At 64.2% G+C, this 111493-nt stretch carries 111 protein-coding genes, 1 tRNA gene and 2 pseudogenes (2 of these 114 only partly in view); 55 read left to right on the plus strand and 59 right to left on the minus strand.

Translation table 11 applies throughout. The annotated features are described in order from the left end of the window. Both NYR54_RS07660 and NYR54_RS07665 read right to left on the minus strand, forming a co-directional pair. Nucleotides 1-343 carry the beginning of an aspartate aminotransferase family protein gene (locus tag NYR54_RS07660; protein WP_261515029.1) on the minus strand. It extends 980 nt beyond the left edge of the window, so the window shows 343 of its 1323 coding nt (coding positions 1-343); its start codon is at nt 341-343; its stop codon lies beyond the left edge, outside the window. After that, nucleotides 340-1242, minus strand: coding sequence for a MurR/RpiR family transcriptional regulator (locus NYR54_RS07665; RefSeq protein WP_261515030.1), 903 nt, complete (start codon nt 1240-1242; stop codon nt 340-342). Before NYR54_RS07665 ends, NYR54_RS07660 begins: the two co-directional genes overlap by 4 nt. A 74-nt stretch (nt 1243-1316) precedes the next feature. On the opposite strand from NYR54_RS07665, the gene NYR54_RS07670 reads away from it, so the two are divergent. From NYR54_RS07670 to argB, 4 genes are all read left to right on the plus strand, one after another. Then, nucleotides 1317-2165: a beta-keto acid cleavage family enzyme gene (locus tag NYR54_RS07670; protein WP_423738589.1), complete on the plus strand. Its 849-nt coding sequence runs from the start codon at nt 1317-1319 to the stop codon at nt 2163-2165. Between the two features lie 48 nt (nt 2166-2213). Next, entirely contained in the window at nt 2214-3008 is a 795-nt protein-coding gene (gene pcaD / locus NYR54_RS07675) for a 3-oxoadipate enol-lactonase (protein ID WP_261515032.1), read from the plus strand. A 42-nt stretch (nt 3009-3050) separates the two neighbouring features. Beyond that, a complete protein-coding gene (locus tag NYR54_RS07680) occupies nt 3051-3386 on the plus strand; it encodes a protein tyrosine phosphatase family protein (RefSeq protein WP_261515033.1) in 336 nt (111 codons plus the stop codon). Between the two features lie 102 nt (nt 3387-3488). After that, nucleotides 3489-4382, plus strand: a complete 894-nt coding sequence (gene argB, locus NYR54_RS07685; RefSeq protein WP_261515034.1) for an acetylglutamate kinase — start codon at nt 3489-3491, stop codon at nt 4380-4382. Here argB and NYR54_RS07690 read toward each other — a convergent pair whose 3' ends face one another. After that, nucleotides 4383-5285 (minus strand): DMT family transporter, encoded by a 903-nt coding sequence (locus NYR54_RS07690; RefSeq protein WP_261515210.1) that lies wholly within the window; start codon nt 5283-5285, stop codon nt 4383-4385. Between the two features lie 138 nt (nt 5286-5423). On the opposite strand from NYR54_RS07690, the gene NYR54_RS07695 reads away from it, so the two are divergent. Next, a complete protein-coding gene (locus NYR54_RS07695; protein ID WP_261515035.1) occupies nt 5424-6125 on the plus strand; it encodes a pyrimidine 5'-nucleotidase in 702 nt (233 codons plus the stop codon). 12 nt (nt 6126-6137) lie between these two features. On the opposite strand, the gene NYR54_RS07700 is transcribed toward NYR54_RS07695, so the two are convergent. The 4 genes from NYR54_RS07700 to NYR54_RS07715 all read right to left on the minus strand — a co-directional run bounded on the left by NYR54_RS07700 (nt 6138) and on the right by NYR54_RS07715 (nt 8913). Further along, entirely contained in the window at nt 6138-6347 is a 210-nt protein-coding gene (locus NYR54_RS07700) for a hypothetical protein (protein ID WP_261515036.1), read from the minus strand. Nucleotides 6348-6429: 82 nt separating this feature from the next. After that, on the minus strand, nt 6430-7401 hold the full coding sequence (locus tag NYR54_RS07705) for a DUF1775 domain-containing protein (protein WP_261515037.1): 972 nt from the start codon (nt 7399-7401) through the stop codon (nt 6430-6432). A 52-nt stretch (nt 7402-7453) separates the two neighbouring features. Next, on the minus strand, nt 7454-7846 hold the full coding sequence (locus tag NYR54_RS07710; RefSeq protein ID WP_261515038.1) for a hypothetical protein: 393 nt from the start codon (nt 7844-7846) through the stop codon (nt 7454-7456). Nucleotides 7847-8073: 227 nt separating this feature from the next. Beyond that, nucleotides 8074-8913, minus strand: coding sequence for an LOG family protein (locus tag NYR54_RS07715; RefSeq protein ID WP_261515039.1), 840 nt, complete (start codon nt 8911-8913; stop codon nt 8074-8076). A gap of 151 nt (nt 8914-9064) precedes the next feature. Between NYR54_RS07715 and dapD the strand changes: the two genes are divergently transcribed. The 5 genes from dapD (at nt 9065) to NYR54_RS07740 (ending at nt 12948) form a co-directional block, all read left to right on the plus strand. Beyond that, nucleotides 9065-9919, plus strand: a complete 855-nt coding sequence (gene dapD / locus NYR54_RS07720) for a 2,3,4,5-tetrahydropyridine-2,6-dicarboxylate N-succinyltransferase (protein ID WP_261515040.1) — start codon at nt 9065-9067, stop codon at nt 9917-9919. 26 nt (nt 9920-9945) lie between these two features. Beyond that, nucleotides 9946-10314, plus strand: a complete 369-nt coding sequence (locus NYR54_RS07725) for a DUF805 domain-containing protein (RefSeq protein ID WP_261515041.1) — start codon at nt 9946-9948, stop codon at nt 10312-10314. A 99-nt stretch (nt 10315-10413) separates the two neighbouring features. Further along, complete coding sequence (locus NYR54_RS07730) at nt 10414-11040, plus strand: DJ-1/PfpI family protein (RefSeq protein ID WP_261515042.1); 627 nt, start codon at nt 10414-10416, stop codon at nt 11038-11040. Between the two features lie 127 nt (nt 11041-11167). Beyond that, nucleotides 11168-12352: a succinyl-diaminopimelate desuccinylase gene (dapE, locus tag NYR54_RS07735; RefSeq protein ID WP_261515043.1), complete on the plus strand. Its 1185-nt coding sequence runs from the start codon at nt 11168-11170 to the stop codon at nt 12350-12352. Next, complete coding sequence (locus tag NYR54_RS07740; protein ID WP_261515044.1) at nt 12352-12948, plus strand: transporter; 597 nt, start codon at nt 12352-12354, stop codon at nt 12946-12948. Before dapE ends, NYR54_RS07740 begins: the two co-directional genes overlap by 1 nt. On the opposite strand, the gene NYR54_RS07745 is transcribed toward NYR54_RS07740, so the two are convergent. After that, the gene (locus NYR54_RS07745) at nt 12916-14046 is read right to left on the minus strand and encodes an MFS transporter (protein ID WP_423738590.1); all 1131 of its coding nucleotides are present in this window, start codon (nt 14044-14046) and stop codon (nt 12916-12918) included. The genes NYR54_RS07740 and NYR54_RS07745 overlap by 33 nt on opposite strands. 132 nt (nt 14047-14178) lie before the next feature. Here NYR54_RS07745 and NYR54_RS07750 point away from each other — a divergent pair, with 132 nt between their 5' ends. Beyond that, entirely contained in the window at nt 14179-14733 is a 555-nt protein-coding gene (locus NYR54_RS07750) for an Lrp/AsnC family transcriptional regulator (RefSeq protein WP_261515046.1), read from the plus strand. On the opposite strand, the gene truA is transcribed toward NYR54_RS07750, so the two are convergent. The 4 genes from truA to def are packed head-to-tail and all read right to left on the minus strand — an operon-like array spanning nt 14717 to nt 17450. Beyond that, complete coding sequence (gene truA / locus NYR54_RS07755; protein ID WP_261515047.1) at nt 14717-15460, minus strand: tRNA pseudouridine(38-40) synthase TruA; 744 nt, start codon at nt 15458-15460, stop codon at nt 14717-14719. The genes NYR54_RS07750 and truA overlap by 17 nt on opposite strands. Nucleotides 15461-15462: 2 nt before the next feature. Continuing rightward, on the minus strand, nt 15463-15963 hold the full coding sequence (locus NYR54_RS07760) for a GNAT family N-acetyltransferase (RefSeq protein WP_261515048.1): 501 nt from the start codon (nt 15961-15963) through the stop codon (nt 15463-15465). Then, complete coding sequence (gene fmt / locus NYR54_RS07765) at nt 15960-16895, minus strand: methionyl-tRNA formyltransferase (protein WP_261515049.1); 936 nt, start codon at nt 16893-16895, stop codon at nt 15960-15962. Before fmt ends, NYR54_RS07760 begins: the two co-directional genes overlap by 4 nt. A gap of 24 nt (nt 16896-16919) precedes the next feature. Next, a complete protein-coding gene (gene def / locus NYR54_RS07770) occupies nt 16920-17450 on the minus strand; it encodes a peptide deformylase (protein WP_261515050.1) in 531 nt (176 codons plus the stop codon). A gap of 150 nt (nt 17451-17600) precedes the next feature. Between def and NYR54_RS07775 the strand changes: the two genes are divergently transcribed. Then, nucleotides 17601-18851 carry a DNA recombination protein RmuC gene (locus tag NYR54_RS07775; RefSeq protein ID WP_261515051.1) on the plus strand — a complete coding sequence of 417 codons (1251 nt, stop codon included), beginning with the start codon at nt 17601-17603 and terminating at the stop codon, nt 18849-18851. A 43-nt stretch (nt 18852-18894) separates the two neighbouring features. Here NYR54_RS07775 and hisG read toward each other — a convergent pair whose 3' ends face one another. The 3 genes from hisG to hisS all read right to left on the minus strand — a co-directional run bounded on the left by hisG (nt 18895) and on the right by hisS (nt 22344). Then, the gene (gene hisG, locus NYR54_RS07780; RefSeq protein ID WP_261515052.1) at nt 18895-19587 is read right to left on the minus strand and encodes an ATP phosphoribosyltransferase; all 693 of its coding nucleotides are present in this window, start codon (nt 19585-19587) and stop codon (nt 18895-18897) included. Further along, nucleotides 19584-20705, minus strand: coding sequence for an ATP phosphoribosyltransferase regulatory subunit (locus NYR54_RS07785; protein WP_261515053.1), 1122 nt, complete (start codon nt 20703-20705; stop codon nt 19584-19586). The genes hisG and NYR54_RS07785 overlap by 4 nt, the downstream gene beginning before the upstream one ends. A gap of 76 nt (nt 20706-20781) precedes the next feature. Then, complete coding sequence (gene hisS / locus NYR54_RS07790) at nt 20782-22344, minus strand: histidine--tRNA ligase (RefSeq protein WP_423738591.1); 1563 nt, start codon at nt 22342-22344, stop codon at nt 20782-20784. Between the two features lie 163 nt (nt 22345-22507). Here hisS and NYR54_RS07795 point away from each other — a divergent pair, with 163 nt between their 5' ends. The 4 genes from NYR54_RS07795 (at nt 22508) to NYR54_RS07810 (ending at nt 28490) form a co-directional block, all read left to right on the plus strand. Further along, nucleotides 22508-23368 (plus strand): TIGR01459 family HAD-type hydrolase, encoded by an 861-nt coding sequence (locus tag NYR54_RS07795; protein WP_423738592.1) that lies wholly within the window; start codon nt 22508-22510, stop codon nt 23366-23368. A gap of 9 nt (nt 23369-23377) precedes the next feature. Continuing rightward, nucleotides 23378-24364 (plus strand): bifunctional riboflavin kinase/FAD synthetase, encoded by a 987-nt coding sequence (locus NYR54_RS07800; protein ID WP_261515055.1) that lies wholly within the window; start codon nt 23378-23380, stop codon nt 24362-24364. A 340-nt stretch (nt 24365-24704) separates the two neighbouring features. After that, nucleotides 24705-27647 carry an isoleucine--tRNA ligase gene (ileS, locus tag NYR54_RS07805; RefSeq protein ID WP_261515056.1) on the plus strand — a complete coding sequence of 981 codons (2943 nt, stop codon included), beginning with the start codon at nt 24705-24707 and terminating at the stop codon, nt 27645-27647. 204 nt (nt 27648-27851) lie between these two features. Continuing rightward, on the plus strand, nt 27852-28490 hold the full coding sequence (locus NYR54_RS07810; RefSeq protein WP_261515057.1) for a hypothetical protein: 639 nt from the start codon (nt 27852-27854) through the stop codon (nt 28488-28490). A gap of 12 nt (nt 28491-28502) precedes the next feature. Here NYR54_RS07810 and NYR54_RS07815 read toward each other — a convergent pair whose 3' ends face one another. After that, the gene (locus NYR54_RS07815; protein ID WP_261515212.1) at nt 28503-28952 is read right to left on the minus strand and encodes a nucleoside deaminase; all 450 of its coding nucleotides are present in this window, start codon (nt 28950-28952) and stop codon (nt 28503-28505) included. 100 nt (nt 28953-29052) lie between these two features. Between NYR54_RS07815 and NYR54_RS07820 the strand changes: the two are divergent. The 9 genes and pseudogenes from NYR54_RS07820 to lpxK form a co-directional block, all read left to right on the plus strand. Next, nucleotides 29053-29925, plus strand: a pseudogene (locus tag NYR54_RS07820) (pseudouridine synthase); the annotation flags it as partial. A 291-nt stretch (nt 29926-30216) separates the two neighbouring features. After that, nucleotides 30217-30771, plus strand: coding sequence for a 16S rRNA (guanine(966)-N(2))-methyltransferase RsmD (gene rsmD / locus NYR54_RS07825; RefSeq protein ID WP_261515058.1), 555 nt, complete (start codon nt 30217-30219; stop codon nt 30769-30771). Nucleotides 30772-30838: 67 nt separating this feature from the next. Further along, nucleotides 30839-31735 carry a patatin-like phospholipase family protein gene (locus NYR54_RS07830; protein ID WP_261515059.1) on the plus strand — a complete coding sequence of 299 codons (897 nt, stop codon included), beginning with the start codon at nt 30839-30841 and terminating at the stop codon, nt 31733-31735. Between the two features lie 140 nt (nt 31736-31875). Beyond that, a complete protein-coding gene (locus NYR54_RS07835; protein ID WP_261515060.1) occupies nt 31876-33219 on the plus strand; it encodes a TldD/PmbA family protein in 1344 nt (447 codons plus the stop codon). Continuing rightward, nucleotides 33206-34003: a 3'(2'),5'-bisphosphate nucleotidase CysQ gene (locus NYR54_RS07840; RefSeq protein ID WP_261515061.1), complete on the plus strand. Its 798-nt coding sequence runs from the start codon at nt 33206-33208 to the stop codon at nt 34001-34003. The genes NYR54_RS07835 and NYR54_RS07840 overlap by 14 nt, the downstream gene beginning before the upstream one ends. Nucleotides 34004-34149: 146 nt before the next feature. Further along, entirely contained in the window at nt 34150-34401 is a 252-nt protein-coding gene (locus NYR54_RS07845; protein WP_261515062.1) for a DUF4170 domain-containing protein, read from the plus strand. Between the two features lie 66 nt (nt 34402-34467). Beyond that, the gene (locus NYR54_RS07850; RefSeq protein WP_261515063.1) at nt 34468-35208 is read left to right on the plus strand and encodes a lysophospholipid acyltransferase family protein; all 741 of its coding nucleotides are present in this window, start codon (nt 34468-34470) and stop codon (nt 35206-35208) included. Further along, a complete protein-coding gene (gene waaA, locus NYR54_RS07855) occupies nt 35205-36533 on the plus strand; it encodes a lipid IV(A) 3-deoxy-D-manno-octulosonic acid transferase (protein WP_261515064.1) in 1329 nt (442 codons plus the stop codon). Before NYR54_RS07850 ends, waaA begins: the two co-directional genes overlap by 4 nt. Continuing rightward, nucleotides 36530-37567 (plus strand): tetraacyldisaccharide 4'-kinase, encoded by a 1038-nt coding sequence (gene lpxK / locus NYR54_RS07860; RefSeq protein WP_261515065.1) that lies wholly within the window; start codon nt 36530-36532, stop codon nt 37565-37567. Before waaA ends, lpxK begins: the two co-directional genes overlap by 4 nt. Before the next feature lie 63 nt (nt 37568-37630). Here lpxK and NYR54_RS07865 read toward each other — a convergent pair whose 3' ends face one another. Both NYR54_RS07865 and mutL read right to left on the minus strand, forming a co-directional pair. Next, entirely contained in the window at nt 37631-37861 is a 231-nt protein-coding gene (locus tag NYR54_RS07865) for a DUF2093 domain-containing protein (protein ID WP_261515066.1), read from the minus strand. Nucleotides 37862-37933: 72 nt separating this feature from the next. After that, the gene (gene mutL, locus NYR54_RS07870) at nt 37934-39802 is read right to left on the minus strand and encodes a DNA mismatch repair endonuclease MutL (protein ID WP_261515213.1); all 1869 of its coding nucleotides are present in this window, start codon (nt 39800-39802) and stop codon (nt 37934-37936) included. 114 nt (nt 39803-39916) lie between these two features. Here mutL and NYR54_RS07875 point away from each other — a divergent pair, with 114 nt between their 5' ends. The 3 genes from NYR54_RS07875 (at nt 39917) to tdh (ending at nt 43622) form a co-directional block, all read left to right on the plus strand. Next, nucleotides 39917-41113 (plus strand): acyl-CoA dehydrogenase, encoded by a 1197-nt coding sequence (locus NYR54_RS07875; protein ID WP_261515067.1) that lies wholly within the window; start codon nt 39917-39919, stop codon nt 41111-41113. A gap of 273 nt (nt 41114-41386) precedes the next feature. After that, nucleotides 41387-42574, plus strand: coding sequence for a glycine C-acetyltransferase (locus tag NYR54_RS07880; protein ID WP_261515069.1), 1188 nt, complete (start codon nt 41387-41389; stop codon nt 42572-42574). Nucleotides 42575-42587: 13 nt separating this feature from the next. Continuing rightward, on the plus strand, nt 42588-43622 hold the full coding sequence (gene tdh, locus NYR54_RS07885; RefSeq protein WP_261515070.1) for an L-threonine 3-dehydrogenase: 1035 nt from the start codon (nt 42588-42590) through the stop codon (nt 43620-43622). A gap of 44 nt (nt 43623-43666) precedes the next feature. Here the strand turns inward: tdh and yihA are convergent, their stop codons facing one another. From yihA to NYR54_RS07925, 8 genes are all read right to left on the minus strand, one after another. Continuing rightward, entirely contained in the window at nt 43667-44359 is a 693-nt protein-coding gene (yihA, locus tag NYR54_RS07890; RefSeq protein ID WP_261515074.1) for a ribosome biogenesis GTP-binding protein YihA/YsxC, read from the minus strand. Then, nucleotides 44356-45012 carry a CatB-related O-acetyltransferase gene (locus NYR54_RS07895; protein WP_261515075.1) on the minus strand — a complete coding sequence of 219 codons (657 nt, stop codon included), beginning with the start codon at nt 45010-45012 and terminating at the stop codon, nt 44356-44358. Before NYR54_RS07895 ends, yihA begins: the two co-directional genes overlap by 4 nt. A 123-nt stretch (nt 45013-45135) precedes the next feature. Continuing rightward, nucleotides 45136-46950 (minus strand): membrane protein insertase YidC, encoded by a 1815-nt coding sequence (gene yidC, locus NYR54_RS07900; RefSeq protein ID WP_261515076.1) that lies wholly within the window; start codon nt 46948-46950, stop codon nt 45136-45138. Continuing rightward, complete coding sequence (gene rnpA / locus NYR54_RS07905; RefSeq protein WP_261515077.1) at nt 46950-47309, minus strand: ribonuclease P protein component; 360 nt, start codon at nt 47307-47309, stop codon at nt 46950-46952. Before rnpA ends, yidC begins: the two co-directional genes overlap by 1 nt. Before the next feature lie 25 nt (nt 47310-47334). Beyond that, a complete protein-coding gene (rpmH, locus tag NYR54_RS07910) occupies nt 47335-47469 on the minus strand; it encodes a 50S ribosomal protein L34 (RefSeq protein WP_261515078.1) in 135 nt (44 codons plus the stop codon). 235 nt (nt 47470-47704) lie between these two features. Further along, nucleotides 47705-49078 carry a glutamate--cysteine ligase gene (locus tag NYR54_RS07915; RefSeq protein ID WP_261515079.1) on the minus strand — a complete coding sequence of 458 codons (1374 nt, stop codon included), beginning with the start codon at nt 49076-49078 and terminating at the stop codon, nt 47705-47707. Between the two features lie 72 nt (nt 49079-49150). Then, nucleotides 49151-49897: a 16S rRNA (uracil(1498)-N(3))-methyltransferase gene (locus NYR54_RS07920; RefSeq protein ID WP_261515080.1), complete on the minus strand. Its 747-nt coding sequence runs from the start codon at nt 49895-49897 to the stop codon at nt 49151-49153. A 31-nt stretch (nt 49898-49928) separates the two neighbouring features. Continuing rightward, on the minus strand, nt 49929-50570 hold the full coding sequence (locus NYR54_RS07925) for a hypothetical protein (RefSeq protein WP_261515081.1): 642 nt from the start codon (nt 50568-50570) through the stop codon (nt 49929-49931). Between the two features lie 243 nt (nt 50571-50813). Here NYR54_RS07925 and NYR54_RS07930 point away from each other — a divergent pair, with 243 nt between their 5' ends. Next, nucleotides 50814-50945: a hypothetical protein gene (locus NYR54_RS07930; protein WP_261515082.1), complete on the plus strand. Its 132-nt coding sequence runs from the start codon at nt 50814-50816 to the stop codon at nt 50943-50945. Nucleotides 50946-50961: 16 nt separating this feature from the next. Here the strand turns inward: NYR54_RS07930 and NYR54_RS07935 are convergent, their stop codons facing one another. The 5 genes from NYR54_RS07935 to NYR54_RS07955 are packed head-to-tail and all read right to left on the minus strand — an operon-like array spanning nt 50962 to nt 55440. After that, nucleotides 50962-51741 carry a metallophosphoesterase family protein gene (locus NYR54_RS07935; protein ID WP_261515214.1) on the minus strand — a complete coding sequence of 260 codons (780 nt, stop codon included), beginning with the start codon at nt 51739-51741 and terminating at the stop codon, nt 50962-50964. After that, entirely contained in the window at nt 51698-52375 is a 678-nt protein-coding gene (locus NYR54_RS07940; RefSeq protein WP_261515083.1) for a LutC/YkgG family protein, read from the minus strand. Before NYR54_RS07940 ends, NYR54_RS07935 begins: the two co-directional genes overlap by 44 nt. Further along, nucleotides 52372-53808 (minus strand): LutB/LldF family L-lactate oxidation iron-sulfur protein, encoded by a 1437-nt coding sequence (locus NYR54_RS07945; RefSeq protein ID WP_261515084.1) that lies wholly within the window; start codon nt 53806-53808, stop codon nt 52372-52374. Before NYR54_RS07945 ends, NYR54_RS07940 begins: the two co-directional genes overlap by 4 nt. Further along, nucleotides 53808-54593, minus strand: coding sequence for a (Fe-S)-binding protein (locus NYR54_RS07950; RefSeq protein WP_423738593.1), 786 nt, complete (start codon nt 54591-54593; stop codon nt 53808-53810). The genes NYR54_RS07945 and NYR54_RS07950 overlap by 1 nt, the downstream gene beginning before the upstream one ends. 7 nt (nt 54594-54600) lie before the next feature. Next, nucleotides 54601-55440: a FadR/GntR family transcriptional regulator gene (locus NYR54_RS07955; RefSeq protein WP_261515086.1), complete on the minus strand. Its 840-nt coding sequence runs from the start codon at nt 55438-55440 to the stop codon at nt 54601-54603. Between the two features lie 109 nt (nt 55441-55549). On the opposite strand from NYR54_RS07955, the gene NYR54_RS07960 reads away from it, so the two are divergent. The 6 genes from NYR54_RS07960 to glcF are packed head-to-tail and all read left to right on the plus strand — an operon-like array spanning nt 55550 to nt 60724. Beyond that, nucleotides 55550-57046 (plus strand): FAD-linked oxidase C-terminal domain-containing protein, encoded by a 1497-nt coding sequence (locus NYR54_RS07960; RefSeq protein WP_261515087.1) that lies wholly within the window; start codon nt 55550-55552, stop codon nt 57044-57046. 58 nt (nt 57047-57104) lie between these two features. Continuing rightward, a complete protein-coding gene (locus tag NYR54_RS07965) occupies nt 57105-57371 on the plus strand; it encodes an AbrB/MazE/SpoVT family DNA-binding domain-containing protein (RefSeq protein WP_261515088.1) in 267 nt (88 codons plus the stop codon). Further along, nucleotides 57355-57762 carry a type II toxin-antitoxin system VapC family toxin gene (locus NYR54_RS07970; RefSeq protein ID WP_261515089.1) on the plus strand — a complete coding sequence of 136 codons (408 nt, stop codon included), beginning with the start codon at nt 57355-57357 and terminating at the stop codon, nt 57760-57762. Before NYR54_RS07965 ends, NYR54_RS07970 begins: the two co-directional genes overlap by 17 nt. Beyond that, complete coding sequence (gene glcE / locus NYR54_RS07975) at nt 57759-58967, plus strand: glycolate oxidase subunit GlcE (protein WP_261515090.1); 1209 nt, start codon at nt 57759-57761, stop codon at nt 58965-58967. Before NYR54_RS07970 ends, glcE begins: the two co-directional genes overlap by 4 nt. A 44-nt stretch (nt 58968-59011) precedes the next feature. Continuing rightward, nucleotides 59012-59389 (plus strand): DUF4870 family protein, encoded by a 378-nt coding sequence (locus NYR54_RS07980; RefSeq protein ID WP_261515091.1) that lies wholly within the window; start codon nt 59012-59014, stop codon nt 59387-59389. A gap of 6 nt (nt 59390-59395) precedes the next feature. After that, nucleotides 59396-60724 carry a glycolate oxidase subunit GlcF gene (gene glcF, locus NYR54_RS07985; RefSeq protein WP_261515092.1) on the plus strand — a complete coding sequence of 443 codons (1329 nt, stop codon included), beginning with the start codon at nt 59396-59398 and terminating at the stop codon, nt 60722-60724. 98 nt (nt 60725-60822) lie between these two features. On the opposite strand, the gene NYR54_RS07990 is transcribed toward glcF, so the two are convergent. Beyond that, on the minus strand, nt 60823-61470 hold the full coding sequence (locus NYR54_RS07990) for a TetR/AcrR family transcriptional regulator (protein WP_261515093.1): 648 nt from the start codon (nt 61468-61470) through the stop codon (nt 60823-60825). 203 nt (nt 61471-61673) lie between these two features. On the opposite strand from NYR54_RS07990, the gene NYR54_RS07995 reads away from it, so the two are divergent. Next, nucleotides 61674-62618, plus strand: a complete 945-nt coding sequence (locus NYR54_RS07995) for a homocysteine S-methyltransferase family protein (protein ID WP_261515094.1) — start codon at nt 61674-61676, stop codon at nt 62616-62618. Between the two features lie 22 nt (nt 62619-62640). Continuing rightward, entirely contained in the window at nt 62641-63240 is a 600-nt protein-coding gene (locus NYR54_RS08000; RefSeq protein WP_261515095.1) for a GNAT family N-acetyltransferase, read from the plus strand. Between the two features lie 73 nt (nt 63241-63313). On the opposite strand, the gene groL is transcribed toward NYR54_RS08000, so the two are convergent. From groL to NYR54_RS08020, 4 genes are all read right to left on the minus strand, one after another. After that, the gene (groL, locus tag NYR54_RS08005; RefSeq protein WP_261515096.1) at nt 63314-64945 is read right to left on the minus strand and encodes a chaperonin GroEL; all 1632 of its coding nucleotides are present in this window, start codon (nt 64943-64945) and stop codon (nt 63314-63316) included. A 67-nt stretch (nt 64946-65012) separates the two neighbouring features. After that, the gene (gene groES / locus NYR54_RS08010) at nt 65013-65309 is read right to left on the minus strand and encodes a co-chaperone GroES (RefSeq protein ID WP_261515097.1); all 297 of its coding nucleotides are present in this window, start codon (nt 65307-65309) and stop codon (nt 65013-65015) included. A gap of 192 nt (nt 65310-65501) precedes the next feature. Continuing rightward, complete coding sequence (locus tag NYR54_RS08015; RefSeq protein WP_261515098.1) at nt 65502-65936, minus strand: GNAT family N-acetyltransferase; 435 nt, start codon at nt 65934-65936, stop codon at nt 65502-65504. A gap of 56 nt (nt 65937-65992) precedes the next feature. Continuing rightward, the gene (locus NYR54_RS08020; RefSeq protein WP_261515099.1) at nt 65993-66631 is read right to left on the minus strand and encodes a DNA-3-methyladenine glycosylase I; all 639 of its coding nucleotides are present in this window, start codon (nt 66629-66631) and stop codon (nt 65993-65995) included. Nucleotides 66632-66888: 257 nt separating this feature from the next. Between NYR54_RS08020 and NYR54_RS08025 the strand changes: the two genes are divergently transcribed. The 5 genes from NYR54_RS08025 (at nt 66889) to NYR54_RS08045 (ending at nt 72077) form a co-directional block, all read left to right on the plus strand. Continuing rightward, entirely contained in the window at nt 66889-67674 is a 786-nt protein-coding gene (locus NYR54_RS08025; RefSeq protein WP_261515100.1) for a L,D-transpeptidase, read from the plus strand. 271 nt (nt 67675-67945) lie between these two features. After that, a complete protein-coding gene (gene fumC, locus NYR54_RS08030; protein ID WP_261515101.1) occupies nt 67946-69337 on the plus strand; it encodes a class II fumarate hydratase in 1392 nt (463 codons plus the stop codon). A gap of 185 nt (nt 69338-69522) precedes the next feature. Next, a complete protein-coding gene (locus NYR54_RS08035; protein WP_261515102.1) occupies nt 69523-70995 on the plus strand; it encodes a sensor histidine kinase in 1473 nt (490 codons plus the stop codon). A gap of 232 nt (nt 70996-71227) precedes the next feature. After that, nucleotides 71228-71304, plus strand: a tRNA-Arg gene (locus NYR54_RS08040). A gap of 230 nt (nt 71305-71534) precedes the next feature. Next, a complete protein-coding gene (locus NYR54_RS08045) occupies nt 71535-72077 on the plus strand; it encodes a hydrolase (protein ID WP_261515103.1) in 543 nt (180 codons plus the stop codon). A gap of 191 nt (nt 72078-72268) precedes the next feature. On the opposite strand, the gene NYR54_RS08050 is transcribed toward NYR54_RS08045, so the two are convergent. Genes NYR54_RS08050 through NYR54_RS08065 form a run of 4 tightly spaced genes read right to left on the minus strand, consistent with a single transcriptional unit; the run spans nt 72269 to nt 76379 of the window. After that, nucleotides 72269-72919: a glutathione S-transferase family protein gene (locus NYR54_RS08050; RefSeq protein WP_261515104.1), complete on the minus strand. Its 651-nt coding sequence runs from the start codon at nt 72917-72919 to the stop codon at nt 72269-72271. Between the two features lie 37 nt (nt 72920-72956). After that, nucleotides 72957-73751, minus strand: coding sequence for an alpha/beta fold hydrolase (locus NYR54_RS08055; RefSeq protein WP_261515105.1), 795 nt, complete (start codon nt 73749-73751; stop codon nt 72957-72959). Nucleotides 73752-73797: 46 nt separating this feature from the next. Further along, nucleotides 73798-74907 (minus strand): mandelate racemase/muconate lactonizing enzyme family protein, encoded by a 1110-nt coding sequence (locus NYR54_RS08060; RefSeq protein ID WP_261515106.1) that lies wholly within the window; start codon nt 74905-74907, stop codon nt 73798-73800. Between the two features lie 41 nt (nt 74908-74948). Continuing rightward, on the minus strand, nt 74949-76379 hold the full coding sequence (locus tag NYR54_RS08065; RefSeq protein WP_279327447.1) for an NAD-dependent succinate-semialdehyde dehydrogenase: 1431 nt from the start codon (nt 76377-76379) through the stop codon (nt 74949-74951). A gap of 160 nt (nt 76380-76539) precedes the next feature. Between NYR54_RS08065 and NYR54_RS08070 the strand changes: the two genes are divergently transcribed. Next, on the plus strand, nt 76540-77634 hold the full coding sequence (locus NYR54_RS08070; protein WP_261515107.1) for a mandelate racemase/muconate lactonizing enzyme family protein: 1095 nt from the start codon (nt 76540-76542) through the stop codon (nt 77632-77634). A gap of 10 nt (nt 77635-77644) precedes the next feature. Here the strand turns inward: NYR54_RS08070 and NYR54_RS08075 are convergent, their stop codons facing one another. Further along, nucleotides 77645-78502 carry a helix-turn-helix domain-containing protein gene (locus NYR54_RS08075; protein ID WP_261515108.1) on the minus strand — a complete coding sequence of 286 codons (858 nt, stop codon included), beginning with the start codon at nt 78500-78502 and terminating at the stop codon, nt 77645-77647. Nucleotides 78503-78638: 136 nt separating this feature from the next. Between NYR54_RS08075 and NYR54_RS08080 the strand changes: the two genes are divergently transcribed. Next, nucleotides 78639-79616, plus strand: coding sequence for a fumarylacetoacetate hydrolase family protein (locus NYR54_RS08080; RefSeq protein ID WP_261515109.1), 978 nt, complete (start codon nt 78639-78641; stop codon nt 79614-79616). An 82-nt stretch (nt 79617-79698) separates the two neighbouring features. After that, complete coding sequence (locus NYR54_RS08085) at nt 79699-81420, plus strand: GMC family oxidoreductase (protein WP_261515110.1); 1722 nt, start codon at nt 79699-79701, stop codon at nt 81418-81420. Nucleotides 81421-81508: 88 nt separating this feature from the next. On the opposite strand, the gene NYR54_RS08090 is transcribed toward NYR54_RS08085, so the two are convergent. Further along, on the minus strand, nt 81509-82462 hold the full coding sequence (locus NYR54_RS08090; RefSeq protein ID WP_261515111.1) for a nuclear transport factor 2 family protein: 954 nt from the start codon (nt 82460-82462) through the stop codon (nt 81509-81511). A gap of 216 nt (nt 82463-82678) precedes the next feature. Between NYR54_RS08090 and NYR54_RS08095 the strand changes: the two genes are divergently transcribed. From NYR54_RS08095 to NYR54_RS08120, 6 genes are all read left to right on the plus strand, one after another. Beyond that, nucleotides 82679-83323 carry an EthD domain-containing protein gene (locus NYR54_RS08095; RefSeq protein WP_261515112.1) on the plus strand — a complete coding sequence of 215 codons (645 nt, stop codon included), beginning with the start codon at nt 82679-82681 and terminating at the stop codon, nt 83321-83323. Nucleotides 83324-83662: 339 nt separating this feature from the next. Beyond that, a complete protein-coding gene (locus NYR54_RS08100) occupies nt 83663-84499 on the plus strand; it encodes a transporter substrate-binding domain-containing protein (RefSeq protein WP_261515113.1) in 837 nt (278 codons plus the stop codon). A 33-nt stretch (nt 84500-84532) separates the two neighbouring features. After that, nucleotides 84533-85228, plus strand: a complete 696-nt coding sequence (locus NYR54_RS08105; protein ID WP_261515114.1) for an amino acid ABC transporter permease — start codon at nt 84533-84535, stop codon at nt 85226-85228. 4 nt (nt 85229-85232) lie between these two features. Continuing rightward, entirely contained in the window at nt 85233-85961 is a 729-nt protein-coding gene (locus NYR54_RS08110) for an amino acid ABC transporter permease (RefSeq protein ID WP_261515115.1), read from the plus strand. A gap of 7 nt (nt 85962-85968) precedes the next feature. Next, on the plus strand, nt 85969-86697 hold the full coding sequence (locus NYR54_RS08115) for an amino acid ABC transporter ATP-binding protein (protein WP_261515116.1): 729 nt from the start codon (nt 85969-85971) through the stop codon (nt 86695-86697). A 106-nt stretch (nt 86698-86803) separates the two neighbouring features. Further along, on the plus strand, nt 86804-88057 hold the full coding sequence (locus NYR54_RS08120; RefSeq protein WP_261515117.1) for a sialidase family protein: 1254 nt from the start codon (nt 86804-86806) through the stop codon (nt 88055-88057). A gap of 156 nt (nt 88058-88213) precedes the next feature. Here NYR54_RS08120 and NYR54_RS08125 read toward each other — a convergent pair whose 3' ends face one another. From NYR54_RS08125 to NYR54_RS08150, 6 genes are all read right to left on the minus strand, one after another. Beyond that, nucleotides 88214-89161 (minus strand): D-2-hydroxyacid dehydrogenase, encoded by a 948-nt coding sequence (locus tag NYR54_RS08125; protein WP_261515118.1) that lies wholly within the window; start codon nt 89159-89161, stop codon nt 88214-88216. A gap of 71 nt (nt 89162-89232) precedes the next feature. Further along, the gene (locus NYR54_RS08130) at nt 89233-90528 is read right to left on the minus strand and encodes a CaiB/BaiF CoA transferase family protein (RefSeq protein ID WP_261515119.1); all 1296 of its coding nucleotides are present in this window, start codon (nt 90526-90528) and stop codon (nt 89233-89235) included. Between the two features lie 98 nt (nt 90529-90626). Continuing rightward, on the minus strand, nt 90627-92144 hold the full coding sequence (locus NYR54_RS08135) for a tripartite tricarboxylate transporter permease (protein WP_261515120.1): 1518 nt from the start codon (nt 92142-92144) through the stop codon (nt 90627-90629). A gap of 3 nt (nt 92145-92147) precedes the next feature. Further along, a complete protein-coding gene (locus NYR54_RS08140; protein ID WP_261515121.1) occupies nt 92148-92585 on the minus strand; it encodes a tripartite tricarboxylate transporter TctB family protein in 438 nt (145 codons plus the stop codon). A 64-nt stretch (nt 92586-92649) separates the two neighbouring features. Then, nucleotides 92650-93642, minus strand: coding sequence for a tripartite tricarboxylate transporter substrate binding protein (locus NYR54_RS08145; protein WP_261515122.1), 993 nt, complete (start codon nt 93640-93642; stop codon nt 92650-92652). 178 nt (nt 93643-93820) lie between these two features. After that, nucleotides 93821-95464: a thiamine pyrophosphate-binding protein gene (locus tag NYR54_RS08150; RefSeq protein WP_261515123.1), complete on the minus strand. Its 1644-nt coding sequence runs from the start codon at nt 95462-95464 to the stop codon at nt 93821-93823. 206 nt (nt 95465-95670) lie between these two features. Here NYR54_RS08150 and NYR54_RS08155 point away from each other — a divergent pair, with 206 nt between their 5' ends. Continuing rightward, a complete protein-coding gene (locus tag NYR54_RS08155) occupies nt 95671-96549 on the plus strand; it encodes an oxidoreductase (protein WP_261515124.1) in 879 nt (292 codons plus the stop codon). 12 nt (nt 96550-96561) lie between these two features. Here NYR54_RS08155 and NYR54_RS08160 read toward each other — a convergent pair whose 3' ends face one another. Then, nucleotides 96562-97209: a glutathione S-transferase family protein gene (locus NYR54_RS08160; RefSeq protein WP_261515125.1), complete on the minus strand. Its 648-nt coding sequence runs from the start codon at nt 97207-97209 to the stop codon at nt 96562-96564. Nucleotides 97210-97494: 285 nt separating this feature from the next. Between NYR54_RS08160 and NYR54_RS08165 the strand changes: the two genes are divergently transcribed. Further along, nucleotides 97495-99141, plus strand: coding sequence for an alpha/beta hydrolase (locus NYR54_RS08165; RefSeq protein WP_261515126.1), 1647 nt, complete (start codon nt 97495-97497; stop codon nt 99139-99141). A gap of 20 nt (nt 99142-99161) precedes the next feature. Beyond that, nucleotides 99162-100427: pseudogene (locus NYR54_RS08170) on the plus strand (xanthine dehydrogenase family protein molybdopterin-binding subunit); the annotation flags it as partial. A gap of 66 nt (nt 100428-100493) precedes the next feature. Here NYR54_RS08170 and NYR54_RS08175 read toward each other — a convergent pair. From NYR54_RS08175 to NYR54_RS08205, 7 genes are all read right to left on the minus strand, one after another. Next, nucleotides 100494-101759, minus strand: a complete 1266-nt coding sequence (locus tag NYR54_RS08175) for a Glu/Leu/Phe/Val family dehydrogenase (protein WP_261515127.1) — start codon at nt 101757-101759, stop codon at nt 100494-100496. A gap of 62 nt (nt 101760-101821) precedes the next feature. Then, on the minus strand, nt 101822-103075 hold the full coding sequence (locus NYR54_RS08180; protein ID WP_261515128.1) for a D-amino acid dehydrogenase: 1254 nt from the start codon (nt 103073-103075) through the stop codon (nt 101822-101824). Between the two features lie 456 nt (nt 103076-103531). After that, nucleotides 103532-104278, minus strand: a complete 747-nt coding sequence (locus NYR54_RS08185; RefSeq protein WP_261515129.1) for an ABC transporter ATP-binding protein — start codon at nt 104276-104278, stop codon at nt 103532-103534. Then, nucleotides 104275-105081, minus strand: coding sequence for an ATP-binding cassette domain-containing protein (locus NYR54_RS08190; protein ID WP_261515130.1), 807 nt, complete (start codon nt 105079-105081; stop codon nt 104275-104277). Before NYR54_RS08190 ends, NYR54_RS08185 begins: the two co-directional genes overlap by 4 nt. Next, entirely contained in the window at nt 105078-105938 is an 861-nt protein-coding gene (locus NYR54_RS08195) for an ABC transporter permease (protein ID WP_261515131.1), read from the minus strand. Before NYR54_RS08195 ends, NYR54_RS08190 begins: the two co-directional genes overlap by 4 nt. Next, entirely contained in the window at nt 105935-106885 is a 951-nt protein-coding gene (locus tag NYR54_RS08200) for an ABC transporter permease (RefSeq protein WP_261515216.1), read from the minus strand. Before NYR54_RS08200 ends, NYR54_RS08195 begins: the two co-directional genes overlap by 4 nt. Before the next feature lie 44 nt (nt 106886-106929). Continuing rightward, entirely contained in the window at nt 106930-108435 is a 1506-nt protein-coding gene (locus tag NYR54_RS08205; protein ID WP_423738594.1) for an ABC transporter substrate-binding protein, read from the minus strand. Nucleotides 108436-108744: 309 nt separating this feature from the next. Here NYR54_RS08205 and NYR54_RS08210 point away from each other — a divergent pair, with 309 nt between their 5' ends. Further along, nucleotides 108745-109179 (plus strand): OsmC family protein, encoded by a 435-nt coding sequence (locus NYR54_RS08210; RefSeq protein ID WP_261515132.1) that lies wholly within the window; start codon nt 108745-108747, stop codon nt 109177-109179. A 22-nt stretch (nt 109180-109201) separates the two neighbouring features. Here the strand turns inward: NYR54_RS08210 and NYR54_RS08215 are convergent, their stop codons facing one another. The 3 genes in view from NYR54_RS08215 to NYR54_RS08225 are tightly spaced (each overlapping or abutting the next) and all read right to left on the minus strand, a layout consistent with a single transcriptional unit that may run on beyond the window. After that, nucleotides 109202-110044 (minus strand): TIGR01459 family HAD-type hydrolase, encoded by an 843-nt coding sequence (locus tag NYR54_RS08215; protein WP_261515133.1) that lies wholly within the window; start codon nt 110042-110044, stop codon nt 109202-109204. Next, nucleotides 110041-111309, minus strand: a complete 1269-nt coding sequence (locus NYR54_RS08220) for an FGGY-family carbohydrate kinase (RefSeq protein ID WP_261515134.1) — start codon at nt 111307-111309, stop codon at nt 110041-110043. Before NYR54_RS08220 ends, NYR54_RS08215 begins: the two co-directional genes overlap by 4 nt. Further along, on the minus strand, nt 111309-111493 hold the end of the coding sequence (locus NYR54_RS08225; RefSeq protein WP_261515135.1) for a class II aldolase/adducin family protein. Its footprint extends 871 nt past the window's final position; only the last 185 of its 1056 coding nucleotides appear in the window; its start codon lies off the right edge, out of view; the stop codon is at nt 111309-111311. Before NYR54_RS08225 ends, NYR54_RS08220 begins: the two co-directional genes overlap by 1 nt.

Raw genomic sequence — 111493 nt, forward strand, 5'->3', positions numbered from 1 at the left:
CAAAATATTGCCGCGCCATCTTGAGCGCGGCCTCCACCGCCTCCGAGCCGCCGGAGACGAAATAGGTGTGGCTGATGCCTTTGGGCGCCGCCTTCACCAGCCGCTCCGCCAGCGCCTCAGCAGGCTCGCTGGTGAAGAAGCTCGTGTGCGCGTAGGCAAGCTTCTCGGCCTGCCGTTTCATAGCCTCGACGACGTCCGGATGGTTGTGCCCGAGGCAGGAAACCGCCGCACCGCCCGAGGCGTCGATATAAGCCTTGCCGTTCGTGTCGAAGAGTTCGACGCCCCTGCCGCCGACGGCGACAGGGAGTTCACCATGGATTTGACGGTGCAGGATGTAGGTCATTGCGCTCTTTCCGGCCGCCTGACGACCGCATGTTCGAGGACGTGGATATTGAGTTCGGAAAGCTGGCGTTCGGTGCGGGCGATCGCATCGAGCGCCGCCTCGCCGCCTTCGCCCGCCACCAGCGCGGCCAGGATCTCGACTGCGGCGAAGGCGGGCGTGATGGCGTGAAAAAAGGAAGGGCTTTCGGTTCCCACCAGAATCACATGCCGGGCGAGCCGCGCAATCGGCGAGGCTGCACTGTCGGTAAGCGCAATGACCGTGAGACCCTGAGCCTGGGCGTGGCGCGCCGCCTCGACGCTCGCCCGCGTGTAGGGCGCCACGGTGGCGACGAAGAACACGTCCTCATCAGTTGCGAAGCGCAGCGGATCGAGCCCCGTTCCGCCCTGAAAATCAAGGCTCTGTGCCTTCTCGCCAAGAAAGGACAGCATATAGCAGAGGTGTTCCGCTACCGGCCTGCTGGAGCGCAGGCCGAGGCAATAGATGCGCCGCGCACGCGCCATGACCGCGGCCACCTCAGCGAGCGTGCCCGCAGTCGCCGGCTCGCCAAGGCTCGTGATCTGCCGAGCGGCGGTGCTTGCGATTTCCGCCGCCAGGGCGCGCCCGCCAGCAAGGCGCTGACGCGCCACCTGAGCCCCCGCCTTGCCGGAAAAGCCCAGCGCCCGTTCCTTGAGCGCCTCGCCATGCAGCCGGCGCATCGTCTCGTAGCCGTCGAGGCCGAATCGCTTCGCCAGCCTGGTCATGGTCCACGGCCGCACGCCCGCGCGCCGGGCCTGCTCGCGCATGGACAGGAGCGCCACGTCCCCCGGGTTCTCAAGCACATAGCGCGCCGCCGCCGCCATTTCGCCGGGCAGCGTGCCGATCGAGCGTGTGATCTCGCCAGTAAGCGTGGCACAATCCATGAAAGCCATTCTAGACTGAGCGGCGAGGCTGTGCAACAGATGTTGCATAGCCTGCAACATCTGGAGGATTGCCTGTGACAGAGACCCCGAAGGCAGAGCGTGCGCCGGTGGCGATCGCCGCCGCGCCCAATGGCGGGCGGCGCGGCAAGCAGGATCATCCCGCCCTGCCCATAACCGCCAGGGAACTAGCCCAAACGGCCTCGGCCTGTCTGGAGGCGGGGGCGGCGATGTTCCACCTCCATGTGCGCGACCGTGATGGCCAGCATGTGCTCGATGCCGATGCCTACCGGGAGGCGGTCGAGGCCGTGCGAGGGGCTGTGGGCGATCGACTCGTCATCCAGATCACCACCGAGGCGGTGGGCCGCTACCAGCCGCAGGAACAGATGAACGTAGTGCGCGCACTGAAGCCTGAAGCGGCCTCCCTCGCGCTGCGGGAGCTCGTGCCGGACTCTTCCTACGAGGCCGAGTTCGCCCGCTTCCTGGCCTTCCTCGAGAAGGAAGCCATCGCGCCGCAGATCATCCTCTACGCCCCGGAGGAGGCACGGGCGCTTGCCGATATGATGGCCCGGGGGCTCGTGCCCTTTGACGACATCCCCGTGCTCTATGTGCTGGGGCGCTATACCGTAGGCCAGCGCTCCGTACCTCAAGATCTCCTGCCCTTCCTCGCACCCGGCATGCCGCGCTTTTCCCATTTCATGGTCTGTGCCTTCGGCCAGGAGGAAGCGGCTTGTGTAACGGCGGCGGCTCTGCTCGGCGGCCATGTGCGCGTGGGATTTGAGAACAATCTCTTCCTGCCGAACGGCGGACTGGCGCCGGACAACGCGGCTCTCGTGGCTGCCGCAGCCGAGCCGCTTCGGGCGCTCGGCAGGAAACTTGCCGATGCCGATCGGTTGCGGGCAGACTGGAGCCTTCTCATGAATTGACGCGCCGGTTCGATTTTTCCATACCATGGCGCAACGAGGAGAAACGCCATGGCATTTGCGCGCGTCAACGGGATCGTCCTTCACTACGAGCTGCGTGGCCCGGAGGAGCGGCCCGTTCTGGTTTTCTCAAACTCGCTGGGCACCGACTTCCGCATCTGGAACAAGGTGGCGGCACTGCTGGAAGACGATTTCCGCCTCGTGCTTTACGACAAGCGCGGGCACGGACTGTCGGAGGCATCGCCGCAACCTTATGCGATGGCCGACCATGTGAACGACCTTGTCGCCCTCCTCGACCACCTCAGCATCGCGCAGGCAGTGATCATCGGCGTATCGGTGGGCGGCATGATCGCCCAGGGGGTAGCGGCGGCGCGCCCTGGGCTGGTCCAGGCGCTGGTGCTTTCCAACACGGCACACAAGATCGGCACGGCCGAGATGTGGAACGGCCGCATCAAGGCCGTGAACGAACAGGGCATCGCCTCGATCGCCGGGACCATTCTGCAGCGCTGGTTCACTCCAGCCTACTGCAAGCCGGAAAATCCCGACTATGTCGGCTATCATTCGATGCTTACGCGCCAGAGCGCGGACGGCTATGCGGGAACCTGCGCCGCGTTGCGCGATGCGGACCTGACGGACGCCGCCAAGGCGCTGACGGTGCCGGTGCTGTGCATCGCGGGCGATCAGGACGGCTCCACGCCGCCTGATCTGGTACGCGAGCTTGCCTCACTCATCAGCGGGGCACGGCTTGAAATCATAGAGAATGCCGGCCACCTGCCCTGTATAGAGCAGCCGGAGCGGACGGCCGGGCTCATCCGGTCGTTTCTCAATCAGGCAGGCATCGGCTGAAACAGGCCGCCGGATGGGAGCGGCTCACGGAAAGGACGGGACATGGACATTCGGCGGGTCAATGACGAATTTGCGGTGACAGGGCAGATCGGTCCGCAGGACGTGGCCGAGATAGCGGCTTCAGGTTTCAAGAGCATTGTGTGCAACCGCCCGGACACGGAGGAAGGGGCCGTACCCCACGATGCCGTGGAAGAGGCTGCGCGGGCTGCGGGCCTTGAGTTCCGCTTCCTTCCGGTCGTCTCCGGCGCCATCACGCAGCAGAATGTCGAGGACATGGCCGCAACGCTGGCAGAGCTGCCCCAGCCCGTGCTGGCCTACTGCCGCAGCGGCACACGCTGCCTCAACCTCTATGCCCTCGTTCAGCAGGCCGCTGGGTGATTTCCGGCACCGGGAACGGGTTCGCCGAATCAACACACACAGCGCATTTGCGCGCGGGCGCGAATGCGCTATGAGACGGGCGGTCTACGGGAGCCTGAGGCGATGACGGAAATCACCGAAACTGCGGAAGCGCAGGCGCGGCTTTTGTCCGCCGCGCTACCCTACATGCAGCGTTATGAGAACAAGACCGTCGTGATCAAATACGGCGGCCACGCGATGGGGGACATCGCACTCGGGCGGGCCTTCGCGCGCGATGTGGCGCTTCTGAAGCAGTCGGGCGTCAACCCGATCGTCGTTCACGGCGGCGGACCGCAGATCGGCGACATGCTGAAGCGGCTCGGCATCGAATCGAAATTCGAGGGCGGCCTGCGCGTAACCGACCGGAGCACGGTCGAGATCGTCGAGATGGTGCTTGCGGGCTCTATCAACAAGGAGATTGTCGCGCTGATCAACGCCGAGGGCGAATGGGCGATCGGCCTATGCGGCAAGGACGGCAACATGGTCTTTGCCGAAAAGGCGAGGAAGACCGTCACCGACCCCGATTCAAACATCGAGCGGGTGCTCGATCTCGGTTTCGTAGGTGAGCCGGTGGAGGTGGACCGCACGCTTCTCGACCTGCTTGCCCGATCCGAGATGATCCCCGTGATCGCGCCGGTGGCGCCGGGCCGCGACGGACACACCTACAACATCAATGCCGACACGTTCGCAGGAGCGATTGCCGGCGCCGTTCAGGCCAAGCGCTTGCTTTTCCTGACCGACGTACAAGGCGTGCTCGACCGCGATAAGAAATTGATCGACGAACTGACGGTTGCCGAGGCCCGCGCCCTCATCAAGGATGGCACGATTTCAGGCGGCATGATCCCCAAGGTGGAAACCTGCATCGAGGCGATCGAGCGCGGCGTGGAGGGCGTGGTCATCCTGAACGGTAAGACGGCGCATGCCGTTCTTCTCGAGCTCTTCACCGAGCATGGCGCGGGCACGCTGATCGTGCCCTGATCACAGAAGAACCAGAACGAGGATGCCGGCAACGATCAGGCAGATGCCGGCAATCTCGGTCGGATTGATCCTCTCGCGAAAGAAATACACGGACGAGGCGAAGGTGAAGATCATCTCCACCTGCGCCAGCGCCTTCACCATGGCCGCCTGCTGCAAGGTCATGGCCGCGAACCATCCGAAGGAGGCGGTGGCGCCGACGAGGCCCGTGAAAAGCGCGAGCTTCCAGGCGCGGGCGATCCGGCCGAGCTCCGCGCGGTCCCGCCATGCCATCCAGGCGAGCATCAGCAGCGTCTGGAGAAAAATCGCAAACAGGAGAGTCGTGGCGGCCTGCATCATGAAATTCGGCCCGCCAAGCGCCAACGAGGCGGCGCGGTAAGCGACGGCCGTGATCCCGAACAGGGTGCCGGATGCAAGCCCGATCAGGGCAGTGCGGCTTGCGAGAGAGGCGAAGAGATTGCGCCAGCTCAGCGGAGCATGAGCGACCGAAATGAGCATAACGCCTAGTACGGTGATTGCGATCGCGACGAGCGTGGCGAGACCGGCAAGCTCATTGAGGAAAATGAGACCGAAAATCGCCGCCTGCACCGGCTCCGTACGCGAATAGGCCGTACCCACCGCGAAGTTGCGGAACGAGAACAGGTGGACGAGCAGAGCCTGCGCGGCAATCTGCCCGACGCTTGCGGCTGCGATCCAGCCCAGAAAGACGCCGTTCGGCAGCGCAAAGGGAAAACCTGCCAGGAAATGGAGCCCGAGTATGAAAAGCACCGCGAAAGGCAGGCCGAATCCGAAGCGCACGAAGGTGGCGCCGGTCGTACCCATGACGCCTTTCAGGTGCTTCTGCGCCGCCGAACGCAGATTCTGCAGGAAGGCGGCGGCTATCGTGATCGGAATCCAGAGTTCCATGGATGCGGCGGGGAACGTAAAGAGTGAGGAAGGCTTAGCGTCGAGCGGCGCAGGAGGCAACCGCCCCTCCCCAACGTTTTCTCACGCCAGCGGGCGAGGCCATTTGAAAAACCGGCAGAAAATCTGACATAAGAGACTATGACAAACCTACCTGACCCGGCACGTTTCGCCCATATCACCGACTGGGTGTTCGACCTCGACAACACGCTCTATCCGCACCACTGCAACCTTTTCTCGCAGATCGACATGCGGATGACGACCTATGTCTCGCAGCTCCTCGACCTGCCGCGGGAGGAAGCGCGCGCGCTCCAGAAGGAGCTTTACCGCCAGCATGGAACGACGCTACGGGGGCTGATGGAACGCCATCAGGTCGATCCGGACGACTTTCTGGAGAAGGTGCACGACATCGACTATTCCTGGATCGAGCCGGATCCGGCTCTGGGAGAGGCCATCCGCGCGCTGCCGGGACGGAAATTCATCTTCACCAATGGCAGCCGCAGCCATGCCGAGCGCGCAGCGGAGCGGCTGGGCGTCAGCGATCATTTCGAGGATATTTTCGATATCGTGGCGGCGGGCCTTACGCCCAAGCCAGCCAAGGAAAGCTACGATCTTTTCGTGGCGCTCCACCGCATCGTCGGGCCGAACGCGGTGATGTTCGAGGACATCGCCCGCAATCTTCGCGCTCCCAAGGAAATCGGCATGACCACCGTGCTGATCGTGCCGAGGAACTTCGAGCCGACCTATTCCGAAATATGGGAGCGGGACCCGGATCAGGCCGATGCGGTAGATTATGTGACGGACGACCTGAAAGCCTTTCTAAAGGCGGTGGCCGCGCGGTAAAGCCGGTCGCGGCTACCCTGCTGGCGCGGATCGCCGCCCGTTGGCGTAGGCGGCGCGCTCGACAATCTCGCGTATTTCGCTTTCCCGGTAAGGCACATCCGCGGCAGTGAGACGGCGGAGCAGCCTGATGCCGTCCTCACGTCCGGATTGCGTGGTCGGATGGCCGAGGTCCAGCGCCTGCTGGTTCTCCATCATGTCATCGTCGGGAACGCTTCTGGCCATGAGAAATCCTCGTTGGTACGGAAACGCCCGAGCCGCCTCTCGCGTTCCCGGGCAGGGTGGAGGGGACCCTGCCCGGCCGACATCAGTGCTGGTGCGCGTCCTGCCCGCGTCCGGCGCGTGCGGAACGGACGGGCAGCACCACCTCTACCCTGCCCGCCTTTTCGAATTCGAGCGTCACCGGCACTTCTGCGCCTTCGGCAAAGGGCGTTTCGACCTGCATAAACATGAGGTGCAGCCCTCCTGGCTCCAGCGTCACGCTGCCGCCTGCCGGGATCTCCAGCCCACCCTCCAGCGGGCGCATAACCATCACGTCGTCCTTCATCTCCATGCTGTGGATTTCGACCTTCCCGGCAACGGGCGAGCTTACGGACAAAAGGGCGTCCGGTTCCTGGCCCTCATTGCGGATCGTCATGTAGCCACCGCCCGTCGATTGCCCGGGCAACATGGCGCGCGCCCAGGCGGAGGAAACGCTGACGTCTCCTGCCGTGTCCGCCCCTGCTTCGTCCGCCGCTGCATGATCGTGGTGCGCCGTATGCTCCGCAACAATGGTCACGAAGGGAGCGGGATTATCGAGCGCATGGGCATCCTCGCCCGCCGGGGCCTCCTGATCCCAGGCTTCCTCCTTTCCCGAAGAACAGGTCTGTACGGCCTTGAAATAGAGGCGTTCGCCCTCCTCCACCCCGGCCAGCGTGCCGCGGACGGTGAACTCGTCGTAATGGCTGTCAGCCAAGCTTCCCCCGCTCCACGTCACGGAGAGCGGCCCGGACGAGACCTCCTCGCCATGAAGCCGGTAGGTTTCAGCATAATCCCCTTCTTCGATCTCGATCGTCCAGCCCGGTTTCGGCATCGGCTTGGCGCCGATGAACCCTTCCGGCAGGCTGACGCGAAAAGCGGTGGTGGGCTCGCCATCGCAGCCGTGGGGAACGGCGAAGACCGCCTTATATGAGCCGGGTGCGGCCTCCTTCTGCAGCAACGAGACATGCGCCTTGGACGGCGCGGCCGTGAAAGGAATGACGGATAGGGCCGCGAACGCAGCCAGCGTGAACTTGTGCATGAAATGCCTCTTCCGATTGCGTGATGGGATTGGCCGGGTTCCCGGCCGGCGGTCACGCCTTCGGCGGTGGGCCGCGTATCGCAGGCGGCGCTTCGCCCCTTGCAGCAGGCAGGCTGCCTGCCGCGCGCACAAGAGCCGGCTGGCCCTGGGGGGCGAAAGGCTCAAAGAGCGGCGTCGAGGCCGGGGCAGCCGGCGCGATGTGGAACCCGCACGGATGGCCCGCCGGACACAGCGGGCAATCCGGCCCCTGCCCCGGCGATTTGACCGGTGCCCCTTCGTGAATGTCGCTGCACAGAATGAGGAGCGCGCGTATGTCCGCGTTCTGTACTACAGCGGCTGGCTGCAAAGCGGAAAGCAGAAGCGCAAGAACGCCAACGGCCGCGAACAGGCCGCGGTCGCGCCTGAGCCTGGCGAACCAGCTCGCCGGTCTGCGTTCACACCTCATGGGTCATTCCTAGCCGAACGGGCTGCTCATCACCAGCATTGCAGGGTGCAGCACGCAGGCGCGACAAACGGATGCGAATGAAACTCACAAGCGACGCCATGGTAATCACACGTGGCAAAATCCCCCACTCCGCCTCCCGAGTTACAAGGAGTCGAGGGAAGCCAAGACGGAGTGGGGGTGAAAGGCAGGAGACAGCCCATATGCGCCGTCCCCGCAACGGGACAGCATCAAAGCTTGTAAAATTTGGCGATGTAGTCCCAAGCTTCCTCACCCGTCTCTGCGAAGGTGATCAGCTGCTCGTCGTCGGGCGCGATCGTTCCCTGCTCGGCGAGAAAATGAAGGTCGATGGCCCGTCTCCAGAACTCCTCGCCAAACAGGATGACGGGCACCCGTTCCATGCGGCCGGTCTGGATGAGGGTCAATGTCTCGAACAGCTCGTCCATCGTGCCGAAGCCGCCGGGGAACACGGCCACGGCCTTCGCCCGCATCATGAAATGCATCTTGCGGATGGCGAAATAATGGAAGTTGAAGCACAGCTCCGGCGTCACATAAAGGTTGGGCGCCTGCTCGTGCGGCAGCACGATATTGAGCCCGATGCTTGGCGCGCCGCAATCGGCAGCCCCCCGGTTTCCCGCTTCCATCACGCCGGGGCCGCCGCCCGTCACGACGACATATTCGCGATAGTAGGATTTGGCCGACTGCTCTGAGCAGAGCCGAGCAAAGTTGCGCGCTTCCTCGTAGAAGCGGCTGTTCTTTTCGAGGTTCTTCTTCTGCACCTCGTTCTTGGCCGCCCATGCCGCACCGCCAGGTTCGGGAATGCGGGCGCCGCCGAACAGAATCACCGTGGAGCGGATGCCGCGCTCGGCGAGCGCCAGTTCCGGCTTCAGCAGCTCAAGCTGCAGGCGCACGGGCCTGAGCTCCCGCCGGGTCATGAAATCTTCGTCGTCCCAGGCGAGCCTGTAGGTGGCGGAGCGGGTCTGCGGCGTGTCGGGCACGCTGCGGGCACGCTTCCGATCCTCGTCAGAATGGGGTAGCGGCGTCCAGCCGCTGATGTCTTCCGGCTTCATATGATCCGTCCGTTGCGCTGTCCCGCCGCGCATGCCGCGATTGACCGCTTCCGGCGCTTCGCATAGGGTCCGCGCCGGCTCGGCCGATCGGGCACGCCAAAAACCCTATTTAGCAGCCTTTAACAGCTCGTGTAGCGGAGAGCACCCTGCGATGAAGACCGCCGACATCGCCGCCCTGGAAAAAACTATCGAACAGGCGTTCGAAAACTGCGATTCCATAACCGCCGAGACGCGCGGTGAAGTCCGCGAGGCGGTCGAGACCGCGCTCGATCTTCTAGACAGCGGCTCCGTGCGCGTGGCCGAGCGCCGCGAAAACGGGCAATGGCACGTGAACCAGTGGCTGAAGAAGGCGGTGCTGCTTTCCTTCAGGCTCAACCCCATGCAGGTGATCAAGGGTGGGCCTGGCGACGCGGTGTGGTGGGACAAGGTTCCATCCAAATTCGACGGCTGGGGCCCCAACGAGTTCGAAAGGGCCGGGCTGCGCGCCGTGCCCGGCGCCATCGTGCGCCGCTCCGCCTATGTCGCGCCGGGCGTGGTGCTGATGCCTTCCTTCGTCAATCTGGGCGCCTATGTCGGCAAGGGCACCATGGTCGATACCTGGGCTACCGTGGGCTCCTGCGCGCAGATCGGCGAGAATGTGCATCTGTCGGGCGGCGTCGGCATCGGCGGCGTGCTCGAACCCATGCAAGCCTCCCCCACCATCATCGAGGACAACTGCTTCATCGGCGCACGCTCGGAGGTTGTCGAGGGCTGCATCGTGCGCGAGGGCTCGGTGCTCGGGATGGGCGTTTTCATCGGCAAGTCGACCAAGATCGTCGACCGCGCCACCGGCGAGATCTACTATGGAGAGGTCCCGCCCTATTCCGTGGTGGTCGCGGGCACGCTTCCGGGCCGCCATGTTCCCGGCCAGAACTGGGGCCCAAGCCTCTATTGCGCCGTGATCGTCAAGCGCGTGGATGAAAAGACGCGCGCGAAGACCTCGATCAACGAGCTTCTGCGCGACTGACGGAAATAGCCGGCGGGGGCGCGGACTTGGACGGCAAAACTCTTATCTGGCTGCTTTTCGGGTTCTCGGGCCGGATCAGCCGTGCGGTCTATTTTCTCGCCAACATCTTCGTCGGCCTGTTTCCCCTCTTTGCCCTCTACCGGCTCACATTGCTTCCGGAGGGCGCGGAGGAGCAGTCAGGCTGGACACTGTTCTTCCTGGCGTCCGCCGTGGTGGGGCTGTGGACCCAGCTCGCGCTCGGGGTGAAGCGGCTGCATGACTTCGACAAGCCGGGCATCCTCGCCGCGACCCTGTTCATCCCGCTCTTCTCGATCTTCGTCTTCCTTCTCCTTTGCTTCTATCCGGGCGACGCAGGCGCCAACCAATACGGCAAACAGACCAACGCGCCCGCATAGGCCTGGCCGGGCAAGTTACCTCTTCGCATCCCTGAAATTTGCGGCTAATGTTATTTCGGAAGCTGAAAAAATTCAGCCGAGGAGGAAGAGGAGGAAGGAATGTCCGGAAAAAAGATCCTGATGCTCACGGGCGAGTTCAGCGAAGAATATGAAATCTTCGTGTTCGAACAGGCCATGCACGCCGTTGGCCACACGGTTCACGTGGTCTGCCCCGGCAAGAAGGCAGGCGAGATGATCAAGACCTCCCTGCACGATTTCGAGGGCCACCAGACCTATACCGAGAAGCTCGGCCACGACTACTATCTCAACAAGACCTTCTCCGAGGTGAGGCCGGAGGAATATGACGCCGTCTATGTGGCGGGTGGCCGGGGACCGGAATACATCCGCATCGACAGCCGCGTGCAGGAGATCGTGCGCCACTTCCACGAAACCGGAAAGCCGATCTTCACGATCTGCCATGGCGTGCAGGTGCTGATGGCGGTCGATGGCGTGCTGCGCGGCAAGGAGGTCGCCGCCCTTCAATACTGCGAGCCGGAGGTGAGGCTCGCTGGCGGCACCTATATCGACGTGCCGCCCACGGGGGCGCATGTGGACGGCAATCTCGTTTCGGCCAAGGGCTGGCCGGGACTTGCGGCCTTCATGCGCGAATGCCTGAAGGTGCTGGGCACGGAAATCCGGCACGGCGAAATGGTGATGGCTGACCAGGCACAAAGCGCCGCCGCCTGAAAGAAGCCCGCAGGGTGCGGAAAGCAGCCTTGCGCCCCTGTCCTGGCCGGGCAACCGAGCCATCCGCGCATGCTGCGGCAGGGCGGATGGCGTGACTTCTGGTGCGCTTTCGACTATTGGCAGGCCTATGAGCCTGCCTACCGATCCCGTCGCGAATCTCGCTGCACTGATCCGCTGTCCTTCCGTAACACCCAGCGAAGGCGGCGCGCTTGTCGCTCTCGAAGCGATGCTCAAGCCGCTCGGCGCCGAGGTCCGGCGGCCCGTGTTCAGCGAACCCGGCGAGGCGGATGTCGAAAATCTCTATGCGCGAGTCGGAACGAAGCCGCCGCATCTGATGTTCGCAGGCCATACGGACGTGGTGCCGCCGGGCGACGAAGACGCCTGGACCCATCCTCCCTTTGCCGCTCAGATAGCCGATGGCTGGATGTTCGGACGCGGCGCGGTCGACATGAAGGGCGGCATCGCTTGCTTCGTCGCGGCGCTCGCCCGCTATGCGGAACAGCACGGCGCGCCGGAAGGCTCCGTCTCCTTTCTTATCACCGGCGATGAGGAAGGCCCTGCCGTAAACGGTACGGAAAAGCTGCTTGCCTGGGCGGCCGCCGCCGGCGAGCGTTGGGATGCCGCACTTGTCGGCGAGCCGACCTGCATCGAGGCGCTGGGCGACATGATCAAGACCGGCCGGCGCGGCTCGCTGTCCGGCCGGATCACGGTAACCGGCCGCCAGGGCCACGTGGCCTATCCGCACCGGGCCGACAATCCCATACCGGGCCTTCTTGCCCTTGCCTCCGCCCTCATCGCGGAACCTTTCGATGAGGGGACGGCGAGCTTCCAGCCGTCCAATCTGGAGATCACCTCCATCGATGTCGGCAATCCTGCCGTCAACGTGATCCCGGGGCGAGCGAGCGCCGCTTTCAACATACGCTTCAACGATCGGTGGAATGCGGAAACGCTGAAGGCCGAAATCGCGCGCCGTCTTGACCGGGCGGCGGATGAAGCCCGCCGGCGCTTCGGGCGTGCTGCGCCGCTTGCCTACGAGCTTGAATGGCGCGAGCGGCCAAGCCCCGTGTTCCTGACACGCGACGAAAAGCTGATATCCGCGCTTTCGGCTTCGATCGAGGAGGTGACCGGCAGGAAGCCGGAGCTGTCCACCTCGGGCGGCACGTCTGACGCACGCTTCATCAAGAATTACTGCCCCGTGGTCGAATTCGGTCTCGTGGGGCAGACCATGCACATGGTGGATGAGAGAGTGGCGCTCGGCGATCTGGAGACGCTCACGCGCATCTATCTGCGCTTCCTGGAAGATTGGTTCTGATGCTCTCTTCGGCAGAGATTCAGCAATATTTCGCGGGCGTCTGGCAGATGATGATGGGCCGGGCCGAGGGGCTGAAAAAGCTGGACCTTTCGGTTGACGGCTTCTGGAACTCCTTCTTCGCCATCATCGTCGCGCTGCCGGCGCTGACCGTCGGCTGGGTGGCGGTTGCGAACGACGTACCGGAAGCGGTGACCTTCGGCATGAGATTTTCCGTGGTGATGCGTCTTTTCGTGGCCGACATCGGCGCCTGGCTGGTGCCGCTCGGACTGCTCGGGCTTGCCGCGCGTCCCGCCGGCATTGCCAACCGCTTCGTGCACTATGTGGTCGCCAGCAACTGGGCTTCCGCGCTGTTTGCCTGGGTGATGCTTCCGGTCGCCCTCCTGCGTCTGCTGGCGCCGGGGCTGGGGGAACTGATCACCCTGCTCGCGCTCATCCTGTTCCTGGCGACGCTGGTTCTGTCGTGGCGACTCACCGTCGTTGCCATCGCGCGGGGGCCCGGCCTGGGCACGGCGATCTTTTTCGGCATGCTTGCCGCCTCGATTGTCGTGCTGCTCACCCTACAGTCAGTGCTCCAGCTTGATTTTCAAGGCGCCTGACCGGAAGGGCGCCCCGGCGGCGAGGGAGGCGAGGATCATCAGGCCCGCCGCAGCCGCGGTAAGGGCGGTAAATCCCGCCAGGGCATACAGCGGCCCGAACCCCAGCGTACCGGCAAAGGTTGCGAGATAGGTCACGGCGCTGTTCATCCCCATGATGGTGCCTCTGCGTGCCGGATCAAGCGCCGTCAGACGAACGATCAGCAGGTTGAGGCCTAAGTGGTTGGCAAGCCCCCAGAGGAAGGTGAGCGCCAGAACCGCGCCATAGCTGCCGTTGCCGGCCGAAAGGAGGAGATACACCACGAACACGGCAAGGAAGGCATATGGCAGGCTGAGCCTTGCGGGAACGCGCTTTTCGATACCGTCAAGCAGCGTCGCGGCACCGAAACCCAGCCCGTAGACCAGCGTCACCATGCCGTTGGCGCCGAGCGGCAGTCCCAGTCCCTCATGCAGATGATCGCCGAGATAGGCATAGACGCCGTAAAAGGCCGTCATGAAGGCACCGCAGGCGACGAGCAGCGGCGGTACGCCGGGAATGGAGAGGGCGGCAAGCGGCGAGGGAGCCGATTCGCTGGACCGCCCGTCGCGATGCGCGCTCAGGCACAGCACGAGAAACGCACCGGCGGCAAGAATGAAGATCGCAAGATAAACGACGCGCCAATGCAGCCAGTCCGCCAGGAGAGCAGACAGCGAAACGCCGGCCACCATGCTCAGCGTCCAGCCGCTGAGCATCAGACCGACGGTCTTGGTCTCGCGCCCTTTCGGGGCGATCTCAGCGGCATTGCTGTAGATCGCGGGCAGCGCCACGCCGGCGGCCGCGCCCGCCGAGAATTGCGCGGCAATGAGCACCATGACGAACGGCGCCGCAGCCGTCACGGCCAGGCTGGCCGAAAGCAGGCCGAAGGCGATCCGCAACATGCGCCAGGCGCCTACACGGTCGATATGCCGGGCGAGGAGAAGCGCGCTGAGGGAGGTTCCGAGACCGAAGGCGGCCGTGCCCGCCATGGCCTCCGGTACGGACACGCCGAAGGTGTGCGCGACCTCCGGCGCGATGGGGGAAAGGCCGAGCGAATTGCACCCGATAACGGCCACCGCCGCCATGAGGAGGAAAACCGCGGGAGGAATCCGGCCCCGGTCCAGGCTGTTGCCAGGGTCTGACGAAGTTGCTTGATGAATTTCGGACATAGGGCCATAGTGGCCGAATGAAATTCGGCTACAACAGGAATTTTCGGAATGGCCGTAAAAACAGATGATGTTCATCCGAACACGGCGAGCCGCCAACCGCTCGACCGGCTGGACCGAAAAATATTATCCACGCTGGTCGAAGACGCCACACAGAGCTATGCGGAGCTCGGCCGTAAGGTCGGCCTTTCGGCGCCCGCCGTCCACGAGCGGGTGAAGCGGCTGAAGCGCACCGGCGTCATTCGCAAAATCGCCGCCCTGATCGACGGCGAGGCCGTGGACAAGAACCTGCTCGCCTTCGTGCATGTGGACACCAGCGGCTGGGGGAAGACGCCGGAGCTTCTGGCCGTCGCCGAACATCCCGAGGTGGAGGAGATCCACACGGTTGCCGGGGACACCTGCCTGCTGCTCAAGGTGCGCGCCCGCGACGCACGCGCCCTGGAGGGTCTTCTGGCGCGGATCTATTCCGCCCCGGGCGTGATCGCGACCCGCAGCTATGTCGTGCTTTCGACCTATCTGGAGCGGCCGCCGCAGCCGGCTCACTCGGTCTCCTGGCCGGTTCTCGAAAAATGGCAGGCTAACGCGGGCGTCAGTAGTCAACCCTGATGAGATAAAGGCCTTCCGGCGGCGCGACAGGCCCGCAAGCCGCCCGGTCGCGGGCTTCGAGCGCGGCCTGCACGTCGGCCGCCGTCCAGGCGCCCTCGCCCACCTTCTTAAGCGTGCCGACCAGCGAGCGCACCTGATTGTGCAGGAAGGAACGCGCGGAGGCGCGGATTTCAATCTCCTCGCCAAGCCGCGACACCTCCAGCCTGTCGAGCGTCTTCACGGGACTTTTTGCCTGGCACTGGACGGAGCGGAAGGTGGTGAAATCGTGCCGGCCCACGAGCCGTTGCGCCGCTTCGTGCATGGCCTCGGCATCGAGCCTTCTTGCCACATGCCACACCTTGCCGTGATCCAGCGCGGGTGGCGAGCGGCGGTTGAGGATACGGTAGAGATAATGCCGCGCCTTGGCCGAGAAGCGCGCATCGAAATCTTCCGGTGCGGCGGCAGCACCAAGAATGGAGATCATCTCGCCTGCCATGCCCAGATGGGCGTTGAGGGCATCGCGGACCGTATCCGCCTTCCATCCGCGGGAAAGGTCGAAGTGGGCCACCTGCCCGAGCGCGTGGACGCCCGCATCCGTGCGGCCCGCCCCCCGCAGCGTCACCTCCTCGCCGGAAAAGGCGGCGATCGCCTTCTCGATCGCCTCCTGTACGCTCGGCTGCCCTGCCTGTCGCTGCCAACCAGCATAGGGGCGGCCGTCATATTCGATGTCGATGCGAAAGCGCGGCATGCTCAGCCGAGATCCCGGAAGGCGGCGGCATATTCGAGCCGGCCCGTGCGCGGCGCCGCGCCCCAGGCAAGCGCCTGCAGCGCCTCGCCCTGATACACGCTTTCAAAGCCTGCCGCCCGCGCGTGGCTATAGCCGAACCGGCCGTAATAGGCGGGATCGCCGAGCACCACGCAGAGGAGCTCACCCTCGCGCTGAAGCCGCAAATGCGCGTCCTTCACCAGGGCCGTCCCGTTTCCCTCCCGCTGATGGGCGGGATCGACGGCAAGCGGCGCAAGGGCGACCGCGGGAAAATCCTCCTCCCCGCGCACCATAAGGCGCGAGAACAGGATATGGCCGCGGACCGCGCCGTCGCGCTCGGCCACGAGCGACAGCACCACATCGCCCGCCGCGCGCAAGGCTTCGACAAGCCTCGCTTCAACCTCACCGCCGAAGGCGGAGAGAAGCAGGGCGCGGATCGCGTCCCGATCCTGAGGCTCTTCAGGGCGGATGATGACGGCGCTCATGACAGAAGCGTTCCCTTTCCGATTTTCGCCCCGCGCAGGAAATTCTCAGCCATCATCGGCCTGCCACCCGCCCGCTGCAGCTCCATCAGGCGCACCGCGCCCCCGCCGCAGGCAACGGCGAGGCCGTCGTCAAGCACTTCGCCGGGCGCGCCGCGGCCCTCGGCAAGCGTCGAGCGCAGAAGCTTCACCCGCTCTTTCCGGCCGGCGAACGGCATCTCGCACCATGCGCCCGGAGAGGGCGATAATCCGCGGATGTGATTGTGCACCTCCGGCGCGGGGCGGCGCCAGTCCACCCGCGTTTCCTCCTTGGCGATCTTCCTGGCATAGGTGGCACCCTCGGAAGGCTGCGGCACAAACGTCATCTCGCCCCTCTCGAGCTTCGCCATGGCCTCGACCATCAGCCGCGCGCCCACCTCCTTGAGGCGGTCGTGCAGTTCGCCGGCCGTCATCTCGCTGCCGATGGTCACCTTCTCCGTCAGGGCGATGGGACCGGTGTCCAGCCCTTCGTCCATCTTCATGATCATCATGCCGGTCTCCCGGTCGCCCGCCATGATCGCACGCTGAATGGGGGCTGCGCCGCGCCAGCGGGGCAGAAGCGAGGCATGGCCGTTATAGGCGCCGAGCCGTGTGCCCTCCAGAATGGGCCTCGGCAGGAGAAGGCCGTAGGCCACAACGACCGCCGCATCAGCATCAAGCGTGCGGAAAACCTCCTGCTCCTCAGTGCTTTTGAGCGACTGCGGCGTGCGGACGGGGATGCCCAACTCTTCCGCCGCCTCATGCACCGGCGATTTTGTCATTTCCAGCCCGCGCCGACCGGCGGGGCGCGGCGGCTGGGTGTAGACGGCTGCGATTTCATGTCCCGTCGCAGCAAGCGCGCGCAGCGTGGGCACGGAGAATTCCGGCGTTCCCATGAAGATGAGGCGTAGGGGCATGACGCCTCCCTGCTGCAGAAGGCGCTAACCTACCATCCGGGCCGGCTGGCGGTCCTTGGCAAGCTTCTTGAACTTGCGCACTACCATGTCGCGCTTGAGCTTCGACAGGTAGTCGATGAACAGCACACCGTTCAGGTGATCGATCTCGTGCTGCAGGCACGTGGCGAGGATGCCGTCGGCTTCCACCAGCCGTTCCTTGCCTTCGAGGTCGATGTATTTCACCGTCACCCGGGCCGGGCGCTCCACCTCCGCATAGTAATCGGGAATGGAGAGGCAGCCCTCCTCATGCACGTTGGGCTCATCGGAACGGGAGACGATCTCCGGATTGATGAAGACCTGCGGGTTCTTCGGCTCGTCCTTCTCGGACACATCGAGAACCAGCATGCGCAGGGGCTCACCCACCTGGATGGCGGCAAGGCCGATGCCCGGCGCATCATACATGGTCTCCAGCATGTCGTCCGCGAATTTGCGCAGGTCGTCGTCCACGCGCTCGACCGGCTTGGACACCTGGCGCAGCAACGGATCGGGAAGAATGACGAGCGGGCGAATGGTCATGGGCGTGAGGTAATGGCTGGGCGGGAAAGCGTCAATACGTTCCGTATCAAGTGATAGGCAACCGTATCACCGGCGACCTTCAACAACCCTACTCAGTTTGTTCACGTTTTGGTCTTATGCTGCCGGGCCGAATCGTCTAAGGTGCCGGCCATGAACGATGCAGTTCCGCTCCTTTCCGTACCCGTGGCCCAGCTTGGCGCGACGACAATTTCGCTCGGCCAGGCGGTGTTTGCCGCCGGGCTTCTCTTCCTCATTCTGTTCGCGCTTCTACTCCTTGCCCTGTGGCGGGCGAGCCGGGCGCGGGCGGAGGCTGCGGAAGAGGCGGCGCTGAGGGCGCGCGAGGCGGAGGCCCGCATGGCCGAGCTCACCAAAGCCCAAGCCGAGCTGCAGGGCCGCATGGGCACTATCGCCGAGGTGTTTGGCAGCAGGCAGGCGGAGCTGACCAGGGCCATCACCGAAAGGCTCGACGGCATGACGGCACGTCTCGGCCAGTCGATCACGGAGCAGACGAAATCCACGCACGAAAATCTCGCCAAGCTGCAGGAACGGCTGGCGGTGATCGACACGGCGCAGAACAACATTCAGGCTCTGGCCGGCCAGGTGGTGCAGCTGCAGCAGATTCTCTCCAACAAGCAGACGCGCGGCGCCTTCGGCCAGTCGCGCATGGAGGCGATCGTCGCGGATGGCCTGCCGCACGGGGCCTATGAGTTCCAAGCCACGCTTTCCAACGGGAGCCGGCCCGACTGCCTGATCAGGATGCCGAACGGCGCGCCATCGCTGGTCATCGACGCCAAATTTCCGCTGGAGGCCTGGAACGCGATCCGCGCCGCCAGCGAAAGCGAGGGCGGAATGGAGGCGCGACGGGCCGCCGAGAGCGCTTTCCGCCGCGATGTGGAGGTGCACATCAAGGCGATCGCGGAGAAATATCTGATCCCCGGCGAGACACAGGACACGGCCTTCATGTTCGTGCCGTCCGAATCGATCTTCGCCGAAATCCACGAGAATTTCGAAGCGCTGGTGCAGAAGGCGCATCGCGCCCGCGTTGTGATCGTCTCGCCGTCGCTGCTCATGCTGTCGATTCAGGTCATCCAGGCGGTGCTCAAGGACGCGCGCATGCGCGAGCAGGCGCATCTGATCCAGGCCGAAGTGGCGAAGCTGATGCAGGACGTTTCCCGTCTCGACGACCGTGTGCGCAAGCTGCAGGCCCATTTCTTGCAGGCCAACAAGGATATCGACCTGATCCTGACCTCCGCCGACAAAGTGACCAAGCGCGGGGCCAAGATCGAGGCGCTGGAGCTGGGAGCGCCGAGCGGCGCGGAAGCCATGCCCGACGGGGAGGAAGAGAGCCCCGGCATCGGAACGCGCTCTGGCACTTTGCGGCTGAGGGTCGTGGAGGAGTAGTCCCTCTACCTCCTCCCATGAGCCCACTACAATGCGGGCTCGACTATCGCGCCACCGCTTCGGCCAGTTCCGCTATCAGCCTTGCGTCTTCGGCCGGCCTATCCTTCTTGGCCGTGACGAGACACGCCTCGGAGCGCAGGATGATGCCGTCCTCCAGCACCTTCAGGTGATTGGCCTTGAGCGTCGAGCCGGTGGACGTGATGTCGACGATCACATCGGCGGAGCCCGCGGCCGGCGCGCCCTCGGTGGCGCCCAGGCTTTCCACGATGCGGTAGACCTGGATGCCATGCTTCTGCGAGAAGAATTGCTGGGTGAGCCGCCAGTATTTGGTAGCGATCCTGAGGCGGCGGCCATGGCGGTGGCGGAATTCCGCCGCCACGTCATCCAGATCCGCCATGGTCGAGACATCGAACCAGACTTCGGGTACGGCCACCACCACATCCGCTCGCCCAAAGCCGAGCCGGGCGGATATCTCCACCCCCGTCTCCCAATCGGGAATCGTCTCGCGCACGAGATCTTCACCGGTCACGCCGATGTCGATGTTGCCGCGGTCGAGTTCGCGGGCAATCTCGGAGGCTGAAAGGAAGGTCACTTCCAGCCCGTCGAGCCCATCCACGGCGGCACGGTAGCGCCGTTCGTTCTCCGGCAAACGGATGGGATAGCCCGCTTTCCGCAGCCGTTCGATGGCCTCATCCCTCAGCCGACCCTTGGAGGGAAGCGCCAGGGTTACGGTCATGGCCTTTCCCCCCGGACAGCCGCGATGCGGTCGAGCCAGATCGAGAAGCCGACGCCTGGAATGGGGCTTTCCGCCCCGAGCAGCGTAAGCAGCCGGTCATAGCGGCCGCCGCCTACCAGAGGCTGGCGCAGGCCTTCCGCGCAGATCTCGAAGATGAAGCCGGTGTAATAGTCGAGCGGCCGTCCGAACCCGGCATCGTAGCGGATGTCATCGAGCGGCATGCCCTGCTGCCCGATGTGGCTCACGCGGGCACCGAACTCCGCCAGCGCCTCGTCGAGCACGATGCCAGCCTGCTCGGCAAAGGCGGCGAGCCTTTCGCCCGCCTCCGCAAGCGGCGTGTTGATGGCGAGGAATGTTTTCAGCGCGTTGAGCGCGTCGTCGGAAAGGCGGACGCTGCGCAGCCTCGCCTTCTCGATGAGCCGGTGCGCGATCTCGCCCGGCTCGCGCCCGGCCGTGGGCGACAGGCCCGCAGCCTGCATCGACTCCTCGATATGCTGCGTCAGCCGCGCCTCGTCGCCGCGGGCGACCAGGCTTGCCACCTCGCGCGGCAGATTGGCTGCGCCTTGAGGATTGGCGCATTCGGCAATCGCCGCCTCCAGCATCGCCGGAGAGCCGAAGGCGCGCGTGAGCCGCTTCTGCCAGCCGCGCGGAAGGCCGAGCGCGGAAAGAACCGCCTCGAAGACGGCCTGATCGCCCAGCGTGATCTGAAGTCTGGTGCCCGGCAGGACGCGCGAGAGGATGGCGTGGGCATCGCCGAGCGAGCGCGCATCGGCCGCCGCACGATCAGGGCTTCCAAGGTCCTCGATGCCGGCCTGGAAGAACTCGGCACCCCCTTCGCGGCGCTGGCGGAAGACCTCGCCCAGATAGGCATAGCGGCGCGGTGTGGTCGCGCGCTTTGCGATGTGGTCGAGGCAAACGGGAATGGTGAATTCCGGCCGCAGGCAAAGCGTCTCGCCCGTCTCGCTTTCGGTGAGGAAGATGCGCCGGCGCAGATCCTCTCCCGCCATGTCGAGGAAGGGATCGGCAGGCTGGATGATGGCGATGTCCGTCAGCGTCGCCTCGCGTTCTGCGAAGAGGTTAAGGATTTCACCGGCAAAGGACGGGTAGCGGGAGGTCATCGCAACACCCACCTCCGCGCGGGGCCAAGGCCTCCCATGCGCTCCTGCCGGAACGGATCTGCCGGAGTGCTGGGCCTCACCCCGCGCGCTCCTGCCGCTGTGCTTCGAGCACGCGCTTCACCGCCGCCACCATCTCGCTCTCGGGCACCGAGAACTGCGCCGGGCGGGATTCGCGCCATTCGACGTTGCTCTCGATCTGTTCGGAAAGGCGCTTGCCCTCCTCAAGGTCCTTGATCTGTACCTCGCCCTTTTCGCGCTCGTCGCCACCCTGGATCACGACGCAGGGGCTGCCGCGCCGGTCGGCATATTTCATCTGCGCCTTCATGCCTCCGCCGCCCAGATACATCTCCGCGCGGATGCCCGCATTGCGCAGTTCGGCAACGAGGCGCTGATAGCGGCCGAGGCTTTCGGTGTCCTTGTCCATGGCTAGCACAACGACCGGGGCGATGGTTTCAGCGGTCTCCAGCTTGCCCAGGTTCTTCAGCGCCGTCATGAGGCGGGAGACGCCGATGGAAAAGCCCGTGGCCGGCACCGGCTCGCCGCGGAAACGCGAGACAAGCCCGTCATAGCGTCCGCCGCCGCCGACGGAGCCGAAGCGGACTATTTGACCTTCTTCGTTGGGGATTTCCGCCAGAAGCTCGGCTTCGAAGACAGGACCCGTATAGTATTCGAGACCTCGGACAACAGAGGGATCGACTACTATCCTTGGCGGCTTACCCCCGTAGCCGGCATCTAAAACTAGTCCCATTATCTCCTGAAGTTCCCGCACACCAGCGTCACCTGTGGGGCTGTTCGAGATTATTGCGAAAAGCCGATCAAGGTAGTTCCTTTGCCTATCAGCGGACGCGTGGCCATCGATTGGTCCGATATCGGGAAGGATCACTGTCAGAATTTGCGCTATCTGCTCTTCATCAAGCCCCGCGCCTCTCGTGAAATCGCCGCTCTCGTCCAGCCGCCCCTTCCCGAGCAGCTCTCGAACGCCTTCCGGCCCGAGCCTATCCAGCTTGTCGATCGCCCTTAGCACGGTCAGCCTGCGCCCGGCATTCTCCTCGCCGCCGAGGCCGATCGCCTCCAGCACGCCGTCGAGCACCTTGCGGTTGTTCACGCGGATCACGTAGTCGCCGCGCTTGATGCCCAGCGCCTCCATCACGTCGGCCATCATCATGCACATCTCGGCGTCGGCCGCGACGGAAGGCGCGCCGACCGTATCGGCGTCCACCTGCATGAACTGGCGGAAGCGCCCCGGCCCCGGCTTCTCGTTGCGGAAGACCCAGCCGGCGCGATAGCTGCGATAGGGTTTTGGGAGGCGCTCGAAATTCTCCGCCACGAAGCGGGCGAGCGGCGCGGTCAGGTCATAGCGCAGCGACAGCCACTGCTCGTCATCGTCCTGGAAGGAGAAGACGCCCTCGTTCGGCCGGTCCTGGTCCGGCAGGAATTTGCCCAGCGCATCGGTGTATTCGATGATGGGCGTTTCCACCGGCTCAAAGCCGTAGAGCTCGTAGATGGCGCGGATTTTCGCCACCATCTCGTCCACGGCACGGATGTCGGCGGGATGTCGGTCGACAAGCCCGCGCGGGAGCCGTGCCTTCACCCTGTCCGCCTTGTCAGCCATGCCGAATATCCGTCTTCTGCGATCCATGAACGCGCCCCGCAAGCCGGGCGCGGCTGTCCTATCCGATAAGGGGTTGAGCGGCAAGGGCGCTGTCCCGCCTGTCAAAGCGGGTGACAGCCTGCCTTCCATGCGCTAATCCCTCGCGCGTTTGCCGGCCGGCATCTCCGGCCTGGATGATTGAGGAGCCCCCATGCCGCAACCGCCGGCCATGATCGAAAGCCTTGATGCTGTCGCCGCACCCTATCAGACGATCCTGTCCGACGTCTGGGGCGTGGTCCACAATGGCGTGCGAGCCTTCCCGCAGGCCACCGCAGCGTTAAGCCGTATGCGCGCGCAGGGCAAGGCGGTGGTGCTGATCACCAATGCACCGCGGCCGCACGAGCACGTGGAAGAGCAGTTGAGGCTCCTGGGCGTGCCCGACGAAAGCTGGGACCGTGTGGTGACCTCCGGCGACGTGACGCGAAACCTCATACGCGAGGCGCCGCGCAAAATCTTTCATATCGGGCCGGACCGGGATCTGACGATCTATGAAGGCATCGATGTCGAGCTGGTGGAGGAGTTCGAGGCGGACGCCGTGGTGTGCACTGGGCCCTTCGACGACGAGACGGAAACCCCGGAGGACTATGCCGAGCTTCTGGCCCGGCTGCGCGCGCGTAACCTGCCCTTCATCTGCGCCAATCCGGACATTGTGGTGGAGCGGGGCGACCGGCTCATCTACTGCGCCGGCGCGCTCGCGCGCGAATACGGGCTTCTTGGTGGGCGCACCCTGATCGCCGGCAAGCCCTTCCGGCCGATCTACGAGGCGGCATTCGAGGCGGCGAGCGAAGTGCTGGGCCGCACCGTCGGGCCGGACGACACCCTTGCCATAGGCGACGGCGCGCTCACCGACCTGAAGGGCGCGGCCGGCATGGGTATCGACGTGCTTTATGTGGCAAGCGGAATTCACATCGCCGAGTATCAAAAGGATGGCAGGCTGGATCCGGCCCTCCTCTCCGCCTTTCTCGAAAAGCATGGCCATCAGCCTGTGGCGGTCATCGACCGATTGGTGTAGAGAACGGCCGTGGTGGCATTCTCACGCATTTCCGGCATCGAAAGCTTTCCCCCGCACCTGCGCAAAGGCGTAGTGGCGATCGGCAATTTCGACGGGGTGCATCGCGGCCATCAGGCTGTGCTCTCGCGCACGCTGGAGCTCGCGGAGGCCAATCAGGCGCCGGCCGTGGTGCTCACCTTCGAACCGCATCCGCGCCAGGTCTTCCGGCCGGACATTCCCCTCTACCGGCTGACGCCGGCGCCCATGAAGGCGCGCCTCATCGAGGCGCTCGGTTTTCAGGCCGTGGTGGAGCAGCCCTTCGACCGCGACTTCTCGCAGCTTCCCGCCGAACGCTTCATCACGGACGTGCTGCTGAGCGGCCTTGATGTCAGCCATGTGGTGACCGGGTTCGATTTCCACTTCGGCAGGGACCGGGGCGGAACGCCCGAAACGCTTCAGGAGGCGGGAAAGCGATTGGGCTTCGGCGTATGCCTGGTCGAGGCCTTTTCCGACGAGAGCGGCGAAATCGTCTCTTCCAGCCGCATCCGCGCGCTCCTTACCCAAGGTCGAGTGGCGGAAGCGGCCGGGCTGCTCGGCTACCGCTACACGGTGGAGGCGACGGTGCGCGACGGCGCGAAGCTTGGCCGCATGCTGGGCTTTCCCACGGCCAATATGGCCCTTCCCGAGGAAACGGCCCTCGCCCATGGCATCTACGCCGTGCGCTTCCGCCGTGCCGACGGCAGCCTTTATGACGGCGTCGCGAGCTTTGGCCGGCGCCCCACCGTGACGGAGGACGGCGCGGCCCTGCTTGAAACCTTCCTGTTCGATTTCGACGGCGATCTTTACAGCGAGACCTGCGCGGTATCCTTCTTCGGCTTCCTTCGCGGAGAGGAAAAGTTCGACGGGGTCGACGCGCTCATCGAGCAGATGAAGCGCGATGAGGCGGAGGCGCGGGCGCTGCTTTCAGGCGTCCGGCCGCTTTCGGCGCTGGATGGGAGGATGAGTTTTAGTGAGTAGCGAAATAGCGAGTAGCGAGCAGTGAGCGGGAAATAGGGGACAGTGCGACTGGATCTGCGCTTGTTCGTATGTCAACACCATCCCTATTCACTACTTCGCTATTCGCCACTTTCCTCTATTCGCTCCCCTCCCCTTTATTCTTGCCGCCGCCTCGGCTAAAAGCGCCAGCCATGGACACTGGCCCTATACCGTTTCTGATACGAATTACCGGCCCGGCCTTCCGGACAGCCTGAGCGCTGCGGAAGGTCCGGGGTTTCTCGCGCACCGTCATGCGCCATCCGCCTCTTGATACTGTTGTCGACGGGGCCATCTGGCTACCCGTGCTTTCCATGGCGAAACAATGAGCGAACCGTCCGAAAAGCTGGATTATTCAAAGACCCTCTATCTGCCGCAGACCAACTTTCCCATGCGCGCGGGGCTGCCGCAGAAGGAGCCGGAGATCGTCGCGCGGTGGCAGGAGATGGACCTCTACCGGAAGCTGCGCGAGGACGCGAAGGGGCGGCCGCTCTTCGTGCTGCATGACGGCCCACCCTACGCAAACGGCAACATCCATATCGGCCACGCGCTCAACAAGGTGCTGAAGGACGTCATCACCCGCTCCTTCCAGATGCGCGGCTATGACTCGAACTACGTGCCCGGCTGGGACTGCCACGGCCTGCCCATCGAATGGAAGATCGAGGAACAGTATCGCGCCAAGGGCAAGAACAAGGACGAGGTGCCGATCAACGAGTTCCGCAGGGAATGCCGCGAATTCGCCGAGCACTGGATCAAGGTTCAGGCGGAGGAATTCCAGCGCCTCGGCGTGGTGGGCGATTTCAAGAACCCATACCTCACCATGGACTATCACGCGGAAGCCCGCATCGCCGGCGAGCTTCTGAAATTCGCCATGTCCGGCCAGCTCTATCGCGGCTCGAAGCCGGTGATGTGGTCGGTGGTGGAGCGGACGGCGCTTGCCGAGGCCGAGGTCGAGTATCACGACTATGAGAGCGATACGATCTGGGTGAAGTTTCCGGTTCGATCCGCGCACCATGATCCAGACGACAAATCCGTGCACGATCTTATGGATGCGTATGTGGTCATCTGGACGACCACGCCCTGGACGATCCCTGGCAACCGCGCGATCTCATATTCGCCACGCATCACCTACGGTCTCTATGAAGTCACAGCGGCTGAGAACGATTTCGGCCCACAGCCGGGCGAAAAGCTGATCTTTGCAGATGTGTTGGCTGAGGAGTCTTTCGCAAAAGCAAAGTTGCAGTACCGAAAGCTGCGCGATTTGGAACCGGGGGAGCTTTTTCCGCTCACCTGCTCTCATCCATTAAAGGGCCTCGGCGGCGGCTACGAATTCCCCGTGCCTCTCCTTCCCGGCGATCACGTCACCGACGATGCCGGTACGGGCTTCGTGCACACGGCACCCGGCCACGGTCGGGAGGACTTCGACGTCTGGATGGAGAACGCACGCGAGCTTCAAGAACGCCGCATCGACACCGCCATCCCCTTCACCGTGGATGATGCCGGTTTCTTCACCAAGGACGCGCCCGGCTTCGGCCCGGACCGTCCCGGCGGCCCGGCCCGCGTCATTGACGACAAGGGCAAGAAGGGCGACGCAAACAAGGCCGTCATAGACGCGCTTATTGAAAAGAACATGCTCTTCGCGCGCGGGCGGCTGAAGCATCAGTACCCGCATTCCTGGCGTTCGAAGAAGCCCGTCATCTTCCGCAACACGCCACAATGGTTCGTCCATATGGACAAGGAACTGGGCGATGGCACCACGCTGCGCTCACGCGCGCTCAAGGCCATTGACGAAACCCGCTTCGTGCCCGCCGCCGGCCAGACGCGCCTTCGCGCCATGATCGAGGAACGGCCCGACTGGGTGCTTTCGCGCCAGCGCGCCTGGGGCGTTCCCATCTGCGTATTCGTCGATGAGGATGGCGAAATTCTCAAGGACGAGGTGGTCAACGCCCGCATTCTTGACGCCTTCGAGAAGGAAGGCGCTGATGCCTGGTTTGCGGAAGGCGCCAAGGAGCGGTTCCTGGAAGGCCGCGACGACCAAGACCGCTGGACGCAGGTCAAGGACATCCTCGACGTCTGGTTCGATTCCGGCTCCACGCATGCCTTCACGCTCGAGGACCGGCCGGACCTCAAGTGGCCGGCGGACGTCTATCTCGAAGGCTCCGACCAGCATCGCGGCTGGTTCCATTCCTCGCTGCTCGAATCCTGCGGCACGCGCGGACGCGCACCTTACGACACGGTCATCACCCATGGCTTCACCATGGATGAGGAAGGCCGCAAGATGTCGAAGTCGCTCGGCAACACCGTCGTGCCTCAGGATGTGATGGCCAAGTCCGGTGCCGATATCCTGCGCCTTTGGGTGGTCACCACCGATTACTGGGAGGACCAGCGGCTCGGCCAGAACATCCTGCAGACCAATATCGACGCCTATCGCAAGCTCAGGAACACGATCCGCTGGATGCTGGGCACCCTGGCGCATGACGAGGGCGAGAATGTTCCGCTCGCCGAGATGCCGGAACTGGAGCGGCTGATGCTGCACCGGCTTGTCGAGCTCGATCAGGTGGTGCGCAAGGGATACGACAATTTCGACTTCAAGCGCATCATGCGCGCGCTCATCGACTTCATGGTGGTGGAGCTTTCCGCCTTCTATTTCGACGTGCGCAAGGATGCCCTTTACTGCGACGCACCCTCAAGCATCCGCCGCAAGGCGGCCCTTCAGGTGGTGCGCCAGCTCTTCGACTGCCTGGTGACATGGATGGCGCCCATGCTGCCCTTCACCATGGAGGAGGCCTGGCTTGAACGCTATCCGCAGGCCGAGTCGGTGCATCTGGCGCAGTTCCCGGAGGTGCCCTCGGCCTGGCGCGACGAGACACTGGCGGAGAAATGGCGCAAAGTGCGCCAGGTCCGCCGCGTCATCACCGGCGCGCTGGAGATCGAACGCAAGGAGAAGACCATCGGCTCCTCGCTGGAAGCCGCACCCGTGGTTCATGTTACCGATCCCGACCTCAAGGAAGCGATCCGCGATGTCGACATGGCCGAGGTTGCCATCACCAGCGGCATCGAAATCCGCGACGATGCGCCCCCGGCCGATGCCTTTACGCTGGAAGATGTGAAGGGCGTCGCCGTCGTATTCCGGCGTGCAAGCGGCAAGAAATGCGCCCGCTCCTGGCGCTACACGGAGGACGTGGGCTCTGATCCCGACTTTCCGGATGTCTCGGCGCGGGACGCGGCCGCGCTGCGCGAATTGCGGGCCCTCGGCAGGCTCGGGTGAGGACGGCATCCGCCGCCCTCCCCGACCGGTTTACGCGGATGGCCGCCGTTGCGTCGCGGCGGTTCGTCCGATAAAAGGCCTATAAGCAAGCGCCATCATCTCGTCTGATTTCTGGGCGAATGCGAGGCGGAACGTCAGCAAAGGCGCCGGGGAGTACTAACGTTGAAGTTTTGTGATTGCGGCGCACGCATCCGCGGCGGACAGATGCGCGCAAAGGCCGGATGGACGGGTGTCGCGCTCGTGTTTTCGGCGGTTGCGCTTGCCGGCTGTGGCAGCCCCACCTACGGCACCGGCGTTACGGCCGAACAGCAGCTGCTGGAGGATGTCACGGGCGTCCTGTCGCTGGCTCCCAAGCGGGGGCCGCAGATCGACTACAAGCCACGTCCGGAGCTCGTCAAACCGCCTTCCTTGGAGGTGCTGCCGCCGCCGCAGGAGAGCATCGCCTCGACCAACAATCCGGCCTGGCCCGAGTCCCCCGAAGAGCGGCTGGCGCGAATCCGAGCGGAAGCGACGGCCAACCAGGACAATCCGCGTTACCGGCCCAACATCATTCGGGACCTGCCCAGAGACAGCCAGCCGACAACCTGGGAAGACCCGAATGACGGCGTCATCGGACCGACATCGCCTGAGCAGCGCGCGGAAATCCTGCGCCGCAGGCAGATTGCCAACCAAGGCAGCCCTACCACGCGCCGCTATCTCAGCGACCCGCCGCTCGATCTGCGTCAGCCGGCATCCACCGCGCCGGTCGACGATCTGGGCGAGGACGAGTGGAAGAAGGAGCGCGCGGCCAAGAGTGCCGGCGGGTCGGGCGGCTTGCGCCGGCTCATCCCCTGGCTGAATTAGGCCTGCCGCCGCCTAGAGGTCTCCGTTCTGCGCCTCGCGGCGCAGCACGAAGAAATCCTTGAGCAGCGCTGCCGCTTCGCTTTCGGCCAGTCCCCCGTAAACCTCCGGCGCATGATGGCAGGTCGGCTGGCTGAAGAAACGTCCGCCATGGATGACGCCGCCGGCCTTCTCGTCGGCGGCGGCAAAGTAGACCCGGCGGATGCGCGCGAATGAAATGGCCGCCGCGCACATGGCGCAGGGCTCCAGCGTCACATAGAGATCGGCGCCCGTTAACCGTTCGGAGCCCTCTTCGCGGCAGGCTTGCCGGATGACGAGCATTTCGGCATGTGCGGTAGGGTCGGCAAGTTCGCGGGTGCGGTTTCCCGCGCGCGCTAGGATTCTGCCGTCGCGCACGATCACGGCCCCCACCGGCACCTCGCCGCGCGCGGCCGCAGCCCGCGCCTCTTCAAGCGCGGTATCCATGAAGCTGGCATAGAGATGCGATCGACGTTCGGCCAATCTTTTTTGCTCGCAACGCTCAGGACGAATTGATACCTAGCCGCGCTGAAAGGCAAACGCCACCATGACGGACGAAAAGAAACAAAAAGCAGGGCGCGCGAAGCCGGACGCCCTATCGCAGGAAAAGCGGAAGCAGCGCGCTGAAGCTTCCGCCCGCCTGGGCGACGAGCGCATCGCGCGGCGGCTCGCGCGCGCCGGGGTCGCCTCGCGCCGCGAAGCGGAGGCCATGATTGCCGCCGGCCGAGTGAAGGTGAACGGCAGGCGGCTCAGCTCGCCCGCCGTCAACGTGCTGCCTTCGGACCGCATCGAGGTGGACGGGGAACCCATTCCCGCGGTGGAGCGCACGCGGCTGTTTCTGTTCCACAAGCCGGCGGGCGTCGTCACGACGACACGCGATCCGGAAGGCCGCAAGACGGTTTTCGACATCCTGCCGGAGGGCCTGCCGAGGCTTATCACGGTCGGCCGGCTCGACATCAACACGGAAGGACTGCTGCTTCTGACGAATGACGGCGGCCTCGCCCGCGTGCTCGAACTACCTTCGACCGGCTGGCTGCGGCGCTACCGCGTGCGCGTGCACGGCAAGGTCGATCCGCTCAAGCTCGCGGAGCTCGAGCATGGGATTGCAGTGGACGGCGTCTTCTACGGCGCGATCACCGCCACGCTTGACCGGCAGCAGGGTTCCAACGCCTGGCTCACCGTCGGCCTACGAGAAGGGAAGAATCGCGAGGTCAAGAATGTGATGGGGGCGCTTGGCCTCGAGGTCACGCGGCTCATCCGCGTCTCCTACGGGCCGTTCCAGCTTGGCGAACTGCCGGAAGGCGCGGTACAGGAAGTCAGGGGCCGTACCCTGCGCGACCAGCTTGGCCCGCGCCTGATCAAGGAAGCCGGAGCCAATTTCGACGCGCCGGTCATGCGTCCCCTGCCGAACAAGCCCATCCAGGCGAAGAAGAAACCGGCGGATAAGCCCGCCGCGCCTGAACGCGGTACGGCTGAGAAAAAACCGAAACTGCACAGAAAGGCCCGCCAGGACCGTCGCGAAGCGTTGCGCGAGCGCCTGCAGACGAAGCCTCCCGGAAAGCGCAGCTCAAAGATGCCACAAAAGAGCGCCGCTGCAGGGCCACGTGAATCGCGTTCGCGTGGCACTCATGTGTGGATGGCTCCAGGCGCGCGGCCGACGGCGGGCTCCAAAGCGAAATCGGGCAAGGGATCGAGGCGGAAGTAGGAAACAATGCGCGTAGTTGGAGGCAGCTTTCGCGGACGGCGGCTTGCGGCACCGCATTCGGATGCGATCCGCCCCACCACAGACCGAGCCCGCGAGGCGCTGTTCAATATTCTGGAGCATGCCTATCCTGGCACGATCGAAGGCGCGCGCGTACTGGATCTCTTCGCAGGCACCGGCGCGTTGGGCATCGAGGCACTGTCCCGGGGCGCCGCCTTCTGCCTTTTCGTGGAACAGGCGGCAAGCGCACGCGCTTTGGTGCGGCAGAACATAGAAAGCCTTGGGCTTGCCGGGCGCACACGCATCTTCCGCCGCGATGCGACGCATCTCGGACCGGTGGGCACCATGCAGCCCTTCAGCCTCGTCTTTGCCGACCCGCCCTACGGCCATGGACTGAGCGAAAAGGCGATCGCTTCCGCGCTTGCCGGCCATTGGCTGCGGAAGGACGCGCTGATCGTAGTGGAGGAGGCCGAAGCAACGCCCTTCGAGCCGCCTGCCGGGATCGTGCTTCACGAGCGGCGCACCTACGCCACGACCACGCTCACCATTTGCGGTCTGGCCTGAGCGGCGCTTCCGCCAGCGGAGCGAAACGTGGTACCCGATCTGCATCCGCATCAAGGAGCTCGCAGACGTGACGAAGACAAAGGCGGCATCCGAACGTAAACCTGAGACACCCGCCAGCCGAAGCGGCGACGGCTATCCGACCTTCGCCGTCGCCTTCGGCGGAGGCGGAGCGCGGGGGCTGGCGCATATCCACGTCATCGAGGCGCTGGACGAGATGGGCATCCGGCCCGCCGCCATATCCGGCTCGTCCATCGGCGCCATCATGGGCGCGGGAATGGCGGCCGGCATGCGCGGCACCGAGATCCGCGCCTATGCAAGTTCGGTACTGTCCAGCAGGGCCGAGGTGGCCGCCCGCATCTGGCGCGCCCGTCCGGCCAGATTTGCGGAGATGATGGAAGGGGGCCTGCGTCTCGGGCAATTCAACGCCGAACGCATCCTGAAAGCGTTCCTACCGCCGCAAATTCCCGACGTGTTCGAGAAGCTTGCCATACCTCTCAAGGTGACCGCGACGGATTACTACGGCCATCGCCTCGCGGTTTTCGAGCGGGGAGAGCTGCGCTCGGCCCTTGCCGCCTCGGCCGCGCTGCCATCCATTTTCCGTCCGGTCCTGCGCGACGGCATGACGCTGATTGACGGCGGCATCTACAATCCCGTGCCCTTCGACCTTCTTGAGGGAACGGCGGATATCCTGATTGCCGTGGACGTGGTGGGCGCTCCCACAGTGCGCTCGCCCAAGACGCCTTCCACCATCGAGATGATGTTCGGCACCACGCAGCTCATGATGCAGTCCATCATTTCCATGAAGCTCGAGAAGAAGCGGCCGGACATCCTGCTGCGGCCCGCAATCTCTGGCTTTCGCGTCCTCGATTTCCTAAAGATGGACGAGATCATGGCCGAGACCGCCACCATCAAGGACGAATTGAAGCGCAGCGTCGAGGCCATCCTGAAAAAGCGCGCGGCATAAGCAGGCATGCGGCGCCACAAGCGCCATTGCACCGACGGCTGCCGGACCATAAATGCCGCTCATGTCTTGCAATGTGTCACCTCTCCGCCAAATTGGCACACAACTGCGCCGCCCGGCGGCCACAACCCTGAAGGTCCAGCATGAATGCTTCCCATGACGACCAGAGCCTTCTCGACCGCGTCGGCGCCCTCGTAGAGGCTGCAAAGCGCGCTGGAGCGGATGCTGCCGATGCGGTGGTGGTGCGCGCCCGCTCTTCAAGCGTCTCGGTGCGATTCGGAAAGGTGGAAGGCACCGGCGCTTCGGAAAGCGACGACATGTCGTTGCGCGTTTTCGTCGGCAGGCGGGTGGCAAGCGTGTCCGCAACCGTCGGCTCCGACCCGGCGGCACTTGCCGAGCGCGCCGTCGCCATGGCCAAGGCCTCGCCGGAAGACCCCTATCAGGGTCTTGCTGATCCGGACCGTCTGGCGCGCGAGATCGCCGATCTCGATCTGATCGACGACACGGAAGTCACGGCGGAGCGGCTGAAGGAAGACGCGCTTGCCGCGGAAGAAGCCGCGCTTGCCGTCCCGGGCGTGACCAACTCCTCCGGCGCCGGTGCATCGGCCGGTTCGGGCGGCCTGGTGCTTGCCACCTCGCATGGCTTTGTCGGCCAATACCGCGCGACGCGCTTCTCCCGGTCCGTCAGCGTGATAGCCGGCGAAGGCACAGCCATGGAGCGCGACTGGGACTATTCCTCCCGCCTCCATTTTGCCGATCTGGACCCGCCGGAAAAGATCGGCCGCACCGCCGGCGAGCGGGCCGTCCGGCGGCTCGGCGCGCGCCGCGTGAAAACGGGCGTCTTCCCCGTGGTCTACGATCCACGCGTGGCTCGCGGCATCGCCGGCCATATCGCCGCCGCCATCAATGGCGCCTCGGTTGCGCGCAAGACGAGCTTCCTGCGCGACATGATGGGAAAACAGATCGCCTCGGCGGCCGTGACGGTTACGGACGATCCGTTCCGCAAAAGAGGCCAGTCATCGCGCCCCTTCGATGGCGAAGGGGTGGCGGGCGAACGCCTTACGCCCGTGGAAAAGGGCGTGCTGACGGCCTGGCTCCTGTCCACCTCCTCCGCGCGCGAGCTTGGCCTTGAGACCAACGGACGCGGCGTGCGCGCCTCCTCCTCAGTCAATCCGTCTTCGACCAATTTCGCCATAGAACCGGGCGAGACCTCGCCGGAAGATCTAATCTCCTCCATCCAAAGCGGCTTCTACGTCACGGAGGTGTTCGGCCAGGGTGTCAACCTCGTGACCGGCGAATACAGCCGCGGCGCGTCAGGCTTCTGGATCGAGAACGGCGCCATCGCCTATCCGGTGTCGGAGGTCACCATCGCCTCAAATCTCAAGGAGATGTTTCTGCGGATGACGCCGGCGAACGACCTCGACCGCAACTACGGCACGGCTGCCCCGACCTTGCTTATCGAGGGAATGACCGTTGCTGGCGAATGAGCCCGTCAACCCCACGGACGAACTGAGTCTGATCGAGGAGGCGGCCCGCGAGGCGGGCGCGATAGCGATGCGCTTTTTCCGCCGGGAGCCGGAGGTGTGGTGGAAGGAAGGCCACTCCCCCGTGAGCCAGGCCGATCTGGAGGTGGACCAGTTCCTGCGGCGCGCGCTCCTCGGTGCCCGGCCGGATTACGGCTGGCTCTCTGAGGAAACCACCGATACGACCGAGCGGCTTTCAGCTCCGCGCACATTCGTGGTCGATCCCATCGACGGGACCCGCGCCTTCATCGCCGGCAAGGCCACCTGGTGCGTCAGCATCGCACTGGTGGAGAACGGGAGGGCAATCGCCGGCGTGCTCGACTGCCCGGCAACTGGCGAGGTCTTCACCGCCTGGTCGGGCGGCGGAGCCCGCCTCAACGGCGAGCCCATCGCCGTCAGGCAGGCAGGCGAAACCTTCGCGATGGCGGGGCCCGAAAAAATGGTGAAGCGCCTGCCGCCTGACATCTATGCCCGCGTGACGCCGCATCCTTACGTTCCTTCCCTCGCCTACCGGCTGGCGATGGTGGCCCGTGGCGAGCTGGACGCCACCTTCATCAAGCCCGCCTCCCATGACTGGGATCTGGCGGCCGCGGACATCATCCTTGCCGAGGCCGGCGGGAGCATCGTCGATAGCGCCATGCGGCGACCACACTATGCCGGACCCGATCCGCGCCGTGAGGCACTTGCCGCGGGCCATGGACCGCTGCTCCAGGTCATGGCGGATGTGGTCGCCCGCCTCCAGGAGTAGCGTGTTAATTGCCACCCGCGGTGTAAATGGTTGGCTAACTACAGGAATTCATTTAGATGAAGGCGGGTGCTTCGCGTGAAGCGGCGGTTCGGCCGGGCGCGGAATGCCGCCACAAAACCTCCCTAAAAGGGTAAGAGATGAGTGCCATGGCCGAGGATAAGCAAAAGAAGCAGCTTCTCCATCTCGTCTTCGGTGGTGAATTGACGGCGCTTGGAGGAACGGAGTTTCGCGATCTCCAAGCGCTCGACATTGTCGGCATCTTTGGCGACTACAAATCAGCCGAAGCCGCCTGGAGAGCAAAGGCGCAGGAGACGGTGGATAACGCCCATATGCGCTATTTTATCGTGCATCTCCATCGCCTCCTCGACCCGGACACGGACAAAGCCGGCCGGGGTTGAACCATGGATAACGAGGCGCTCGCGCGCTCACGCCCGTCGGTGAAGCCGCGGCGCCGCCGGAGGGTCATGAAGGCGCTGTGGCAGCGCATCCGTCAACCGCTCGCCCGCTCCCGCGTGGCGAAGAATGTGCTCGCCTCCATCATCGCCGCCGCGCTTCGCCTGGTCGAGCGCACAAACCCGCGCGTGCCCGGGTCAAGCGACGTGGAAGAGGCGATCGCCGCTTATTCGCCCGCCATTGTCGCCATGTGGCACGGCCAGCATCTTCTTGCGCCTGTGATGTATCCGCGCGGGCACAGGATCGTGGCCCTGGTCTCCCGCAGCGCGGACGCGGAGCTGAACGCGCTGGTGGCGGAAAAGCTCGGTTTCGAGATCGTCCGCGGCTCGGGCGGACGCGCGGGAGCGCAAAGGGTCGAGAAGGGTGGAGCTTCCGCACTCATCCAGCTTAAACGCACCATCGACGCCGGCTGCAACGTGGCCATGATCGCCGACATCCCCCACGGCAAACCGCGAGAGGCGGGGCTTGGCATCGTCACACTCGCGCGCCTGTCCGGCCGGCCCGTGCTGCCCGTTGCGATTGCAACAAGCCGCCGGAAGGTGCTGGAGCAGACCTGGGACAAGACGACCCTGCACCTGCCTTTCGGCCGCAGCGCCATCATCATCGGCAAGCCGATCCATGTGTCGGCCGATGCCGGCGAAAAGGAGATGGAAGCAAAGCGCCGGCAAGTCACGGATGAGCTCAACCGAACCATTCGCGAGGCCTATGCGCTCGTCGACGGACGGCCTCCTTCAAGCGACGGTGCGCGATGAGCGAACGCTGGGCCCGGGCAATGCTTACCGCATATCGCTGGGCGGGTGCCGCGCTTTACCCAGTCATCGGCGGCTATATCGTCTGGCGCGTAAGCAAGGGCAAAGAAGACCGCGCGCGCAGGCACGAACGCTACGGCTATGCGGCGGCGCCGCGCCCACCTGGACCGCTGATCTGGATGCACGCTGCCAGCGTGGGCGAGACGATGGCGGTGCTCGGGCTGATAGAGCATTTTCTTTCAAGCGGCATCAACGTCGTGCTTACGACAGGTACGGTGACGTCGGCGCGCGTGGCGGCCGAAAGGTTGGGCGACCGGGTCACCCATCAATATGTTCCGCTCGACCTGAAGCCCGCCATCAGCCGCTTTCTGAATCACTGGAAGCCGGATCTTGCGATCATCGCTGAATCGGAGATCTGGCCCATGACCATTCTGGAGCTTGGCGCGCGCCGCGTGCCGCAGGTTCTGGTGAACGGCCGTATGTCCGACCGCTCCTTCGAGCGATGGAGCAAGCGCCCCTCGCTGGCCGAGGCGTTGTTTGAAAACCTCGCCCATGTGGTCGCGCAATCCGAAGTGGATGGAGAGCGGTTCCGCCGGCTGGGAGCGAGGCCCGTCACCGTTTCGGGCAATCTGAAGGTGGACACGCTGCGGCCGCCGGTCGATGAGCAGGTGCTCGCGGCCATGCGACGGGCAATTGGCGGACGCAAGACCTGGGCCGCGGTCTCCACCCATGCGGGCGAAGAGGAGATTGCCGCCGACGTGCACTGCATGCTGCGCAGGCGCTATCCCGATCTGCTGACCATCATCGTGCCGCGCCATCCGGAACGGGCCGCGGACCTCAAGGCCGCGTTCGAAGCGCGCGGACTGAAGGTCGCGCTGCGCAGCAATGCGGAGGCCCTTACGCCGGAGACCGACATTCTGCTGGGCGACACGATCGGCGAGATGGGCCTTTACCTCAGGCTGACCGAGATCGCCTTTGTCGGCCGGTCGCTCGTGGGCGAAGGAGGGCAGAATCCGCTGGAGCCCGCGATGCTGGACACGGCCGTGCTGTCGGGACCCAATGTGCAGAACTTCCGCGACGCCTATCGGCGCCTCATCGAAAGAGGTGGCGCCAAGCTGATTCGTGACGGACAGATGCTGGCGGGGGCGGTGAACCTTCTCCTCCGGGAGGACAAGTTCCGCTCCCGCATGATCGCCGCGGGCAGGGCCACGGTGGAGGACATGTCGGGAGCACTCCCGCGCACGCTGGCGGCGCTCGAGCCCTTCATCCATCCGCTCATCGTCAAAAGCCGCCTGGAAGGCGGCAATGGCGGGCCGCGCAAGGCATGAGCGGGCTCAGCGAAGCGCCGCCCTTCTGGTGGACGAAGGCGGACTGGCGCGCCTGGGCGCTGTGGCCCCTATCGGCGGTGTACGGGCTTGTGGCGGGCAGCCGCATGGCCACGGCGCGGCGAGAGCCCATCCCGGCGGCGGTGCTGTGCGTCGGCAATTTCACCGTCGGCGGTGAGGGCAAGACCCCGGTTTCCATCGCGCTTGCCAAGGAGGCAAGGCGCCAGAAGCTGAAAGCAGGCTTCCTGTCGCGCGGCTATGGCGGCGGTATCACGGGGCCGCACCTTGTCGATGCTGATCATGACGGCGCGCGCGCGGTGGGCGACGAGCCTCTTCTGCTCGCAAGGCATGCGCCCACCGTCATCAGCGCAAACCGCGCCGCAGGGGCGCGGCGTCTCGTGGAGGAAGGCTGCGATTTCATCATCATGGACGACGGTTTCCAGAGCGCGCGCATCCACATGGATTACGCGCTGATCGTCGTCGATGCGCGCCGAGGGCTCGGCAACGGGCACGTCATCCCGGGCGGGCCGCTCAGGGCGCCGCTCATCGAGCAGATGCGCCACGCGGATGCCGTTCTGACGATGGGGTCGGGCGATGCCGCAGAAATCGTCATCCGCCGCGCCGCCCGGGCCGGCAGGCCCGTCTTTTCGGCGCATTTGCGGCCCCGCAACGCGCGGGGGCTCAAGGGTCAGCGCGTGCTCGCCTTTGCAGGCATCGGCAATCCAGAAAAGTTCTATGACACGCTGCGCGACGTAGGGGCGGTAATCGTCTCCACGCGCACCTTTCCCGATCATCACCCCTTCAGCGAGGAGGAGATGGCGGAGCTTGCAGCGGAAGCGGCCGCGAACAGCCTCGAGCTGGTGACGACGGAAAAGGACCTAGTGCGGCTGAAGCATGGATCGAAAGCCATGCTCGACTTCGCCGCGTCGGTTAAGACGCTGCCCGTGGAGGCGGTCTTCGATGGCGTTGGCACGGCGGAGGCCATTGTCCGCGAAACACTGAAGCGCTGGCGTGAGCGGATGCTGCAGACTCCGTAGCCGGATATTGCACCCGGGACTTTCGTTCCGTCACATCCCGTACCGGCGTCCAGCCCGCACCTTTCAGCACCGCGCCCGCAGATCAGGATTCATTTCCAGTTCGCGCTTAAGCGAAACCTCGGCGTTCAGATAGGGCTCCTGGCGGGCGACGCTCCAATATTTAAGCTCTTCCAGCGGAATGGCCTCGCCCGTCACCGCGCAGCGCACGAAGGCGCCCGGCGTGATCACCTGAAAATCGCCGTCCAGATACCGAACCCGCGCTTCCCGAGCGCCCGGTCCCTCGAAACGGTTCATGCGGATTGCCCTTCTTGCATCGGCTCCATGCGCCACATTTCGCGCCGCCCGTCAAGCCGCCGGAGCCGGCCTTTATCGCCGCCCGAACAGCCGCTCTATATCGCCAAGCTTGAGCTCGATATAGGTCGGCCGCCCGTGATTGCACGTGCCGGAGCCGGGCGTCGCCTCCATCTGGCGCAGAAGGGCGTTCATCTCCTCGGGCTTCAGCCTGCGTCCGGCGCGCACCGAGCCATGGCAAGCCATGGTGGCGGCAATGCGGTCGATGCGCTCCCTGAGGCTTTCGGCCGTGTCATTTTCAGCGATCTCATCGGCGAGGTCTCGCACGAGGCCGGCGGCATCGACTTCGCCCAGCATGGCCGGAGTTTCCCGCACCGCGACCGCGCCGGGACCGAACCGCTCCAGCCGGAGGCCCAGCCTCGCCAGCAGATCGGCATGGGCGGCGAGCCGTTCGACATCCTCTTCCGGCAGTTCTACGATCTCCGGCATGAGCAGCATCTGCGTGGGCAGCGGCCGGGCATGGATCGCCTGCTTCAGCGCTTCATAGACAAGCCGCTCGTGGGCGGCGTGCTGATCCACGATGATGAGGGAATCCTCGGTCTGGGCGACAATGTAGTTTTCATGCACCTGGGCGCGCGCCGCACCTAGCGGCCGCCGCGTCAGTTCCGACGGCACGGGAGCCTCGGATGCACGCGCGTCGGCGCTGACAGCCACCCCTACCTCGAAGCTCTCCTGGCGCGCCTCCGCGAAACCGTTGGTCTTGTGCGCGTTGCCGAAATCGGCATCGAGCGGACGGCTCGGCGAGGATGCGGGGCTCCACCCCCCGCTGTACCGCTGCTCATGCGGAAATGGCCGATGCCCGGAACCGTTGCCGTCCCGGCCACGGGCCGTCGGGTCGGGCACCCGGAAAGCGCTCAGCATGGCGGCGGCACCCGTCGTGGAGGCGCGTATGCCGCCTGCCTCCAGCGCCTGCCGGATCGCCCCCACGATCAGTCCGCGAACCAGCCCGGGATCGCGGAAGCGCACATCCGCCTTGGCCGGATGCACGTTGACGTCCACCAAGGCCGGGTTGAGGGAGAGAAACAGCGCCGTGACCGCATGCCGGTCGCGCGGCAGAACATCCATATATGCCCCGCGGATGGCCCCGGCGATGAGCTTGTCGCGCACCGGCCTGCCGTTCACGTAGGCAAACTGGTGCAGGGCATTGCCGCGGGAAAACGACGGAATGGAGACGTAGCCCGAAAGGGCGACACCCTCACGCTCAGCCTCGATGGGAAGCGCGTTTTCGGGGAACTCCCGGCCGAGGATCTGGGCAAGGCGCAACCGCAATCCCTCGCCGTCCGCAGGCACGGCGGGCAGGTCCAGCGTAGTTCTGTCCGTGCCGGAAAGCGTGAAGCGGACAGCGGGAAAGGCAAGCGCGATGCGCTTGACGACCTCCGTTATGGCCGAAGCTTCCGCGCGCGTTCCCTTCATGAATTTGAGCCGTGCCGGCGTGGCGAAAAAGAGATCGCGCACCTCCACAGTGGTGCCGCGATTGGCCGCAACAGGCCTCACGGGCCCGGCGCGCCCGCCCTCCAGAACGATTTCCGCGCCGCTGTCCGCATCCGCCGTTCGCGAGCGGAGCGCAAGCCGGGCTACGGAGCCGATCGACGGCAGCGCTTCGCCACGGAAACCCAGCGATCGGATATCGTTTATGTCGTCCGAAAGCTTGGAGGTGCAGTGCCGCGCCACAGCCAGCGGCAGTTCCTCCGCCGGAATGCCGGTGCCGTCGTCGATGACGCGAATGAGCGTCAGACCGCCCCCGGCGGTCGCCACTTCTATACGGCGCGCACCGGCATCGAGCGCGTTCTCGACCAGCTCCTTCACGACGCTCGCAGGCCGCTCGATCACCTCGCCGGCGGCAATACGGTTTATGATCGTTTCAGATAGCTGTCGGATGGCCATGAGCGGATGATAGGGGGATTCGGCTGATGTGCGAAGGACATTGCGCGGGCGGGCCACTTGTGCTTGCTTCCGCACGGCACTGCGAGCAACTGTCAGTTCAAGGAAGGGGCCGGCATGAACACGAACAACCCCAAAACGGCTTTCGTCTGGGATGACCCCTTTCTTTTCGAGGACCAGCTGGCGGACGAGGAGCGGATGATCCGCGATGCGGCGGCGGCCTTTGCCGCCGACAAGCTCGCCCCGCGCATCGAGCACGCCTACATGAACGAGGAGACGGACCCGGAAATCTTCCGCCAGATGGGAGCGGCGGGGCTGCTCGGCGTCACGATTCCCGCCGAATATGGCGGCGTGGGCGCCAACTACGTCTCCTACGGCCTCGTTGCGCGCGAGGTGGAGCGCGTCGATTCCGGCTACCGCTCCATGATGAGCGTGCAGTCCTCGCTGGTGATGTATCCGATCCATGCCTATGGCTCGGAGGAGCAGCGGCAGAAATACCTGCCGAAGCTCGCCGCGGGAGAATGGATCGGCTGTTTCGGGCTGACGGAGCCGGATGCCGGCTCCGATCCCGGCTCCATGAAGACGCGGGCGGAGAGGATCGACGGCGGCTACCGCCTCACCGGTACCAAGATGTGGATCTCCAACGCGCCGATCGCCGACGTCTTCGTGGTGTGGGCGAAATCGGCCGCCCACGACAACCAGATCCGCGGCTTCGTGCTGGAGAAGGGCATGAAGGGCCTTTCCGCGCCGAAGATCGGCGGCAAGCTGAGCCTGCGCGCCTCGATCACCGGCGAGATCGTCATGGACGGCGTGGAAGTGCCGGAAGACGCCCTGTTGCCGGGCGTTTCCGGCCTCAAGGGGCCGTTCGGCTGCCTGAACCGCGCCCGCTACGGCATCGCCTGGGGCGTGATGGGGGCGGCGGAGGACTGTTGGCACCGGGCGCGCCGCTATGGGCTGGAGCGCCGCCAGTTCGGCAAGCCGCTTGCCGCGATGCAGCTTTACCAGAAGAAGCTTGCCGACATGCAGACGGAGATCGCGCTCGGGCTTCAGGCGGTGCTGCGGGTGGGGCGGCTGATGGACGAGGGCCGCTTCGCGCCGGAAATGATCAGCCTGGTGAAACGCAACAACTGCGGCAAGGCGCTTGAAATCGCCCGTGCCGCGCGCGACATGCACGGCGGCAACGGCATCCAGATCGAATATGCGGTGATGCGGCATGCGCAGAACCTGGAGACGGTCAACACCTATGAGGGCACGCACGACGTGCACGCCCTCATCCTCGGCCGCGCCCAGACCGGCTTGCAGGCGTTCTATTGAGGGGTGATTGTGGTGGCTTGGAGCGGGCCCTCTTACTTGCGATTTCCAACACTTAACTTCGCTAAGATGTTGAAATCGCTTTCTCTCCCACCAGGGGAGAGATAGGGCGGGGTTCTTCACCGCCAGTCTCCGGCATTGGAGATTGGCAGATGCTGTGCTGCAGCACCTGTTCTCCCCCTGGAGGGGGAGAAAGCAAATTCCTGGGTTTGGCGAAGCCAAGCCCTTGGAATTTGCAAGAGAGGGGTCGCACCCGCCTGACGGAGTACGAAAAAAATGACCGCGTCCTTCATCAAACATCTCTCCGCCGAGCTCGAAGAGCTCAAGAAAGCCGGCCTCTACAAGTCGGAGCGCGTGATCACCTCCATGCAGTCGGCCGAGATCGAGAGCGGCGGCAGGAAAGTGCTCAATTTCTGCGCCAACAACTATCTGGGCCTCGCCGACAACGAGGAACTGCGTGAAGCGGCCAAGGCCGCGCTCGACCGCTACGGATACGGCATGGCCTCCGTACGCTTCATCTGCGGCACGCAGGAGGAGCACAAGGCGCTGGAGGCAAGGATTTCGTCCTTCCTCGGCATGGAGGACACCATCCTCTATTCGTCCTGCTTCGACGCGAATACCGGCCTGTTCGAAACGCTTCTCGGACCCGAAGATGCGGTCATCTCGGACGCGCTCAACCATGCCTCCATCATCGACGGCATCCGGCTCTGCAAGGCGCGGCGCCTGCGCTACGCCAACAACGACATGGCTGAACTGGAGACGCGGCTGAAGGAGGCGCAGGACGCCCGTTTCCGCCTGATCGCCACGGACGGCGTGTTCTCCATGGACGGCGTGATCGCCAATCTGAAGGGCATCTGCGATCTGGCCGAGAAATACGACGCCATGGTGATGGTGGACGACAGCCATGCAGTGGGCTTCGTGGGCGCGCGTGGCCGCGGCACGCCTGAGGCCTGCGGGGTGGAAGGACGGGTGGACATCATAACCGGCACGCTGGGCAAGGCGCTCGGCGGCGCCTCTGGCGGCTATACGAGCAGCCGCAAGGAAATCGTCGAGTGGCTGCGCCAGCGCTCGCGCCCCTATCTCTTCTCCAACACGCTCGCGCCGGTGATCGCCGCCGCCTCGCTCAAGGTGTTCGACCTCATCGAGAACGGAGACGGGCTGCGCCGCAGGCTCTACGACAACGCTGCCATGTTCCGTGAGAAGATGACCAAGGCGGGCTTCAGGCTCGTAGGCAGCGGCCATCCGATCATTCCCGTCATGGTGGGCGACGCCGCCCTGGCCTCGCAGATGGCCGATCGCCTGCTCGACCACGGCATCTATGTGATCGGCTTCTCCTATCCGGTCGTACCGCAGGGCGAGGCACGCATCCGTACCCAGATGTCCGCCGCGCACGCGCCGGCGGACATCGAGCGCGCGGTGGAGGCTTTTACCGCCGTAGGACGGGAACTAGGGCTGATCGCCTGACGAGGATGATGAAATGTCCAATATGATGAAGGCGCTGGTGAAGGCGAAGCCCGAGGAAGGGCTCTGGATGGAGCGCGTACCCCTGCCGGAGATCGGCCCCAACGACGTGCTCATCAAGGTGAAGAAAACCGCCATTTGCGGCACGGACGTGCATATCTGGAATTGGGACGAATGGGCGCAGAAGACCGTGCCCGTCCCGCTCGTAACCGGCCATGAGTTCGTGGGTGAAGTGGCCGATGTCGGCTCCGCCGTGACCGAATACCGCGTAGGGCAGCGCGTCTCGGGCGAAGGGCACATCGTGTGTGGACACTGCCGCAACTGCCGGGCGGGCCGCGGGCATCTATGCCGCAACACGCTGGGGGTAGGCGTTCAGCGCCCCGGCGCCTTTGCAGAGTATCTTGCCCTGCCGCAGCACAATGTAGTGGCGATTCCGGACGACATTCCCGACGAGATCGCCGCGATCTTCGACCCGCTGGGCAATGCGGTCCACACCGCGCTTTCCTTCGATCTGGTGGGCGAGGACGTGCTGGTGACGGGTGCCGGGCCTATCGGCATCATGGGCGCGCTGGTGGCGCAATGCGTGGGCGCGCGCAAGGTGGTGATCACCGACATCAATCCGGGCCGGCTCGCGCTGGCCAGAAAGCTGGGCGTGCAGAACACCGTTAACGCTCGCGAGGAGAAGCTCGGCGATGTCATGAAGCGGCTCGGCATGACCGAGGGCTTCGACGTGGGGCTTGAAATGTCAGGCTCGGCCTCGGCCTTCCGCGACATGATCGACGCCATGAACAATGGCGGCAAGATCGCCATTCTCGGCATTGCGCCGGCCGCCTTCGAGATCGACTGGAACAAGGTCATCTTCAAGATGCTGCATCTGAAGGGCATCTACGGCCGCGAGATGTTCGAGACCTGGTACAAGATGATTGCGCTGGTGCAAGGGCCGCTGGATGTCTCGAGGTTAATCACGCACCGGATCGGCGCGGACGATTTCCGAGATGGCTTCATGGCGATGAAGAGCGGCGAGGCCGGCAAGGTGGTGATGGACTGGTAGGAGCGGCGGCCTTCAGGCTGCCTGCGCGCACTCCGCTTATTGCTTTACGCAATTTCGGACGGAAAACCGGTATCCACTTTTCCCGGAATTGCGCTTGCCGCCAGAACGATCGCCGCGCGCAGATCGTCGATGCCCCTCCCCTTTTCCGCCGAGGTGGCGAGGATTTCGGGAAAGGCGGCGGGCCGCTTTCCAATCTTCCGCCGCGTCTCTTCGAGCAGTTTCGCCAGCGCGGCCTGCTTGATCTTGTCGGATTTGGTGAGCACGAGCTGATAGGAGACGGCAGCCTTGTCGAGCAGATCCATCACCTCCTCGTCGATCTTCTTCACCCCGTGGCGCGCATCGATCAGGAGATAGACGCGCTTAAGCGTCACCCGGCCACGCAGATAATCGAAGATCAGTCTCGTCCAGGCCTCGACCTGGGCCTTCGGCGCCTTGGCGAAGCCGTAACCCGGCATGTCCACCAGGGCCATGGGCGGCAGGTCGCCTGCCTCGCCGCTATAGCCCTCCGGCACGAAGTAATTCAGCTCCTGCGTCCGGCCGGGAGTGTTCGATGTGCGGGCAAGCCCCTTCTGGCCCACCAGCGCATTGATAAGTGAGGATTTGCCTACATTGGACCGGCCCGCGAAGGCGACCTCCGGCGGCCCTTCCGGCGGCAGGAATTTCATCGCCGGAACGCCGCGGATGAATATCCAAGGGCGAGCGAAGAGCTTGGCCGTATTTTCCACTGCCTCGTTCATGCCCCTTCTTCCTCACGCGCCGCCGCCTCGAGCCGTGCGAGGTCATTGCCGCGAATGGCATCGAGATGGCGCGTGATCTTCTCGGGAGACCAGTTCCACCAGGCGATCTCCAGCAGCCGCTCGATGGTTGCCGGATCGAAGCGCATCTTGACCACCCGAGCCGGATTGCCGGCCACCACCGCATAGGGTGGCACGTCGCGCGTCACCACGGCCTTGCCTCCCACGATCGCGCCGTCACCTATTTTGACGCCCGGCATGATCACCGCGTCGAAGCCGATCCACACGTCATTGCCGATCACCGTGTCGCCGCGGATCTCGCGCCGCCAGCTCTCCTCGTCGAAGCCTCTTTCCCAGCCCTGGCCAAAGATGTTGAAAGGATAGGTGGAAAAGCCGCCGAGTACATGGTTCGCGCCGTTCATGATGAAGCGGGCACCCTCCGCAATGGCACAGAACCGGCCAATGATGAGCTTGTCCCCGATGAACTCGTAGTGATGTAGTACGCACTTTTCGACGAAATTGTCGGGGCCCTCGGGATCGTCGTAATAGGTGTATTCGCCGATCTCGATATTGGGCCTGTCGACAAGCGGCTTCAGGAATCCGACACGCGGATGCAGATAGATCGGATGCTTGATCTCGGGCTTGGGACCGTGCATGGCGACACCTCCGCTCTCAGAAACGTCGCGATTGTCTCCGCTCGATCCGCGAGGGGCAAGCGCTACAAGGAACGCGATCCGACCGAACCGGCGGCCTGCGCCGGCGCAGGGAGCCGATGGCTCCTACTCCGCCGGATCGGCCTTCTTTCTCTTGAACAAGCTTGCGAGGTTATCCCAAAGCTCGATCTTGGCGCCCTGGCGCTTCATGATCACGCCCTGCTGGATGATCGACAGCAGGTTGTTCCACGCCCAGTAGATAACGAGACCCGCCGGGAAGTTCGCCAGCATGAAGGTGAAGATCACCGGCATCCAGTTGAAGATCATGGCCTGGGTCGGGTCCGGCGGCGTCGGGTTCATCCGCATCTGCAGGAACATGGTCAGACCCATGATAAGCGGCCATACTCCGATCATCAGGAAGGCCGGCACGTCGTAGGGCAGCAAGCCGAACAGGTTGAAGATCGAGGTGGGGTCGGGCGCCGAAAGGTCCTGAATCCAGCCGAAGAAGGGCGCATGCCGCATCTCGATCGTCACATAGAGCACCTTGTAGAGCGCGAAGAAGACCGGAATCTGGATGAGAACCGGCCAGCAGCCCGCCAGCGGATTGATCTTCTCCTTCTTGTAGAGCTCCATCATCGCCTGCTGCTGCTTCATCTTGTCGTCCACGTATTTCTCGCGGATTTCGAGCAGGGCCGGCTGCACCTTCTTCATGTTCGCCATGGACTTGTACGACTTGTTGGCGAGCGGGAAGAAGAGGAGCTTGACGATGACCGTGGTGGCGAGGATCGCCAGACCGAAATTGCCGAGCAGCCTGTAGAGCCAGTCCATCAGGTAGAACATCGGCTTGGTAATGAAGTAGAACCAGCCCCAGTCGATCAGAAGATCGAACTGGCGGATGCCGTGTTCCTCCTCATACTTGTCGACGACGCTCACCTCCTTGGCGCCGGCGAAGATCAGCGTCTCAACGGTCGCTTCACTGCCCGGAGCGATCGTCGTCGCATCGTTGAGGAAATCCGCCTGGAACCGCTCCCGTCCGTCGCCGAAATAGGCAAAGCGCGGCTGGAACTCCGTTTCGGCGCGCGGGACCATCGCCACGGCCCAATATTTGTCAGTGATGCCAAGCCAGCCGTCCGTGGACTTGCCGGGCGTGATGGCCCCCTTCTCCTGCAGGTCGGAATAGTCGATCTCCTGCAGGCCCTCCTCGCCGGTCACGCCGATGAGGCCTTCGTGCAGGATGTAGAAGCCCTGCGTTGCCGGCAATCCGAACCGCGTGATGCGGCCGTAGCCTCTTAAGGCGACGGCTTCCCCGCTCGCGTTCGCGATCGTGTCGGTGACGGTGAAGAGATAGTCTTCATCCACCGAGAAGGTGCGCTTGAAGGTGAGGCCCTTCTCGTTCGTGTAGCTGAGCGTTACCGGCGTGTCCGGGGTGAGCATGGAGCCTTCGGCAACCGTCCACTGCGTGTCGTGGGTCGGGACGGAACCTGCCGCCGCATCCCCCACATAGCCGATCTCCACGAAATAGCCGTCCGGCAGGGGTGCCGGGTTCAGAAGCTCGATATTGGGCGAATCCTTATCGACGGTGACGCGATAGTCCTTGAGCAGGAGATCATCCAGCCGTCCGCCGACGAGATTGATCGAGCCGGACACGCGAGGCGTATCGATCTTCACGCGCGCCGCCTGCTCCAGCGCGGTGTCGCGGCTGGCGGCGACCGCAGCGCCCCCGGCACCGGGCACCGTCGCATCCGCCTGCCCGTTGCCTGGAGCCGGTATGTCCGCCCCCTCAACATCCGACGGGTTCGCAGTCTCGCCCGCCTGCTCCGCCGCGATCCGGGCGGCCTCGCGCTCGGCCTCGATGCGCGGATTGACGTAGAAGACCTGCCAGACGGTCAGGATCAGTACTGACAGTATGACCGTGATGATGAGGTTGCGAGTGTTGTCCATCAGTTTCCCTGGCCCGCACCAGCGGGTCTCTTGCCGCGGATACGCCGTGACAACTCGTTTCGGAGCGTTTCGAACGGCGCATCCAGCACTTCGCGCCGCCCCACGATCACATAGTCGGTGCCGGACGCCATTTCATCGGCCGCGCGCGTGCGAACCGCTTCACGCAACCGCCGGCGGATGCGGTTCCGCTCCACCGCATTGCCTGTTTTCTTCGTCACCGTGATACCGAGCCGCGGCGGGCCGTCGTCCCCGCGCTCCAGCACCTCAAGAAGGAACAAGGGCCCGCGGCGTTTCGCACCACGCTGTACGGCGAGGAACTCGGCGCGTTTGGTGAGCCGCTCCGGCGCTCGACCCGGCAACGCCTTGCCCCACGCGACTGAATATTTAGGCCGTAAGCCGCTTGCGACCACGGGCGCGACGTGCCGCAATCACGCGGCGGCCGCCCTTGGTGGCCATACGCGCGCGAAATCCATGCCGGCGCTTGCGAACGAGTTTCGAGGGCTGATAAGTGCGCTTCATTTATTTAATACCGCGGCGTGCGGCCCTTCTTCATTCTGTCTCGACGAACAGGAGCATTTCTTCGGCCGCACAGGACGCAAAATTACGCGCCGGGCGGCCAGCCCGAACGTGCGGGGCTTATAAAAAGCGGGCTCTGGAAAGTCAACGAAGGGGAAGGGGAAAGAGCGAATAGGGAATAGCGAATAGAAAAGGGCTATCTTCGACGCTTACTCCCTATTCGCTATTCGCTCTTCCCTCAATACGCATGTTCCAGAAACACCGGCTCGATCGAGCCGCCCCAGCGCGTGTTGTAGGCGGCCACCATCTCCTGCGCGCTTGTTGTGCCGCGGGCGACGATCTCCTCCAGCGGAGCCAGGAAACCGGTTTCGTCATACCCTTCGCGGTTCCGGCATGCGCGGTTGGCCAGTCCGGTGCGGGCGATCGCCAACACCTTGCGCGCGGTTTCGCGTAGATCGTGGTTGCGGAAGCTGGCGGAAAGCCCCTCGACGGGCACCGTATCGCGCAGCCTCTGCACCTCCTCGAAGGTCCAGTCGCGAGTGAAATCCTCCACCGCCTGGATTGCCTCATCGTCGTAGAGCAACCCGACCCAGAAGGCGGGCAGCGCACAGATGCGCCGCCATGGGCCGCCATCCGCACCGCGCATTTCAATGAAGCGCTTCAGCCGCACGTCCGGGAAGAGGGTGGAGAGATGATTGGCCCAATCGCCCATGGTGGGCATGCCGTTCGGCACCTCGTCACGCAACGCGCCGTGCATGAACTGGCGGAAGGTCACATGGGTGCAGTCGTAATAGCGGCCGTCCCGGATCACGAAATACATGGGCACGTCGAGCGCCCATTCGACATAATCGGCGAATCCAAAGTCCTCGGCAAACACGAAGGGCAGGAGACCGGCGCGCTGATTGTCCGTATCGCGCCAGATCTCCGCGCGCCAAGACTGGAAGCCGTTGACGGTACCCTCGGTAAAGGGCGAATTGGCAAAAAGCGCCGTCGCCAGCGGCTGGAGCCGCTGGCCGATCTGCATCTTGCGGCGCATGTCGGCTTCGGAGGAGAAATCCAGATTCACCTGAATGGTGCAGGTGCGGTACATCATGTCGAGCCCGTGCCGACCGACCTTGGGCATATAGGCCGTCATGATGTCGTAGCGCGACTTGGGCATCCTGGGCGTTTCGGAAAGCCGCCATTTGGGGCTCGCGCCGAGCCCCAGGAAGCGGATGCCGAGCGGCTCCGCGATCTCGCGAAGCTGCGCCAGATGGGCATTGCCCTCGCGGCAGGTCTGATGAAGCGTCTTGAGCGGCGCGCCCGACAGCTCGAACTGGCCGCCCGGCTCCAGCGAGATCGCACCCTGGCCGGTGGGCTCCACAAGGCCGATGATGTGGCCGCCGTCGAGGATCGGGTTCCAGCCGAGTATTCGCTGCATGCCTTCCAGAAGCGCGCGGATGCCGCGATCGCCCTCATAGGGCACGGGGCGGTTTCCATTGACATAGAAAGGAAATTTCTCGTGCTCGGTGCCGATGCGCCAGGCCTCTTTGGGCTTGCACCCCTCCGCCAGAAACGAGATGAGTTCGTCTACCGTTTCGATCGGCCGATTATCGGTCGTGTCCCGCGCCATCTTCGTCTCCAAAAGCTCCGCCTCATTGGAGAAGACGGCAGCCGCAATCAAGCCAAAAGTTCTGAACGCCGCTCAAGCCTCGTCCCGCCAGTCACCGGCCGCCGCCTGGAGGATGGCCATTGCCGCGACCGCCGCCGTGTCGGCGCGCAAAATGCGTGGGCCGAGAGGCACGGGCGTCACGAAGGGAAGCGAGCGCAGCAATTGCCGCTCCGCCTCCGAAAAACCGCCCTCCGGGCCCACGAGAAGCGCCAGCCTTTCGCCGGCAAGACGGCTGACGGCCGGGAGCGGATTGTTGCCCGGCGCATCCTCGTCGCAAAAGACAAGCCTGCGGCCTGCCTCCCATTCCGCCAGCAGGCGTTCGAGTTTCACCGGTTCGCGCACGGATGGAATGGAGAGGATACCGCACTGCTCCGCCGCCTCGATCACATTTGCCTGAAGACGCGGGAGGCCCAGCTTGGGCACCTGCGTGTGTTGGGTGAGCACCGGCTGAAGCACGCCCGCGCCCATCTCCACCGCCTTCTGCACGAGATAATCGAGCCGGCCCTGCTTGAGCGGCGCGAAGCAGTAGAGAAGATCGGGATAAGGCGTCTGGGCGCGCGCCATCTCGGCTACGGACAGCTGCGCGGACTTCTTCGAGAGCGCCGTGATCGCCGCCCGCCATTCGCCGTCGCGTCCGTTGAAGAGGAGCAGTTCCGCGCCCTCCCGCATGCGCAGCACATTCGCCAGATAATGTGCCTGCTCGCGCGTGGCCTCGACCGTGAACCCGGCCCCCAGGTCGCACGTCACATAAAGCCGCTGCATCTTGTAATTCGCCCGCATCGTTTGTTGATGCTTCGGCGCGGGCGCGCGGTCAATAGGCGCTCGGATGCCACACCGGACGGTAGCCGCGGGCAAGACGCGCGACGGTGGACGGCGGCGTGATCAGGGTAAAGACGGCTGTGCTCATATCGGAAATCTTTCGCGGCGGGCCATAGCCGCTGAAATCCCAGGGAAGAAGCCTTCCTCCACGCAGCGCGTAAGCTAGGCCGTTCTGCTCAACCATGGTGCCGTCCGGCAAATCGGCAAGCTGCGCGGGCTCAAGCGGAAGGACGGCACCGCCCGACGCCCGGCGCTCCGCATGCAGCCGTGCGTCCATTTGCGGTGCGGGTGTCCGCGGTCCCTCTCCCCCGGCCAGGCAACTGGCGAAAGCAAGCGCGCTGTCACGCCTGCAATAGAAGCATGGCCGGTGACCGGCGGCGAGCGCGGTCACCTCGTCAAGAAAGAAAAGTTCCGTCCAGCCCGGCCTGCCTCCAGGGGCGTTGCGCCCCATCACCTCGCGGCGCTGTCCCCGGAAGTCGCATTCGCAGATGATCCAGGCCTTCGTGGCCCAGCGCCGCCTGAGCAGCGTCCTGGTATCCGGATCGTGGATCACACCGCGATTGCCGGTGAAGAGGCCACGCGCCGCAACGGCATGAATAGCTCCGAAGGGGTCTACGCGGTTCTGGAGAGGCATGGGAGGCATTTTGCGCCGGCTCGCGCCCCGCGATCAACCCGCCTGCCGGCATGGCTTAAATCCGGGCGCGGCAAAGAAGCAACACTGCCGGATGAAAAGGGGGAGCCCACGATAGCCGGCTTGTATCCTCCGCGCGGAATCACCATCTGTTTGCGCGAAAACTCACCAAGCGCACTCATGGGAACCAGTTGGTAACCCGGGTGCTTTTATCTCTAATTGTCTGTACGAATCAGGATGAGCCCGATGCGTGCTGCTATCCTTTCACTGATGCTGTTCTCCGCTGTTATGATCAGCGGCGCGGGGATCTACACCGCCACCGCCTCCGGTAACCATCAGGCCGCCCACGGCTACGGCGTGGTCGATCTGGCCCGATAGGACGGCCGGGAAGGCGCTACAACGCCGCTTCCAGAAGCCGCTTCGTTCTGCCCTCGAACATCATGGCCGTGAGCCGGCCGGTATGGAAGGCGCCGGTGTCCAGATTCACCCGGTTGGGCAGAATCTCGGGCCTGTCGTGGGGCGTGTGACCGTGCACGATGAGCTTGGGATGAAGCCCGGCATGGTGAAGAAAGCGCTCGCGGATCCAGATCAGGTCCGTATTCTCCTGCTCCTCCAGGGGGACACCCGGCCGGATGCCGGCATGGCAGAAGAAGAGGTCCCCGAAGCAGACGGAAGGTCTAAGGCCGCGCAGGAAGGTCAGGTGTTCCTCCGGAATGGACCGGCGCAGTTCATCCCAGCCTTGCAGCAGAGCTTCCTCCGGATAGAACCGCAGCGCCACGCCATATGAGCGGGCGGTAGCCTCACCGCCGTTATTGGCAAACAGGCTGTCGGCGCGCGGCTGGGACAGGAAGTCCAGCATGCCGAGATCGTGATTGCCCGCTATCGCGATCACGCGGGGGTCGGCTTGGGTCGCGTGCGAAAGCAGGTCGAGGACCCGGCGGGTATCCGGCCCGCGGTCAACGTAATCGCCTAGAAAGATGAGGCGCCAGTCGCCGGGTCTGTCCCGCCCGATCTCCTCCATAATCTGGCGGTGCATTTCCGACAGAAGATCGAAACGCCCGTGAATGTCGCCCACCGCGTAGATGCGCATGCCGGGCGGCGCCGAGGCATCGTCGAAATGGATTCCCGCCTCACCCGCCATCGACCACGATGAGATGCAGCGCACGCGGCCCATGCGCACCGAGCAGCAGCTTCTGTTCGATGTCGCCGGAACGGGAAGGCCCCGTTATCAGGTTCAAAGTGCGCGGCATCTCGCCCTTGCCGAAAGCCTGCCGGATCCCGGAAAGCGCCGTCTCCAGATCGCCGGTGATGTCCTTTGCATCCACCACCACAATATGGTGCTCCGGCAGGAAATTGACGGTGGTGGGATTGTCCGCCCCCGAATGAAGCACAATGGTGCCCGTCTCGGCTACCCCGGCAACAGCATGGCTGACGCCCACCATGTCCTCCGGCTCGGCCGGGCCGTTTTTCACCTCAAGCGAGCGCACCGAGGTCCAAGGCATGGCCTTGAGCCGTCCGTCGGCACCCATGCGCACGCTTGCGGGCAGATTCCTGGCGCGCAGATAGGCGGCAACGGCTTTCGGCACGCTTTCCGCCTTCCTTACCCGCTTGACGGTGGCCGAAACCTTCTCGGCCATGCGGCAGAAAAGCTCCACGCGCTCCTTTTGAGGCAGCTGGCCGCGGGCGGGTATGACGCCGAGCGGAGACGCAGCCAGCCGCCCGGCCACAGCCGAGGCCCGCGCGGCATCGTCCGGCGCCACCTTAAGGGCCGTGCGTATCCTGGCCAGTATCACGCTGCGCCCGCTCATACCCGCGCCTCCTGCTTCCAGACTTCCCGTTCACGCCATTGCTGCATGAATGTGCGGCGCTCGGGCGCGGGGAAATCCCGATGCTTCGTCCAGCCGCGCGCAAGCGGCAGGTGGCGGAAGCGGCCCCGCCGTCCTCCCAACAGCGCGAGCGCCGGAACGGCAAGCGACGTGAGGACACGGTAAAGACGCGGGCGGCGGGCAAAGAACGCCCAGGCGCCCAGGCCGTAACGCTGCACCGCCGGATTGAGGCCGCGGGAGAATTCGCGTTCGCGCCAATGACGCATCATCTTGGGCAGGGGAATCTTCATGGGGCAGACCGCCTCGCAACGCCCGCAGAAGGTGGAGGCGTTGGGCAGATGCCCGGCCTTGTCCACTCCCATCAGAGATGGCGTCAGCACCGCCCCCATGGGTCCCGGATAGACCCAGCCATAGGCGTGGCCGCCCACGGCGTGATAGACCGGGCAGTGGTTCATGCAGGCGCCGCAGCGGATGCAGCGCAGCATGTCCTGGAACTCGGTGCCGAGCATGGCCGAGCGGCCATTGTCGAGAAGCACGACATGATATTCCTCCGGCCCGTCGGGGTCGCCCGGGCGGCGCGGTCCGGTGGACAGCGTGGTGTAGACGCTCATGTCCTGTCCCGTCGCGGAGCGGGCGAGCACGCGCAGGATCTGGCTCATGTCCTCGAGGGTGGGCACGATCTTCTCGATCGAGGCCACGACCACGTGCACCTTGGGCAGAATCTGCGTCAGATCGCCATTCCCCTCATTGGTAACGATGACGGAGCTACCCGTCTCGGCGACCAGGAAATTGGCGCCGGTGATGCCGACATCGGCCTGGAAATATTGCGAGCGCAACACGCGCCGCGCCTCGCCGAGCAGCGATTCGGGCTCCGAGAGATCGCGCGCGGGTGGCAGATGATCATGCACCCGGCGGAAGTCGGCCTCCACCTGATCCTTCGTGAGATGAACCGCGGGCGCGATGATGTGGCTAGGGTGCTCGCCGCGAAGCTGGATGATGTATTCGCCGAGGTCCGTCTCGACCGGCCGAATACCCTCCTTTTCCAGGAACTCGTTGAGGCCGATCTCCTCGGTGATCATGGATTTGCCCTTGGTCACCGTGCGGGCGCCGGCGGCGCGGCATATGTCGAGGATGATCCTGCGGGCATCGGCGGCCGTCTCGGCCCAGTGCACGTGGCCGCCCGCCGCCCTCACCTTCTCCTCGTAGGCTTCCAGATAGATGTCGAGGTGAGCGAGCGTATGGTCCTTGATGGCGCGGGCGGATTCCCGCAGCGCCTCGAATTCCGGCAGGGCATCGACCGCGTGCTGGCGCTTGTCGATGAAGCCGGAGCGCACATGCAGCATGGCCTTCTGAAGCTGCGGATCGGCAAGCGCCTGGCGCGCGTTCTCCTTAAAGGCCGGCGAGGTGATCTGCATTAGTCCTTCCCCCTCCCGATCGCCGGGCCGTCATCCATGCCGGCCAGCACCTCGGCCACGTGCCGCACCTTCACCGCCGAGCCCTGACGCTGAAGCTTGCCGGCCATGTTCATGAGGCAGCCGAGGTCGCCTGCAAGCAGCGTATCGGCGCCCGACGCCGCGATGTTGGCCGTCTTCTCCTCGACGATCTTGTTGGAAATGTCGGGATACTTCACGCAGAAGGTGCCGCCGAAACCGCAGCACACATCCGCATCGTGCATCTCGACAAGCTTCAACCCGGAGACGGAAGCGAGCAGGCGGCGCGGTTGCTCGGCAATGCCGAGCTCCCGTAGGCCGGAGCAAGAGTCGTGATAGGTCACCGTGCCGTCATGCGCCGCCTTGACGGCGCTGACCCCCATCACATCGACCAGGAAGCTCACCAGCTCGTATGTCTTTTCCGCTAGCGCCTTTGCCCGCGCCTCCCACATCCCCTCGCCCGCGAAAAGGCCGGGATAATGCTTTTTCAGCATTCCCGCGCAGGAACCCGAGGGCGCCACGACATAATCATATTCCTCGAAGGCTTCGATCGTGTTCTTCGCGATAGCAATGGTGTCGGCCCGATCGCCCGAATTGTAGGCCGGCTGGCCGCAGCAGGTCTGGGCCATCGGCACGTCAACTTCGCAGCCCGCCTCTTCCAGAAGCTTTACCGAGGCAAAGCCGACGGTCGGCCGGAAAAGGTCCACCAGGCAAGTCACGAACAGGCCGACGCGGGGAGGTTTGGGTGCTCTTGTATCCAAAGGCTTCATCCTGTCTTCATGAACCAGCTTGAGCTGGTCGTTTCGTTCCCGCCAGGCGCCCTCTTGAGCGCGCGCTCTGTGTATTCTTCTCCATACGCTGGCGCAGGCGAAGCCCGGCCACACGCTCCCACTCGCCGGTGCGCTCGGCCTGGGCGCTCGCCTTCTCCACATAGGCGATATGATCCACGGACGCCTTCCGGGCAGCGGCGGGATCGCCGTCGCGGATGGCCCGGAAGATGGCGCTGTGCTGCGCAAGCAAAGCCTCGCGCGCGCCCGGCAGGTCGTAAATGCGCGCACGGTTGTAGAATACGCCGTCCGCCAGCAGGCGATAGCAGGAGCGTAGCGTGTGGAGCAGCACGAAATTGTGCGCGCATTCGCCCACGGCGTGGTGAAACTCCACGTCGATCTCCACCTCCGTTGCGAAATCTGCCGTCGCGTGCGCATGCTCCATGCGCTGGATGATATCGGCAAGAAGCGCTTTGTCGGCCTCCGTCGCGCGGCGCGCCGCCATTTCGGCCGCGACCGCCTCGATTTCCCGTCGGTATTCCAGATAATCGGCCGTTGCCTTGGGGTGGCTTGCAATCAAAGCGCGCATGGGTTCGGTAAAAACCTCGCCCACCACGTCGGCCACATGCGTTCCACCGCCTTGCCGCGACACCAGAAGCCCCCTACCCTCCAGTGCCTTCAGCGCGTCGCGCAGGATGGGGCGTGAAACATTCATCCGGGCGGCGAGCTCCCGTTCGCCGGGCAGCCGGTCGCCGTCGCGCAGCACGCCTTCGAGGATCAGCGCCTCGATCTGGCGAACCACTGCATCGGCGGTGCGGCCCTGCTCGATCCTGGAATAGATGGTGCTCACGAACGGTTTCTTCGGGCTGACTTTGTCCCACAAGCGAACTCTAGCGAGATTGACGCCGATTGGTCAAATGTTTTAACCAGTCGCATCGAGTGTTGGAATGGAGCCGCTCATGTCCGGGCTTCGCATGCCCGAGGCCGATGCGAAGACGCTGAAGCGCCGCGAGGAGATCGTGGCGGACATGCGCATCATCGTGCCGGGCGAAGGCGTGGTGGACAGCGAAAGCGAGATGCGCGCCTTCGAGAGCGACGGGCTTACCGCCTATCGCCAGCTTCCGCTCGTCGTGGTCCTGCCGGAAACGACGGCACAGGTCTCGCGCATTCTCAAATACTGCCATGAGCGCAACATCCGCGTGGTGCCGCGCGGTTCCGGCACATCGCTTTCGGGCGGGGCGCTGCCCCTGCAGGACGCGGTGCTTCTCGTCATGAGCCGCTTCAACCGCATCCTCGACATCGACTTTGCCAACCGGGCGGTGGTCGCGCAGCCGGGCGTGACCAATCTCGGCATCACGCAGGCGGTCGAGCATGAAGGCTTCTACTACGCGCCCGACCCCTCCTCGCAGATCGCCTGCTCCATCGGCGGCAACGTGGCGGAGAACTCGGGCGGCGTGCACTGCCTCAAATATGGGCTGACGGCCAACAACATTCTCGGCATCGAGATGGTGCTGATGAACGGCGACGTGATCCGTCTCGGCGGCAAGCATCTGGACGCCGAAGGCTACGACCTCTTGGGCCTGATGACGGGCTCGGAAGGACTGCTCGGCGTCGTCACCGAGGTTACGGTGCGCATCCTGAAGAAGCCGGAGACGGCGCGCGCTCTCCTGATCGGCTTTCCCTCCAACGAGCAGGCCGGCCAGTGCGTGGCCGACATCATCGGCGCCGGCATCATCCCCGGCGGCATGGAAATGATGGACCGGCCCGCAATCCATGCGGCGGAGGATTTCGTTCATGCGGGCTATCCGCTCGATGTGGAGGCGTTGCTGATCGTCGAGCTCGACGGGCCGCAGGCCGAGGTGGACCACCTGATTGCGCGCGTGGAAGAAATCGCCGCCAGAAATGGCTGCACGACAAGCCGCGTCTCCAGGTCCGACGGGGAGCGGCTTGCCTTCTGGGCCGGGCGCAAGGCCGCCTTCCCCGCCGTCGGCCGCATCTCGCCCGACTATTATTGCATGGACGGCACCATCCCGCGAAAAGAACTGCCGCGCGTGCTTTCGGGCATGCGGGAGCTTTCGGAGAAATACGGGCTGCGCGTGGCCAACGTTTTCCATGCCGGCGACGGCAACCTGCACCCGCTCATCCTCTACGATGCCAACAAACCTGGAGAACTGGAGAAAGCCGAGGCTTTCGGAGCCGATATCCTGCGGCTGTGCGTGAAAGTCGGCGGAGTCTTGACCGGCGAGCACGGCGTGGGTGTGGAGAAACGCGACCTGATGCCGGAGATGTTCACCGAGGAGGACCTCAATCAGCAGATCCGCGTCAAATGCGCCTTCGACCCGAACCACCTTCTCAATCCCGGCAAGATGTTCCCGCAGCTCCACCGCTGCGCCGAGCTCGGCCGCATGCACATTCACCGCGGGCAGATGCCGTTTCCGGAGCTGGAGAGGTTTTGAAATTGAAAGTAAGGTAATAATTCCTTACTTTGTCCCATAAATCCACGGAACGATACTGATGACGACGCTAACTGTGACCGCCAAGGGTCAAGTCACCCTGAAGAAGGAACTGCTGCAACACCTCGGCGTAAAGCCTGGACAGAAGATCGAAGTTGAATCGTTACCGGGCGGCCAGCTGGCAATTCGCGCAGCCAGAAGGAAAGGCAGTTGGAAGGACGTCTACGGCATCCTCGCCGGAAAGACGGACAAAGTGGCCACGATTGAGGAGATGAACGAGGCCATAGAGAAGGGCTGGGCTGGGTTGCTAAATGAAGATCACCGCTGACACCAACCTGCTCGTCAGGGTGATCGTTCGTGACGATGTCATTCAGGCAAAAGCGGCACTCGATGTGCTTGAAAATGCCGAACTGGTCGTAATCTCCCCAATCTGCTTCTGTGAATTCGTCTGGGTGCTCGATCGTGTCTATGGCCTTCCGCGCGACAGTGTTGCCCTGTCGGTGCGTGCCGTCATGGACAGGGCAAATGTCGTGACCGACACCGTCGCGTTGGCTGCTGGTCTGCGCATGCTGGATGCTGGCGGGGATTTTGCCGACGGCGTGATCGCCGCCGCAGGCGCGGATATGGGCGGCGAGACGTTTGTGTCTTTCGACAAAAAGGCAATCGCCCGCCTCGGCGCGGTGGGCATCCCCGCGAAACACGCCAGCGAACTCGTATGACCACCTTCACCCCCACCACCGCCCAGGAAGTGCTCAATATCGTCCGCTGGGCCGCAGCCGAGGAAACCCCGCTCGAAATCCTCGGCCACGGCTCCAAGCGCGGGATCGGCAGGCCGGTGCAGACGGAGCACGTGCTGGACCTCTCGCAGCTTTCTGGCATCACGCTTTACGAGCCGGAGGAGCTGGTGCTTTCGGCGAAAGCCGGAACGCCGATCAGCGAAATCGAAGGGCTGCTTGCCGAGCACAACCAGCAATTCGCCTTCGAGCCGATGGATTACGGGCCGCTTCTCGGCGGCGAGAGCGGGCACGGCACGATTGGCGGCGTGCTTTGTGCCAATCTCTCCGGCCCGCGCCGGATCAAGGCGGGGGCAGCGCGCGATCATGTGCTCGGCGTGTATGCCGTCTCCGGGCGCGGCGAGGCGTTCAAGTCCGGCGGGCGTGTGGTGAAGAACGTCACAGGCTACGATCTTTCCAAGGGACTTGCCGGCTCCTGGGGCACGCTCGCGGTCGTCACGGATGTCACTTTCAAGGTGCTGCCCGCGGCGGAAACGGAAAAGACGCTCGTTCTTTCCGGCCTCGATGACGCCCGGGCCGCCGCGGCGATGAGCGAGGCGATGGGCTCGAGCGCCGAGGTCTCGGGCGCGGCCCATCTGCCCGAGGGCGTGGCCGGCCGCTTTCTCTCCGGCGCCCTTGCCGGCGCTGCGCGCACGGTTCTACGTGTGGAGGGCGTCGCGCCATCGGTGGATTACCGGATAGACCTGCTTACCCGCCTCCTGAAGCAGTTTGGCGGTGCCGAGATCATCGAAAAACGGGAGTCGCAGACCCTGTGGCGCGAAATCCGCGACTGCCATCCCTTTACCGACGGCACGGAGGCCGCCGTCTGGCGCGTCTCCATGGCGCCTACCGAGGGCCACAGGATGGTTGACGCCTTCCGCCGCGCCGCCGGAGCGAACGCCTATTACGACTGGCAGGGTGGGCTCGTCTGGCTACGCATGGAAGCCGATCCGGAAGCCGACATCCTGCGCAAGCTGATTGTCCATTTCGGCGGCGGGCACGCCACGCTGGTGCGGGCAACTCCCGCCGTTCGCGCCGCCCTGCCAGTCTTCCAGCCGCAGCCGCCAGAGCTCGCCGCTCTCTCGGCCCGGCTGAAGGAGCAGTTCGACCCAAGAAACATCCTCAACCCAGGGCGGATGGCGGCCGCATGAGCCAGTGATAGAGTGATCGCACCACGAGATCGGGAGAACCCACAATGAGTGACACAAACACGCAGCCCACTCCACACAAGTCGTCCGGCTGGCTTGAGCCCGGCCCGTCCAACATCCAGCTCATCTACATCCTCTATCTGGTCAGTTTCGTCATCGGCATATCGGCGCTGGTGGGTGTCGTGCTCGCCTACATCAACCGCGGCAAATCGGAGGCGTGGGTGGAGACGCATTACACCTGGGCGATCCGCACTTTCTGGATCGGCATTCTCTATGCCGTGATCTCGGCGCTGCTGACGGTAGTGCTCATCGGGTTCCTGCTTCTGCTGCTCACGGCCATCTGGGTGGTGGTGCGCATGGTCATCGGCCTGCAAGCCGTCAGCCGCGGCGAGCCCATCAGGAATCCGCAAAGCTGGGTGCTCTAGAGGATCATGCAAACCAGTTTCACGCCCGCGCAGCTTGCCGATCCGCGGACGGCTCATTCCGAGTCGATCCTGCGCAAATGCGTGCATTGCGGCTTCTGCACGGCAACCTGCCCGACCTATGTCGAGCTCGGCAACGAGCTCGACAGTCCGCGCGGGCGCATCTACCTGATCAAGGACATGCTGGAGAACGGGCGGGCGGCGGACCGGGAGACGGTGATCCATATCGACCGCTGTCTTTCTTGCCTCTCCTGCATGACCACCTGCCCCTCGGGCGTGAACTACATGCATCTCATCGATCATGCGCGGGCGCATATCGAGAAGACCTACCGCCGCCCCCTCCTCGACCGGGTGACGCGGGCGGCCCTCGCCCGCATTCTCCCCTATCCCGCCCGCTTCCGCGCCGCGCTGAAGCTCGCAAGGCTCGGCCGGCCGCTGAAGCCGCTCCTCAGCGCCATGCCCGGCCTGAAGCCGGTAGCCGCCATGCTGGAGCTCGCACCGCGCGACGTTCCCGCCGCGCAAAAGCCGCAGGCGGCAAGACCGGGCAAGCCGCGCGGGCGCGTGGCACTGCTTTCAGGTTGCGCGCAGTCGGTGCTCGACCCCGGCATCAACGCGGCAACCGCCCGACTTCTTTCCCGGCTCGGCATCGAGATCGTACCGGCGTCCGGCGAGGGCTGCTGCGGCGCGCTGGTGCACCATATGGGCCGCGAGGAAGAAGCGCTCGCCTTCGCGCGGCGAAACATCGACGCCTGGACCCGCGTCATCGAGGACGGCGGGCTCGACGCGATCATCATCACCGCCTCGGGCTGCGGCACGACCGTCAAGGATTACGGCCACATGCTGCGGCTCGATCCGGATTATGCGGAGAAAGCCAGGCGCATCTCGGCCCTGGCGAAGGACATCACCGAATATCTCGCCAGCTTCGACCTGCCGGAACCCGTGATCACGCCTGGGCTCACAATCGCCTATCACTCCGCCTGCTCCATGCAGCACGGGCAGAAGATCACGCGCGAGCCGAAGATGCTGCTCTCCCGCGCGGGCTTCGTGGTGAAGGAGCCGCGCGAGGGGCATCTTTGCTGCGGGTCGGCCGGCAATTACAACATCCTCCAGCCTGACATCGCGCGGCGTCTGCGCGACCGCAAGGTGCGGAACATCGAGGCCACCGGGGCTTCCGTCGTCGCCACCGGCAACATCGGCTGCATCACGCAGATCGCCACGGGGACCCGCCTGCCGATCGTCCATACGGTAGAGCTTCTCGACTGGGCGTATGGCGGACCGAAACCTGCCGGCCTGCCTGAGCCACAGCAGGCCTCCGAACCCGCCGCTGCTGCTGAATAGCCGAAACCGTGGGGACGGCCGCTTCCGCAACCACCGTCAGATCGCTTTGATGCTGCAGTCAGGGCGGATGACGCGCGCTGATGCGAGGCACACCCTTTTCATGCTGCCAGAGGAGGTGGGCGAGAAGCCATCTCCTGCGGCGGCGAGAAGTGCTGCTTGATCAGCGCGCGATAGGCAAGGATCTGCCTTACAAGGCGGTTGGGGTCCCCCATCACCTTGGACATGATGATGCCGCCGTCGATGATGCAGGATATCATTTCGGCGAGCGTGTCGAGATCTAAGGGCTCCCGCGGCGGATAGACGGCCGCGATCGCCTCCAGGTAGCTGCGGAACCGCGCGTTCATGGCTACCACCGCCGTGCGGTTGAGCTCGATCACGCGGCGGTCGAACAGGCGCTCTTGGTAGCAGACGGAGGCGATCATGCAGCCCGGATGACCGCCAGGTAGATCGGCAAACACCTCGGCAAGAAGTTTGAGCCCGACGAGAAAGGACTGCAACGGATCGTCGCACAGGTCGGCAGCCCGGCCGAACACCTCGTCGAGAATGCGCATGTCCTCCGTCACGTAGCGGTTGAGCAGCGCGTAGGCCAATTCGTTCTTGTCGCGGAAATGGTAGAAGAAGCCGCTCTTCGTGATACCCGCCGCCGCGATGATTTCCTCGATCGACGTTGCGCCGAAGCCCTTCTCCAGCACCGAGGCCTGCGCAATATCGAGGATGCGCTCACGCGTCGCCTCCCCCTTACGCATGAGGATGCCTCCGAAAACTGGACCGATGGTAGGGTTTTTATAATACCATAAATGCCATGGCCGAACCATGGGTTCGTTAACCGATTGATCTAAAATCATAATCCGCGCCCGCGAACGTCCTGTACCACAAGAACGCTAGTTCCCGAGTGAAGGTTCTGGCAGAAGGGCCGCCTCTCAAACACACCCCAGATCGAGGCAAGAGAATGAGCAAGTATCGCAAGAACCTGCCGCAGATGGCTGGCGGGCTGTTCCTGAGTGACGGCGGCATGGAAACTTCGCTGATCTTTCTGCAGCAAGTGGATTTGCCACATTTTGCATCTTTCGTTCTGCTTTCGAGCGATGAGGGCCGGCAGCATCTCATCCGATATTACGAAAACTTCCTGCCGATCGCCCGTAAACATCGCGCCGGTTTCCTGCTCGATACGGCTACCTGGCGCGCTAACCTGGACTGGGGGGAGCTGCTGGGCTATGACAGGTCCGCGCTCAAGGCCGCGAACGAGGCGGCGGTAAGCCTCTGCTCCGGGCTACGCAAGCAGTGGGAGACGCCGGAAAGCCCGATCGTCATCAATGGCGTGATCGGTCCACGCGGCGACGGTTACAAGGCCGGGCGCATGGAAGCGGACGAGGCCGAAGACTACCACGCCTACCAGATCAGCGTCTTCGACGGGACGGAAGCCGACATGGTTTCGGCGATCACCATGAACACGGTGAACGAAGCGATCGGCATCGCCCGGGCGGCCAAGGCGCACCAGATGCCCTGCGTCGTGTCCTTTACGGTCGAGACGGACGGCAGGCTGGCGGACGGTACAAGCCTGCGCACGGCAATCGAAGAGACGGATGAAGCCACTGACGGCTCGCCGATCTACTACATGATCAACTGCGCCCATCCCTCGCATTTCGAGCAGGCGCTGAAGCGCGGCGAGCGGTGGATTGAACGCATCTATGGCATACGCGCCAACGCATCGGCCAAAAGCCATGCCGAGCTTGATGAGGCGACGGAGCTGGAAGCCGGCGACCCGGTAGCCCTCGGCGAGGATTACCGGCGGCTGACCGCAAATTTCCCGGCGATACGGATACTGGGCGGCTGCTGCGGTACCGACCACCGCCATATCGAGCAGATCTGCTTCCGCTGCCTGGAAGCCGCGTGAGACGGTGCCGGAGGACGGCTCAATGTCTTATCCGCTGAGCGCCCTCATGCCGAAGGATCAAATCCGGCGGGCGCGGCAGGACGAGGCGGGCGAGATTGCGCGCCTCTTCCTGATCTCATCCGACGGATTGGCCGCCTATATCTGGAGCAAGATGGATATGCCCGGCCTGACACTGGAGGAGGTGGGCGCCGCGCGCTATGCCCGCACGGGCACGGCCTTCTCCTTCGAAAACTGCCATGTGGCGCTGCGCTGGGGCGAGATCGCCGGAATGGTGCATACCTTTCCGATCGAGGGGAGCGCCGACGACAGCGAGAAGAACGATCCAGTGTTGAGGCCCTATGCGGAGCTTGAGGATCCGGGCTCGCTCTATGTCTCGGCTCTCGCCGTTCACGAAGCCTACCGCAATCTGGGCATCGGCAGCCGGCTGATGGAGCATGTCTACGGCATTGCCCGTTCGCTGGGGCTGCAGCGCGTTTCGCTCATCTGCTTCGAGCGCAACGAGGCTGCTCTGAGGTTCTACCGCAGGCAGGGCTTTCAGGAGATGGATCGGCGGCCGATCGTGCCCCACCCGACGCTTCACTACGGCGACGGCGACGCAATTCTGTTGGCCAGAAACTGCTGAGCGCGGACACTTCCAAGCAGAATGAAGAAGGGCGCCGCGAGGGCGCCCTTCAGTCATGTCGCGATGGGAGGACTTAGAAGTCCATGCCGCCCATGCCGCCGCCCGGCATTGCCGGAGCCGTTTCCTTCTTCGGCAGCTCGGCGATCATGGCCTCCGTGGTGATCAGCAGGCCCGCCACGGAAGCGGCATCCTGCAGCGCCGTACGGACCACCTTCATCGGATCCACGATGCCGAGGGCGATCATGTCGCCATATTCGCCCGTCTGGGCATTGTAGCCGAAGTTGGTGTTCGAGTTCTCAAGGATTTTGCCGGCAATGATCGAAGCCTCGGCGCCCGCATTGGCCGCGATCTGACGGCACGGAGCCTGGATGGCGCGGCGCACGATGTTGATGCCCGCATCCTGGTCCGGGTTCTCGCCCTTGGCCTTGATCTGCGTGGAGGCGCGCAGGAGAGCTGTGCCGCCGCCCGGCACGATGCCTTCCTCAACCGCCGCGCGGGTGGCGTTGAGGGCGTCATCCACGCGGTCCTTCCTCTCCTTCACCTCAACCTCGGTGGCACCGCCGACACGGATCACCGCAACGCCGCCGGCAAGCTTGGCCAGCCGCTCCTGCAGCTTCTCGCGGTCGTAGTCGGAGGTGGTCTCCTCGATCTGCTGCTTGATCTGGGCGACGCGGCCCTCGATCTCCTCTTTCTTGCCGGCGCCATCGACGATGGTGGTCGTCTCCTTGGCGATGGAGACGCGCTTGGCGCGGCCCAGCATGTCAAGCGTCACATTCTCGAGCTTGATGCCGAGGTCTTCAGAGATCACCTGGCCGCCGGTGAGGATGGCGATATCCTCCAGCATGGCCTTGCGGCGATCGCCGAAGCCCGGAGCCTTGACGGCAGCGATCTTCAGGCCGCCGCGCAGCTTGTTGACCACAAGGGTCGCCAGCGCCTCGCCCTCGACATCCTCGGCGATGATGAGCAGCGGCTTGCCGGACTGTACCACTGCCTCAAGGACGGGCAGCATAGACTGCAGGTTGGAGAGCTTCTTCTCGTGAAGGAGGATGTAGGCGTCCTCGAGTTCCGCCACCATCTTCTCCGGGTTGGTGACGAAGTAGGGCGAGAGATAGCCGCGATCGAACTGCATGCCCTCGACCACCTCGAGCTCGGTCTCGGCAGTCTTGGCCTCTTCAACCGTGATCACGCCCTCATTGCCGACCTTCTGCATCGCCTCGGCGATCATCTCGCCGATCTCACGCTCGCCATTGGCGGAGATCGTACCAACCTGGGCGACTTCCTCGGAGGTCTTGATCTTCTTGGCGGCCTTGGCGAGGTACTCGACCACCTCGGCAACGGCGAGATCGATGCCGCGCTTCAGGTCCATCGGGTTCATGCCGGCGGCAACCGCTTTGGCGCCTTCCTGCACGATGGCCTGAGCAAGCACAGTGGCCGTCGTGGTGCCGTCACCGGCGATGTCATTGGTCTTCGACGCCACCTCGCGCACCATCTGGGCGCCCATGTTCTCGAACTTGTCCTCAAGCTCGATTTCCTTGGCGACCGTCACGCCGTCCTTGGTGATGCGCGGTGCGCCGAAGCTCTTGTCGAGCACAACGTTACGGCCCTTGGGGCCGAGGGTGACCTTCACCGCGTCGGCCAGGATGTTGACGCCCCTGAGCATACGCTCACGCGCGTCACGGGAGAATTTTACGTCCTTAGCAGCCATGTTCTCTTGTCTCCTGGGCTCGGGCACGAGCCCGGTTGTCTATTGAACGATATGCGGACGGCCAGCCTCAGCCGATCACGCCCATGATGTCGGACTCCTTCATGATCAGGAGGTCCTCACCATTGATCCGCACCTCGGTGCCGGACCACTTGCCGAAGAGGACACGGTCGCCCGCCTTCACGTCGAGAGGCACAACCTTTCCGGTTTCGTCCCGCGCACCCGGGCCGACGGCGAGAACTTCGCCTTCCTGCGGCTTCTCCTTGGCGGTGTCAGGAATGATGATTCCGCCGGCCGTCTTCTCCTCGGATTCGACCCGGCGAACGACCACGCGGTCATGAAGCGGGCGAAAATTCACATTGGCCATCTTCTGAACCCTTGATTCGGATGGTGAAATGGGCTTCTTCTCCGCCCAGACGGGGCGGAGCAATTTTTAGCACTCACCGGTCGAGAGTGCTAACAACCGTCGAAATAAAGGCCGGACCAGCAAGAGTCAACAGCAAGCCGCTCGGGCGGGCCCCAAAGCGGGCTGTTCAAACCGCGCATCAACGCTTCCTTTTCACGCTGCCGGCGCCTTACCTCCGCCCAGCCGGATGAGCCCGGCCTTCGTCGCCAGGAAGCCGCAGCCGGCGTAAAACCTTTCAAGATGCGGTTCAAAATCGACGTGTAGCCAGTGGGCGCCGCGTTCGCTCGCGCACCGTGCCGCTTCGCGGACAAGGACCGTTCCGATGCCCTGCCGCCGAAAATCCGGATGAACGCATGGATCGAGAAGGAATGCATGCCGCCCGCCGTCCCAGGCAATATTGACGAAGCCGATGATCCGCTCGCCACAATAGGCTCCGATGTGGGCGAGACTGCGCTGCAGGACAGGCGAGAAATCCCGTTCTTCAGCATCATCCCATGCCGCTCGCCAAAGCTCGTTCAACGCGGCATTTGAAGGAAATGGATCGATGAGCAGGCGGAAGGGCGGCGCAGGTTTGTTGTTCGATGCCAAGAACGCCTCCTGTCTTATCCGGATTGTTTCCACCCATGCTGCCCGGTTACGTTACGCTACCGCGGCCGTTGGAAGCGCGCCCTTTCAGCCTCGACCTCCGCCCGCACGGCGCAACCTTCGATGTGATCGTTGACCAGCCCCATGGCCTGCATAAAGGCATAGACCGTGGTGGGGCCGACGAAGGTCCAGCCGCGCTTCTTCAGATCCTTTGAGATGCGGATGGAGGCGTCCGTTTTGCCGAGCGTGCGCAGCGTGGCATAGTCGAGCCGTTCGGGCCGTTCTTCCGGCTGCGGCTCATGTCGCCAGAAATAGGCCGCAAGCGAGCCCGCCTCCTCGGCAAGCTCGATCGCCCGGCGGGCATTGTTGATGGTTGAGCGGATCTTGCCTCCATGGCGGACGATGCCCGGATTGCCGAGCAGCCGCTCGATATCCCGTTCGGTGAAGCGGGCCACGCGCTCGAAATCGAAATCATCGAAAGCTTCGCGGAAGTTCTCGCGCTTGCGCAGGATCGTGAGCCAGGAAAGGCCCGACTGGAAGCCTTCCAGGCACAGCTTCTCGAACAGGCGCCGGTCGTCGGCCACCGGGCGGCCCCATTCGCGATCGTGATAAGCCATGTAATCGGGCAGGTTCGCGTGCCAGAAGCAGCGCATCCTGCCGTCGGCGCCCTCGATCAGGCCAGTATTCTGTTCGCTCATGTCTTCCCGCTTGCTGTCGTCTTCAATGTAGGAGGCTGTTAACCAGCTTTCTCCACGCGCCGGTAACCATGCCAAAAGGTTCCGGAAAATATCGCATTTTCTGACTCTTCGATTCACCATTCGGTTGCACGCCCAATGCAGCATTGCACGCCATGAGGCGCCGGAATGCGCGCCTTTTCTGGACGGCGCAACCCGAAAACGGTTTGGCATCGGGCTGCCGCCGGCCGGGACAATTTGAGCGAGGTCGGAATTTGTCCATGAAGATCATTCTGTATGCCGCAAGCATGGCCTGTGTGCTGCTTGCCGCGGGGGCTGCGGGGGCGCAGAGCCGTTATGCCGAACGGCCGCCGGTGCTGGTAAGCCCCGATCTTTCCGCGCCGTGGGTTCTTCAGCTTCGCGGGCTTCCCGCCGGTGTTGAGCCCCAGGCGCGCTACCCGGCGCAGTACCGTCCCCATGCGACGCCGGTCCGGCCGGCGCATCAGCTGCGCCGCCCGGCTGAACGGCCGGTGGAGAGCCGTGAGGCCCGCCAGGAGCTGCGTACGATGGCCGCCGCTCCGCGGATCGCGCCGCCAGCAGAATATGATATCGATCCAAAGTTCCTGCCGCAGATCGTGCCCTATGAAGGCAAGGAGTCGCCAGGCACCATCGTGGTCGATACCCGGGAGCGCTTCCTTTATCTGGTGATGGCGGGCGGCAAGGCGCGCCGCTACGGCGTGGGTGTGGGCAAGCCCGGTTTCGCATGGGCCGGAACGCACAAGGTGACGGCCAAGCGCGAATGGCCGGACTGGCGGCCGCCTGCGGAGATGATCGCGCGCGAGCGCAAGAAAGGCCGCATCCTGCCGGTCCATATGAAGGGTGGGCCGAACAATCCGCTGGGCGCGCGCGCTCTTTATCTCGGATCGACCCTGTACCGCATCCACGGCACCAATGCGCCCTGGACCATCGGCCAGGCGGTCTCGTCCGGGTGCATCCGCATGCGCAACGAAGATGTCATCGACCTTTACGAACGTGTTCCCGTCGGCACCAAGGTCGTGGTAATCTGATTCCACTACGCGGGGGACGAGCCGGTGGAGGGGTTTGCCGGCGTCGTCTGCTGAAAGGCAGCATCTCCATGGGGAGGTGCTGCCTTTCGTTTTTCCGTGCATTTCAGAAGACCCCTCCCCCAACAGCCCTCTGAAGGGAAGCGGCTTGGGCCGGGCACAAAATCTTTTTGCGACTTTAATCGATACAGTGGCGCATGGGCCCGCTGCGGGGGTTTGCAAAAGCCTTGGCCTTGGCGCATATGGCGGCAAAAGCCGTCTGGAGTGAAGCCGAATGACTGAGACTCGCGTCGAGACCGATACCTTTGGCCCGATCGAAGTGCCCGCCGACAAATACTGGGGCGCGCAGACCCAGCGCTCGCTCGGCAATTTCAAGATCGGCATCGAAAAGATGCCGGTGCCGCTCATCCGCGCATTCGGCATCGTCAAGCTGGCCGCGGCCGAGGTGAACATGTCGCTCGGCAAGCTCGACTCCAAGCTCGGCGAGGCGATTGCTGCCGCCGCCCGCGAGGTGCTGGAGGGCAAGCTCGACGACCACTTTCCCCTCTCCGTCTGGCAGACCGGCTCCGGCACACAGACGAACATGAACGCCAATGAGGTGATCTCCAACCGCGCCATCGAAATGCTTGGCGGGGAGATGGGCTCGAAGAAGCCGGTCCATCCCAACGACCACGTCAATATGAGCCAGTCGTCCAACGATAGCTTCCCGACAGCCATGCACATCGCGACGGCCCGGGAGGCGCATGCCGAGCTTCTTCCGGCCCTCGACCGCCTGACGGCGGCGCTTCAGGAGAAAGAGCGCGCCTTCGGCGACATCGTCAAGATCGGCCGCACGCACACGCAGGACGCCACGCCGCTCACTCTCGGGCAGGAATTTTCCGGCTACGTCGCCGCGCTCAGGCTGGGGCGCACGCGCATCGAACGCGCGCTCGAGGATGTCTACGCACTCGCCCAGGGAGGCACGGCGGTCGGCACGGGCCTCAACGCGCCCAAGGGATTCGACAAGGCCTTTGCCGAGCGCGCCGCGGCCATCACGAAGCTGCCGTTCCGCACGGCGGAAAACAAGTTCGAGGCGCTGGCCAGCCATGGCGCGCTCAACGCCTTCCACGGCGCGCTCAATGCGCTTGCCGCCGATCTCTTCAAGATCGCCAACGACATCCGTTTCCTGGGCTCCGGTCCGCGCTCGGGCTTGGGCGAGCTGAAGCTACCGGAAAACGAGCCCGGCTCCTCAATCATGCCCGGCAAGGTGAACCCGACCCAGGCGGAGGCGCTCACCATGGTCGCCACTCAGATCATGGGCAATCAGACCACCGTCTCCGTGGCCGCCTCCCAGGGGCATTTCGAGCTCAATGTCTTCAAGCCGGTGATCGCCAATGCGGTGCTGCAGTCCATCCGGCTGCTGTCGGACGCCATGCGCTCCTTCGCGGACAACTGCGTAAAGGGCATCGAGGCGGACGAGGCGCGCATCGCCGACCTGATGCAGCGCTCGCTCATGCTGGTTACGGCCCTCGCCCCCGCCATCGGCTACGACAACGCGGCCCGTATAGCCAAGAACGCGCATAGGAACGGCACGACCCTGCGCGAGGAGGCGCTGAAGACCGGGCTCGTTTCGGAGGAAGAGTACGACCGGCTGGTGCGGCCTGAAAAGATGATCGCCCCGAGCTGAGACGAGCCGGGCTCGTTGCCCGGCCGCTTCTCCACTGGGCAGTATCTCCTGTGGCCGTATGGAGCCGCTATGAGCCGTGCCGGTCTTAGGGCGGCTTGCTCAATGACGCCTCTTGGCGGAAACATGGACTGTTGCGCTTTCTCCGTCTATTCCGATGAGGATCGGAACTGACGGCCCGATTCGGCATGGCTGACAAGACGCGCCAGGAGGGAGGCGAAAGGGAGACCGGAACCGCGCCTGCGGTGCCGTTGACGCGCGGCCTGTCCACCAAGCTCCTGCTTCTGACCATTCTCTTCGTCATGGCTGCCGAGGTGCTGATCTTCATCCCCTCGGTTGCCAATTTCGGCCTGCAATGGATGGAGCAGCGGCTGCGCAGCGCCGCTCTGGTCGCCATCGTTCTGCTGGAGGGCGATCCGGACCGGCTAAGCCGCGAGGCCAGCAACGACATTCTCATGACGACGGGTGTCAGCGCGATTGCGGTGCGGGATGGGGGCACCTCGCGGCTTCTGGTCGTCTCCCAGGTTCCGCCCGCGGTGGACATGCATGCCGATCTCGACAATATCGGCCCGCTGCAGGCGATCGCAAAAACCTTCGGAACCCTCTTTTTCGGCGGCGACAGGATGCTGCGCATTTTCGGCAGCATCGGCTCCAGCCCGAAGCAGTACGAGATTATCGTACCCGACCGGGAATTGCGCGCGGCCCTGCTGGTCTATGCGCGCAATGTGGCGCTTCTTTCGCTTGTCATTTCGCTCATTACGGCGACCCTCGTCTTCTACGCCATCAACCGCATCATGATCCGGCCCATCCGCATGATGACCCAGTCGATGCTCGCCTTCGGCGCGGCGCCGGAGGATGCGGCCCGCATCATCCAGCCGGAGGACCGCAGTGACGAGATCGGCATTGCCGAACGCGAGCTCGCCGCCATGCAGAAGACGCTCTACCGCACGCTGGGCGAGCGCAAGCGGCTGGCCGATCTGGGGCTTGCGGTATCCAAAATCAACCACGACATGCGCAACATGCTGTCGTCGGCGCAGCTCATGTCGGACCGGCTGACGCAGAGCGTCGATCCCACCGTGCAGTCGCTGGCGCCCCGGCTTGTGCGCACGCTCGACCGCGCCGTCTCCTATACGCAGGGCGTGCTCGAATACGGGCGCACGCAGGAGGCCCCGCCCAAGCGCCGCCGGCTGAGGCTGAACCAGCTTGTGGAAGATTTGCGCGCCACGCTGGCGATCGATTCGGCAAATGGGGTCGAATTCGTCAATGCGGTCGATCCGGGGCTCGAGATCGAGGCGGACGCGGAGCAGCTCTTTCGCGTGCTCGCCAATCTCGCCCGCAACGCCGTGGAGGCGATGTCGGCCGAGAAGGATACGGCATTGGTCCGCAGGCTGACGATCTCGGCGCATCGCGAGGAGCGCAGCGTCGAGATCCTCGTCTCCGACACCGGGCCGGGACTGCCCCCCAAGGCGCGCGAAAACCTGTTTACCGCCTTTCGTGGAGGTGCCAGAAGCGGCGGCACGGGCCTGGGCCTTGCCATCGCACAGGAACTGGTGCGCGCCCATGGCGGCGAGATCTCGCTGAAGGAAAGCAGGAGCGGACACACCGTCTTTTCCATCCTGATTCCCGATGCCAACGATCACGACGTCAACGGCGCTTCCTGAGGGGTTCCGCGACGGCGGACCGCGGAAAACGGCGCCGGACCAACGACAAGGCCGCCTGCTTCTACAAAGGGCAATGGCAACCATCGCCGCAAGAGCGAGGCGGATGTTTTTGCCGCATTCCCCGTGCGGGAAATCTTCACGTGGGTGCTTGCTTTTGGCCGCTTCAGTCGTTAGGTAAGCGGCGTTCGCTCACGGGGCTTTCCCGTGTTCCGCTGCCTTTCCGGCAGCCTGCGCGCCCGTAGCTCAGCTGGATAGAGCACCAGACTACGAATCTGGGGGTCAGAGGTTCGAATCCTTTCGGGCGCGCCATTACTTCTTGATTCTACTGACTTTATTCCCTCGGGAGTTGGCCGGATTCTCGAATCCGAGGCTTCTGCGCGCGAACGTGCGCCTCATCGCCAGGCACACCCGGCGGCATCTTTGAAATTCGCGATTTTCCTTATGGAGAGGGGGACAGGTTCGTGGTTAGGTCATTCCTCAAAGACGCTTCAGCGCCAGCATTCGCGGCCCGGCCGCACGGACCTGAGAGGAAACCGGACATGCTCATTGAGATCGCTCGATCGCAGCTCCTGATCATCGACGTGCAGGAACGGCTAGCGGCTGCCATGCACGACAAGGACGCGATGGTGCAAAATTGCGGGAGGCTCCTGGAAGCGGCGCGCCTGGCGGGTGTGCCAGTTACCATATCGGAACAATATCCCCAGGGCCTCGGCGAGACCGTGGCGCCGCTGCAGGAGAAGGCGGAAGGCGTGGTGCGCCTGGCGAAGGCGGAGTTCTCCTGCATCCGCAACGAGCCGATACGCGCGGCGCTGCGCGCGCATTCCCGCCCGCACCTCATTCTGTGCGGGATCGAGGCGCATGTCTGCGTATTGCAGACGGCTATCGAGGCAAAGGCCGACGGTTACGACGTGTTCGTCGCAATCGACGCGACGGCATCGCGCAGGCCTGAGAGCCGGGAGATTGCGATCCATCGCCTCACTGCGGCGGGCGTTCAGGTGGTCACTACTGAAATGGTCGTGTTCGAGTGGATCGGCTCCGCCGCCTCGCCCCATTTCAAGGCCTTGAGCAAGCTCATCCGTTGAAGAGCGGGGCGATTGCATATGGCGAATTCCCCCTCACCGTCTCGGCTTCGCCTCGACACCTTTCGCCCACGTTGTGGGGAGAGGACGGGTGGCAGGCATCGGCGCCGGTGCTTCGTAAATCGAGCTCTGGCGAATGGCAAAGGAGAAGCGGAGAGAGCGCGTGCTGGGGGAGTCGACAGGCCCTCCTGCTGCTACGCCTTTTCCGCCGCCTTTGCAGCGGCTTCGGCGGCAAGCTCGTCGAAGAACGGATCGGCCTTGTAGGACGGGCGCTCTTCGAAACGCGCGTGCCATCTGGCAAGCACCGGACGGCGTTCCTCCCATTTCTGCGCGGGGAAGCGGAAGTTGGAGTAGGACAAGGCCGTGCCGATCGCCACATGGCCCATGCGGAAAGGCTCGGTCTGAAGGCGCGGCGCAAGCTTTTCCAGTTCGTCGAGCACCTTTTCGTACTTGGCTTTCACAGCCTCGATGAACCGTTGATTGCGGTGCTCCTCCGGGCGGTTGCGCTCAATGAGCCAGGAGATCAGCAGATCGATCAGGCCGACGCCGAGCGCCGTCCGCTGCTGCTCCGTTGCCCGTTCGGGTCCGGAAGCCGGCATCAGCTTGCGCCCCTTGAGTTCGTCCAGATACTCGCTGATGACGCGGGAATCGTAGAGTGCCGAACCGTCCGGCAGGATCAGCGTCGGGATCTTGCAAAGCGGATTGTGTTCAAAGAGTTCCGGATGCGGCGCCTCGATGTTCACGAGCGTGTAATGGGTCTTAATTTCGCTGGCGATGCCCACCTCATGGGCCACAACCATGACGAAGCGCACATAAGGCGAACGTGGCGACCAGAACAGCTTCATGCGAACTCCTCCCTCCTAAACGGCTTAGCGCCGCCGCTCACGTGGGCGCGTGCTGGCGCAGAAAATCCTTCAGCACTGCAGCAACGGGCTCCGGCGTTGCGGCGGGCTGATGATGGCAGCTCTCGATCGTGACGAACTCGACGCCGGGGATGGGCGAAAGCACCTGCCGCACATAGTCGGGCGTGCGGAAGACATCGAGCGATCCGCCGACGCCGAGCGTGGGACAGCGGATCGTGCGGAGCTCGGCGGCGATGTCCATGTAGATCAGCATCCTGTAGTGCGCGATGAAGCTTTCCGGATCGTTGCCGAGCCAGCGTGCACGGAAGCGGCGGAAACGCTCCGGATTGCGGTCGCGCAGAACCTGCGGATAGCCGGCGCCAAGCGCGCCATCCATGATGGCGCGCATCCCCTCGCGGGCGACGGTTTCCAGCATCGAAAGCCGGGCCGGCCGGTCCTCGGGCTTCATGTCGAGCGCCGGGCTCATAGCGACCACCCCGGCGGTGCGCTCGGGATGGCGCGCGGCGAAGACGAGCGCGATCGCCGCGCCCACCGCGCAGCCGGCGATCACGACCGGCCGTTTCTCACCAACATGGTCGAGCAGGGCGGCAAGGTCATCGGAAAGCGTATCGACGCTTAGATCGCCGCGCACGCGCTCCGACATGCCGAAGCCGCGGCAATCGTAGCGCAGAATGCGGTACCCCTCGATCGCGGGAACCACTTCGTCCCAGTTCTCAAGGCAGCCGCCCATCTCGTGGATCAGCACCACGAGCGGGCCTTTTTCGCCCTTAAGCTCGTAGCGTATCGCGGTACCGTTCAGTTCGACAAAATCCATGAGTCCTCCCAACTCCTTCGTGCGCGCGTGCATCCGCCGGCGGCCGTCATTTCGAGGACGCCTCCTCGACGGTGTAGCGGGCAAGCGCCCGGCGGTCGAAGGCCACTCCAAGCCCCGGCTTCTCCGGCATGGCGAGCATGCCGTCCCTGGGCCACACCACCTCTTCGTAGAGGGCGTTGAACCAGGGCATGTATTCCACGATCCAGCCGTTCGGGATCGCGCCGATCAAGTGAAGCTGCACCTCGGGCGCCAGGTGGCTCACCACGCGCTTTCCGAAGCGGTGGGCAAGCGCGGCGATCTCCAGCCAGCCCGTGATACCCCCCGCGCGGAACGGGTCGATCATGACCATGTCGAGCGCCTGCGCCTCCAGCATGTGGCGGAAGGCGGAAGGTCGGTAGAGATATTCTCCGGCGGCGATGTCCGTCTTGAGCGCCTCAGTAAGCCGGGCCAGTCCGTCGACATCGTCATAGGCGATCGGGTCTTCGAGCCAGGTGAGCGCGTATTCGTCGAGACGCGGCCCGATCTTCAGCGCCTCCTCGAGGCTCCAGCGCTGGTTGACGTCGCACATCAGCGCCACCTCATCGCCCGCCGACTCGCGGATCAGCCGCGCGCGCTCGATCTCAGCGTCGAGGTTAAAAGGACCGGGCAGGCCGAGCTGGAACTTCATGGCGGTGAAACCGGATTCAACCAACCGGCCAGCAGCCTTCACGGCGGTGCCGAGATCGAGCTCGCGCATCATCGCCCCGCTCGCATAGCACGGCACCGGCGCACCGGATGCGCCGACGAGCTTCCAGAGGGGTTCGCCCTTGGCTTTCCCGGCGATATCCCAAAGCGCGATGTCGAGCGCGGCAAGCGCCAGCGAGAACATGCCCTCCGGCCCCGAGCCGCCTGCCGCCGCGAAAAGCTTCTTCCTGATTAAGGGAATGTCGGCGGCGTCCTCGCCGATCGCGAGTTCGCCAAGGGCCTGCGTGGCGTGGCGCAGACTGCGGGTCAGAGCGGCGCCGAGATAGGTGATGCCGATGCCTTCAAGGCCATCGTCGGTGCGCAGCCTGAGGATCACCGTCAGGCGGCTGCCGCCCGGATTGTTGGGCGCATTGGCCAATGGTTCGTCGGCGGGCAGCGCGACAACGGCGGTCGAGATCTCCGCGATCTTCATGGCAAGCCCCGAAGATGATGCGCCGTCCACCGCATTCAGGCTCAGATCCGCGCGTGGGTGACAAACTTGCTGACGAGATAGGGCTCCATAGCCTCCAGACCGCCCTCGGAGCCATAGCCGCTGTCCTTCACGCCGCCGAAGGGCGTTTCGACCAGGCCGAGTCCCGCGTGATTGATGGAGACCATGCCCGCCTCAATGCCCGCCGAGGCAATCTGGGCGCGGGCGTGGGATTCGGTGAAGACGTAGGACGCAAGCCCGTATTGCAGCCGGTTGGCCTCGGCCAATGCGTCCTCAGCCTCGGAGAAGCGGTTGACGATAGCGATCGGCGCGAAAGGCTCCTGGTTCATCACATTGGCGTCCACCGGCACGTCCGCAAGCACGGTGGGCTGGAAGAAATTCCCGCGATTACCGATGCGCGCACCGCCGCAGGCAAGCCGCGCGCCTTTCTTCACCGCGTCCTCCACGAAGGCGAGGCTGGCATCCACCCGGCGCGGGTTGGCAAGCGGCCCCATGCGGGTATCCGGCTCCATGCCGTCGCCCACCTTGATCGCCTGAGCGTAGGCCACGAATCCTTCGAGGAAGGCGTCATAGACGCGCTCCTGCACCAGGAAGCGTGTCGGCGCCCCGCAAACCTGGCCGGCGTTGCGATATTTGAAGGCGCCCAGGCGGTCGACGGCCTTGGCTATGTCGGCGTCATCGAAGACGATTGCCGGCGCATGTCCGCCGAGCTCCATGGTCACGCGCTTCATATGCAGCCCCGCGAGCGAGGCAAGCTGCTTGCCCACCGCGGTTGACCCTGTGAACGAGACCTTACGGATCGCCGGATGCGGGATGAGGTATTGGGAAATCTCCGCCGGAACGCCGTAGACCAGCGCGAGGGTGCCCTTCGGAAGGCCGGCTGCCGCGAAAGCCTGCACCAGGGCGGCGCAGCAGGCAGGCGTCTCCTCTGGGCCTTTCAGGATGATGGTGCAGCCGCAGGCGAGCGCGGCTGCGATCTTGCGGACGGCCTGCGCCACCGGAAAATTCCACGGCGAGAATGCGGCAACGGGGCCGACCGGCTCCCTCACCACGAGCTGCTGCACCGTCTCGGCCCGCGCGGGGATCAGGCGGCCATAGGTGCGGCGGCCTTCCTCGGCGAACCATTCGATGATGTCGGCGCTCGCGGCCACCTCGCCCTTGGCCTCTGCCAGCGGCTTGCCCTCCTCGCGCACGAGAAGCGTGGCCACCTCGTCCAGCCGGGAGCGCAGTATGCCGGCCGCCTTCCTGAGGAGGGCTGAGCGATCATAGGCCGAGACGGAGCGCCACGATCTAAAGGCCCTTTCCGCCGCCGCAACGGCCTCCTCAAGGTCGCTCTGTTCCGCCTTTGCGACCGTGCCGATCACCTCGCCATTGACGGGGTTCCAGAAATCCAGCGTCTTGCCGGAAGCGCCGTCGCGCCATTGTCCGTCGATATAGAGCTGCACATGCGTCATGATGGACCTCTTCTCTCCCGGCTGCATATCATAGCCGGGCGGCGATCCAGGCTGGCACAAGGAAGATTTCAATGATTGAAATTTCATGCCCATGGCCTTTCGCCCCTTGCGCCTTACCGTCTAGAGGCCGTCGAGGCGGTCCAGGTTCGAGGGTTCCTTCATGAAAATCAGCGACATAGAAATCCGCTGCTTTCGCATTCCGCTGCGGGAGCCTCTGGTCTCGGCCAAGTTCAGGCTCACCCATCGCGAGCTCGTGACGGTCCGGGTTGAGACCGACGAGGGCGTGAGCGGCCTCGGCTGGTCCACCACGCCGGCGGTAGGGGCCGCGGCTGCCTCGCGGCTAGCCCGCGACCACATGGTGCCTCTCCTTCTCGGGCAGGACCCGCGCCACAACGAGGCGCTGTGGACGCGGCTTTGGGAGGCATGTCACTATGCCGGGCCCGGCGGCATCACCACCCTGGCCATTTCGGCCATCGACATCGCGCTCTGGGACCTCAGGGGCAGGCTTGCGGGAGAACCGCTTTACCGCCTGCTTGGCGCCAGCCGCGAGCGGATCGGCGTCTATGCCAGTGGCATCAACCTGCATCTCGACGAAGCGGGTCTTCTGAAGCAGATCGAGGGCGAGCTTGCCGCGGGATACGAAGCCTTCAAGATCAAGCTCGGGCGGCCGGCGGAGGAGGATCTGGCGCGCTGCCGCGCCGTGCGCAAGCTTATCGGCCCGAACCGCGAACTCATGCTCGACGCGAACCAGAAATGGGGCTCAGGCGAGGCCGTGCAGCGCTGCGCCATGCTGGCGGAGGTCAATCCGCTCTTCATCGAGGAGCCGCTGCTGTCGGACGATGTTGCAGGCCATGCACGGCTCTGCGCCTCATCCCCTGTGCCGGTCGCGGTGGGCGAGCAGCTTTGCAACAAGTTCGAGTTCTGGAACTACGTCCGGGAGGGCGCGGCCGACGTTCTGCAACCCTGCGTCTGGAAGGTCGGCGGCATCACGGAGTGGATGAAGGTGGCCGTGCTTGCGCAATGCGCCAACCTGCCGATCTCGCCGCATGGCGCCATGGAGCTTTCGGTGCATCTTGCCTGCGCCATCCCCAACAGCGGCAAGATCGAGAACATCATGGGCGTCAGCCTGTTCGAGCTTGGCGCAGTGCCCGAGCCGCTTCCGATCGTCAACGGGTGTCTGGAGCCGCCGCAGACGCCCGGCCACGGCATCGAGATCGACGTGGACAGCCTTTCGGCGCACGAGGTGGCGTTTTAGCCCTGTTGCCTTAACCCGTGACGAGGCCGGAGGGAGTGGCAAGCGCCGTTTCCTCCTGCCGGGCGAGAATGGCTGCACGCAGCTCCTCGCCTGCTTCCTTGGCAGTGGCCTTCAGGATTGAGGCGTATCCGGCCACTTGCGCCGGACGCAGCGATCGGCGGAAGAACGTCATGCCGATGGTCGCGGCGACGCGCCCCGGCCCAATCATGATGGGCACGGCGATGGTGCTCGTCGTGGGGTCGAAATTGCGCGGGCGGATCGCATAGCCGCGCGCCCGCGTGCGCATGATCAGGTCCTTCCAGTCGCGCAGGGATTTGATGGCATCCTTCTCCGGATAATCCTGGGAGAAGATGATGCGCGCCAGATGATGCCGCTCGATGCTGCTGCAGAAGGCGAGATAGGCGATGCCGTACGCCCGGCCCACAAGCGAAAGCCTGCGGTGCAATGTCGTGCGGACATGGCTGAGCGGGCTCAGTTCCATCGCCGTGTACTGGATGACCATCACATCGTGCTCCAGCGTGGCGATCGAAAAGGGCCACAAGTGCTGCATGGTCAGCGCGTCCACATATTTGCTGAGCCGTTCCACGATCATGGGCGGGCCGTGGTAGCCCGCGCTCAGCGCCTTGACGCGCGAGGTCAGCGAATAGCCAGCGCGGCGCGAAAGATGGACCAGATAACCCTGCGCGCAGAGCGTTTCGAGAATACGAACGACGGTCGCGGCAGGTACGTCACATTCACTGCTGATCCGCTTCACGGTGATCGTCGGCATCCGGTTGATCGCTTCGAGCACCGTCAACACCCGCTCGATCGCGGTGACGTTCGCGAAGCTGCGCCGGCGCTGGCCGCCCGTACTTCCTCTCTCCTCCAACTCTCGCCGCCTCCCATCCTGTTGCGAGATTATTTCAATAGTTGAAACTGGAATTTCTTCAAGGTTTTCGTTTCCCGGGGCGCGTGTACAAGCGGAGGCGGTGTCCCGTGGCCTTATGCCTTGGAGTGGTGGCGAGATGAAAATTGCATGTTTCGAAAACGGCAGCGGACCGCGACTGGGGGTTGCCTCTCCCGATGGCGGTCTGATCGACCTTGCCAAGGCGCTGCAGGGCAGCGGTGACACGGCGGGTTTGGAGGCGTTTTCAGGCGATCTGATCAGCCTGATCGAAGCCGGCCCCGAGGCAACCGCGCGCGTGAAGCGTGCCATCGACTGGGCCATCACCAACGGCGGCTGCGAGGTGGACACCGGCAGCATCACATGGCTTCCGCCGGTGCTGCGCCCCTCCAAGATCTGCTGTCTTGCGCTGAACAACAGCGCGAACAGCGAGCGCATCATCCGCGGGCCCAGCCATCCCGCGCTCTTCCTGAAGGCTGCGAATGCGCTGCTTGGGCATAAAGGCAGAGTCCGCGTGCGCAAACAGTATGGCCGCGTCCATCCCGAACCGGAATTGGGGATCGTGATCGCCAAAAAGGCCACCGGCATCAATGCCTCGGAGGCCTATAATTACGTATACGGATACACGATCCACAACGACATCACCTCGCCCACGATGCGCGCCGAGGATACGTTCCAGTATCGCGCAATCCATCCCTCCGCTTCGGGTGAAGCCGAGATCGAATATGTGGATACGTTTACGAGCTATCCCGGGCGCTACAAGTGCAGCGACACATTCTCGCCGCTTGGTCCCTGGGTGGTGACGCGCGACGAAATCTCCGATCCGCACAATCTCACCGTGACTCTGAGGCGCGGCGATGAGGTGGTGACGGAGGACAACACCGCAAACCTCACCAACAAGATTCCCGAGACGCTGGCCTTCATCACTCACTACATTACGCTTCTGCCGGGGGATGTGGTTTCGATGGGAACGGCGCTGAAGCGCGCGAGCGGCAGAACCGTGGCGGTGCAAAACATAGACCTGCAGCACACGGACGAGCCGATCTCCATCACCATCGAGCGGATCGGCACGCTTGTCACCGGAGTCGAGCGGCTGTGACGGGCAGCGTCTTCGCGAACATGCAGCAGGGTACAGGCCGTCCGGCGTTTGCCGGCCGCGATCTCGAAGGGCTGCGGAACACATGACCAGATACGATTATGTCATCATCGGCGGCGGATCGTCGGGGTGCGTGCTAGCCGCCCGGCTGACGGAGGACCCTGATTGCTCCGTCCTGCTGATCGAGGCTGGCAAGGACATCTCACGCGAGAACGCGCCCGAAGAAGTACTCTCCGGCTATCCGGCCAAGGCCTATTTCAACAAGGATTTCACCTGGCCTGGTCTACAGGCTTTTCTCGGCGGCACGCTCGGCAACAGGGCAGAGACCCGGCGCACAGCCAAATACGAGCAGGCGCGACTCCTCGGCGGCGGATCGAGCATCAACGGCCTTATCGCCAATCGCGGCGCCCCCACCGATTACGACCGGTGGGCCGAATACGGCGGGCCCGAGTGGAGGTGGGAGGCCGTGCTTCCCTATTTCCGCAAGCTCGAACGGGATCTCGATTGCGACGGGGAGTATCACGGCAAGGACGGGCCGATCACCATCCGCCGCTTCCCGCGCGAAGACTGGTCCGGCTTCGTCTCGGCGGTGGCCGGCCTCTTGCAGGCGCGCGGCTATCCTTACATCGAAGACCAGAACGGGGAGTGGCGGGACGGCGTCATGCCCGTTACCTCGTCGATCGACGAAAACGAGCAGCGGGTAAGCTGCGCCCTCGCCTATCTCACCCCCTCCGTGCGCCAGCGGCCGAACCTGACGATCCTGACCGAGACCATGGTGAGGCGCATCGTCTTCGAGGGCAGGCAGGCGGTCGGGGTGGAGATCGAGTCCGGGGCCGGGCCTCGCCGCATTGACGCCGACGAGGTGCTGCTCTGCGCAGGTACCGTGCACAGCCCGGCCATGCTCATACGCAGCGGCATCGGCCGTGCGGCGGACCTGCGCGAGCTCGGTATCGAGGTGGTTGCGGACAGGGCGGGCGTCGGCCAGAACCTGCAGGAACATCCTGCCATCAGCGTCTCCTGCTACCTGCGCCCCGCAGCGCGTCTCAAGAATCTCAACCGCCACCACACGCAGGTTCACGTCCGCTTCTCGTCCGGCGTGGAAGGCTGCGCGCCGGGCGACATGTGCCTCGCGCTCATCGCCCGCTCCGCCTGGCATGCGCTCGGCCAGCGCATCGGCTCGCTCTATTTCTGGGTGAACAACTCCCACTCCAAGGGGCACGTCAGCCTGCGCTCCACCGATGTAAGGGTGGAGCCTGTGGTCGATTTCAACATGCTGAGCGACGAGCGGGACCGCGTGCGGCTGCGCCAGGCTTTCCTGTTCCTGGCCGAAATCGCCCACGCGCCCGAACTCGACTCGGTGCGCACCAAAGTCTTCCCGGCCAACTTCTCCGACCGGGTGCGCAAGGTGTCGAGCCCCGGCCTCTGGAACGGCATACAGATGCGCGTTTTCTCAGGCCTGCTCGATGCGGCACCCTTTCTGCGCAGCTGGCTGGTCGATACACTCGTCACCCAGGGCATCACGATGCAGGCGCTCCTGTCCGACACCGCCGAACTCGACCGCTTCCTAGACCGGTCGGTGGCGGGCGTCTGGCACCCGGTGGGCACCTGCCGCATGGGCACGGAGGATGACCGCCTCGCCGTAACCGACGGCCATGGCCGCGTTCACGGTGTCGGGCGGCTGCGCGTCTGCGACGCCTCGGTGATGCCGACCATTCCCAGCGCCAACACCAACATCCCCACCATCATGCTTGCGGAAAAGATGGCGGACTTCATCAAGGCGGAGCGGAAGGCGCTGGCGACCGCCTGATGATCTTTTCCCGTGCGGATGCGGGGGCGCTGCAGAAAGCCCCCCGCTCCGCCATTTTTCCTTACTGGAGATGGCGCGAGGCCGCGCCTTATTTGCCGTTTTTCAGCGCCATGTCCCCGGCTATGTCGTGGATCAGCTCCTTGCGGGCGAAGAGCCACCGGCCGCCTTGCTTGCGGAACCGGTCCTTATAGGTGCCGCACATGACGGGGATCAGCCCGTTCTCCGACTCGCGGATGATCAGGTAGTTGGAGACGGCGTTCGCTTCCTCGCCGTTCACGTCGATCACGCTGTTGGCCACATAGTGCTTGCGCTGCGGCCCCTCGCCCTTGCGCGGCACGTTGCGGGTCAGCATCGCCTCGATGGCCGCCGGGCCGACCGCGCTGTCGTAGTCGGTCGTCCATTCGCCCTCCTCGGTAAAGAGAGCAGCCACGCGGTCAAACTCGCCGGCATCAAGCGCCTGACAGTAGCGCGCCATTGTCTCGCGGATCGCGTCCTTCTCCTCCGCAACGCTGGATAAGGGGCTTTTGGAACCACCGGTGGCGACCGAACCAGCATCGTCGCCATAGCCTGGCCGACCCTTCCCTGAAGCGTCTCCCAGCTGGAGGGGCGAGCGCGCCCCCGGGCGGCGGAACAGCCACGTGACGGTGCGTTCCTTGTAGCGCCATCGCCCGTCATCGCAGAGGACGTAGATGTCGTCATAGTCTGCCACCAGCATCGGGTCGGCTGGGAGCGGCGGCGTCCCGTCATTCGCGAAAAGGGTGAGGATCACCGTCCCGCGGGCGAGCCGCTCGTTCTCCACGGTAAGACGCAGATTGGTGAAGATGTGCCGCGCCGTGCGCGGGCCCTGGTCGGCGCGAATCTTGTAGCTCCGCCGGATCGCCTCGCGCCCGCTGCTCGCCTCACCCGTCGAGCGGCGGTAGACGCCATCCTCGGTGAACAGATCAGCCACTTCGTCGGACCGGTCGTGATCGATCAGATAGGCGAATTCCGCGTTCAGGCTTTCTATCTCCAGGCGGATCATCAACTCGTCGTGGCGATTCACGTTCAACCTCCAAATCCGTTCGGGCCAGAGCTTCACCCTATCGCCTTTGCGGCTGCCATGCCCATGTCCGAGAATTTCAGTGGTTGGAATTCCGCGGAAAGGAGGCCCCGCGCACCCTGCACCGCGTTGACGAGGCAGCCATGGCAAACATCAAATCACGGGCACCGGCAAGCTTCGATGGGACGTTTTCGCCGGCAAGGAGGGAGGACCGTCATCATGATTACCGCGCTCAGCCTGATCCGGCGCCGGGCAGATATCGATCTGGATACCTTCAGGCGTCACTGGCTTGATCCTCACGGCGTGCTCGCGGCCGGCCTGCCCCACGTCCGCCGCTACATCCAAGGCCACATCAAGGATTCGTCGCTCACCAACGTCCATGCGAGGGAAGCCGGCATTGACGGGTTCGCTGTCCTTTCCTTCGACACAGTGGAGCAGCGAGACATCGCCTATCAATCGCCGCGCATCCGCGAGTGCGACAGGGATTCCGAATCTTTCATCGGCGCTGTGCGGCGCGTCGTGACGGTCGCCACGCCGCATGGCGACATAAACGACAAGGACGGCCTTAAGATATACCTTCTGGGGATCGGTGATCCCGCACACGCCGCGGAATGGTCCCGCGAGATCGAGGCGCGACTGCGGGATGTCCCCTCGCCCAAAAGCCGCGTCGTCCATGAGATCCTGTCGCAAAGCCATGCGCCGGGCAGCAAGGTTCCCGAACTGCGCCTGCCGGTCTGCGGCTTCGCAGAGCTCCGCTTTCCGGAAAGTGCGCTGGGCGGCAGCCACGCCAAAATTCTGGCGGGACATGAAACGGAAACAGTGCGCACGGCGCTGTTCGTCGCGGACGACTACCAGCTCGTCTAACGCCATTCCGGAAAAGAAGACGCCGGTTCCCCGGCCCGGAATCGCGCAAATGGAGACTCGCCTGTCCTTACCCAAACTTCAATGGGTGAAATTTGGCGCCTTTCAAATTGAACCGGAGTCCCTCGATCGTATGCTCCTTAAAGCCTGCCGCAGCACCGTGCGTGGAGGGGGAAGCAGGCAGGCGTAAGGAAGGCCAATTGCGCAGTCTGAAGCCATGGGCGGGCTGTCTGCAGGCGAAGAGTTCGGGATGGGAGGCACGGCCAGGAAACGACGTTGCGACTGGAGCGCATCGGCCGCTCGCATCCGCATTCAAAACACATAATCAATGAGGAGGAGACAATGAAACTTTTCACCCTTTCGGCCCTTGCGGCGGGACTGCTGGGCGCCGTGACCGCCGCCGCGAGCGCCGACGTCCTGTCGGACGTCAAGAGCCGGGGCAAACTCGTATGTGGCGTCCTCAACGTCAACGAGCCCTTCGCCTATCAGGACGTAAACACGCGCGAGCTGGTCGGCTACGAAATCGATCTGTGCCACCTTCTGGCCGACCATCTGGGCGTCGAGGGTGAGACCAAGGTCGTCACCTCCCAATCGCGCATCCCGGAGCTCACCCAGGGGCGGGTTGACGTTCTGATCTCGCTCTTGAGCTACACCGAAGAGCGTGCGCAGCAGGTCGATTTCTCCAACAATTATCTGCAGTCCTCCTGGCGCTGCATGGTGCTGAAGGACTCGCCCTACCAGCATCTCGACGAGCTTGCGGACAAGCGCGTCGCCATCCTGAAGGGCAGCGTGCTTGAAGAGAATTTCCGTGAGCTTTATCCCGATGCCACGATCCTGTCGCTCGACGACACCTCGGCTTCGCTGCTGGCCGTCCTGCAGGGCAAGGTGGAGGCCACCTGCAACAATCAGGTGACGGTGCGGCTCGTGGCACTGCGCGGCGGCGGCGGAGACACTACGCGCCTTCTTCCCGAACCCGTGATGACGGCCACGACCGGCATGGCGGTCAAGAAGGGCGAGACGGCGCTTCGCGACGAGATCAACGCCTTCCTCGAGGAGATCGAGACCAACGGCAAGGGCGACGAGCTCTTCGACAGGTGGCTTGGCAGCGGCACCGGCCTGAACCTCGAAAGGGACTACAAGTTCGGCGAGCCGAACCGGCCGCAAGCTCTCGCCCGCTGACGCAACTCCAACCGGTCATGGCGAGCACCGCCCATGGGATATGATCTCGACTTCAGCGTGGTCCTGAGCGGGCGCTATCTCGAGATGCTGCTCAGCGGGCTCGCCACGACCATGCTTCTGTTCGTCTCGGGCTGGTTTCTCGGCCTTGCCATCGCGCTTGTTCTCACGCTTATCCGCGCTACACCCTTCAAGCCTCTACAGTGGCTGGTGGCGGCCTATGTCGAATACCACCGCAACGTGCCGCTGCTCGTGCAGCTCTTCGTCTGGTATTTCGGCATGCCGCAGCTTCTGCCGCTGTCGGTGAACCGGTTCCTGAACCAGCACAATGCCGAACTCGGCTTCGCGGTCATTGCGGTGAGCTGCTTCATGGCCGCCTACATGTCGGAGGACTTCCGCTCCGGGCTCAGGGCCGTGCCGAAGGCGCAGCGCGAAGCTGCCCGCGCCATGGGCTTCAGCTTCCTGCAGACGATGCGCTGGATCCTCATTCCCCAGGCCTGGAGGATCGCCCTGCCGGCGCTCGTCAACCAGACGCTCCACATGTTCAAAGGAACGAGCCTGGCCGGCATCATCGGTGTGGTGGAGCTGACGGACGTCGCGCGCCAGATCGAAGACAACACCTTCCGCGTGTTCGAGGCGTTTGGCGTCGTCACCGCGATCTATCTCATCTGCACCCTGACCCTGATGCTCGGCGGGGCGGCCCTGTCGCGACGCTTCCAGCTAAGGACCTGATCCGGTGATCGAAATCCTGCAACAGCACTGGCTCTTCCTGCTGGTCGGGGACTATCCCAAGGGCCCGCTTGGCGGGCTGGCGATGACACTGCTCATCACAATCACCAGCATGGTGCTGGCCTTCCCCTGCGCTGTGCTGGTGGCGCTCTGCCGCACGAGCGGAATCCGCCTTTTTGTGTGGCCCTCCACCGCCTTCGTCTATCTCATCCGCGGAACTCCGCTTCTCATGCTGGTCTTCTGGATCTTCTTCGCAGGGCCGGTCATCCTCGGCTTCACGCTCAGCGCGTTCGCCACCATCGTGATCGCGATCGTCAGCTTCCAGACGGCCTATCTTTCTGAGGTCATTCGCGGCGGCATAGAGGGCCTGCCGAAGGGCCAAACGGAGGCGGCGCGGGCGCTCGGCCTCGGCTATTTCGTCACGACCTGGAAGGTGATCCTGCCGCAGGCGCTCTACAACGTCATTCCCGGGATTCTGAACAACCTGACGGCGATCTTCAAGGAAAGCTCGCTTGCCTATGTGATCTCGCTTCACGAGCTCACCTTCGCCGCGCTGCAGGTGATGAATTTCGAGATGAGGCGGCCTTTCCAGGTGCTCGTCCTTCTGGCGGCCATCTATTTCTGCTGCTGCTTTGCCCTGTCGCAGACCGCCTCCTGGCTGGAAGTGCGGGTGGCGCGAAAGCGGGAACGCGACAGCGGCCTCATCCAACCGAACGCGCAACTCGCACAGGCATGAGGCGGCGGTGATCGTCTTCGAGAAGGTCAGCAAGCGCTATCGGTCGTTCCAGGCCCTCACCGAGGTATCCGGCCACATCCGACGCGGGGAAGTCGTGGTACTCTGCGGGCCATCTGGATCGGGCAAGTCCACACTCGTCAGAACCGTGAACCGGCTGGAGGAGATCAGCAGCGGGCGGCTTGTGGTGGACGGCGTCGACGTGAGCGACAGGCGCGTCAACATCAACGAATTCAGGCGCGGGATCGGCTTCGTCGCGCAGCAGTTCAACCTTTTCCCTCACCTGACGGCGCTGCAGAACGTCTCGATCGGGCTCTACCGCCTTCTCAAAATGCCTCTTCGCGAGGCGGAAGCGCTTGCGATGGAACATCTGAGCCGCGTCGGCCTTGCCGCGAGGGCGCACCGGTATCCGGCCGATCTTTCCGGCGGCGAGAAGCAACGCGTTGCCATTGTACGGGCGCTCGCCATGAACCCGAAGATCATGCTGCTCGACGAGCCCACCAGCGCGCTCGATCCAGAGATGGTGGGCGAGGTGCTCAACCTTCTGCGCACCCTGGCCAAGGGCAACCTCACTATTCTGTGCGTGACGCACGAACTGGGCTTCGCACGCGAGGTAGGAGACACGGTGTGGTTTATGGACGGCGGACGTCTGCTGGAAGTCGCCCCACCCGACCGGTTCTTCTCATCGCCCCAGCACCCGCGCGCCCGCGAATTCGTCGCCGCTCTGGATCACGGCTAACAGAGATGGGCGGGCGGGCATCCCCTCTGACTCCCGCAGCGGCTGCCCGAGTACAGCGCCGATCCGGGTGGCATAACTTCAACGATACGAAGCTGGAGAATATCCTGTGATAAAGTTCCATCCGCCGCAACCTGCCAAAGACGTGGAGCACGCCGTCGTTTACCGGCGTGAAAACGAGTGCGCCACCCACCCCTTTTCACGTGGCTTTTGGGAAACGGCAGCCGGACACCTCATCTGCAACTTCTCCGTCGCGACGGTGGATTATTCCGGCGACCCGAACAATCTCGCCCATCACAGGCTGATTCACAATCCCGGCGGCAGAAGGGGCGTGACCGTCCGCTCGGAGGACCGCGGCAGGACCTGGTACGTGTTCAACGAGGACAAGAACCGCCCGGGCATGGACGTCAAGGCGCCGGAGCCAGGCGTGGACGGCAAGCCGGGTAGCCTTTCGGAGATCGGCCCGATCAACTTCCTGAACAAGGACGTTCTCGTCTCCAATTTCTACTACCAGTACATGCAGGAAGACCCCCAGATCAGGGACTTCGTGCGCACGGTGACCACCGAGTTCGGCCCGCCGGAAAATCAGGTCTTCGTGCGCATATCAAAGGATGGAGGGCTGACATGGTCGCGCTCCATCATGCTTCCGCTCAACGGACTCTATTCGCTCAGCGCCGTGGAATCGTCGCTGGTTCGCCCGGACGGCCGGTGCCTCCTATTCCTGACCGGGGGCACGAAGAAGGAAGGGGAGCACAACCGCTTTCCGGCCGGCCCGGAGCATGGCGAGCCCAACCGGCCGCTCGTCTATAGGAGCAGCGACGACGGCACGTCGTTCCACTTCATGTCCTTCATCACGCCGGAAAACGATGGCACCCTCGGCGGACGTCGGCGCATGTATCCGCGCGGCGTCATGCTGCCCAACGGCCGCATCCTGTGCTTCCTGCGGGTCGAGCGGGACTGGGCCGGCGTCATGTGGACCGAAGTCTTCAAGAGCGACGATGGCGGGCGGACGTGGCAGTTCCTTTCGCGCGCCACCGATTTCGGCGCGCCCGGCTCGCCCGTGGTGATGAGCGACGGGCGCGTGGTGCTGGTCTATACCTATCGCCTGCCGCCGCGCGGCATGCGCGCCGTCGTCAGCGAGGATGGCGGCGAGACCTGGGGTCCGGAGATCGTCATCCGCGACGACGCCGGCAGCTGGGACATCGGCTATCCGCGCACCTGGGAAGTGGAGCCCGGCAAGATCGGCACGATCTACTACTACAACGACAAGGACGATCCAATCCAGGTGAAGCCAGCCCCCGGCTCGCTCTGGGGCGAGGGCGGCGTGCGCTACATCGCCCGTAGTATCTTTTCCGTCGATTGAGGAAAAGAGGTAGGCGACCGGCTCCGGTTGCCTGCCTGGCAGGACGATTCCATGTCGCTGTTATCATTCCCCCTCACCGTGTCGCGCTTACCGCGAGACGGTGAGGGGGACTCGCCGCAGGCGATTGCCCTACTGTCAGGGCGGGATATCGCCGTCTCAATAACCTCTTTCGAGGTCCACCACGTTCCTAAGCGGCTGCCCTGAAAGATAGCGCTTGAAATTTTCCGCGAAGAGCGATGCCACCCGCTCGGCATACCCCTCGGTCATACCGGAAATGTGCGGAGTGATGATCACGTTCGGCATGGTCCAGAGCGGATTGGACGGGTCCGGCGGCTCCTTTTCCAGAACGTCGAGCCCTGCACCTGCAATCAGCCCTTCCTGCAGAGCGGCGATGAGGGCCGCTTCATCTACGAGACCGCCGCGGGATATGTTGAGCAGGAACGCTGTCCGCTTCATGGTGCGGAACTGCTTTTCGCCGAACATATGCCGCGTCTCTGGCGTTTCCGGAGCCGTGATGCAGACGAAATCGCACTCCGGCAAAACCTCGTCCAGCCGCTCGTAGCGATACATCCGCAGGAAACCGGGAGGACAGTCGAGCCCGCTGCGCCGCACGCCGAGCACGTTCATGCCGAATTCATGGGCGCGGCGGCCGATCTCCGCTCCGATGGAACCGGGCCCGATCACGCCCAGCGTCTTGCCCGCAAGGGGGCTCTTGGGGTCGCGCCGCCAGCGCCGCTCGGCCTGGTCGCGCAGCAGCCCCGGGAAATCCCATTGCAGCATGACCATCACGGCAAGCGCGTAGTCAGCCATCAGCCCCGCGTGGATGCCGCGGGCATTGGTGACCACGACATTCCCAATGCGGTCGCGCGCGGGCAAGAGACCGTCAACACCCGCGCTGCAAAGCTGAATCCAGCGCAGCCGCTCCGGCGTCCGCTCCACGCCTTCAGGCGGCAGCTCCGTGCACAGGAGTATTTCGGCTTCCGGCAGATGCCTCCGCAACGAGGAGAGGTCGCCTGCCACTTGCAGCTCAAGGCCCGGAACCGCCGCCCTGAGCGGTCCGGTAAATTCCTCCACCCGGGGATGGAATAGGAGAACCGGCGGCATCAGACCCCGTCTCTGTAAAGGTACCCCAAGAGGCGCCTCGAGGCTCAGCACCTGAGCCTCGAGGGCCAGGGTCAGATGACCTTGGCCTCCCTCAATGCGGCGATTTCGTCCTTGTCGAGGCCCAGATACTGCGTCAAGACCTCCTCGTTCGACGATCCGAGGACCGGTGCAGCGACCTTGGGCACATAGGAATCGCTCATCTTCACCGGCCAGCCGGGCATCTTGACCTCTCCGCGGACGGGATGTTCGACGGTGACGAAGGCCTCGCGCCGGTTGAGTTCCTCGTCCTCGACCAGCTCCTTCGTATCCATTACGGCGCCTGCCGGAACGCCTGCTGCGCCGAGAATGCGCATCACCTCCAGCTTGTCCCTGTCCTTCGTCCAGTTGGAGATCAGCGCGTCCACCTCGTCCTGATGCTTGAAGCGCATCTCCGGGGAGGAGAAGCGTTCGTCGTCAAGCAGGTCCTCGCGGCCGATGATGCTCAAAAGGCGCTTCCACTGGTGGTTCGTGGGCGAGCGCGAGGTGTAGATGAAGCAGTAGTCGTTCGGCCCTCCACCCTTGCAGGGATAGACCCCGCTCGGCGCCGTGGAGCTAAGGAGGCTCTGATTACCGCAACGCGGCGTGGCCTCCCCCGTCATGGCCCAGCGCGCAAAGGCGATACGGCTGAAATTGATCATGGCTTCCTGCATCGACACGCTGACGCGCTGGCCCCGCCCGGTGCGAATGCGCTGATAGAGGGCGCTCAGGATGCCGATCGCGCAGTGCAGGCCCGTGCCGGTGTCGCCGATCGTGGGACCCGGCCGCAACGGGATGCGGCCAGCCTCTCCGGTGGTCGAGATAGCCCCGCCGACCGCCTGAGCGATCATGTCGAAGGCCGGGAACTCGGCATATTTGCCGTCCTCCGGGAAGCCCTTGATCTGCGCGTAGATGATCCTGGGATTGAGCTTCGAGACAGTCTCGTAGTCGAAGCCCAGACGCTCGATCACCCCGGGGGCATAGTTCTCTATGAAGACATCCGCATCGCGGATAAGCGAACGCAGGATCTCTTTGCCCCGCTCGTCCTTCAGGTTGAGCGTCACGCTGCGCTTATTCGCGTTAAGGTAAATGAAGTAGAAGGAGTCGGCGTCCTCCCTGTCGGCGGAGGCGCGCCGTCCCTGCTCGCCGCTGACGGGCGGCTCGATCTTGATGACGTCGGCGCCGAGCCAGGCGAGCACCTGGGTGCAGGACGTGCCGGCCTCGAACTGCGTGAGGTCCACGACGCGAACCCCATGCAGAGCCGGAAGCCGGTCCTCATCGCGGGCCTGACCCGGCCCTTCGCCCATCTCTACCTGGTTCTTGCTGACGTCAGGTGTTCCGTGGATCTCCACCATATCTATCCTTTACCTCCTCTCTCGCCGGCCAGACCGCAGGTCCACCGGCCAGGTTTTGCGTTTGACTGGGCGTCACGCCGCGTTTGTCCGCTCCTTCAACCTCGCACGTCGCCATGCCGCTCATTTGAGAACAGCGCCATGAGCTGGTTCTTGAAGGAAAACACGATGAACAATGCCGTCAGTGCCAGGAAGGTCGCGCTGAGCGGCCGCTGCAGGAAAATCATGTAGTTTCCGTCTGACAGAAGCAGCGCTCGCCGCAGGTGTTCCTCAAGCAGGGGCGCGAGGATGACGCCGAGCACCAGCGACGCCATCGGATAGCCGAACATACCGAAGACATAGCCCACCGCACCGAAAACGATCACGATGATGATGTCATTGACGTTGTTGTTGACGCTGTAGACCCCGATGCAGACCAGAAGCAGGATCGACGGGTAAAGCACATGCGAGGGAATGGTCAGGATCCGTACCCAGAGGCCGATCAGGGGTATGTTCAGGATGAGCAGCATCACATTGCCGATCCACATGCTGGCCACCACGCCCCAGAAGAGATCGGCCTGCTGAACCATGAAGAGCGGACCGGCCTGAATGCCGTGGATCATCATCGCCGCGATCAGCACGGCCATCACCGCATCGCCCGGGATGCCAATGCCGAGGGTCGGGATGAACGCCGTCTGCACGGAGGCGTTGTTCGCGGCCTCCGGAGAGGCTACCCCCTCCACCGCGCCATGGGCAAATTTTTCCGGATTCCGTGAAATGCGCTTTTCGAGGCCGTAGGCGATGAAGGTGGCGAGCGTCGCGCCCATGCCGGGCAGCACGCCGATCACCGCACCCACGAGCGAACCGCGCAACGTCGCCCCTCCGGCTTCACGCACGTCCTGCCGGGTGGGTATGAGCGAGCGCAACGCGACGGCGCTGGCGGACACCAGCGATTCGCCGCCCTTGGAATAGGCAGACAGAATCTCCGCGACGCCGAAGAGCCCCATCATCATCGCCACCAGGTCGATGCCGTCGGTGAGCATCGGAATGCCGAGCGTGAAGCGCGGGGTTCCGCTCGTCACATCCGTTCCGACAAGCCCGAGAAGGAGCCCGACAGCCACCATACACAGGCCCTTGAGCGGCGAGCCTACGCCCAGCATCGATGCGCCGACGAGGCAGAACAGGATGAGCCCGAAATAGTCGGCCGACGAAAACCCGATCGCAAACTTCGCAAGAACCGGCGTGAATCCCATCAGAAACACGATGCCGATCGATCCACCAACGAAGGAGGCGATTGCGGTGATGAAAAGAGCCGGTCCCGCGCGGCCGCTCTTCGTCATGGGATAGGCCTCGAGGCAGGTGATGGCGGAGGCCGGCGTGCCGGGCAGATTGAGAAGGATGGCCGAGATCGAGCTGCCATACTGGGTGCCGTAGAAAATGCCGGCCAGCATGATCAGGGCGACCATCGGATCAAGATAGTAGGTGAGCGGCAGGCTCAGGGATATGGCCGCGAGCGCACCGATGCCGGGCAGCGCACCGACGAAAGTTCCCACCGTGACGCCGATGAAGCAGAACAGAAGCGCCTCCAGGGAGAGAGCGCGCTCGAAACCATGTGCGAGATTGACGAGTGCGTCCACGGGTTACCACCTGAGCATGCGAAGGGGGAGATTGAAGCCGTACAGGAAAATGACGGCCGCACCGAGCGACACCAGAACGGCCGTAGCCACCATGGGAACGGGCCGTATCGGCGGCCGCGCCAGCGAGCACAGGATGATGAGCATGATCGAGCTGGGCAGCAGGCCGATACGCTCTACCAGCATGGCCCAGACGAAAAGCCCTCCGAAAATGAAGATGGCGACGCGGGGCGACGCATCCGGACGGGGGCTTTCGGAATTCCTGACTTCCAGAAAAGTCAGAATGCCCAAGAGAACCGTAACGATGCCGAGGACGGTTGGGAAATAGCCCGGTCCCATCTGGCTCAACGTGCCGATTCCATAGGAACTCCCGACATAGGCCATGACTGCGCCAAAGAGGATGATGGCCCCCGCCGCAGAGCTCTCCCACACGTTCAGCTTCATCGCGATCCTCCCGTTTGCACCTGGAGCCCTTGGCGAGCCCCAGGCGCGTTTGTCTCAAGCCGGGCTAGTCCAGAATCTTGGTGTAGATTTCCTCCTGCCTCTGGAGGTACGCTAGCAGACCCTCGGAGTCCAAATATTCCGGGTTCGAGCCGATCTTCTCCATCGTTTCCAGGAAGCGCTCGGACTGAACCGCTTTTTCGATCGCGCCCTCGAGCTTTTCCACGACCTCCTCCGGCAGGCCCGCCGGCCCGCCGACGGCGCGCCAGGTGGAGACGTCGAGCGGGAAGCCCAGCTCTGCCGTGGAAGGCACGTCAGGCAGATCCGGCAGCCGTTTCGGTCCCGAGACCGCAAGCATCCGCAACTGTCCGCCCTGGACATGCGGTAGAATCTCCGTGGGGCCGTTGACCGTGGCGTCGATATGGCCGCCGAGAAGCTGCAGGATTGCGGCTGGGCCGCCATCGAAGGGAACATGCTTGAACTTGACGCCCGCCTGCTCTTCCAGGTTCCGCGCCGTCATGTGGAAGCTGCCGCCCTCGCTCCCATTACCGAGCGAAAGGGCCCCGGGATTTTGACGGGCCTTTTCCAGCAGATCCTCGAAGGTCTGGATGTCAGAGTTCGCGTTCACCGCAAACCCGGCATAGTCGATGCTGGCCATGGCGATGGGCGTGAAGTCCCTGTAGGACTTCTGCATCACGCCGCGTAGATTCGCTGTGATGACCTGCGCGGTCAGGATGCCGAGCTTGTACCCGTCCGGAGCCGCAGAGGCGATCTCCTCGAACCCGACCACACCGCCTCCGCCGGTCCGGTTGATCACCTGGAAGGGCACGCCGAATTCGTCAGACAGTGCGTCCGCGAGCGCGCGCGCCAGGAGGTCCGTGCCGCCACCCGGTGCAAATCCGCAGATGATCTCCACCGGCTTTTCCGGCCAGCTTCCCTGCGCGAATGCCGGGCCCGCCGCCGCAAGGGTCAGTGCGCCCGCAGCCGCCAGAAACACCTGACGGCGTGTCAGTCCAGACCGGCGCGTGTCATCCGTACGCATCTTGATCTCGTCTTTCATGTCAATTCCTCCTCACGTTGCCTTTCTTGCCTCCGGGTTCTCCCCCTGGCAGTCACGACAGTCCGCACCGGCCGGCATCTAGCGCCTTCGCACACCAGCGCGATAATCCACCAGCTTTCCTTCCGTCATTCCATCCGGTCTCCTTTGCTCCATTCCCGCCTGGCTTCAGCCCGCCCCGTCATGTCCTGTAGGAGGTGAAGCTGGTGGTGGTTGAAAGCGCCCGCCAATCCGTCACCACATTGACGAGGGCTGTCTGCCCACGCGCGACGGCGGCGGCCGCTCTTTCCAGTGCCGGCCGGATATCCTCGGGCCGCTCGACATATTCTCCGTGGCAGCCCAGCGCCTCGGCCATCTTGTCATAGCGGGTGTAGCCGAGATCGCGTCCGGGCTTCGTCCTGTCCGGGTCGCCCGTCCAGCCGCCGTTCAGGCTGATGATCACCAGCATGGGCAGCTTGTGCCGCACCGCCGTGTCCAGCTCCATTGCATTGAGGCCGAAGGAGCCGTCTCCGTGTAGGACGACCACCTGGGCGTCGGGCTTCGCCGCCTTGGCGCCAACGCCGAAAGGCATGCCGACGCCCATCGTGCCGAAGGGACCCGAATTCAGCCGGTGGCCCGGCACGTAGCTCGGGATCGTCTGTCGGCCGTAGTTCAGGATTTCCTGGCCATCGACCACCAGGATGGCATCGCGACTTATAAAGTCCCGCACCTCCTTGCACAGGCGCTGCGGGTGTATGGGCACCTGGTCCGTGGAGATAGCCTCCTCATGCTTGGGCGCACGCGCCCGCTCCACCTCTGCAAGCTGCTCGCGCCAGGCGCTGAACCGGTCGGGCGTGACCGAGCCAGAAAGCGCGGCGAGCAACTGGCCGAGAACGGTCTTCGCATCGCCCACGATGCCAATGTCCACCCGCTCCGAACTCTCGATCTCGGCTGGATCGGCATCGATCCGCACCAGCGTGGCGCTTGCGGAAAAGCGCGGCGGGCGCGCATAGGAGATCACGTAATTGAGCCGCGTGCCCACGACGAGGACGAAGTCCGCCTCGCGGAAGGCCGTCGAGCGGGCATGCCCGAAGAAGAACTCGTGATCCTCGGGGATGACGCCGCGGCCCTGCGGCGTGGTGTAGAAGGGGATGCCCGTGGCATCCACCAGCGATCTCAGCTCGTCCCAGGCGCCGGACCAGAGAACGCCGCTACCCGAGACGATCACCGGCCGTTTGGCCGCATGAAGCACCTCCACCACCTTGCGCAGGGTCGGCTCGTCGCAAGCCGGTCTGGTGCGGGCGGTATCGGCCGCCTTTGACGGCCAGACGACTTCGGATTCGTCCACCTCCGCATAGAGCACGTCGCCGGGAAGATCGATGTAGACGGGACCGGGCTTGCCCGCCATGGCTTGCCGGAAGGCGAGGTTTACATATTCAGGAATCCGCCGCGCGTCATAGACGCGCTCCGCCCATTTCGTGACGGGGCGCATGATGGCGACCTGATCAATCTCCTGGAACGAACCCATGAGATTCTGCCCAATGGGGCTCGATCCGCCGAAAGCGACGACGGGCGCGCAGTCGATCAGCGCGTTGGCAAGCCCCAGCGTCAGATTGATCGTTCCGGGGCCGGAAGCGCCCATGCACAGGCCAGGCCGGCCCTTCACGCGCGCATAGGCCTGCGCCGCCATCGCCGCCGCCTGCTCATGGCGCGTGTCGATCATCCTGACGCCGCCGGCGATCGCCGCCTTGACCGCGTCGTTGATCGGCCCGCCCATGATGAAGAAGCCGGTGTCCACATGCTCCTTGACGAGAGCCTGACCGAAAAGCGTGTAGCCGCGGACCATCATCCTACCTTTGTCGATGTCTACCCGGATTTGACACTAGTCGAGCTGGCCGGCGCCCTGTTCGAGAAGTTTGGAAATTTCAATGGTAGAAATTTGGATGCCTCTCCGCCGCCGGCATGCGGCTATAATGGCGCGCATTCAGGTGGCGGGCGAGCACTATCGAAGCTGCCGGGAGTGACGCGTGGTCCGCGCTGAGGAGAAGAGACATGCAGACATGGCTTGTGACCGGCTGCTCGAGCGGCCTTGGACGGGCAATCGCTGAGGCTGCGCTCTCAGCCGGCGCGCGCGTTGCCGCCACGGCCCGGCGGGTCGAATCGGTCGCCGAGCTCGCGCAGCAAGGCTCCGGCCGCTGCCTGCCCGTCGCTCTGGACGTTGCCGATCCCGCCTCGGTGAAAGCTGCCGTATTGGCAGCGGAGGAATGGGCCGGCGGCATCGATGTGCTCGTGAACAATGCGGGCTTCGGCCTCTACGGCGCGGTGGAGGAGGTGGAGGACGACGAAATCCGCGATGTCTTTGAAACGAACATTCTCGGCGTTGCCCGCATGGTGCGTGCGGTCCTGCCGGGCATGCGCCAGCGCGGCCGCGGAACCATCGTCAATATCGGTTCGGTGGCGGGTCTCGTTGGCGGACCGGGCAATGCCTTCTATGCCGCAAGCAAGTTCGCAGTGGAGGCGATCTCGGAGGCAATGCACGCGGAACTGCGCCCGCTCGGCATTCGCACGATCCTGATCGAGCCATCCGGCATACGCACGGACTTTCATGGCCGCTCCTACAAGCGGGCGGCACGGCGGATTGCGGATTACGAGCAGACCGCGGGCAAACAGATTGCCTTCAATCTGAGCCTGAACGGGCGTCAGGCGGGTGACCCGCGCCGCATGGCAGCGACGATCCTGCGCCTCGTCGCCTCCGAGAACCCGCCCTTTCGCCTCCTGCTCGGCGCAAGCTGCGTCGAGCGGGTACGGGCGAAGCTCACCGGGATGCTCGATGATATCGAACGGTGGGAGGAGGTTAGCGGGGCCGTCGATTTCGCCAATCCGGAATTTCCTGCCGACCGCCCCCTGCCTTCAGCCGCACCCCAGAAATAGCGGAAGCGGCTTTCACCCGTTGGATGCGGCGAAGACCGCCGCCTGCGCCTCGAAGGCCCGCCTGTAGGCAGGCCGCGCCTCGCCGCGGGCGAGATAGGCAGAGAGGTTCGGATAGTCTTCGAGTATGGGCGACCCTTTCAGCCGCAACAGCACCGTCACCATCAAGAGGTCGCCGGCGCCAAACGCACCGTCGAGCCATTCAGCCTCGCCAAGATGGCGGGACAGGCTGTCCAGCCGCTGGCGGATGCTATTCTCCAGCGCGCGCAGGCGCTGCTCGTACCAGGGCTCCTCGCGCTCGACAATCATGGCGAGGCTGCGGTCGAAGATCGGCGGCTCCACCGTATTGAGCGCGGCGAACATCCAAGCGATCGCGCGCGCCCGAGCGTTCGGGTCGTTCGGAAGCAGGCCCCCATGGCGCTCCGCGATGTGGAGCACGATCGCTCCCGATTCGAACAGGGCAAGCTCACCTTCCTCGTAGGTGGGGATTTGCCCGAAGGGCTGAATCGCAAGATGCGCCAGCTCTCTCAGCGCTTTGAACGATACGAAACGGACGTCGTAGGGCTGACCCACCTCTTCGAGCGCCCAACGGACACGCATGTCACGCGCGAGCCCCCTGCCCCCGTCGGGCGAGCGTTCGAAAGCAGTGATGACAGGCTTCATGGAAATCCTCCACATCTTGGGCTAGGCTGGCCGGCGCGCCCTGAAAGATGGCTGCGATCGTACTTAGCCTCTGTCTCCGGTTTTGCGTCTGGCATCCATAAGACGCAGGAGAGGCCCCGCTTTCGACATCCGAATTTGCGGAAACGATAATTTTCGCCGCATCACCGTGTGCAGGATGCAGCTTGTGCGCTTGTTCGGCGTTGTACGCCGGCGGATTGCCCTGAATGGGCAACCGGCTCCCGGCACCTCGCGCCGAGCATGCCCGGACGCAACGAAAGCGAAAAAATGGCGCATTGGGTCGTTATCAGGTTCTGGAATTCGTTCTCGGCAGCGGGTCTTTACGTCGGAACGCTCTTTCTTGCCGCTTCGCTGACACCCTCCCTCCTGCCGCGCACCTTCGTCACGCAAGGGATTCTGTCGGGCGTTTCGCTGGCCGTCGGATATGGTCTCGGCGTGTTCGGGCGCTGGCTTACGCGTTACATGGAGCTGCCGCAGCCCGCCAAGCAGAAATTGCGCTGGGCAAAGTACGTCTCGGCCCTTGTCTGCGGCGCTGTCGCTCTCGCCTTCCTATGGCAGGCGGCGGAGTGGCAAAACTCGATCCGGTCCCTGATGGGGCTGGAGCTGCTCGACAGTGTCCACCCGCTGCGCACCGGTCTCGTCGCCATCGTAACATTCGTTCTCCTGCTGGCTGCCGGGCGCCTCTTCCGCTTTGTGCTCACCACCGTTTCCGCGCTTCTTTACCGCTTCATTCCTCGGCCTGTGGCCAACGTGGCGGGCGCGGTCATGGCCGTGGCCCTCTTCTGGCTGGCAATCGATGGGGTTCTCTTCCGCTTTGCACTGCACGCGGCCGATTCCTCTTTCCAAGCCTATAACGAGCTCATGGAGCCAGAGTCCCCGCAACCGGAGGACGCTCTGAAGACGGGCAGCGCAGCTTCGCTCGTGGCCTGGGCCGATCTCGGCCGCGCTGGACGGGAGTTCATCGCCTCCAGCCCGACGGCAGAAGATCTGCGGCAATTCCACGGCCGGGATACGCTCGAGCCGATCCGGGTCTATGTCGGGCTGAATGCGGCCGACACGGTCGAGGCGCGTGCGGGGCTGGCGCTCGCCGAACTGCAGCGTACGGGCGCGTTCGAGCGCGCCGTGCTCGTCATCGTCATGCCGACAGGTACGGGCTGGGTCGATCCGGCGGCCATGGACACGCTCGAATATCTGCACGGCGGAGACGTCGCCAGCGTAACCGTACAGTATTCCTACCTGACGAGCTGGCTTTCACTCCTCGTCGAGCCCGATTACGGCACACAGACGGCGCAGGCCCTCTTTTCCGCCGTTTACAACTACTGGCATTCGCTTCCAGAGACGGAGAGGCCGAGACTCTACCTACACGGACTGAGCCTCGGCTCCCTCGCCTCCGAAACCTCCGTGGAGCTGTTCGAGATCCTGAGCGATCCCTATCACGGCGCGCTTTGGAGCGGGCCGCCCTTCGCCAACCCCATGTGGCGGTACATCACCAATCGGCGCGAGCCGGAGTCGCCGGCCTGGCTGCCGCGTTTCGGCGGCGGCTCGTTCGTCCGCTTCACCAACCAGACCAATGTGCTCGACATACCCGGCGCGCTCTGGGGGCCGATCCGGATCGTCTATCTCCAATATGCCAGCGATCCGATCACGTTCTTCGATTACCGGTCGCTTTACCGCCGCCCCGAATGGTTGGACGAGCCGCGCGGGCCCGATGTCTCGCCGGAGCTGCGCTGGTATCCGGTCATCACCTTCCTGCAGCTCGTGCTGGACATGGCTCTCGCCACTACGGCACCGATGGGTTACGGCCACCTCTACGCACCGGAACACTATATCGACGCATGGGTGGAGGTGACAGCGCCGAGCGATCTGAACGACGCCGATATCGCCCGGCTGAAGAAGCATTTCTCACGCGAGTGAGTGTCCGGCCCGAGTTCTCAGGTGACGTCTACGAGGCGACATTCACCCGGCCCTACCAGATGCACGCATCCATGGGGCCGTCCTGCGCCGTGGCGGTTGCCAATGATGAGGGCGTGACGGTCTGGTCCCACACCCAGGGATGCTATCCCGATTGTGAGGCCATTGCCGAAATGCTTGGCCTGCCAATCGAACAGGTGCGCGTGATCCACATGGAGGGCGCGGGCTGCTACGGCCACAACGGCGCGGACGACGCGGCGGCCGATGCCGCGCTCATCGCGACGAACGTACCCGGCCGCCCCGTGCGGGTGCAGTGGATGCGCGAACAGGAGCACGCCTGGGAGCCCTATGGACCGGCTATGCTCACCAAGGTGCGCGCGACGCTGGACAGGGACGGAAGGATCAGCAACTGGGCCTATGACCTATGGAGCAATGTGCATTCCACACGGCCGGGCGGCGCTGCCTCGCTGCTTGCCGCCCGTCATCGCGCCAGTTCGGTCACGCCGCCGCCGGCCCGGCTCAACATCAGCCAGTCGGGCAATGGCGACCGCAATGCGAACCCACCCTACACCATTCCCAACAAACAGGTGCTCTGGCACTTCGTGCCCGAGATGCCGTTGCGGGTCTCCGCCTTGCGGGCGCTTGGCGCCTACGCGAACGTCTTCTCCATCGAATGCTTCATGGATGAACTCGCAAAGGCCGCGGGCGCCGATCCGGTGGAGTTCCGGCTGCGGCATCTTGAGGACCCGCGGGCGCGCGATGTGGTCGAGCTCGCCGCCGAGCGCTTCGGCTGGTCTTCGGAACCCTTGCCGAACGGCCGGGGGCGAGGCTTCGGCTTTGCGCGTTACAAAACGCTGGCCGCCTATTGCGCTGTCGCGGTCGAGGTGGAAGTCAACCGCGAAACGGGCAGGAGCCGCGTCATACGCGCCATCTCCGCTATCGACAGCGGAGAGGCGGTGAATCCTGACGGCATCCGCAACCTGACCGAAGGCGGAATCATACAATCCGCAAGCTGGACGCTCTACGAGGCCGTAACGTTCGACGATACCAGGATAACCAGCATCGATTGGGCGAGCTATCCGATCATGCGCTTCAGGGATGTGCCCGAAACGGTGGAGGTCCACATCATCGACCGACCGGGCGAACCCTATCTGGGTACCGGCGAGGCCGCGCAGGGACCGACAGCGGCGGCAGTCGGCAATGCCGTAAGCAGTGCGATCGGCAAGAGGCTTTACGATATTCCGCTGACGCGGGAGCGCGTGAGGCAGGCCTTCGCAGCCGCCAACTGAAGTACGGCCTCGATAAAAGCCTTCACCGTGATCCCCCGCGCATCCGCGAGGGATCACGGGATGCGCTCAGTTGGTGAAGTAGTTCTGCGTGCCGTGCGCTTCGATCGCCTCGGCCAGCCTTTTCAGAGCGTGCACATAGGCTGCCGTGCGCAGCGTGATGTCCTTTTCGCGGGCAATGCCCCAAATCGCTTCTCCTTCCCGCTCCATGATCGTCTTGAGCCGTGCATGGACCTCTTCCAGGGTCCAGTAGAAGCCCTGCCTGTTCTGCACCCATTCGAAGTAGGAAACGGTGACACCGCCGGCATTAGCCAATATGTCGGGCAGAACCGCCACGCCCTTGCGGGCAAGCCGCGCATCCGCCTCCGGCGTCAGAGGACCGTTCGCCAGTTCCAGGATCAGGCGCGCCTTGATGTCGTCCGCGTTGCGCTCGTTGATCATGTCTTCGAGCGCCGCCGGCACGAGGAGATCACAGTCCACACCGACAAGCTCTTCCGCTCCAATGGCGCGGTGCCCCGCCTCGCCTGCGGTGCTCGTCACCGAGAGGCCTTTCGCCTTGGCCGCCAGCAGAGCCTCGACGTTGAGGCCGTCCGGCGCGTAGACCCCGCCCGAGGAATCGCACACGGCGACAATCTTGTGCCCGTCGCCGGCAAGCAGCCGCGCGATGTGCTGCCCGGCATTGCCGAAGCCCTGAATGGCCACGCGCAGCGTTCCCATCAGGCCGAAATTCTTCGCCAGATGCCGCACGAGATAGTAGCCGCCGCGCGCCGTCGCATCCTCGCGGCCGAGCGAGCCCCCGAGCGCGATCGGCTTGCCGGTGATGACGGCCGGCACCGCCTGCCCCACGATCTGGGCATATTCATCGGCCATCCAGCCCATGATCATGGAGTTCGTGTAGACATCGGGTGCGGGAATGTCGCGGTCCGGGCCGATAATGCCTGCGAAGGCCTGTATGTAGGCGCGGGAGAGCCGTTCCAGCTCGGCCTTGGAAAGCTGCCGCGGATCGACCTGCACCGCCCCCTTGCCGCCGCCATAAGGCAGGTTCATGACGGCGCATTTGAAGGTCATCCAGAAGGCCAGCGTCTCCACCTCGTCAACCGATGCGTCCGGGTGGAAGCGGATTCCGCCCTTGGTCGGGCCGCGCGTATCGTCGTAGCGGCAGCGCCAGGCGACAAACGACTTGCGCGAGCCGTCATCCATGCGGATCATCAGCCGCGCCTTGGTGGTCTCGCGTGCATATTTCAGCTTCTCGATCACGTCAGGGTCGACGCTGATGTGCCTGGCCGCTTCGTCCAGCCGGACGAGGGCCTGCTCAAGGAGGCTTAATTCGGTCATCGAAGTCCTTTCACTGCTTGGTGGTGGTGGTCGCACCCGCCCGGGCGGGCGCGGTCGGGAGTTCAGGCAAAGCGAGTTACGCTCAGGGGCGACAGATCGATTTCAGATTTTCGGCCGCTCAGGAGATCAGCGAGCGCACGGCCGGAGCCGCAGGCCATTGTCCAGCCGAGCGTGCCGTGACCGGTGTTGAGATAAAGCTTCCGGACAGGAGCGGGGCCGATGATGGGCGGACCATCCGGCGTCATCGGCCGCAGCCCGCACCAGAAGCTCCCCGCCGCCGGATCGCCCCCGAAGGGGAAAAGCCCTGAAAGGGAGTGTTCCAAGGTCGCGCGGCGGCTTTGCCTCAGCGTGAGATCGTAGCCGGCGACCTCCGCCGTCCCGCCGACGCGGATCGAATCCCCAAGCCGCGTAATCGCGACCTTGTAGGTCTCGTCCATGACCGTGGACACCGGAGCACCGCCCGCGTCACTGATCGGCACCGAAAGCGAATAGCCTTTCACCGGATAGACGGGAATCCGAATCCCCAGGGAGCGGAGCAGAAGCGGCGAATAGCTTCCAAGCGCCACGACATAGGCATCCGCCGTGATCAGACCCGCCGATGTGCGGACGCCCGTCACCGCGCCCCCTTCCGCAACGATCTCCTTCACCGCGACGCCGTAGGTGAAGTTCACCCCCAGCCTCTCCGCCATTGCGGCGAGTTTTTGCGTGAAGATGCGGCAGTTGCCGGTCTCGTCCTGCGGCAGACGGAGGCCGCCCGCAATCGGCGCCTGGGCGCGCGACAAGGCGGGTTCGACGCTTTGGCAACCTGCCCTGTCGAGGACCTGATACTCCACGCCGAACTGCTTCAGAACCTCAATGTCCTTGCCTATGCCGTCGAGCTGCTGCTGGGTGCGGAAAAGCTGCAGCGTTCCCAGACTCCTGTTCTCGTATTCGATGCCGGTCTCCGCCCGGAGCGCACGAAGGCAATCGCGGCTGTACTCGGCGATGGGCACCATCCGCGCCTTGTTGATGGCGTAGCGAGCTGCCGTGCAGTTCCTCAGCATCTGGAGCAGCCAGCGCCACATGGCAGGGTCCGCCTTCGGCCGGATGACCAGCGGGCCGTGCTTCATGAGCAGCCACTTGACGGCTTTCAGGGGAATGCCGGGCCCTGCCCAAGGAGAAGAGTAGCCGGGCGAAATCTGACCTGCATTGGCGAAGCTGGTTTCGAGCCCCGCCTCCAGCTGCCGGTCCACAACCTCGACTTCGTGACCGGCTTTTGCGAGGAAGTACGCCGTTGTCACGCCGATGACGCCGCTGCCCAGTATGACGATTTTCAATTTCTTCCTCGTGCGCCAAGCGCCCGCCTGCCTCGGCGGGGTGCCTGATTGACCATTGATGCAGGAAAGTGTGCCGCCGGGCGGCAGGTGCGAGAGCGTACCCCTGGTGGCGGATCAGCGCGCCCCAGGGGCTAAGTGGTTGCTTTAAGGCTACCCGCGTGATTCAGGAATCGTCGGCGGAGACACAAAGTGTCGAGAAATCCCGCCGCAATCAATTCCATTTTGACCATGCCACCCATTTCAGCCGCTTGATACACTCTCCGCAGGAGGTCTGCCAATGGGGATGAACGGCGATGGGAGAAAACGCCGCAATAAATTGGCTGACGGGCCGACGGCCTGCAGGGCATCTTCCTCTATCATGCGTTTGCATCGGCGCGGGACGTCGGCGTGTTCGTGGCCATCAACGAGTTCGATTTCGCCGCCTCGGCGGCAATCGCCGAGTTTGCCGCGATAGTATCAAGCGGGCATGCGCGGCACACTGGCAAGCAGCTTTCGTGTGTAGGGATGCTGCGGGCGCGCCAGAATGTCTTCCGTGCGGCCTGCTTCCACGATCCGGCCCTTCTCCAGAATGATGATCTCCTCGCAGAGGGCGGCGACGACGCCAAGATCGTGCGAGACGAGAAGGATCGTGATCGCCTTCGACAGATCCTTGAGCAGATCGACGATGCGGATACGGGTGGAGAGGTCGAGCGCGCTCACCGCCTCGTCCGCCAGAACGAGCTGAGGCCGGGCGACGATGGCACGGGCGAGCGCGATGCGCTGGCGCTGGCCGCCGGAAAACTCATGAGGATAGCGCGAGATAGCATCCACCGGCAGGCCCACATCGGCAAGCGCCTGCTCGATGGCCGCACGGTGATCGCCGGGGATCTTCAGCGCGCGCAGCGGTTCGGCAATGATAGCCTCCACCTTCTGTCGCGGGTCCAGCGAGGAATAGGGGTCCTGGAACACCGCCTGCACGGCGCGGCGGTAGCGGCGCATGAACTCCCTATCGTTGAGGTTCATGGGCTGGCCTTCAAAACGGATGACGCCACTGCTGGGGCGCTCCAGGCCGAGCAGGAGCTTCAGGATGGTGGACTTGCCCGAACCGGATTCGCCCACGAGCCCGAGGTTCACGCCCTTCTTCACAGTGAAGGAGACGTCATGCAGAACGGGCTCCTTGCGGCTGTAGCCGAAGGCCACGGAGTCGACGGAGATCAGCGTCATTGCTGAGCCCCCAATGCGCGGTCGAAGGCTGCCGCCGCATCCACCAGCATCTTCGTGTACTCATGTTGCGGCGAGCCGAACACACTGCGCACCGGGCCCTGCTCCACCACCTGCCCGCGGCGCAGCACCGTCACCTCTTCAGCCACTTTCGCCACCACGGGAAGATCGTGGCTGATGAAAAGCAGCGCCATGCCTTCCTCCCGCACGAGGGTGGAGAGAAGCTCCAGGATTTCCGCCTGCGTGGTGACGTCTAGGGCAGTGGTCGGCTCATCGGCGATGAGCAGTTTCGGCCGGCAGGCGAGCGCCATGGCGATTGCCACACGCTGGCGCTGTCCGCCGGAAATCTGGAACGGATAAGCGTTCATGATCCGGTCTATGTCTGGCAGGGCGACGCGCTCCAGGTAATGGCGCACCTCGGCTACGATCTCCTGTCGGCCAGCAGACCTGCCATCCCGCCGGTGGCGCCGCGCGATGGGCTCGGCAACCTGCCGGCCGATCTTCATGAGCGGGTCGAGCGCGGTCAGCGGCTCCTGGAAGACGAAGGCAGCGGTTCTGCCGCGCAGGGCCTTCAGCTTCTCCTCCGACGCACCGATGACCTGAACGCCATCGAGCAGGATGGAACCTTCCGGCTTCAGTCCCGGCGGCAAGAGGCCGATGGCGGCGAGCGCAGTTAGCGACTTGCCCGAGCCGGATTCGCCGATAAGTCCCACGCGCGCGCCGGGTTCAATCACGAGCGACATGTCCTTGACCAGCGCCTGACCGCCCGTGCGGATGGTAAGGTTTTCGATCCTGAGCAGGCTCATCGGCTGCGCCTCCGCGTCGGATCGCCAACGTCACGAAGGCCGTCGGCAAGAAGGTTCATGCCGATGACGAGCGAGACGAGCGCGATGCCCGGAGCGACGGCCCCGAAAGGCGCGGTGTAAACCGTGCCCTGCGCCTCCTGCAGGAGCCTGCCCCACGAGGCGTTGGGAGGAGGCGCGCCGAGACCGAGATAAGAGAGCGATGCTTCCGCGATGATCGCAATGCCGAACTGCAGCGCGAAGTTCACCGACAGCGTCGGCCAGATGTTGGGCAGCACATGACGGAAGACGATGCTGGGCCATGAGGAGCCGGCCGTGCGGGCGGCGGTGATGTAGTCCATCGCCAGCACGCGCTTGGCGAGAATCCGGGTGAGCCGCGCAACGATGGCCGAGATGGCGATTCCGAGCGCGAGGATTGCGGAAAATAGGCTCGCCGTGTCCGTCGCCGCCACCACGAGCATGGCAAGCAGCAGCGTGGGGAAGGCGATCAGGATGTCGAAGGTCGCCGCTAGTACATCGTCCAGCGTTCGGGTGGCGAAGGCGGCGAGCACGCCGAGTGTGACGCCGATCGCGGCCGCAATGGCCACTGCGCCCGCGCCCACCGTCAGCGCGATGCGCGAGCCGATCATAATCTGGGTGAAGAGGTCGCGGCCCAGCCGATCCGTGCCCGCCCAGTGCGCCCAGGACGGCGGCTCCAGACGCCCGCCAGTCATGGCGGTCGGGTCATAGGGCGTCCAGAACAGTGTAAGGAGAGCTACAAAGAGATGCAGGCCCACGAGCACTAGGCCGACGCTCAGCGTGAGCGACCGTGGTGTGCGGCGTGCCGGTGCCGGCGCCTGAAGATCGACAAGATCCGTCATGGCCGGTCCCCCGAGCGTTCCCGCAGGCGCGGATCGATCAGCCGCTGGGCTAGGTCCGCGAGGAAGCCGATCAGCAGCACGAGCAGCGTGGAGATGAAAAGCACGCCCTGGATGTTGGGGTAGTCGCGCTGCTCGATGGCGAGCAGCAGCATGGAGCCGAGGCCGGGCAGCGCGAAGACGCGCTCGACCACCACAGCGCCCAGAAGTGTGGTGGCCAGCTCGATGCCGAGGATCGACACCACCGGCACCGCGCCATTGCGGATACCATGACGGACAAGTGCCTCGCCGAAACCCGAGCCCATCGCGCGGGCGGTTCTCAGATAGTCGCTGCCGAGCACGTCCTGCGTGGCCGAGCGCACATAGCGCAAGAGCGAGGCGGACATCACGATGGCGATGGTGACGATCGGCAAGAACAGCGCCCGCAGCGCTTCGAACGGCGCGCTCCACCCTTGCGGCGGGAATCCACCCGACGGGAAAAGCCGCAAGTTCACGGCGAAGACCGTAACCAGAAGAATGCCGACCCAGAACACGGGAATGGCGATGCCGAGCTGCGAGATGACGGAGATGGCGGCCCCATACCAGCGGTTCGCCTTCACGGCGGCGATGATGCCGAGCGGCGCGGCAATGAGTATGGCAAGCAGAAAGGAGAGCAGCGTGAGCGGAACAGTGACGGCCAGCCGCGCCATGATCTCATCGAGAACAGAAGTGCGGCTTACGAAGGATGTGCCGAGATCGAAGCGGGCGAGGCTGGTGATGAAATGAAGGAACTGCTGGGCGAGCGGCAGGTCCGAACCCACCTGCCGCCGCGCCGCGGCAATCTGCGCCTCGTCGGCCCCGACCGAGATGAGAGCATTCGCCGGATCGCCGGGCAGAAGCCTGAGAAGCACGAAAAGAACGACGCAGGCGACCAGCAGCGAAAAGACCAGGATGGCGAGCCGCCGAAGAATGTAAGCGAGGATAGCTCCCTCCTTCCGCGGCTCGCCTTCGTCGGCTACTGCGCGCGCTTCACGATGTCATATGCGAAGAACTGCGAGTTCAGCCCGTTGACCGGATACCCGCTCACCGAAGCGCTCGATACCACGATCTGCGGATAGAGATAAAGCCAGGTGCTGGCGGCTTCCTCCGCGATGATGCGGTTCGCCTCTTTCAGCTTTTCCACCTGCTCTTCCTCGGTAGCGCTCGCCTCCGCAGACGCGATCAGCTCCACGACCTCAGGGTTGTTGTAGCCCCAGTAGAAATCGGGATTGCCGTAAAACACGATGTCGCGGTGGTTCACATGCTCCTGCAGCGTCGCCTCGAAATCGCGCGCCTGGTAGATCTTCGTGTACCACTCGTTGGCGGTGATGATGTTGATGTTCACCTTGATGCCGACCTTGGCCAGCTCGTTCTGCACGAACTGGGCGACGATCGGATGCGGATCGTAGTTCGGCGTATCCAGCGTGAAGGTGAAGCCATCGGCATAGCCCGCCTCGGAGAGAAGCTGCTTCGCGCTCTCCGGATCATAGGGATCAACGCCGGTGAGGTCGATGTACCAAGGGTCGGTCGGCGGCACGAAGGAGCCAATCAGCGTCCCGTATTCACCCCAGATCGACCTCAGCAGCTGCTCGCGGTTGATCGCGCGGGTGATCGCCTTGCGCACCTTCACGTTGCTGAAGGGTTCGACGCGGTCGTTATAGGCCAGCACTTCCTTGGTCGTAGACGCGCCTTCCGACACGGTAAATGCGGGATTGTCCTTGAACTGGGCAAGGGAATCCGGGCTCTGAACGCTGGTGATGATGTCCACCGCGCCGGTCAGCAGGGCATTGTTGAGCGCCGTGGCCTCGGTGAAGTAGTTGAACACCACGCCACCGTTCTTCGGCTTTTCGCCCCAGTAGTTCTCGAAGGGCACCAGGCTAATGCTGGAGCCGCGGCGCCAGGCATCGAGCTTGTAGGGGCCGGTGCCGTCGGCGCTCGTTGTGAGGTCACCCGCGGCGTCGTTGACGATCCACACATAAGTGAGGTTGTAGGGCAGAGAGATCGACCGCTCCTTGAGATGGATGACCACCGTCTGCTCGTCCGGCGTCTCGATGCTCTCGATGGTGGACAGGCTGCTCTTGCGTGAGCTCTTGGAGGTCTCCGCCGTCACGCGCTCGATGCTGTGCTTCACATCGGCCGAGGTCAGCGGATCGCCCGAGTGGAACGTCACGTTCGGCTGAAGCTTGATGGTGTAGGTCAGCCCGTCATCGCTCACCGTATAGTCGGTTGCGAGCTTGGGCTCTACCGAGCCGTCGTCCATGAGCTGGAACAGGCCTTCATAGACATTGCCGTTGAAGGCCTCCGTGATTCCCTGGCCGGCACCGGCCGTGTTGTCGAGATTCTGCGGCTCGTAGAGCGAGCCGATGCGGATGACGGCGCTCGGATCAGCGTCCTGCGCCTGCGCGCCGGCTCCTCCGAGCACCAGCATCAAGGCTGTGGCGATACCCGCACCCCAGCCAGCCCAACTCTGCCTTCGCGACATCTCACTTCTCCTTTATGCCTGAACTCCGGCACCACATGTCCAGCGCCGGATATTTGCGCGCGAATGTAGCCGCTCCTGCTACGGGCTGCGAGGCAATTTGGTTCCGCAAGAGGCCAATTTTCCGCGAGGTAACGCGGGCTTTTCATCAGTCTGTTGGATATTTATTCTAGGGGGTGGCGGCCCAAGCGGCTTCGCCCAGCCATGCCGCAGGCGCGCTCCCGTTGCAGCTTCCGCTCCGGCTCCATATGTTGCGCTTTCGGGCGGCGCGGATCTGCGCCCCATTCAAGCAATTCAGCGATCGAGCGGGTGATGGTCAATATCGTCAAAAGGTCCAATGTGGTCGAAGCCTTCCTGCCCGGACAGGGGCAGGGACATGCAACCGCCCGATCCTCCGGAGCCAGCGTCGATCTGGCGGGCGTTGCGCGCGAAGGCGGCATGACGCCGCTTGAACTCATGGATGCCGCGCTTGCCGGATGCCTCGTGCTCAGCGTGCGGATTGCCGCAAGAACCTTAGGCTGGCAGGAGAGGCTTGTTTCGGTGAAGGTCGACGTGCGCCACGAGAAGGCGCCGGACCAACCCTCACGCGTGGCCCGCTTCGATTGCGCCTTTGTGATCGAAGGCGACTTTTCCGATGAGGAGCGCAGCAAGCTGATCGAAGAGGCGCACCGAATCTGCACGGTGGGCAATACGCTGACGAGTGACGTGGAAATCCGCGACGTGCCTCAAATTCCGGAAGATGCCTGACCTTCCTAAGGCGGTCCCGATCTCATGAAAGCCGGTCGAGGATGGCGAGCGGCTTCAGCCCCGCTTCATCCACAGCAGCCTGAAGAGCCTCCCTGCTCACCTTATCGCTGACTCCCAAGCGCACGAGCACCGAAGCGATCCCGAAGCGATGGGCGCCCGCGACGTCATGCTCCAGGCTGTCGCCGATGGCGACGATTCTTTCCTTGGGCGGCGATCCGCACAGCCGGTACGCATAGTCATACATGGCCGGGTGCGGCTTGCCGACCCACGCAACCCGTCCGCCGAAGGATTCATAGAGCCTCGCAATGCTGCCTGCCGCCGGCGCAAGTCCCGATGGCGTCAGCATCTGGATATCGGGATTGGTGCATATCGCCGGTACGCCGGCTGCCGCGGCGTGGCGCAACATATCCGCATAGGCTCCCATCCCCACTTTATCTGCCTGACTGCCGGAAATGACGATCAGATCCGCCTCCTCCGCCTTCTCCGCCGCCGTCAGCCCCAGCCTGTCGGCCAGATTGGTATCCGTGTCGCTGGATATGGTGAAGCAGCGGGTGCGCGGTGAAAGCGAAAGGCCGAGCCTTCCCGTCTGCACGAGATCGACGGCGACTTCACCGGATGTCACGAAATGGTCGAAGGATGTTTCGGGAAAGCCGAGCCGCACGAAGCGTGCGGCATTGTCGGCGGCGGATTTGCCCGAGTTCGACAGGATGACGACCCGCCTGCCCGCGGATCGGATACGCTGCAGCGCATCCACCGCGCCGGGATATGGCATCCTACCGTCATGCAGGGTGCCATACTGGTCGAGGAAGAAGACATCGAAGGCCTCGATGAGGTCCGCGAGCTGCGGATTCATATTCGCTGTCATTTCGCAACCGCTTTCCACGCCAGCAGGGCGGTGCCCACCGCGGCCTCGGTGGAAGCGGCGGGAAGAAAGGGAACGCCGAGCTTCCTTTGGCGGATGCGCGTCCATGCCGCATTCACCGCGCCGCCGCCCACGCTGCGGACCGATTTCAATGCCGGAGCGCCCAGCTGCTTGAGCCGCCGGTAGCCCTGCTCCTCCACCGCTGCAATCCCTTCCAGCAGCGCCTGGAAGAACACGGCATCGTCGGCAGGCCGCGGCTCCAGCTTGGGCTGCAGGTCGGGATCGTTGACGGGAAAGCGCTCGCCGGGGCGGAGCAGCGGATAATAATCAAGCCTTGTCGGCTGTTCCGGGTTTAGCCGTGCAGTAAGCTGCGGCAGATCCTCGTCGGTAAAGAAATGGCGAATGACCGCGCCTCCCGTGTTCGACGCGCCGCCGGCAAGCCACACGCCCGCGATGCGATGGCTGTAGATGCCATAGGCAGGTGCGTCGATCCGGCGGTCGGAAAGAAGCTTCAGAACCAGCGTGGAGCCGAGAGCCGTAACGCCCTCGCCCACATCGCCCGCTCCCGTGGCAAGGAAGGACGCGCATCCATCCGTCGTGCCGCTGACGATTACCGCCGAAGGCGGAAGACCGAGGCTCGCGGCCTTATCGCAAACCGGTCCGATCACGCTGCCTGCAGGCAGCACTTCAGGCAGAACCTTCGGATCGAGGTCAAGTCCCGCAATCCACGCCGGCCATTCTCTTGAGTCGAGATCATAGCCTGTTTTGAGGGCATTGTTCTCGTCGCTTGTGACCGGTGCACCCAGCTGCATCGCGATCCAGTCCGCCTGGTGCACCACGCGGAAAGCGTCATGCTTACGGGCGAGATATGCCGCCCGCGCCAGAGCGGAATACAGTCCGCGCGCGGGGCTGTTTTCCGGCGCGACGGAATCGAGCGAAGCCACGATCTTCGGATCGGGGCACGCCTCGTCATACATCAGCGCGCGGCCGAGCGGCGAAAGCGACTCATCCAGCGCCAGCACCGTTCCCGACGTCCCGTCCACGGCTACAGCGCCAACGTGGCGCAGGTCGATCTGCCCGGCCAGCGCTTTGAAGCAGGCCTCCACGCCGCGCCACCAGGCGGCGGGGCTGCTTCTCTCCTCACCCGCAGCAAAGGCATGCGTGGACAAAGCTCTGGTCTGGCCCTCGTTGTCCACCGCCGCTACACGCACTCCGGACGTGCCGACATCGATGCCCAGGGCGAGTTTTTGCGGCCTGACCGGCATCATCAACGTTCCGCGCGGTCGAGCTTCTGCCGGTATTTCTCGGCTTCCCAATGGGTCAGCTCGTATTCCTGCTCGCTTCCGAGATATTCGACCGGCGCTGCGGGATCGATCCGCAGCGCCACCTCGGCAAGACAGCGCGCCATGACAAGCCCGCCCGAGGAAAGCCCGCTTGCCATCAGCACGCCGC

Source organism: Chelativorans petroleitrophicus, from assembly GCF_025398195.1.
Taxonomy (GTDB): Bacteria; Pseudomonadota; Alphaproteobacteria; order Rhizobiales; family Rhizobiaceae; genus Chelativorans; species Chelativorans petroleitrophicus.

Excerpts from the sequence above, each read along its gene's own strand:
- NYR54_RS07665 (WP_261515030.1), bottom strand. The coding sequence starts at position 1,242 with ATGGATTGTGCCACGCTTACTGGCGAGATCACACGCTCGATCGGCACG.
- pcaD (WP_261515032.1), top strand. The coding sequence starts at position 2,214 with ATGGCATTTGCGCGCGTCAACGGGATCGTCCTTCACTACGAGCTGCGT.
- NYR54_RS07680 (WP_261515033.1), top strand. The coding sequence starts at position 3,051 with ATGGACATTCGGCGGGTCAATGACGAATTTGCGGTGACAGGGCAGATC.
- argB (WP_261515034.1), top strand. The coding sequence starts at position 3,489 with ATGACGGAAATCACCGAAACTGCGGAAGCGCAGGCGCGGCTTTTGTCC.
- NYR54_RS07690 (WP_261515210.1), bottom strand. The coding sequence starts at position 5,285 with ATGGAACTCTGGATTCCGATCACGATAGCCGCCGCCTTCCTGCAGAAT.
- NYR54_RS07695 (WP_261515035.1), top strand. The coding sequence starts at position 5,424 with ATGACAAACCTACCTGACCCGGCACGTTTCGCCCATATCACCGACTGG.
- NYR54_RS07700 (WP_261515036.1), bottom strand. The coding sequence starts at position 6,347 with ATGGCCAGAAGCGTTCCCGACGATGACATGATGGAGAACCAGCAGGCG.
- NYR54_RS07705 (WP_261515037.1), bottom strand. The coding sequence starts at position 7,401 with ATGCACAAGTTCACGCTGGCTGCGTTCGCGGCCCTATCCGTCATTCCT.
- NYR54_RS07710 (WP_261515038.1), bottom strand. The coding sequence starts at position 7,846 with ATGAGGTGTGAACGCAGACCGGCGAGCTGGTTCGCCAGGCTCAGGCGC.
- NYR54_RS07715 (WP_261515039.1), bottom strand. The coding sequence starts at position 8,913 with ATGAAGCCGGAAGACATCAGCGGCTGGACGCCGCTACCCCATTCTGAC.
- dapD (WP_261515040.1), top strand. The coding sequence starts at position 9,065 with ATGAAGACCGCCGACATCGCCGCCCTGGAAAAAACTATCGAACAGGCG.
- NYR54_RS07730 (WP_261515042.1), top strand. The coding sequence starts at position 10,414 with ATGTCCGGAAAAAAGATCCTGATGCTCACGGGCGAGTTCAGCGAAGAA.
- dapE (WP_261515043.1), top strand. The coding sequence starts at position 11,168 with ATGAGCCTGCCTACCGATCCCGTCGCGAATCTCGCTGCACTGATCCGC.
- NYR54_RS07740 (WP_261515044.1), top strand. The coding sequence starts at position 12,352 with ATGCTCTCTTCGGCAGAGATTCAGCAATATTTCGCGGGCGTCTGGCAG.
- NYR54_RS07745 (WP_423738590.1), bottom strand. The coding sequence starts at position 14,046 with ATGGCGGCGGTGGCCGTTATCGGGTGCAATTCGCTCGGCCTTTCCCCC.
- NYR54_RS07750 (WP_261515046.1), top strand. The coding sequence starts at position 14,179 with ATGGCCGTAAAAACAGATGATGTTCATCCGAACACGGCGAGCCGCCAA.
- truA (WP_261515047.1), bottom strand. The coding sequence starts at position 15,460 with ATGCCGCGCTTTCGCATCGACATCGAATATGACGGCCGCCCCTATGCT.
- NYR54_RS07760 (WP_261515048.1), bottom strand. The coding sequence starts at position 15,963 with ATGAGCGCCGTCATCATCCGCCCTGAAGAGCCTCAGGATCGGGACGCG.
- fmt (WP_261515049.1), bottom strand. The coding sequence starts at position 16,895 with ATGCCCCTACGCCTCATCTTCATGGGAACGCCGGAATTCTCCGTGCCC.
- def (WP_261515050.1), bottom strand. The coding sequence starts at position 17,450 with ATGACCATTCGCCCGCTCGTCATTCTTCCCGATCCGTTGCTGCGCCAG.
- NYR54_RS07775 (WP_261515051.1), top strand. The coding sequence starts at position 17,601 with ATGAACGATGCAGTTCCGCTCCTTTCCGTACCCGTGGCCCAGCTTGGC.
- hisG (WP_261515052.1), bottom strand. The coding sequence starts at position 19,587 with ATGACCGTAACCCTGGCGCTTCCCTCCAAGGGTCGGCTGAGGGATGAG.
- NYR54_RS07785 (WP_261515053.1), bottom strand. The coding sequence starts at position 20,705 with ATGACCTCCCGCTACCCGTCCTTTGCCGGTGAAATCCTTAACCTCTTC.
- hisS (WP_423738591.1), bottom strand. The coding sequence starts at position 22,344 with ATGGATCGCAGAAGACGGATATTCGGCATGGCTGACAAGGCGGACAGG.
- NYR54_RS07795 (WP_423738592.1), top strand. The coding sequence starts at position 22,508 with ATGCCGCAACCGCCGGCCATGATCGAAAGCCTTGATGCTGTCGCCGCA.
- ileS (WP_261515056.1), top strand. The coding sequence starts at position 24,705 with ATGAGCGAACCGTCCGAAAAGCTGGATTATTCAAAGACCCTCTATCTG.
- NYR54_RS07810 (WP_261515057.1), top strand. The coding sequence starts at position 27,852 with ATGCGCGCAAAGGCCGGATGGACGGGTGTCGCGCTCGTGTTTTCGGCG.
- NYR54_RS07815 (WP_261515212.1), bottom strand. The coding sequence starts at position 28,952 with ATGGATACCGCGCTTGAAGAGGCGCGGGCTGCGGCCGCGCGCGGCGAG.
- rsmD (WP_261515058.1), top strand. The coding sequence starts at position 30,217 with ATGCGCGTAGTTGGAGGCAGCTTTCGCGGACGGCGGCTTGCGGCACCG.
- NYR54_RS07835 (WP_261515060.1), top strand. The coding sequence starts at position 31,876 with ATGAATGCTTCCCATGACGACCAGAGCCTTCTCGACCGCGTCGGCGCC.
- NYR54_RS07845 (WP_261515062.1), top strand. The coding sequence starts at position 34,150 with ATGGCCGAGGATAAGCAAAAGAAGCAGCTTCTCCATCTCGTCTTCGGT.
- NYR54_RS07850 (WP_261515063.1), top strand. The coding sequence starts at position 34,468 with ATGAAGGCGCTGTGGCAGCGCATCCGTCAACCGCTCGCCCGCTCCCGC.
- waaA (WP_261515064.1), top strand. The coding sequence starts at position 35,205 with ATGAGCGAACGCTGGGCCCGGGCAATGCTTACCGCATATCGCTGGGCG.
- lpxK (WP_261515065.1), top strand. The coding sequence starts at position 36,530 with ATGAGCGGGCTCAGCGAAGCGCCGCCCTTCTGGTGGACGAAGGCGGAC.
- NYR54_RS07865 (WP_261515066.1), bottom strand. The coding sequence starts at position 37,861 with ATGAACCGTTTCGAGGGACCGGGCGCTCGGGAAGCGCGGGTTCGGTAT.
- mutL (WP_261515213.1), bottom strand. The coding sequence starts at position 39,802 with ATGGCCATCCGACAGCTATCTGAAACGATCATAAACCGTATTGCCGCC.
- NYR54_RS07875 (WP_261515067.1), top strand. The coding sequence starts at position 39,917 with ATGAACACGAACAACCCCAAAACGGCTTTCGTCTGGGATGACCCCTTT.
- NYR54_RS07880 (WP_261515069.1), top strand. The coding sequence starts at position 41,387 with ATGACCGCGTCCTTCATCAAACATCTCTCCGCCGAGCTCGAAGAGCTC.
- tdh (WP_261515070.1), top strand. The coding sequence starts at position 42,588 with ATGTCCAATATGATGAAGGCGCTGGTGAAGGCGAAGCCCGAGGAAGGG.
- yihA (WP_261515074.1), bottom strand. The coding sequence starts at position 44,359 with ATGAACGAGGCAGTGGAAAATACGGCCAAGCTCTTCGCTCGCCCTTGG.
- NYR54_RS07895 (WP_261515075.1), bottom strand. The coding sequence starts at position 45,012 with ATGCACGGTCCCAAGCCCGAGATCAAGCATCCGATCTATCTGCATCCG.
- yidC (WP_261515076.1), bottom strand. The coding sequence starts at position 46,950 with ATGGACAACACTCGCAACCTCATCATCACGGTCATACTGTCAGTACTG.
- rpmH (WP_261515078.1), bottom strand. The coding sequence starts at position 47,469 with ATGAAGCGCACTTATCAGCCCTCGAAACTCGTTCGCAAGCGCCGGCAT.
- NYR54_RS07915 (WP_261515079.1), bottom strand. The coding sequence starts at position 49,078 with ATGGCGCGGGACACGACCGATAATCGGCCGATCGAAACGGTAGACGAA.
- NYR54_RS07920 (WP_261515080.1), bottom strand. The coding sequence starts at position 49,897 with ATGCGGGCGAATTACAAGATGCAGCGGCTTTATGTGACGTGCGACCTG.
- NYR54_RS07925 (WP_261515081.1), bottom strand. The coding sequence starts at position 50,570 with ATGCCTCTCCAGAACCGCGTAGACCCCTTCGGAGCTATTCATGCCGTT.
- NYR54_RS07930 (WP_261515082.1), top strand. The coding sequence starts at position 50,814 with ATGCGTGCTGCTATCCTTTCACTGATGCTGTTCTCCGCTGTTATGATC.
- NYR54_RS07935 (WP_261515214.1), bottom strand. The coding sequence starts at position 51,741 with ATGGGCCGCGTGCGCTGCATCTCATCGTGGTCGATGGCGGGTGAGGCG.
- NYR54_RS07940 (WP_261515083.1), bottom strand. The coding sequence starts at position 52,375 with ATGAGCGGGCGCAGCGTGATACTGGCCAGGATACGCACGGCCCTTAAG.
- NYR54_RS07945 (WP_261515084.1), bottom strand. The coding sequence starts at position 53,808 with ATGCAGATCACCTCGCCGGCCTTTAAGGAGAACGCGCGCCAGGCGCTT.
- NYR54_RS07950 (WP_423738593.1), bottom strand. The coding sequence starts at position 54,593 with ATGAAGCCTTTGGATACAAGAGCACCCAAACCTCCCCGCGTCGGCCTG.
- NYR54_RS07960 (WP_261515087.1), top strand. The coding sequence starts at position 55,550 with ATGTCCGGGCTTCGCATGCCCGAGGCCGATGCGAAGACGCTGAAGCGC.
- NYR54_RS07965 (WP_261515088.1), top strand. The coding sequence starts at position 57,105 with ATGACGACGCTAACTGTGACCGCCAAGGGTCAAGTCACCCTGAAGAAG.
- NYR54_RS07970 (WP_261515089.1), top strand. The coding sequence starts at position 57,355 with ATGAAGATCACCGCTGACACCAACCTGCTCGTCAGGGTGATCGTTCGT.
- glcE (WP_261515090.1), top strand. The coding sequence starts at position 57,759 with ATGACCACCTTCACCCCCACCACCGCCCAGGAAGTGCTCAATATCGTC.
- NYR54_RS07980 (WP_261515091.1), top strand. The coding sequence starts at position 59,012 with ATGAGTGACACAAACACGCAGCCCACTCCACACAAGTCGTCCGGCTGG.
- glcF (WP_261515092.1), top strand. The coding sequence starts at position 59,396 with ATGCAAACCAGTTTCACGCCCGCGCAGCTTGCCGATCCGCGGACGGCT.
- NYR54_RS07990 (WP_261515093.1), bottom strand. The coding sequence starts at position 61,470 with ATGCGTAAGGGGGAGGCGACGCGTGAGCGCATCCTCGATATTGCGCAG.
- NYR54_RS07995 (WP_261515094.1), top strand. The coding sequence starts at position 61,674 with ATGAGCAAGTATCGCAAGAACCTGCCGCAGATGGCTGGCGGGCTGTTC.
- NYR54_RS08000 (WP_261515095.1), top strand. The coding sequence starts at position 62,641 with ATGTCTTATCCGCTGAGCGCCCTCATGCCGAAGGATCAAATCCGGCGG.
- groL (WP_261515096.1), bottom strand. The coding sequence starts at position 64,945 with ATGGCTGCTAAGGACGTAAAATTCTCCCGTGACGCGCGTGAGCGTATG.
- groES (WP_261515097.1), bottom strand. The coding sequence starts at position 65,309 with ATGGCCAATGTGAATTTTCGCCCGCTTCATGACCGCGTGGTCGTTCGC.
- NYR54_RS08020 (WP_261515099.1), bottom strand. The coding sequence starts at position 66,631 with ATGAGCGAACAGAATACTGGCCTGATCGAGGGCGCCGACGGCAGGATG.
- NYR54_RS08025 (WP_261515100.1), top strand. The coding sequence starts at position 66,889 with ATGAAGATCATTCTGTATGCCGCAAGCATGGCCTGTGTGCTGCTTGCC.
- fumC (WP_261515101.1), top strand. The coding sequence starts at position 67,946 with ATGACTGAGACTCGCGTCGAGACCGATACCTTTGGCCCGATCGAAGTG.
- NYR54_RS08035 (WP_261515102.1), top strand. The coding sequence starts at position 69,523 with ATGGCTGACAAGACGCGCCAGGAGGGAGGCGAAAGGGAGACCGGAACC.
- NYR54_RS08045 (WP_261515103.1), top strand. The coding sequence starts at position 71,535 with ATGCTCATTGAGATCGCTCGATCGCAGCTCCTGATCATCGACGTGCAG.
- NYR54_RS08050 (WP_261515104.1), bottom strand. The coding sequence starts at position 72,919 with ATGAAGCTGTTCTGGTCGCCACGTTCGCCTTATGTGCGCTTCGTCATG.
- NYR54_RS08055 (WP_261515105.1), bottom strand. The coding sequence starts at position 73,751 with ATGGATTTTGTCGAACTGAACGGTACCGCGATACGCTACGAGCTTAAG.
- NYR54_RS08060 (WP_261515106.1), bottom strand. The coding sequence starts at position 74,907 with ATGAAGATCGCGGAGATCTCGACCGCCGTTGTCGCGCTGCCCGCCGAC.
- NYR54_RS08065 (WP_279327447.1), bottom strand. The coding sequence starts at position 76,379 with ATGACGCATGTGCAGCTCTATATCGACGGACAATGGCGCGACGGCGCT.
- NYR54_RS08070 (WP_261515107.1), top strand. The coding sequence starts at position 76,540 with ATGAAAATCAGCGACATAGAAATCCGCTGCTTTCGCATTCCGCTGCGG.
- NYR54_RS08080 (WP_261515109.1), top strand. The coding sequence starts at position 78,639 with ATGAAAATTGCATGTTTCGAAAACGGCAGCGGACCGCGACTGGGGGTT.
- NYR54_RS08085 (WP_261515110.1), top strand. The coding sequence starts at position 79,699 with ATGACCAGATACGATTATGTCATCATCGGCGGCGGATCGTCGGGGTGC.
- NYR54_RS08095 (WP_261515112.1), top strand. The coding sequence starts at position 82,679 with ATGATTACCGCGCTCAGCCTGATCCGGCGCCGGGCAGATATCGATCTG.
- NYR54_RS08100 (WP_261515113.1), top strand. The coding sequence starts at position 83,663 with ATGAAACTTTTCACCCTTTCGGCCCTTGCGGCGGGACTGCTGGGCGCC.
- NYR54_RS08105 (WP_261515114.1), top strand. The coding sequence starts at position 84,533 with ATGGGATATGATCTCGACTTCAGCGTGGTCCTGAGCGGGCGCTATCTC.
- NYR54_RS08125 (WP_261515118.1), bottom strand. The coding sequence starts at position 89,161 with ATGCCGCCGGTTCTCCTATTCCATCCCCGGGTGGAGGAATTTACCGGA.
- NYR54_RS08140 (WP_261515121.1), bottom strand. The coding sequence starts at position 92,585 with ATGAAGCTGAACGTGTGGGAGAGCTCTGCGGCGGGGGCCATCATCCTC.
- NYR54_RS08145 (WP_261515122.1), bottom strand. The coding sequence starts at position 93,642 with ATGAAAGACGAGATCAAGATGCGTACGGATGACACGCGCCGGTCTGGA.
- NYR54_RS08150 (WP_261515123.1), bottom strand. The coding sequence starts at position 95,464 with ATGGTCCGCGGCTACACGCTTTTCGGTCAGGCTCTCGTCAAGGAGCAT.
- NYR54_RS08155 (WP_261515124.1), top strand. The coding sequence starts at position 95,671 with ATGCAGACATGGCTTGTGACCGGCTGCTCGAGCGGCCTTGGACGGGCA.
- NYR54_RS08160 (WP_261515125.1), bottom strand. The coding sequence starts at position 97,209 with ATGAAGCCTGTCATCACTGCTTTCGAACGCTCGCCCGACGGGGGCAGG.
- NYR54_RS08165 (WP_261515126.1), top strand. The coding sequence starts at position 97,495 with ATGGCGCATTGGGTCGTTATCAGGTTCTGGAATTCGTTCTCGGCAGCG.
- NYR54_RS08175 (WP_261515127.1), bottom strand. The coding sequence starts at position 101,759 with ATGACCGAATTAAGCCTCCTTGAGCAGGCCCTCGTCCGGCTGGACGAA.
- NYR54_RS08185 (WP_261515129.1), bottom strand. The coding sequence starts at position 104,278 with ATGACGCTGATCTCCGTCGACTCCGTGGCCTTCGGCTACAGCCGCAAG.
- NYR54_RS08190 (WP_261515130.1), bottom strand. The coding sequence starts at position 105,081 with ATGAGCCTGCTCAGGATCGAAAACCTTACCATCCGCACGGGCGGTCAG.
- NYR54_RS08195 (WP_261515131.1), bottom strand. The coding sequence starts at position 105,938 with ATGACGGATCTTGTCGATCTTCAGGCGCCGGCACCGGCACGCCGCACA.
- NYR54_RS08205 (WP_423738594.1), bottom strand. The coding sequence starts at position 108,435 with ATGTCGCGAAGGCAGAGTTGGGCTGGCTGGGGTGCGGGTATCGCCACA.
- NYR54_RS08210 (WP_261515132.1), top strand. The coding sequence starts at position 108,745 with ATGGTCAATATCGTCAAAAGGTCCAATGTGGTCGAAGCCTTCCTGCCC.
- NYR54_RS08215 (WP_261515133.1), bottom strand. The coding sequence starts at position 110,044 with ATGACAGCGAATATGAATCCGCAGCTCGCGGACCTCATCGAGGCCTTC.
- NYR54_RS08220 (WP_261515134.1), bottom strand. The coding sequence starts at position 111,309 with ATGATGCCGGTCAGGCCGCAAAAACTCGCCCTGGGCATCGATGTCGGC.